At 62.8% G+C, this 111148-nt stretch carries 112 protein-coding genes and 2 pseudogenes (1 of these 114 cut by a window edge); 65 read left to right on the top strand and 49 right to left on the bottom strand.

Annotated elements, in window-relative coordinates:
• A protein-coding gene (locus XB14_RS24155; RefSeq protein ID WP_077965058.1) for an ABC transporter ATP-binding protein/permease crosses the window boundary here: on the bottom strand, positions 1-1657 show its 5' portion. The gene continues 152 nt to the left of window position 1, outside the view; only the first 1657 of its 1809 coding nucleotides appear in the window; the start codon lies at positions 1655-1657; its stop codon lies off the left edge, out of view.
• A 237-nt stretch (positions 1658-1894) separates the two neighbouring features.
• Between XB14_RS24155 and XB14_RS24150 the strand changes: the two genes are divergently transcribed.
• Complete coding sequence (locus XB14_RS24150) at positions 1895-2743, top strand: class I SAM-dependent methyltransferase (protein WP_077965056.1); 849 nt, start codon at positions 1895-1897, stop codon at positions 2741-2743.
• Positions 2744-2774: 31 nt separating this feature from the next.
• A complete protein-coding gene (locus XB14_RS24145; protein ID WP_077965054.1) occupies positions 2775-4253 on the top strand; it encodes a pyridoxal phosphate-dependent decarboxylase family protein in 1479 nt (492 codons plus the stop codon).
• Positions 4254-4280: 27 nt separating this feature from the next.
• On the opposite strand, the gene XB14_RS24140 is transcribed toward XB14_RS24145, so the two are convergent.
• Positions 4281-5579 carry a S41 family peptidase gene (locus tag XB14_RS24140; RefSeq protein ID WP_077965052.1) on the bottom strand — a complete coding sequence of 433 codons (1299 nt, stop codon included), beginning with the start codon at positions 5577-5579 and terminating at the stop codon, positions 4281-4283.
• A 238-nt stretch (positions 5580-5817) separates the two neighbouring features.
• Here XB14_RS24140 and cmoA point away from each other — a divergent pair, with 238 nt between their 5' ends.
• From cmoA to XB14_RS24120, 4 genes are all read left to right on the top strand, one after another.
• Positions 5818-6585, top strand: a complete 768-nt coding sequence (gene cmoA, locus XB14_RS24135) for a carboxy-S-adenosyl-L-methionine synthase CmoA (RefSeq protein ID WP_077965047.1) — start codon at positions 5818-5820, stop codon at positions 6583-6585.
• 12 nt (positions 6586-6597) lie between these two features.
• Positions 6598-7332 (top strand): methyltransferase family protein, encoded by a 735-nt coding sequence (locus tag XB14_RS24130; RefSeq protein ID WP_077965046.1) that lies wholly within the window; start codon positions 6598-6600, stop codon positions 7330-7332.
• Between the two features lie 139 nt (positions 7333-7471).
• Entirely contained in the window at positions 7472-8125 is a 654-nt protein-coding gene (locus XB14_RS24125) for a response regulator transcription factor (RefSeq protein WP_077965428.1), read from the top strand.
• A gap of 4 nt (positions 8126-8129) precedes the next feature.
• Positions 8130-9446, top strand: coding sequence for an ATP-binding protein (locus XB14_RS24120; RefSeq protein ID WP_077965045.1), 1317 nt, complete (start codon positions 8130-8132; stop codon positions 9444-9446).
• Positions 9447-9552: 106 nt separating this feature from the next.
• Here the strand turns inward: XB14_RS24120 and XB14_RS24115 are convergent, their stop codons facing one another.
• Positions 9553-10878 (bottom strand): MFS transporter, encoded by a 1326-nt coding sequence (locus XB14_RS24115; RefSeq protein ID WP_077965044.1) that lies wholly within the window; start codon positions 10876-10878, stop codon positions 9553-9555.
• A gap of 182 nt (positions 10879-11060) precedes the next feature.
• Positions 11061-11258 (bottom strand): hypothetical protein, encoded by a 198-nt coding sequence (locus XB14_RS33345; protein WP_179119647.1) that lies wholly within the window; start codon positions 11256-11258, stop codon positions 11061-11063.
• Here XB14_RS33345 and cyoA point away from each other — a divergent pair.
• From cyoA to XB14_RS24080, 7 genes are all read left to right on the top strand, one after another.
• Positions 11173-12291 carry a ubiquinol oxidase subunit II gene (cyoA, locus tag XB14_RS24110; RefSeq protein ID WP_077965043.1) on the top strand — a complete coding sequence of 373 codons (1119 nt, stop codon included), beginning with the start codon at positions 11173-11175 and terminating at the stop codon, positions 12289-12291. The two genes, XB14_RS33345 and cyoA, sit on opposite strands and share 86 nt — an antisense overlap.
• 80 nt (positions 12292-12371) lie before the next feature.
• Complete coding sequence (gene cyoB / locus XB14_RS24105) at positions 12372-14375, top strand: cytochrome o ubiquinol oxidase subunit I (protein WP_077965042.1); 2004 nt, start codon at positions 12372-12374, stop codon at positions 14373-14375.
• 4 nt (positions 14376-14379) lie between these two features.
• The gene (gene cyoC, locus XB14_RS24100) at positions 14380-15000 is read left to right on the top strand and encodes a cytochrome o ubiquinol oxidase subunit III (RefSeq protein ID WP_077965035.1); all 621 of its coding nucleotides are present in this window, start codon (positions 14380-14382) and stop codon (positions 14998-15000) included.
• Positions 14997-15401: a cytochrome o ubiquinol oxidase subunit IV gene (cyoD, locus tag XB14_RS24095; RefSeq protein WP_077965034.1), complete on the top strand. Its 405-nt coding sequence runs from the start codon at positions 14997-14999 to the stop codon at positions 15399-15401. The genes cyoC and cyoD overlap by 4 nt, the downstream gene beginning before the upstream one ends.
• Positions 15402-15422: 21 nt before the next feature.
• Positions 15423-16169 (top strand): SURF1 family protein, encoded by a 747-nt coding sequence (locus tag XB14_RS24090; protein WP_077965033.1) that lies wholly within the window; start codon positions 15423-15425, stop codon positions 16167-16169.
• A gap of 125 nt (positions 16170-16294) precedes the next feature.
• Positions 16295-17179: an AraC family transcriptional regulator gene (locus tag XB14_RS24085; RefSeq protein WP_077965032.1), complete on the top strand. Its 885-nt coding sequence runs from the start codon at positions 16295-16297 to the stop codon at positions 17177-17179.
• A 173-nt stretch (positions 17180-17352) separates the two neighbouring features.
• Positions 17353-19557: a TonB-dependent siderophore receptor gene (locus XB14_RS24080; RefSeq protein WP_077965031.1), complete on the top strand. Its 2205-nt coding sequence runs from the start codon at positions 17353-17355 to the stop codon at positions 19555-19557.
• A gap of 231 nt (positions 19558-19788) precedes the next feature.
• Here XB14_RS24080 and XB14_RS24075 read toward each other — a convergent pair whose 3' ends face one another.
• The 3 genes from XB14_RS24075 to XB14_RS24065 form a co-directional block, all read right to left on the bottom strand.
• Positions 19789-20271 (bottom strand): GlcG/HbpS family heme-binding protein, encoded by a 483-nt coding sequence (locus XB14_RS24075; protein ID WP_077965030.1) that lies wholly within the window; start codon positions 20269-20271, stop codon positions 19789-19791.
• Positions 20272-20359: 88 nt separating this feature from the next.
• Positions 20360-20968: a response regulator transcription factor gene (locus XB14_RS24070; RefSeq protein WP_077965029.1), complete on the bottom strand. Its 609-nt coding sequence runs from the start codon at positions 20966-20968 to the stop codon at positions 20360-20362.
• The gene (locus XB14_RS24065) at positions 20965-22317 is read right to left on the bottom strand and encodes a sensor histidine kinase (RefSeq protein WP_234804135.1); all 1353 of its coding nucleotides are present in this window, start codon (positions 22315-22317) and stop codon (positions 20965-20967) included. Before XB14_RS24065 ends, XB14_RS24070 begins: the two co-directional genes overlap by 4 nt.
• On the opposite strand from XB14_RS24065, the gene XB14_RS33615 reads away from it, so the two are divergent.
• The gene (locus tag XB14_RS33615; RefSeq protein ID WP_234804134.1) at positions 22318-22503 is read left to right on the top strand and encodes a hypothetical protein; all 186 of its coding nucleotides are present in this window, start codon (positions 22318-22320) and stop codon (positions 22501-22503) included.
• Between the two features lie 162 nt (positions 22504-22665).
• On the opposite strand, the gene XB14_RS24060 is transcribed toward XB14_RS33615, so the two are convergent.
• From XB14_RS24060 to XB14_RS24045, 4 genes are all read right to left on the bottom strand, one after another.
• Entirely contained in the window at positions 22666-23127 is a 462-nt protein-coding gene (locus tag XB14_RS24060; RefSeq protein WP_077965020.1) for a MaoC family dehydratase, read from the bottom strand.
• A 29-nt stretch (positions 23128-23156) separates the two neighbouring features.
• Positions 23157-24749, bottom strand: coding sequence for a DHA2 family efflux MFS transporter permease subunit (locus XB14_RS24055; RefSeq protein ID WP_077965017.1), 1593 nt, complete (start codon positions 24747-24749; stop codon positions 23157-23159).
• Between the two features lie 67 nt (positions 24750-24816).
• Positions 24817-26019: an HlyD family secretion protein gene (locus XB14_RS24050; protein ID WP_077965012.1), complete on the bottom strand. Its 1203-nt coding sequence runs from the start codon at positions 26017-26019 to the stop codon at positions 24817-24819.
• Between the two features lie 415 nt (positions 26020-26434).
• Positions 26435-27331 carry a LysR family transcriptional regulator gene (locus tag XB14_RS24045; RefSeq protein ID WP_077965010.1) on the bottom strand — a complete coding sequence of 299 codons (897 nt, stop codon included), beginning with the start codon at positions 27329-27331 and terminating at the stop codon, positions 26435-26437.
• Positions 27332-27447: 116 nt separating this feature from the next.
• Here XB14_RS24045 and XB14_RS24040 point away from each other — a divergent pair, with 116 nt between their 5' ends.
• Both XB14_RS24040 and XB14_RS24035 read left to right on the top strand, forming a co-directional pair.
• The gene (locus XB14_RS24040) at positions 27448-28434 is read left to right on the top strand and encodes a cyclase family protein (RefSeq protein ID WP_077965427.1); all 987 of its coding nucleotides are present in this window, start codon (positions 27448-27450) and stop codon (positions 28432-28434) included.
• 192 nt (positions 28435-28626) lie between these two features.
• Positions 28627-29238: an NUDIX domain-containing protein gene (locus tag XB14_RS24035; RefSeq protein WP_077965009.1), complete on the top strand. Its 612-nt coding sequence runs from the start codon at positions 28627-28629 to the stop codon at positions 29236-29238.
• Positions 29239-29309: 71 nt separating this feature from the next.
• Here the strand turns inward: XB14_RS24035 and ilvD are convergent, their stop codons facing one another.
• Positions 29310-30983: a dihydroxy-acid dehydratase gene (gene ilvD, locus XB14_RS24030; RefSeq protein WP_077965004.1), complete on the bottom strand. Its 1674-nt coding sequence runs from the start codon at positions 30981-30983 to the stop codon at positions 29310-29312.
• A gap of 88 nt (positions 30984-31071) precedes the next feature.
• Between ilvD and XB14_RS24025 the strand changes: the two genes are divergently transcribed.
• Positions 31072-31983: a LysR substrate-binding domain-containing protein gene (locus XB14_RS24025; protein ID WP_327327168.1), complete on the top strand. Its 912-nt coding sequence runs from the start codon at positions 31072-31074 to the stop codon at positions 31981-31983.
• Between the two features lie 99 nt (positions 31984-32082).
• On the opposite strand, the gene ubiV is transcribed toward XB14_RS24025, so the two are convergent.
• From ubiV to ubiT, 3 genes are read right to left on the bottom strand one after another with little or no spacing between them, the layout of a single operon-like run.
• Entirely contained in the window at positions 32083-33021 is a 939-nt protein-coding gene (ubiV, locus tag XB14_RS24020) for a ubiquinone anaerobic biosynthesis protein UbiV (RefSeq protein WP_077965002.1), read from the bottom strand.
• 7 nt (positions 33022-33028) lie between these two features.
• On the bottom strand, positions 33029-34006 hold the full coding sequence (gene ubiU / locus XB14_RS24015; RefSeq protein ID WP_077965000.1) for a ubiquinone anaerobic biosynthesis protein UbiU: 978 nt from the start codon (positions 34004-34006) through the stop codon (positions 33029-33031).
• Positions 33997-34515, bottom strand: a complete 519-nt coding sequence (ubiT, locus tag XB14_RS24010) for a ubiquinone anaerobic biosynthesis accessory factor UbiT (protein WP_077964998.1) — start codon at positions 34513-34515, stop codon at positions 33997-33999. Before ubiT ends, ubiU begins: the two co-directional genes overlap by 10 nt.
• Before the next feature lie 127 nt (positions 34516-34642).
• On the opposite strand from ubiT, the gene XB14_RS24005 reads away from it, so the two are divergent.
• Positions 34643-36154, top strand: a complete 1512-nt coding sequence (locus XB14_RS24005) for a UbiD family decarboxylase (protein WP_077965424.1) — start codon at positions 34643-34645, stop codon at positions 36152-36154.
• The gene (locus XB14_RS24000; RefSeq protein WP_077964997.1) at positions 36151-36738 is read left to right on the top strand and encodes a UbiX family flavin prenyltransferase; all 588 of its coding nucleotides are present in this window, start codon (positions 36151-36153) and stop codon (positions 36736-36738) included. Before XB14_RS24005 ends, XB14_RS24000 begins: the two co-directional genes overlap by 4 nt.
• A 1-nt stretch (position 36739) precedes the next feature.
• Here XB14_RS24000 and XB14_RS23995 read toward each other — a convergent pair whose 3' ends face one another.
• From XB14_RS23995 to XB14_RS32795, 3 genes are all read right to left on the bottom strand, one after another.
• Positions 36740-37429 carry an NnrU family protein gene (locus tag XB14_RS23995; protein WP_077964994.1) on the bottom strand — a complete coding sequence of 230 codons (690 nt, stop codon included), beginning with the start codon at positions 37427-37429 and terminating at the stop codon, positions 36740-36742.
• A gap of 10 nt (positions 37430-37439) precedes the next feature.
• On the bottom strand, positions 37440-37868 hold the full coding sequence (locus tag XB14_RS23990; RefSeq protein ID WP_077964992.1) for a hemerythrin domain-containing protein: 429 nt from the start codon (positions 37866-37868) through the stop codon (positions 37440-37442).
• A gap of 78 nt (positions 37869-37946) precedes the next feature.
• The gene (locus XB14_RS32795; protein ID WP_143348519.1) at positions 37947-38102 is read right to left on the bottom strand and encodes a hypothetical protein; all 156 of its coding nucleotides are present in this window, start codon (positions 38100-38102) and stop codon (positions 37947-37949) included.
• Positions 38103-38224: 122 nt separating this feature from the next.
• Here XB14_RS32795 and XB14_RS23985 point away from each other — a divergent pair, with 122 nt between their 5' ends.
• From XB14_RS23985 to XB14_RS23960, 6 genes are all read left to right on the top strand, one after another.
• Positions 38225-38782, top strand: a complete 558-nt coding sequence (locus tag XB14_RS23985; RefSeq protein ID WP_077964990.1) for a cytochrome c oxidase subunit 3 — start codon at positions 38225-38227, stop codon at positions 38780-38782.
• Positions 38783-38787: 5 nt separating this feature from the next.
• Entirely contained in the window at positions 38788-39066 is a 279-nt protein-coding gene (locus XB14_RS23980) for a cytochrome C oxidase subunit IV family protein (protein WP_077964988.1), read from the top strand.
• A 158-nt stretch (positions 39067-39224) separates the two neighbouring features.
• On the top strand, positions 39225-39677 hold the full coding sequence (locus tag XB14_RS23975; RefSeq protein WP_077964987.1) for a c-type cytochrome: 453 nt from the start codon (positions 39225-39227) through the stop codon (positions 39675-39677).
• Between the two features lie 24 nt (positions 39678-39701).
• Positions 39702-41048, top strand: a complete 1347-nt coding sequence (locus XB14_RS23970; RefSeq protein WP_077964986.1) for a nitric-oxide reductase large subunit — start codon at positions 39702-39704, stop codon at positions 41046-41048.
• A gap of 66 nt (positions 41049-41114) precedes the next feature.
• Positions 41115-41927, top strand: coding sequence for a CbbQ/NirQ/NorQ/GpvN family protein (locus tag XB14_RS23965; RefSeq protein ID WP_077964985.1), 813 nt, complete (start codon positions 41115-41117; stop codon positions 41925-41927).
• A gap of 8 nt (positions 41928-41935) precedes the next feature.
• The gene (locus tag XB14_RS23960) at positions 41936-43837 is read left to right on the top strand and encodes a nitric oxide reductase activation protein NorD (RefSeq protein ID WP_077964984.1); all 1902 of its coding nucleotides are present in this window, start codon (positions 41936-41938) and stop codon (positions 43835-43837) included.
• Between the two features lie 6 nt (positions 43838-43843).
• Here the strand turns inward: XB14_RS23960 and XB14_RS23955 are convergent, their stop codons facing one another.
• Positions 43844-44308 (bottom strand): hypothetical protein, encoded by a 465-nt coding sequence (locus tag XB14_RS23955; protein WP_143348518.1) that lies wholly within the window; start codon positions 44306-44308, stop codon positions 43844-43846.
• 170 nt (positions 44309-44478) lie between these two features.
• Complete coding sequence (gene hemN, locus XB14_RS23950) at positions 44479-45831, bottom strand: oxygen-independent coproporphyrinogen III oxidase (protein WP_077964980.1); 1353 nt, start codon at positions 45829-45831, stop codon at positions 44479-44481.
• A gap of 222 nt (positions 45832-46053) precedes the next feature.
• On the opposite strand from hemN, the gene XB14_RS23945 reads away from it, so the two are divergent.
• The 4 genes from XB14_RS23945 (at position 46054) to XB14_RS23930 (ending at position 48671) form a co-directional block, all read left to right on the top strand.
• Positions 46054-46332 carry a DUF2249 domain-containing protein gene (locus XB14_RS23945; RefSeq protein WP_034790571.1) on the top strand — a complete coding sequence of 93 codons (279 nt, stop codon included), beginning with the start codon at positions 46054-46056 and terminating at the stop codon, positions 46330-46332.
• A 135-nt stretch (positions 46333-46467) separates the two neighbouring features.
• Positions 46468-47847, top strand: coding sequence for a hypothetical protein (locus XB14_RS23940; protein WP_077964978.1), 1380 nt, complete (start codon positions 46468-46470; stop codon positions 47845-47847).
• Entirely contained in the window at positions 47828-48358 is a 531-nt protein-coding gene (locus XB14_RS23935; RefSeq protein WP_077964976.1) for a DUF2249 domain-containing protein, read from the top strand. The genes XB14_RS23940 and XB14_RS23935 overlap by 20 nt, the downstream gene beginning before the upstream one ends.
• A complete protein-coding gene (locus tag XB14_RS23930; RefSeq protein WP_077964973.1) occupies positions 48345-48671 on the top strand; it encodes a metal-sulfur cluster assembly factor in 327 nt (108 codons plus the stop codon). The genes XB14_RS23935 and XB14_RS23930 overlap by 14 nt, the downstream gene beginning before the upstream one ends.
• Positions 48672-48741: 70 nt before the next feature.
• Here XB14_RS23930 and XB14_RS23925 read toward each other — a convergent pair whose 3' ends face one another.
• Positions 48742-49965, bottom strand: a complete 1224-nt coding sequence (locus XB14_RS23925) for an NnrS family protein (RefSeq protein ID WP_077964970.1) — start codon at positions 49963-49965, stop codon at positions 48742-48744.
• Positions 49966-50302: 337 nt separating this feature from the next.
• Between XB14_RS23925 and nirK the strand changes: the two genes are divergently transcribed.
• The 3 genes from nirK (at position 50303) to XB14_RS23910 (ending at position 53282) form a co-directional block, all read left to right on the top strand.
• A complete protein-coding gene (gene nirK / locus XB14_RS23920) occupies positions 50303-51439 on the top strand; it encodes a copper-containing nitrite reductase (RefSeq protein ID WP_034790564.1) in 1137 nt (378 codons plus the stop codon).
• A gap of 102 nt (positions 51440-51541) precedes the next feature.
• Entirely contained in the window at positions 51542-52459 is a 918-nt protein-coding gene (locus tag XB14_RS23915; RefSeq protein WP_077964968.1) for an SUMF1/EgtB/PvdO family nonheme iron enzyme, read from the top strand.
• Between the two features lie 124 nt (positions 52460-52583).
• A complete protein-coding gene (locus tag XB14_RS23910; RefSeq protein ID WP_234804133.1) occupies positions 52584-53282 on the top strand; it encodes a Crp/Fnr family transcriptional regulator in 699 nt (232 codons plus the stop codon).
• 107 nt (positions 53283-53389) lie between these two features.
• Here XB14_RS23910 and XB14_RS23905 read toward each other — a convergent pair whose 3' ends face one another.
• Positions 53390-53581: a hypothetical protein gene (locus XB14_RS23905; RefSeq protein ID WP_077964966.1), complete on the bottom strand. Its 192-nt coding sequence runs from the start codon at positions 53579-53581 to the stop codon at positions 53390-53392.
• Between the two features lie 244 nt (positions 53582-53825).
• Positions 53826-54752 (bottom strand): LysR family transcriptional regulator, encoded by a 927-nt coding sequence (locus XB14_RS23900; RefSeq protein WP_077965413.1) that lies wholly within the window; start codon positions 54750-54752, stop codon positions 53826-53828.
• A 209-nt stretch (positions 54753-54961) separates the two neighbouring features.
• Here XB14_RS23900 and XB14_RS33340 point away from each other — a divergent pair, with 209 nt between their 5' ends.
• The 3 genes from XB14_RS33340 to XB14_RS23885 all read left to right on the top strand — a co-directional run bounded on the left by XB14_RS33340 (position 54962) and on the right by XB14_RS23885 (position 56469).
• Entirely contained in the window at positions 54962-55099 is a 138-nt protein-coding gene (locus tag XB14_RS33340; protein ID WP_179119651.1) for a hypothetical protein, read from the top strand.
• Positions 55100-55170: 71 nt separating this feature from the next.
• The gene (locus tag XB14_RS23890) at positions 55171-56094 is read left to right on the top strand and encodes a DMT family transporter (RefSeq protein ID WP_077964962.1); all 924 of its coding nucleotides are present in this window, start codon (positions 55171-55173) and stop codon (positions 56092-56094) included.
• A gap of 42 nt (positions 56095-56136) precedes the next feature.
• Entirely contained in the window at positions 56137-56469 is a 333-nt protein-coding gene (locus XB14_RS23885) for a DMT family transporter (protein WP_077964961.1), read from the top strand.
• Positions 56470-56499: 30 nt separating this feature from the next.
• Here the strand turns inward: XB14_RS23885 and XB14_RS23880 are convergent, their stop codons facing one another.
• A complete protein-coding gene (locus XB14_RS23880) occupies positions 56500-57249 on the bottom strand; it encodes a sulfite exporter TauE/SafE family protein (protein WP_077964959.1) in 750 nt (249 codons plus the stop codon).
• Positions 57250-57347: 98 nt separating this feature from the next.
• Between XB14_RS23880 and XB14_RS23875 the strand changes: the two genes are divergently transcribed.
• The gene (locus XB14_RS23875) at positions 57348-58250 is read left to right on the top strand and encodes a LysR family transcriptional regulator (RefSeq protein ID WP_077964957.1); all 903 of its coding nucleotides are present in this window, start codon (positions 57348-57350) and stop codon (positions 58248-58250) included.
• Between the two features lie 254 nt (positions 58251-58504).
• The gene (locus XB14_RS23870; protein ID WP_179119650.1) at positions 58505-58786 is read left to right on the top strand and encodes a hypothetical protein; all 282 of its coding nucleotides are present in this window, start codon (positions 58505-58507) and stop codon (positions 58784-58786) included.
• Positions 58787-58835: 49 nt separating this feature from the next.
• On the opposite strand, the gene XB14_RS33790 is transcribed toward XB14_RS23870, so the two are convergent.
• Positions 58836-58958, bottom strand: coding sequence for a hypothetical protein (locus XB14_RS33790; protein ID WP_268802304.1), 123 nt, complete (start codon positions 58956-58958; stop codon positions 58836-58838).
• 274 nt (positions 58959-59232) lie between these two features.
• On the opposite strand from XB14_RS33790, the gene XB14_RS23865 reads away from it, so the two are divergent.
• Positions 59233-59853, top strand: coding sequence for a GNAT family N-acetyltransferase (locus XB14_RS23865; protein WP_077964954.1), 621 nt, complete (start codon positions 59233-59235; stop codon positions 59851-59853).
• Positions 59854-60069: 216 nt separating this feature from the next.
• Here the strand turns inward: XB14_RS23865 and XB14_RS23860 are convergent, their stop codons facing one another.
• Both XB14_RS23860 and XB14_RS23855 read right to left on the bottom strand, forming a co-directional pair.
• On the bottom strand, positions 60070-63249 hold the full coding sequence (locus XB14_RS23860; protein ID WP_077964953.1) for an efflux RND transporter permease subunit: 3180 nt from the start codon (positions 63247-63249) through the stop codon (positions 60070-60072).
• Positions 63246-64508: an efflux RND transporter periplasmic adaptor subunit gene (locus tag XB14_RS23855; RefSeq protein WP_077964952.1), complete on the bottom strand. Its 1263-nt coding sequence runs from the start codon at positions 64506-64508 to the stop codon at positions 63246-63248. The genes XB14_RS23860 and XB14_RS23855 overlap by 4 nt, the downstream gene beginning before the upstream one ends.
• A gap of 476 nt (positions 64509-64984) precedes the next feature.
• On the opposite strand from XB14_RS23855, the gene XB14_RS23850 reads away from it, so the two are divergent.
• On the top strand, positions 64985-65998 hold the full coding sequence (locus XB14_RS23850) for a 2Fe-2S iron-sulfur cluster-binding protein (RefSeq protein ID WP_077964951.1): 1014 nt from the start codon (positions 64985-64987) through the stop codon (positions 65996-65998).
• 120 nt (positions 65999-66118) lie between these two features.
• Here the strand turns inward: XB14_RS23850 and XB14_RS23845 are convergent.
• The 7 genes and pseudogenes from XB14_RS23845 to XB14_RS23815 form a co-directional block, all read right to left on the bottom strand.
• Positions 66119-67701, bottom strand: a pseudogene (locus tag XB14_RS23845) (TerC family protein).
• Positions 67702-68102: 401 nt separating this feature from the next.
• Positions 68103-68666 carry a DUF2076 domain-containing protein gene (locus XB14_RS23840; protein WP_077964950.1) on the bottom strand — a complete coding sequence of 188 codons (564 nt, stop codon included), beginning with the start codon at positions 68664-68666 and terminating at the stop codon, positions 68103-68105.
• A 27-nt stretch (positions 68667-68693) separates the two neighbouring features.
• Complete coding sequence (locus tag XB14_RS23835) at positions 68694-69410, bottom strand: Bax inhibitor-1/YccA family protein (RefSeq protein ID WP_077964949.1); 717 nt, start codon at positions 69408-69410, stop codon at positions 68694-68696.
• A 10-nt stretch (positions 69411-69420) separates the two neighbouring features.
• Entirely contained in the window at positions 69421-70182 is a 762-nt protein-coding gene (locus XB14_RS23830) for an anti-sigma factor family protein (protein WP_077964948.1), read from the bottom strand.
• Complete coding sequence (locus tag XB14_RS23825) at positions 70175-70705, bottom strand: sigma-70 family RNA polymerase sigma factor (RefSeq protein ID WP_077964947.1); 531 nt, start codon at positions 70703-70705, stop codon at positions 70175-70177. The genes XB14_RS23830 and XB14_RS23825 overlap by 8 nt, the downstream gene beginning before the upstream one ends.
• A 164-nt stretch (positions 70706-70869) precedes the next feature.
• Entirely contained in the window at positions 70870-71058 is a 189-nt protein-coding gene (locus XB14_RS23820; protein WP_077964931.1) for a hypothetical protein, read from the bottom strand.
• Between the two features lie 112 nt (positions 71059-71170).
• On the bottom strand, positions 71171-71893 hold the full coding sequence (locus tag XB14_RS23815) for an NIPSNAP family protein (protein WP_077964923.1): 723 nt from the start codon (positions 71891-71893) through the stop codon (positions 71171-71173).
• Positions 71894-71937: 44 nt separating this feature from the next.
• Here XB14_RS23815 and XB14_RS23810 point away from each other — a divergent pair, with 44 nt between their 5' ends.
• Positions 71938-72573, top strand: a complete 636-nt coding sequence (locus tag XB14_RS23810) for a TetR/AcrR family transcriptional regulator (protein WP_234804132.1) — start codon at positions 71938-71940, stop codon at positions 72571-72573.
• 102 nt (positions 72574-72675) lie between these two features.
• On the top strand, positions 72676-74073 hold the full coding sequence (locus XB14_RS23805; RefSeq protein ID WP_077964921.1) for a family 16 glycosylhydrolase: 1398 nt from the start codon (positions 72676-72678) through the stop codon (positions 74071-74073).
• Positions 74074-74288: 215 nt separating this feature from the next.
• On the opposite strand, the gene XB14_RS23800 is transcribed toward XB14_RS23805, so the two are convergent.
• Together XB14_RS23800 and alr are read right to left on the bottom strand one after the other, a co-directional pair.
• Positions 74289-75539 (bottom strand): D-amino acid dehydrogenase, encoded by a 1251-nt coding sequence (locus XB14_RS23800; RefSeq protein WP_077964919.1) that lies wholly within the window; start codon positions 75537-75539, stop codon positions 74289-74291.
• A 25-nt stretch (positions 75540-75564) separates the two neighbouring features.
• Positions 75565-76695 carry an alanine racemase gene (alr, locus tag XB14_RS23795; RefSeq protein ID WP_077964917.1) on the bottom strand — a complete coding sequence of 377 codons (1131 nt, stop codon included), beginning with the start codon at positions 76693-76695 and terminating at the stop codon, positions 75565-75567.
• 126 nt (positions 76696-76821) lie between these two features.
• On the opposite strand from alr, the gene XB14_RS23790 reads away from it, so the two are divergent.
• The 4 genes and pseudogenes from XB14_RS23790 to dnaE2 all read left to right on the top strand — a co-directional run.
• On the top strand, positions 76822-77286 hold the full coding sequence (locus XB14_RS23790; RefSeq protein ID WP_077964915.1) for an Lrp/AsnC family transcriptional regulator: 465 nt from the start codon (positions 76822-76824) through the stop codon (positions 77284-77286).
• Positions 77287-77619: 333 nt separating this feature from the next.
• Positions 77620-78966, top strand: a complete 1347-nt coding sequence (gene gdhA / locus XB14_RS23785; protein WP_143348535.1) for an NADP-specific glutamate dehydrogenase — start codon at positions 77620-77622, stop codon at positions 78964-78966.
• A 224-nt stretch (positions 78967-79190) separates the two neighbouring features.
• Positions 79191-79991, top strand: a complete 801-nt coding sequence (locus XB14_RS23780) for a GNAT family N-acetyltransferase (protein WP_077964907.1) — start codon at positions 79191-79193, stop codon at positions 79989-79991.
• 39 nt (positions 79992-80030) lie between these two features.
• Positions 80031-80392: pseudogene (gene dnaE2, locus XB14_RS23775) on the top strand (error-prone DNA polymerase); the annotation flags it as partial.
• Between the two features lie 67 nt (positions 80393-80459).
• Here the strand turns inward: dnaE2 and XB14_RS23770 are convergent.
• Together XB14_RS23770 and XB14_RS33610 are read right to left on the bottom strand one after the other, a co-directional pair.
• A complete protein-coding gene (locus XB14_RS23770; protein ID WP_077964905.1) occupies positions 80460-80729 on the bottom strand; it encodes a hypothetical protein in 270 nt (89 codons plus the stop codon).
• A 145-nt stretch (positions 80730-80874) separates the two neighbouring features.
• The gene (locus tag XB14_RS33610) at positions 80875-81711 is read right to left on the bottom strand and encodes a hypothetical protein (protein WP_234804131.1); all 837 of its coding nucleotides are present in this window, start codon (positions 81709-81711) and stop codon (positions 80875-80877) included.
• Positions 81712-82050: 339 nt separating this feature from the next.
• Between XB14_RS33610 and XB14_RS23760 the strand changes: the two genes are divergently transcribed.
• The 6 genes from XB14_RS23760 to XB14_RS23735 all read left to right on the top strand — a co-directional run bounded on the left by XB14_RS23760 (position 82051) and on the right by XB14_RS23735 (position 87305).
• Positions 82051-83067: an NAD-dependent epimerase/dehydratase family protein gene (locus XB14_RS23760; RefSeq protein WP_077965409.1), complete on the top strand. Its 1017-nt coding sequence runs from the start codon at positions 82051-82053 to the stop codon at positions 83065-83067.
• Positions 83068-83233: 166 nt separating this feature from the next.
• Positions 83234-83740 carry a peptide-methionine (S)-S-oxide reductase MsrA gene (gene msrA / locus XB14_RS23755; protein WP_077964903.1) on the top strand — a complete coding sequence of 169 codons (507 nt, stop codon included), beginning with the start codon at positions 83234-83236 and terminating at the stop codon, positions 83738-83740.
• 115 nt (positions 83741-83855) lie between these two features.
• A complete protein-coding gene (locus XB14_RS23750; RefSeq protein WP_077964901.1) occupies positions 83856-85082 on the top strand; it encodes a bifunctional alpha/beta hydrolase/OsmC family protein in 1227 nt (408 codons plus the stop codon).
• Positions 85083-85237: 155 nt separating this feature from the next.
• Positions 85238-85834: a DJ-1/PfpI family protein gene (locus XB14_RS23745; protein WP_077964893.1), complete on the top strand. Its 597-nt coding sequence runs from the start codon at positions 85238-85240 to the stop codon at positions 85832-85834.
• 23 nt (positions 85835-85857) lie between these two features.
• Positions 85858-86208 carry a ribbon-helix-helix domain-containing protein gene (locus XB14_RS23740; RefSeq protein WP_077964891.1) on the top strand — a complete coding sequence of 117 codons (351 nt, stop codon included), beginning with the start codon at positions 85858-85860 and terminating at the stop codon, positions 86206-86208.
• A 221-nt stretch (positions 86209-86429) separates the two neighbouring features.
• Complete coding sequence (locus tag XB14_RS23735; RefSeq protein WP_077964889.1) at positions 86430-87305, top strand: DMT family transporter; 876 nt, start codon at positions 86430-86432, stop codon at positions 87303-87305.
• A 283-nt stretch (positions 87306-87588) separates the two neighbouring features.
• Here XB14_RS23735 and XB14_RS23730 read toward each other — a convergent pair whose 3' ends face one another.
• Positions 87589-88050, bottom strand: a complete 462-nt coding sequence (locus XB14_RS23730; RefSeq protein WP_077964881.1) for an Rrf2 family transcriptional regulator — start codon at positions 88048-88050, stop codon at positions 87589-87591.
• Positions 88051-88154: 104 nt separating this feature from the next.
• On the opposite strand from XB14_RS23730, the gene XB14_RS23725 reads away from it, so the two are divergent.
• The 5 genes from XB14_RS23725 (at position 88155) to ppk2 (ending at position 93475) form a co-directional block, all read left to right on the top strand.
• Entirely contained in the window at positions 88155-89120 is a 966-nt protein-coding gene (locus XB14_RS23725; RefSeq protein WP_077964878.1) for an alpha/beta fold hydrolase, read from the top strand.
• Positions 89121-89472: 352 nt separating this feature from the next.
• Positions 89473-89883: a hypothetical protein gene (locus XB14_RS23720; protein ID WP_077964876.1), complete on the top strand. Its 411-nt coding sequence runs from the start codon at positions 89473-89475 to the stop codon at positions 89881-89883.
• A 107-nt stretch (positions 89884-89990) separates the two neighbouring features.
• The gene (locus tag XB14_RS23715) at positions 89991-90467 is read left to right on the top strand and encodes a BA14K family protein (protein ID WP_077964874.1); all 477 of its coding nucleotides are present in this window, start codon (positions 89991-89993) and stop codon (positions 90465-90467) included.
• Positions 90468-90870: 403 nt separating this feature from the next.
• The gene (locus XB14_RS23710; RefSeq protein ID WP_077965407.1) at positions 90871-92634 is read left to right on the top strand and encodes a SulP family inorganic anion transporter; all 1764 of its coding nucleotides are present in this window, start codon (positions 90871-90873) and stop codon (positions 92632-92634) included.
• On the top strand, positions 92621-93475 hold the full coding sequence (gene ppk2, locus XB14_RS23705; protein WP_077964872.1) for a polyphosphate kinase 2: 855 nt from the start codon (positions 92621-92623) through the stop codon (positions 93473-93475). Before XB14_RS23710 ends, ppk2 begins: the two co-directional genes overlap by 14 nt.
• Before the next feature lie 192 nt (positions 93476-93667).
• Here the strand turns inward: ppk2 and XB14_RS23700 are convergent, their stop codons facing one another.
• The 5 genes from XB14_RS23700 to XB14_RS23680 all read right to left on the bottom strand — a co-directional run bounded on the left by XB14_RS23700 (position 93668) and on the right by XB14_RS23680 (position 98466).
• Positions 93668-94129 (bottom strand): histidine kinase, encoded by a 462-nt coding sequence (locus XB14_RS23700; protein ID WP_077964870.1) that lies wholly within the window; start codon positions 94127-94129, stop codon positions 93668-93670.
• A 367-nt stretch (positions 94130-94496) separates the two neighbouring features.
• Positions 94497-96380, bottom strand: a complete 1884-nt coding sequence (locus XB14_RS23695; RefSeq protein WP_179119649.1) for a patatin-like phospholipase family protein — start codon at positions 96378-96380, stop codon at positions 94497-94499.
• Positions 96381-96590: 210 nt separating this feature from the next.
• A complete protein-coding gene (locus tag XB14_RS32790; RefSeq protein WP_143348516.1) occupies positions 96591-97232 on the bottom strand; it encodes a hypothetical protein in 642 nt (213 codons plus the stop codon).
• Between the two features lie 128 nt (positions 97233-97360).
• Positions 97361-97903: an MgtC/SapB family protein gene (locus XB14_RS23685; RefSeq protein ID WP_077964859.1), complete on the bottom strand. Its 543-nt coding sequence runs from the start codon at positions 97901-97903 to the stop codon at positions 97361-97363.
• A gap of 116 nt (positions 97904-98019) precedes the next feature.
• Positions 98020-98466, bottom strand: coding sequence for a pseudoazurin (locus XB14_RS23680; protein ID WP_077964857.1), 447 nt, complete (start codon positions 98464-98466; stop codon positions 98020-98022).
• A 151-nt stretch (positions 98467-98617) separates the two neighbouring features.
• Between XB14_RS23680 and XB14_RS23675 the strand changes: the two genes are divergently transcribed.
• The 5 genes from XB14_RS23675 (at position 98618) to XB14_RS23655 (ending at position 102140) form a co-directional block, all read left to right on the top strand.
• Positions 98618-99274: a MarR family winged helix-turn-helix transcriptional regulator gene (locus XB14_RS23675; protein WP_077964853.1), complete on the top strand. Its 657-nt coding sequence runs from the start codon at positions 98618-98620 to the stop codon at positions 99272-99274.
• A 221-nt stretch (positions 99275-99495) separates the two neighbouring features.
• The gene (locus XB14_RS23670; RefSeq protein ID WP_077964844.1) at positions 99496-100044 is read left to right on the top strand and encodes a carboxymuconolactone decarboxylase family protein; all 549 of its coding nucleotides are present in this window, start codon (positions 99496-99498) and stop codon (positions 100042-100044) included.
• A gap of 62 nt (positions 100045-100106) precedes the next feature.
• Positions 100107-100667, top strand: coding sequence for a peroxiredoxin family protein (locus XB14_RS23665; RefSeq protein WP_143348515.1), 561 nt, complete (start codon positions 100107-100109; stop codon positions 100665-100667).
• Positions 100668-100684: 17 nt separating this feature from the next.
• Complete coding sequence (locus XB14_RS23660; RefSeq protein WP_077964840.1) at positions 100685-101392, top strand: glutamine amidotransferase; 708 nt, start codon at positions 100685-100687, stop codon at positions 101390-101392.
• On the top strand, positions 101385-102140 hold the full coding sequence (locus tag XB14_RS23655) for an MOSC domain-containing protein (protein WP_077964838.1): 756 nt from the start codon (positions 101385-101387) through the stop codon (positions 102138-102140). The genes XB14_RS23660 and XB14_RS23655 overlap by 8 nt, the downstream gene beginning before the upstream one ends.
• Here the strand turns inward: XB14_RS23655 and XB14_RS23650 are convergent.
• Positions 102087-103568 carry an FAD/NAD(P)-binding protein gene (locus XB14_RS23650; RefSeq protein ID WP_234804129.1) on the bottom strand — a complete coding sequence of 494 codons (1482 nt, stop codon included), beginning with the start codon at positions 103566-103568 and terminating at the stop codon, positions 102087-102089. The two genes, XB14_RS23655 and XB14_RS23650, sit on opposite strands and share 54 nt — an antisense overlap.
• Positions 103565-104746 carry an FMNH2-dependent alkanesulfonate monooxygenase gene (gene ssuD / locus XB14_RS23645; RefSeq protein WP_077964836.1) on the bottom strand — a complete coding sequence of 394 codons (1182 nt, stop codon included), beginning with the start codon at positions 104744-104746 and terminating at the stop codon, positions 103565-103567. The genes XB14_RS23650 and ssuD overlap by 4 nt, the downstream gene beginning before the upstream one ends.
• A gap of 186 nt (positions 104747-104932) precedes the next feature.
• Here ssuD and XB14_RS23640 point away from each other — a divergent pair, with 186 nt between their 5' ends.
• The 4 genes from XB14_RS23640 (at position 104933) to XB14_RS23625 (ending at position 108373) form a co-directional block, all read left to right on the top strand.
• A complete protein-coding gene (locus XB14_RS23640) occupies positions 104933-105481 on the top strand; it encodes a flavin reductase family protein (RefSeq protein WP_077964834.1) in 549 nt (182 codons plus the stop codon).
• Positions 105482-105653: 172 nt separating this feature from the next.
• Complete coding sequence (tauA, locus tag XB14_RS23635) at positions 105654-106661, top strand: taurine ABC transporter substrate-binding protein (RefSeq protein ID WP_077964832.1); 1008 nt, start codon at positions 105654-105656, stop codon at positions 106659-106661.
• 75 nt (positions 106662-106736) lie between these two features.
• Positions 106737-107528, top strand: coding sequence for a taurine ABC transporter ATP-binding protein (locus tag XB14_RS23630; protein ID WP_077964830.1), 792 nt, complete (start codon positions 106737-106739; stop codon positions 107526-107528).
• Positions 107525-108373 (top strand): ABC transporter permease subunit, encoded by an 849-nt coding sequence (locus XB14_RS23625; RefSeq protein WP_077964828.1) that lies wholly within the window; start codon positions 107525-107527, stop codon positions 108371-108373. The genes XB14_RS23630 and XB14_RS23625 overlap by 4 nt, the downstream gene beginning before the upstream one ends.
• 10 nt (positions 108374-108383) lie before the next feature.
• Here XB14_RS23625 and XB14_RS23620 read toward each other — a convergent pair whose 3' ends face one another.
• From XB14_RS23620 to XB14_RS33470, 3 genes are all read right to left on the bottom strand, one after another.
• On the bottom strand, positions 108384-109790 hold the full coding sequence (locus XB14_RS23620) for an FAD/NAD(P)-binding protein (RefSeq protein ID WP_077964826.1): 1407 nt from the start codon (positions 109788-109790) through the stop codon (positions 108384-108386).
• Between the two features lie 307 nt (positions 109791-110097).
• The gene (locus XB14_RS23615; RefSeq protein WP_077964824.1) at positions 110098-110703 is read right to left on the bottom strand and encodes an RBBP9/YdeN family alpha/beta hydrolase; all 606 of its coding nucleotides are present in this window, start codon (positions 110701-110703) and stop codon (positions 110098-110100) included.
• Between the two features lie 261 nt (positions 110704-110964).
• The coding region (locus XB14_RS33470; RefSeq protein WP_210190045.1) for a hypothetical protein at positions 110965-111148 on the bottom strand (184 nt) is incomplete at its 5' end.

Raw genomic sequence — 111148 nt, 5'->3', positions numbered from 1 at the left:
GGAGCTCGTCGTCCAGGAACTTCAGCACGCGCTGGTAGGCATCGTCTTCAAGGGTGTCGAGCGCTTCGTCGATGATCAGCCAGCGCGGCTTGTGCAGGCTGAGCCGGGCGATGGCAAGCAGACGCTGCTCGGCCTCGCTGAGGTTCATCTGCTTGCGTGCATCCTGGTCGAGCCGACTGCTGAGCCGCCCAAGGCCGACCTTGGAGAGAACGGCGGCAAGTTCGCCCTTGCTGTAGGTATCGGGTGCGCTCGGATAGGCGAGCACTTCGCCAAGCGTGCCCGGCGGGAAATAGGGCGATTTCGGCACAAAGGCGAGGCCGTCATCGACGGGCAGCGCGATGCGGCCGTGCCCCCACGGCCAAAGCCCGGCGATCGCGCGGAAGAACGGCGCCTTTTCGACCTCGGGCGCGCCGGTGACGAGCACGCGCTCGCCCGGATCGATGGTGACGGAGGGTTCGCGAAGCTTGATGCAGCCGGTCGGCGAGACGATCTCGATATTGTCGAAGCTCATCTGCGGCGTACCGGATGTCTTGAAGTCGATGCGCTTGTCGCCCTCATGCCGCTCGTCGGTCATCAAGAGCGCCGAGCGGAAGGCGGCGACACGCAGCAGCGTCGCGCGCCAGTCGGCGATCGCGCCGATATTGTCGACGAACCAGCGCAGCGACGCATGCACCTGGTTGAAGGCGCCGACTGCCATCATCAGCCCACCAAAGCTCAGGTCGCCGGCGAAATAGACCGGCGCGGCGATGACGATCGGCGCAACGACGGTGATCCAGCCATAGCCGCCTGTCACCCACGTCAGACGTGTCACGGCGCGCAACAGGCCGTAGCTGATCTCGAGCACCGAGGCCAGGTCGTGCTGCAGCCGCTTCTTTTCACTGGCCTCGCCGGACGAAAGCGAGACAGCTTCGATATGTTCGTTGACGCGCATCAGCGAAAAGCGGAGTGCGGCCTCTCGGGCGTAGTGCTCGCCATTGAGCGCTACCAGCGGACGGCCGACGAGCCAGCTCAACCAGGAGGCCGTACCCGCATAGAGGATCGCGGCCCAGACCATATAGCCGGGGATCGCGAAGGAATAGCTCGCGACATGGAAGACGAAACCGTCCGACAGCGACCACAGCACTCCGATGAAGCTCACCAGCAAGATGCCGGATTGGAAGAGGCCGATCGAAAGTCCCGCGGAAAGATCGGTCAGGTGGCGCGCGTCCTCATGGATGCGCTGGTCCGGGTTGATGCCGATAGCGCCCGCATTCGCCAGCCGGAACGCGCGCGTCGGGCGCATCCATTCGGTGATCAGGTCCTCGGTCAGGCCCTCGCGCAAGCGCAGCTTGATGACCTGACCGAGCCAGGTTTGCAGAACATTGAGAACGAGGAGGACGCCGGCGATCTGGGCGAAGACGACGAGCTGATGGAGAAAGGCCGGAAGGTCGCGCCGCTCGAGCGTGTCGTAGAATGGCTTGTACCATCGGTTGAGGATGATCTGCCCGAAGGCCGTCACGACGATGACAACGATGATGCTTATACTCAGCAAGATGATCTTGTTGCGCAGCGGCGAGGCCATGAAGGCCCGATGCATCATCCGCAATTGATCACCGAGGGATTGTTCGTCGTTGGGTTCTATCCGGCCGCTATTTACGCCGTTCGTCCGGTTCGACATCGGTGCGAATCTCTCCTTCCCGGTCTCCTCAAGTAGAATATAGCCTGCCTTACCCTCTCTCCCTAGCGCGGATTGTCTGTGCCCACATGTAACCGCGGTCACAGCGCACATCGCAAAATTCGTGACAATGCGGCACGCTGCCAGAATTGCGGCGGGAAAGTTGATTTGTAACCTGCCGCGGAGCGTTCATAGTTTCGTGAGCGAGGGCTAAAGCACGGCACAGAGGGAGGAACCTGCATGTCGGCGCATCTCGATCAAATCCGTGACCAGCAAAGAGAGACTTGGGACCGCTTCTCCGCCGGCTGGAAGAAGTGGGACGCGCTGGTGCTTGGATGGCTGACGCCATACGGCGCGGCAATGATCCGGCACGCGGCCATCAAGGACGGCGATCAGGTGCTTGACGTTGCCGCGGGAACGGGCGAGCCCGGCCTGACAGTGGCGGCGTCTATCCCGAAGGGCCGCGTGACTGTCACCGACCTTTCCGAGCGCATGTTGCAGGTGGCGACGGAGAACGCCCGGCATCGCGGTCTGACGAATTTCGAAACCAGGGCCTGCGACGCCGGCGCCTTGCCGTTCCCGGACGCAACGTTCGACGCTGTTCTTTGCCGGTTCGGTTTCATGTTCTTTCCGGATGTGGCGGCAGCAGCCCAGCAGTTGACGCGGGTCGCGAAACCCCAAGCGCGCGTTTGTGCCGCCGTGTGGGGAGCGCCCGAGAAGAATGCCTGGGCAACGACGATCATGGCGACGATCGCCCGCCACGTGGACATGCCGAAACCACCGGCAGGCGCGCCCGGCCTGTTTCGTTGCGCGCCTGCGGGTCTGATGAAGGCCGTCTTCGAGGATGCGGGATTGCGCGACGTCCGCGAGGAGGAGGTCACCACCACGATGGTCCACGAGACGCCGGAGGAATACTGGGCCTTCATGACCGAGATCGCCGCACCCGTGGTCGCCGGACTGGCGCAAGCCGACGATCAGACACGCACGCGCATCCGCAGTGAGGTTCTTGATCTGGCAGGCCAGGCGATCCGGGCAGGCAAGGTGGAACTGCGCTCGACGGCAACGATTATCGCCGGCACGCGACCATAGCAGAAGCGAACGACGGGGAGGGGAGATTTTCATGGACAAGCGATCGGCAACGTCCAGCGGGGTGGAGGAAACGCTCGACCCGAAAGACTGGGCTGAATTGCGGGCTCTGTCGCATCGGATCGTCGACGACGCGATCGACTATCTCAGCCAGGTCCGGGAACGGCCGGCATGGCGCAACATGCCCGATATGGTGCGGGAGAGCTTTTCTGCCCCGCTTCCCAGAACACCGAGGCCGCTTGAAGAGATCTACGCCTCGGTCGCGAAAAACGTGCTCGGCTACCCCATGGGCAACATCCACCCCCGCTTCTGGGCCTGGTACATGGGCGCGGGCAATTTCACCGGCGCGCTCGGCGAGTTTCTTGCAGCCGTCCAGGGATCGAACGTCGGCGGCGGCAATCACGCTGCCGCACTCATGGACCAACAGGTCGTCAATTGGTGCAAGGAAATGCTGGGGTTTCCGGTATCGGCCAGCGGCACGCTCGTCAGCGGCGGCTCGGTCGCCAATATTGTCGGCCTGACGGTTGCCCGCAACGTCAAAGCCGGCGTCGATGTGCGCGCGCATGGCATTGGCGATCGGCCGCTTGGCTTTTACGGTTCGGACCAGAGCCATAGTTGCCATCGCAAGGCGGTGGAACTGTTCGGCCTCGGCGACCGGGCCCTCCGGCGCGTTGCGACGGATGCCGAGTTGCGCATCGATATCGCGGTCTTGCGCCGTGTGATCGAGGAGGATCGCGCGTCCGGCCGACTGCCCGTCTGCATCATCGCCAATGCCGGAACGGTGAATACCGGCGCCATCGATGACATCCAGGCTCTCGCCGATCTGGCTGCAGAGTTTGGCCTCTGGCTTCACGTCGACGGCTGTATCGGCGCTCTGCTCCGGATCGCGCCCGAGAATGCCTGGCGCGTCGAAGGCATCGAAAGGGCAGATTCGATCGCGCTCGATCCGCACAAGTGGTTGCATGCACCCTTCGAAGCGGGGTGCGTCCTCGTTCGCGATGCGGCCGCGCACCGCGGCACCTTTGCCGTTACGCCAGAATATCTGGAGTCGACTGTGCGCGGTCTCGCCTCGGCGCCCTGGCTTTATGACTATGGCCTGCAGACGTCGCGCGGTTTTCGTGCCCTGAAAATCTGGATGTCGCTGATGGAGCACGGCATCGAGAAGTTTGGCCGCCTCGTCGACCAGAATGTTGCTCAAGGCCATTATCTGAGCCACCTCGTCGAGGCAGAGCCGCAGCTCGAACTCGTAGCGCCGACCAGCATCAACATCGTCTGCTTCCGTTACCAGCCGGGCGACATGGCTGCCGAAGGGTTGAAGGCGCTGAACACGGAAATCATGCTGCGGCTCCAGGACGAAGGGACCGCGGTCATCTCCGATACGACCGTGCACGGCGAGCATTGCCTGCGCGTGGCAATCAACAATCACCGCACGCGACGGGAGGACCTGGACCTGTTCGTGCGCGAAGTTGTGAGACTCGGACGGGAGATCGTCGCAGGCGGCGGCATCGGCTGACACTATTGTCCTGCGCGGCTGCAAGCGTCACCGGGTTGCGGCCGGTTCTTGAGCCGGCAGGGTTTCGGGCGCCGGCGTGGCTTGGAGCATGCGCAGCATCTCAGTGATCGCGGCTTCCCGCTGTGGATCCTTGCCGGCCGCATAGGCAAGCGGAAATGCCACTTGCACATCCGGCGCGATGCCTACCCCCTCAAGCCGTAGCTCGTCGCCGATGACAGCATCCGACACCGCCACTTCCAAGAGGCTGTCGTCCGGTAGCACATAGGCACGGCCGGCAAGCAGAGCACCGGCAGTGCGCTCGCCGATCAAGGTTATGGCATGCTGCCGCAGCGTATAGGCGAAAAGTTCGAGACCGCTGCGGGTTCCGTTGTCGATCAGCGCGACCACAGGCTTTTGCCAGCGGAAATTGGCAAGCGTGGCTTCGCCCCGGCGTGGAATCAGCCGGAACGTCGGCGTACCGCCGACCAAGAACTCGGCCGCGTCTGCCGGCCCGCCGCCCCAGCGGCCGCGCAGGTCGACGACGAGGCCTTCAGCATCCTTCAAGCGGCTGCTCGAAAGCGCCTCGGCGACGAGATCGAGCCCGTTTCGCGTGGAAAGGGTCCAGAGGCGCACATAGCCGATCTTCCGGCCGCCGGTCTCGACCAGTGCGATGCTCTCTTCGATCGCGCGCTCGAACATCGGAAGTGGTCGCAAGCTTTCGACAGGAACCTGCAGCGACAACGGCTCCGCATCGCGGTGGCGGCGGAGCCGAAGCTCGACCGTGTGGCCGGCCTTGTCTTCGAAGGATCCGATCTCATGATAAGCCTGCCCGTCGACCGAAAGGATCTCGTCGCCGACGAGCAGGCCCGCCTTCTTTGCAGCCGAACCGTCATAAACATCGCTGACGAAGCGCTGCCCGTTGTCGAGTGTCGTCACCATGCCGATGCCGGGATAGCGCGCGGCGCCATCCGGCGGAAAGAGACGCCGCATATCGTCACGGATGGCGAAGCGGAAAATGTCGGCGAGCTCGAAATAGTCGATCGTGTCGGCTTTGAAACGTCCGGTATGGGAAACCCCAAGACTTGCAAGGACGGACGTGATCGCCGAATCGACGCGTGAAGCCGGGCTCGTCCTGGAAAGCGCCGCCACGGGATCCGTGATCTCCGCCTGGGCGGCGGTATTGAAACGGTCAAGCGCCTTGCCGTCATAGAAGTTCGCGTTCACCAGCTCGATCACCCGGTCGAATGTCGGCTCACCGGAGCGTGGCAACTCCGCCGCCCACGCCACAGCGGCCATCGACATGACGAGGCTGGCGATCAACGCTGTACAACTTAGTCGCGGCCGCATGGTCTTTGCTCCGGTTTTCGCGCCGCCGATTATCGGCAAAAGCGCGTGCGCCTGCCGGCAAAATCGCGTGATCACGCCGTGATGCCGCGCCCCGGCCCCCGATTTGCCGAAACCGCTGCAGCCAAACCTTTCAGGTTCGTGTCAGGTTAGGGTGGCTTGTGTGGTGCATCGATCGCTCCGGGGACAGAGGCGATTGCCCTCTCGTTTGGCGTGCTCCGGAAAAGAAAGGAAAGTGCGAATGGTTGGCAAGGCCCCGCATCTACACGTGCACGACAACAGCCACCGCCGGGACGAGGTATTCGCCGCACCGGACCAAAACGTCGGCGACTTCGCCTTCAATGCCACCGTGGCCGCCGTCTTCGACGACATGGTCAGCCGCTCGGTTCCCTACTACGGCGAAATCCAGCGGATGGTTTGCGAACTCGCCAGTGACTTTGCCGAAGCCGATACCAACCTCTACGACATCGGTTGCTCGACCGCGACGACGCTGCTCGGGCTCGACGCCATGGTTGATCCCGCCGTGCGCTTCGTCGGCATCGACAACGCTCCCGACATAATCGAGAAGGCGAAGGAAAAGATCGTCCAGGCAAATTCCAACCGGGCGATTGATCTCAGGGGAGGCGACCTGCACCACGGTATCGAGATCCACAATGCCAGCGTCGTCCTGATGCTTCTGACCCTGCAGTTCGTGCGCCCCCTCTACCGCGAGCGCGTCATGCGCTCGATCTATGACGGCCTCAACGAGCGCGGCGCTCTGCTGCTCGTCGAGAAACTGACCAGCGAGGATTCGACGTTCAACCGCCTGTTCATCGAGCACTACTACGACTACAAGCGCCGCAACGGCTATTCCGAGATCGAGATCGCTAAGAAGCGCGAGGCGCTAGAAAACGTCCTCATTCCGTACCGCCTGGAGGAAAATTTCCAGCTGCTGAAGGAAGTGGGTTTCCGCAGCGTCGAGGTCTTTTTCCGCTGGTATAATTTCTGCGGCATTGTCGCGATCAAGTAGGACGGACCGACTATGATCGCAATCGGCAATTTTCTCTTCCGCTTTCGTAACCAGTTTTTTCCCGCGATCATCGTGGAGTTGTTCCTGCTGATGCCGCCGCCGGCATTGGTGTTGGACAACCCGCTGCTGACGCTGGCAAAGGATGCGGTCGCGATCCTCGTCATTCTGGCCGGCCTGGCGCTTCGCGCAATCGTCGTCGGCTATAAGTATATCCAGCGTGGCGGCCTGAAAAAGAAGGTCTACGCCAAGGACCTGGTGACCGAGGGCATGTTCGGCGTTTGCCGGAACCCGCTCTATGTCGGCAACATGCTGCTCTACTCCGGCGTCTTCCTGCTGCACGGCAACCTGCTGCTCATCGTGATCGGCATCGGGCTCTTTGCCTTCATGTATCAATGCATCGTCTATGCGGAGGAGGCGTTTCTGCTTCGCACCTTCGGCGAAGCCTATCAGGCCTACTGCCGCGACGTGCCGCGTTGGGCGCTGCGCCTTTCAAACTTCAGACAATCCGCGGACGGAATGGCGTTCAACATCAGACGTGTCGTCGGCAAGGACTATTCGACCGTCTCGGCGGCCATGATCGCGGTGCTCGCGACGGAGATGTACAAGCTCGCGACCTATGAGCCATCAGGCGGGAATGCCGGCGTGCTGGCCGTTCTAGGCGGCGCGATGGCTCTGGTCGGGATCGCGACGGCGGTGATCAGCTACAAGAAGAGGCGCGGGGCCTTCCGCGATCCCGTCGCCTCCTGAAATCCTCCGATATTTGCGCCTTGAAGGCGGTGGCCGAGACGGGCCGCCGTCACCGCATTTCGCTGCTTGGCCGCTCAAGGACTTGACGCCCATCCCCGATCGACCATAGGGCAAGGACGAACAAGTGTCCGGTGATATCTTGAGAGTCCTACTAGTCGAAGACGATCAGGTTCTGGGGGAGGCGCTGCGCGACCATGTCGCGGCCGGCGGCCATGCGGTCGATTGGTTCAAGCGCATCCTCGATGCGGTGGCCGCGACCGATACGGTATCCTACGGACTGATCCTGCTCGATCTCCGACTGCCCGATGGCGAAGGGCTGACCCTTCTGCGTTCGCTGCGCGCACGCGGCGATGGCACGCCTGTGATCGTTCTGACGGCGCACGACCAGATTTCCGACCGGATCGAGGGGCTCAACAGCGGGGCCGACGACTATCTCGTCAAGCCTTTCGATCTCAACGAGCTGACGGCCCGTATGCTGGCCGTTTCCAGGCGCTACACGGGCAATGCCACGCCGACGGTCAAGCTGCCCGGCATCGAGATCGACCAGGTTCACCGCAAGATCGCCGTCAACGGCGACAGTCAGAACCTCAGTGCCCGTGAGTGGGCCGTTCTCGACAAGCTGGTGGCTCATCCGGGCGCTCTCGTATCCAAGGCGCAGCTTCACGATGCGCTCTACGCCTTCGGCGCCGAGATCGAAAGCAACACGGTCGAGGTCTATATCAGCCGCCTGCGCAAGAAGATCGGGCCGCACCGGATCGAGACCGTGCGCGGCCTCGGCTACTGCTTCAGGTGATTGCATGTCCGACAAGAGGAGCATGACACGCAGACTGGCCATCGCGCTCACCAGCGTCGTTGCCCTGTTCTGGTTCGTCGCGCTTGGGCTCGGCGTCTACGTGATGCAGGACGAGTTCACCGAGATCTTCGACAGCGGTGTGCAGGAGACCGCGGAACGGTTGTTGCAGATCGTGGCGGACGAGGCGGCGAGGGACGCGCCCAATGGCCTGTCCCAGGCGTCGGTTGTGGCGCCGGGGCTCAACTCGCAATACCTCACCTACCAGGTCCGCGCTCGCGATGGTCGCATGCTGTTCAACGACGGCGCGCCGGAACCCTTTGCGGTTCCGCTTGCGACCGGCTTCTCGCAGACTTCCACCCATCGGATCTACACTGCCGGAACGAGCGACGGCTCGCTCTACGTGCAGGTTGCCGACGCGCTCGAGCATCGGACCGAAGCGCTGATGGAAGGCGGAACCGCGCTGCTCCTGCCGCTGCTGGTGCTGATACCGGGCAGCATCCTTGCCATCGTCTTCGTCGTTCGCAGCACGCTGTCGCCCGTCGCGCAATTGCGCGACGACATCCTGACCAAGGACAGCGGCAACCTGGCGCCGATCGACGAGGCGTCGCTGCCGCGTGAGCTGCGCGCGATCGCGCGCTCGGTGAACCTGCTTTTGGCGCGGCTCAAGGCAGGGTTGGAGGTGGAACGCGAATTCACGTCAAACAGCGCCCATGAGTTGAGGACCCCGATTGCCGGTGCGCTCGCGCAAACCCAACGGCTGGCGAGCGAGGTGCCTCAGGCGTTTCAGCCTCGAACGGCCCAGATCGAACGTGCGCTCGTACATCTGAGCCGGCTTGCCGAGAAGCTGCTGCAGATGTCGCGCGCCGAGGCGGAAATTGCCATTTCGGACGAGCAGAACGATCTGTTGCCGGTGTTGATGGTCGTCATGCAGGATCTGGAACGGTCGGCGCTCGGCGCCAACCGGCTGAACGTTCAGGTCGCCAGGGGCACCGTTCTCGAGCGGCCGATCCGCGCGGATGCCTTTGCCATCGTCCTGCGCAATCTCCTGGAGAACGCCCTGATCCACAGCCCGCCGGGCAGCCGCGTTGATATCCATGTCGATCCGATGGGTATTCGCGTCACGAACGAGAGCGCGGTTGTCGGTGAAGACGTGCTTGCCAACCTGACGAAGCGCTTCGTCCGTGGCCCGACCGAGGCCTCCGGTTCCGGGCTCGGCCTTGCGATCGTCCAGCGGCTGGTCGAACAGATGCACGGGCAATTGCGAATAGCTTCGCCGGCACGGGGCATGACGCAGGGATTTGAGGTCGAGGTCCGCCTATGATGGCCGCAGGGATCGAAGGAAGCGCCATACGACATCGTCGCACCACGGCGGCGAGGTAACAGAAAAGGGATCGGGGCGCTGAAGCCGGCGCCCCGATTGACCCTGTTTACTGCTGGTCGAGCGCCCGTGTCAGGCTGAGTGCTGCGATCGTGCAGATCGCGCCTGAAATCAGGTAGCCGCCGATGAAGATGATGCCGAAGCTGCTGGCAAGGCCGAGCGCCACGAGCGGCGCGAAGGCCGCACCGACGAGCCAGGCCAGATCCGATGTCAGCGCTGCACCGGTGTAGCGGTAATACTTGGTGAAGCGCGACGACACGGCGCCGGACGCCTGGCCGAAGGTGAGGCCAAGAACGGCAAAGCCGATCAGGATATAGGCATCCTGCCCGGCTCCGCCGGCGTCGAGAAGGAAGGGTGCGGAGAAACTGAAGATCGCGATCAGGGTCGCACCAAACATCAGCTCGTTGCGGCGGCCGACGCGGTCGGCGATCAGGCCCGACACGACAATGCCGAGCGCGCCGACGGCCGCGCCCGCGACCTGGACCAAGAGGAACCGGGCGGCCGACTGCCCACCGTTCAGGATCACCCAGCTGAGCGGGAAGATCGTCACCAGATGGAACATCGCGAAGCTCGCCAAAGGCACGAAGGCTCCAAGCACCACGTCAAGCGCGTGCTTGCTCAACATCTCGAAAACCGGGCGGGCCTGCAGTTCCTGTGCTTCCATCGCCGCGCCGAACTCCTTGCTGGCGACGATGCGCAGGCGGGCAAACAGCGCCACGACGTTGATCGCAAACGCGACGAAGAACGGATAGCGCCAACCCCAGGAGAGGAAATCCTCCTCGGAAAGATTGGCCACGAAGTAGCAGAAGATGATGCTAGCGAGGGCGAAGCCGATTGGGGCTCCGAGCTGCGGGATCATCGCGTACCAGCCCCGATGGTTCGGTGGCGCGTTGAGGTTCAACAAAGAGGCGAGGCCGTCCCAGGCGCCGCCAAGGGCAAAGCCCTGTCCCAGCCGGAAGAGGGCCAGCAACGCTACCGCCCAGTATCCGATCGTCTCATACCCTGGAAGAAACGCGATTGAGGCCGTCGAACCACCGAGAATCACAAGCGCAATGGTCAGCTTGGTGCCGCGTCCGTAGTTGCGGTCGACCCACATGAACACGAAGGAGCCGACCGGGCGGGCGAGGAAAGCGAGCGGGAACAGCGCGAAGGACATCAGCGTCGCGGTGACCGCGTTGGGCGCGAATGGGAAGATCAGCTTCGGGAAAACGAGGATCGAACCGAGGCCGTAGACGAAGAAGTCGAAGAATTCCGAGGTACGTCCAATGACCACGCCAATGGCGATGCTGCCGGGGGACAGAGGCTTGTCGTCCTCATGAATGCGACGTGCATCCCGCTCGAGACCAGACGATGTTGGGTTAGCGACCGAAACCATGAATTTCTCCGACGAACGAACGTCTTGTCGTTAGAGTGTTGACCAATTGGCGTCTGATATCAAGAATGCCGTGCACGTACATGCGCACATGCCTCATTCGAGTTCGTGCCTAACGTTCGCTGGAACAGCCGGCACCGAACCGACAATAAGTCTTTGCGCCCGTACAGACGCGCATAGAGCCATCAGGCTGTCACTGCACTGCGGCAAAATGCTGCGCTGCGACGATCGACCTCATTTCCATGCGCGATCATGCCCGAGTAATGCCGACTAGACAAAACGCAAGTTGAGGCCGCAATGCCGAAGCCATACAGTTTAGCCGGACGATCGATCACTGCCGTCCTGTTGCTCACCGTTCTTTCGGGATGCAACATGGTGGTCATGTCGCCTTCCGGCGATATCGCCGCGCAGCAGCGGGATCTGATCGTTATCTCGACGGTTCTGATGCTGCTGATCATCGTTCCGGTCATTTTCCTGACCCTTTTCTTCGCCTGGCGCTATCGCCAGTCGAACACCGCCGCCAAGTATGACCCGGAGTGGCATCACTCTACCGGCCTTGAAGTCATCATCTGGTCGGCGCCGCTCGCCATCATCATTGCACTCGGCGCGATCACCTGGGTCAGCACCCACAAGCTCGACCCCTATCGACCGCTCGATCGGATCGATGCGGCGCGCCCGGTCACCGAGGAGATGAAGCCGATCACGGTCGAGGTCGTAGCCCTCGACTGGAAATGGCTGTTCTTCTATCCGGAGTACGGCATTGCCACGGTCAACGAGATGGCGGCACCTGTCGATGTGCCGATCAACTTCAAGATCACCGCCTCCTCGGTGATGAATTCCTTCTACGTTCCCGCACTCGCCGGCATGATCTACGCCATGCCCGGCATGCAGACCAAGCTGCACGCCGTCATCAACAAGGCAGGCGAATACGAAGGCCTTTCGTCCAACTACAGCGGCGACGGCTTCTCGCACATGCGCTTCAAGTTCCACGGCGTGGACCAGGCGGGCTTTGATGCCTGGGTTGCCCGGGTGAAGCAGAACGGCACGATGCTCAATCGCGACGCCTATCTGAAGCTCGAAAAGCCGAGCGCGAAGGAGCCGGTGCGCTATTACGCTTCCGTCGAAGACGGCCTCTATGAGGCGGTGCTCAACATGTGCGTGCGCGAAGGCCAGATGTGCATGAAGGATATGATGCACGTCGACATGATGGGCGGAGCCGGGGTCGAAAGCCACGAGAACCGCGCCAAGCTCGAGCATGACAACCGCCACGCGGGTGGCGTGACCGAGGCGGCCGCTCCGGCAGCGACCTTCCCCGAAACCGGCAATCCTGCAAAGAGCGAGGAACCGGCCGAGGGCGTCAAGGAAGAGCAGCCGGCGGCTGAGCCCATGAACCACGACATGCACAAGACGCACTAGGACTTTCGCGCGCTCGCCGGCATTGCTCCAGCGAGCGCCAGGGCCCTTCGGGCCGCAATTCGAGACATATTGGAAGACCCATGTTTGGTGACACCAGCCTCACGCAATTCATCTTCGGGCGGCTTACCTGGGAAGCGATCCCCTATCACGAACCGATCCTCGTCGTGACCTTCGCGGCCGTGGCCGTGGGCGGCCTGGCGATCCTCGCGCTGATCACGAAGTACAAGCTCTGGGGCTATCTCTGGCACGAGTGGTTCACGTCGGTCGATCACAAGAAGATCGGCATCATGTACATCATCCTGGCGATCGTCATGCTTCTGCGCGGCTTTGCCGACGCGATCATGATGCGCCTGCAGCAGGCGATCGCCTTCAACGGCAACGAGGGTTACCTCAACCCGCACCACTACGACCAGATCTTCACGGCGCATGGCGTGATCATGATCTTCTTCGTGGCCATGCCTTTCGTCACCGGCTTCATGAACTATGTCGTGCCGCTGCAGATCGGCGCGCGCGACGTCTCGTTTCCGTTCCTCAACAACTTCTCGTTCTGGATGACGACGGGCGGTGCGATCATCATCATGATGTCGCTGTTCGTCGGTGAATTCGCGCGCACCGGCTGGCTCGCCTATCCGCCGCTTTCGGGCGCGGACTACAGCCCAGGCGTCGGCGTCGACTATTACATCTGGGGGCTACAGGTGGCGGGCGTCGGGACGACGTTATCCGGCATCAACCTGATCGCCACCATCGTCAAGATGCGCGCTCCGGGCATGACCTTCATGAAGATGCCGGTCTTCACCTGGACGTCGCTCTGCACCAACATCCTGATCGTCGCAACCTTCCCGATCCTGACGGCAACCCTCGCGCTGCTCTCGCTCGACCGCTACCTCGGCTTCAACTTCTTCACCAATGACCTTGGTGGCAATCCGATGATGTACATCAACCTCATCTGGATCTGGGGCCATCCGGAAGTCTACATCCTCGTGCTGCCGGCTTTCGGCATCTTTTCCGAAGTGGTGGCGACCTTCTGCGGCAAGCGCCTGTTCGGCTACACCTCGATGGTCTACGCCACCTGCGTGATCATGATCCTCTCCTACCTGGTGTGGCTGCACCACTTCTTCACTATGGGTTCGGGCGCCTCGGTGAACGCCTTCTTCGGCATCACCACGATGATCATCTCGATCCCGACCGGCGCGAAGATGTTCAACTGGCTGTTCACCATGTATCGCGGCCGCATCCGCTATGAGTTGCCGATGCTCTGGACGATCGGCTTCATGATCACCTTCGTCATCGGCGGCATGACCGGTGTCATGCTGGCGATCCCGCCGGCCGACTTCGTGCTGCACAACTCGCTGTTCCTGATCGCCCACTTCCACAACGTCATCATCGGCGGCGTGCTGTTCGGACTGATGGCAGGCCTCGTCTACTGGTGGCCGAAGGCCTTCGGCTACAAGCTCGATCCCTTCTGGGGCAAGATGAGCTTCTGGTTCTGGCAGATCGGCTTCTTCTTCGCGTTCATGCCGCTCTACGTGCTCGGCCTGATGGGCGTCACCCGCCGCGTCAGCCAGTTCGAGGATCCGTCGCTGCAGATCTGGTTCATCATCGCCGCCTTCGGCGCCGTCCTGATTGCGCTTGGCATCGCGTCCTTCATCATCCAGCTTGTCGTCAGCTTCCTGCGCCGAGACCAGCTGCGCGAAACGTCGGGCGATGCCTGGGATGGCCGAACACTGGAATGGTCGACCTCGTCGCCGCCGCCGGATTACAACTTCGCATTCACGCCCGTCGTTCACGACCACGACAGCTGGTACGACATGAAAAACCGGGGTTACGAGCGTCCGCTCGAAGGCTTCAAGCCGATCCACATGCCGAAGAACACCGGTACGGGCGTCATCCTCTCCGGCCTCAGCGTCGTGCTCGCCTTCGCGTTGATCTGGTACATCTGGTGGCTGGCGGCGGTATCCTTCATCGCCCTCATCGCCGTCTCCATCGGCCATACCTTCAACTACAACCGTGATTTCTTCATCCCCGCGGAAACCGTCGCGGCAACCGAAGATGCCCGCTCAAAGCTGCTTGCGAAACGGACCTGAGACGATGAGCCAAACCCAAGTCCAAGAAACGGAAAAGCCGCAGTTCTACCTGAAGGAAGAGCATCACCCGGAGCACAGCACAATGCTGGGCTTCTGGCTCTACCTGATGAGCGACTGCCTGATCTTCGCCGTCCTCTTCGCCACGCACGGCGTCGTCGGGCGCAACTATGCGGCGGGCCCCGCACCGGCCGACCTGTTCGACCTCAATCTGATCGCGATCAACACGGCGATGCTGTTGTTCTCGTCCATCACCTACGGCTTTGCCATGCTCCAGATGGAGCGCAACGCCAAGATGGAGACGCTGTTCTGGCTGGGCGTCACCGGCGTGTTCGGTGCGATCTTCCTCACGCTTGAGCTCTACGAGTTCTACCACCTGATCCACGAGGGCGCCGGCCCGACGCGTTCGGCCTTCCTGTCCTCGTTCTTCACGCTGGTCGGCACCCACGGCCTGCACGTCACCTTCGGCATCATCTGGCTGATCACGCTGATGGTGCAGGTCAGCAAACATGGATTGAACCCGGAAAACCGCCGCCGCCTGATGTGCCTCTCCATGTTCTGGCACTTCCTCGACGTCATCTGGATCGGCGTCTTCTCCTTCGTCTATCTGTTGGGAGTACTCGGATGAGTTCGCAGCATCCTGGCCACGAAAGCGCGTTCGAGCCCCACCACGCGCACAGCCATCCGGGCGACGCTGCCGGCCACGGTTCGTTCAAGAGCTACATGACGGGCTTCATCCTGTCGGTGATCCTGACGGCCATTCCTTTCTGGCTGGTCATGAGCGGCGTGCTCGACAGCAAGTTGCTGACCGCCGTGCTCGTCATGGGCATCGGCGTCGTGCAGATCGTCGTGCACGTGATCTATTTCCTTCACATGAACGCCCGCTCCGAAGGCGGCTGGACGCTGATGGCGCTGATCTTCACGATCATCATCGTCGGCATCGCGCTCGCCGGTTCGCTCTGGGTCATGCATCACCTCAATACCAACATGATGCCGATGACCCATGAGATGATGAAGAACATGCCCTGATCAGGGGCGGGCAGAAGCGAAATGACCGCTGGCCATGACGTGAAAGGGGAGGGCGCGAGAGCATCCTCCCGCGCCCGGTTCCTGCTGACCGGCGCGCTCGTGTTTCTCGGCATCGTGTTTGTGGCGCTCGGGACATGGCAGGTCCAGCGGCTCTTCTGGAAGCTCGACCTCATCGCCCGCGTCGATGCGCGCGTGCATGCCGACGCAGTCCCGGCCCCGCCGCGGCCGGACTGGCAGGGCATTACCCAAGGGAAGGACGAATACCGCCGCGTCAGTGCGACGGGTACCTTCAACCATGACAAATCGGTGCTGGTACAGGCAGTAACCGAACGGGGGCCCGGGTTCTGGGTCCTGACGCCGATGCGCCTCGAAAACGGCACGACGGTTCTTGTCAATCGCGGTTTCGTGCCCGCCGACCGGCGCGATCGGGTGGCGCGCGCGAACGGCGAAATGCCCGGGAGAACTGGGATCACCGGGCTTTTGCGCATCAGTGAACCGGGTGGCGCCTTTCTTCGTTCCAACGATCCGGGCGGCGATCGCTGGTTCTCCCGTGACGTCGATGCGATCGCGACCGCAAAAGGGCTGACGGATGTCGCGCCCTATTTTATCGATGCGGACGCGACACTAAACGCTGGCGGTCTGCCGATCGGCGGCCTCACGGTCGTCCGCTTCCGCAACAGCCACCTCGTCTATGCCCTGACCTGGTTTGCGCTCGCGGTCATGAGCGCGGGCGGCGCGTGGCTCGTCTATCGGCGGCGGGTCGCGTAAAAATCCACTTGTGCCCGCTGATCCGTCGCGTCGTTGGGGCTTCCGCAGAACATTAAAGATGAGTAATAGAAGAAGGAATTAACCGGAGGCGTCGCCTCGTCCCTTAGAGCATTGGATACGCCTCGATGTCGTTTCAACCGCGGATGCAGAACAAGATTTCCGGGTTCAAGGTTATCGGCGGCCTGCACCGGCGGGAATGGAACGGGATCATCGCCGATGTCTGGGATGTCGAATGCGAGGCGAGGGCAGGCGGCCACTACCTCTCCGATGATCCGCGCATGTTCATCGTACTCGACGCCCAGGGCGGCAGCCGCTGCAATGTCAGGCTTTCGCCCGATGGACGCGGTGCGGTGCAGAACGCGCGCCAGCAGGCGCTTTCCTATATTCCGGCGGGCATGGAAATCTGGGCCGATATGGTCGACGTCAGCCACATCCGCCACCTCGACCTGCATTTCAACCTCGAGATTCTGAGCCGGCGGCTGGCGGAGGATCTCGACGCGGGCCGCTGCGATACGCCGCGGCTGATGTTTTACGACGAGCGCTTTCTGCAGCTCGCACAGCTGATTGCCGCCGAGTGCCTCAATCCGCAGCCCTTGCACGATCTCTACGGCGATGGGCTGACGGTCGCGCTGTTCATCGACCTGATGAAGCTCAACCGTTCAGATGCCCGCAGACGCAGCCCGCTCGCCGCCTGGCAACTTCGCCGCGCCGTCGACTACATCGACGAAAACTGGGGCCGCAACATCCGGCTGGAGGAGCTGGCGTCCCTTGCCGGACTGTCGCAGTCGCATTTCAGCCACGCCTTCAAGGCTTCGACCGGCATGGCGCCGCACCAGTGGCAGACCAATGCCCGGATCGAGCGAGCCAAGCAGCTGTTGCTGAAGAACGAGGCATCGTTGACGACAGTTGCGGCCGAAACCGGGTTCTCCGACCAGGCACACTTCACCCGGGTCTTTCGCAAGGTCGTGGGCGCGACGCCGGCCTCGTGGAAGCGCAGTCGATTGAGCTGAGCAAGTCCCACGCCGACGAGCAGTTGTTCGCTGCAAATAGCCCAGAAACGTTCAATTCCCGCTGATCGCGACAAGAGTTGCCTGAATAGTTGATATAAATACTCATCTTATTAGAGGGTATAGACCGCGCCGCCTGGAAGGCCCGCGGTGGATCGGCGTGAGACGGCGGACAGATGAAGGCAAAAGGCAAGGCAGTACGGTTGACGGAATGGCTGGCAGGCGGGGTCGCCGGCATTGCGGTCTTGGCCGCCAGCGCGGCGATAGCGCAGGATGCGCCCGCGACGCGGCTGGAAACGATCGAGGCGACCGGCACCAGGGCTGAGAATGATGCAACCGGGCCGGTCGACGGCTATGTCGCCAAGGCGACGACGACCGGCTCGAAATCCGCAACCGCGATCGCGGAAATCCCGCAGAGCGTTTCCGTCGTCGGGCGCGAGGAGCTTGACGACCGCGGCGTCGTCAACAAGGTCGACGAAGCGCTACGCTACACGCCGGGCGTGATGGCCGAGCCCTTCGGTGTCGATCCGGATACCGACTGGTTCTACATCCGCGGTTTCGACGCCACGCAGACGGGCGTCTTCCTCGATGGCCTGAACCTCTTTTCCTACGGCTTCGGCGGCTTCCAGATCGATCCCTTCATGCTGGAGCGCGTCGAGGTGCTGAAAGGTCCGGCCTCGGTGCTCTATGGCGGCGCCAATCCGGGCGGCATCGTCAGCCTGATCAGCAAGCGGCCGCAGGAGGAGAGCTCCACCTATGTCGAGACCGGCATCAACAACAACGGCAATGCCTTCCTCGGCATCGACGTCAACCGGCCGCTGGACGATGCGATCAACTACCGCGTTACCGGCAAGGTGTCCGGCGGCAACAATTACACCGATCATTCGGAGGACCTGCGCGGCTTCCTCCTGCCGCAGATCACCTATCAGCCCGACGATGCGACCAGCCTGACCGTCTACGGATTGCTGCAGGGTCTCGACCAGGTCCATACCGGCGGCGGCTTCCTGCCCTATGACGGCACGGTCGTCGATGCACCCTTCGGCAAGATCGATCGCAAGGCTTTCTTCGGCGAACCCGACATCGATACCGGCACCTATGTGCAGCAGATGCTCGGCTACGAATTCAAGCACGAGTTCGACAGTGGCTGGCAGTTCAGCCAGAACCTGCGCTATGGCCATCTCTACAAGCATGAGAACGGCCCGTATACCTATGGCTATTACGATCCGAGCCTTCCTTTTCCGGTTTCGACCAAGCCAGCAACTCCGGACAACAAGCTCTATCGCCTCGGCTTCGAGGCGACGTCGAAGGTGGATACCTTCGCCGTGGACAACCGCCTCGAAGGCGAGTTCGAGACGGGAGCGCTCGAACATAGGCTGCTCGTTGGTCTCGACTACAAGTTCTTCCGGCTGGACCACGTCCAGGCGTCGTCGGCGGGCACTCCGATCAGCGCCACCGATCCGGTCTATGGCGCGCCGCAACCCGCCAACAACATCTACATCAACCAGGTGATCACGCAGCAGCAGCTAGGCGTTTACGCACAGGATCAGGTCCGCTTCGGCGACGGCTGGCTCGTCACGCTCAACGGCCGCTACGACTATGTCGATACCAGGACCGACAACGGGCCAACCTTCTGGGTGCCGACCCAGAATTCGAGCTTCGACTATAGCGAAGGTGCCCTCAGCGGCCGCGCCGGACTTGCCTATGAATTCGACAACGGCCTGACCCCTTACGTCAGCGTCGCGACCTTCTTCAATCCTGTCGTCGCGGTGACGGCAACCGGCAACACCAAGCCGGAGGAGGGCGAGCAGTTCGAGGCCGGGATCAAGTACGAACCGACCTTCTTCGATGGAGTGCTCACGGCGTCCGTCTACCAGCTGACCAAACGCAATGCGCTCGTCACCGATCCAGGGACCAGCATCTCCACCCAGACGGGCGAGGTACGTTCCCGCGGCATCGAGTTCGAGGGCAAGGTCAATCTCGACGAAAGCTGGAAGCTGATCGCGGGCCTCGACTTCATGGATATCGAGGTGACCGAGGACGCAAACCGGGCGCTCATCGGCAAGTCGCCCTATCTCGTGCCCGACGCACAGGCCTCGCTGTGGCTCGACTACACCGTGCAGCAGGGGGCGCTCGAAGGCGTCAGCCTTGGCGCCGGCGTGCGCTACCGCGGCGAGAGCTGGGCGGACAAGGACAACACGGCGAAAGTACCGGCATCGACGGTTTTCGACGCCGCTCTGCGCTACGAAAAGGACGGCTGGGGTGCCGCCCTCAACGTCACCAACCTGTTCGACAAGGACTATGTCAGCGGTTGCAGCGGCCTGCTCGTCTGCGGATATGGCGATGCGCGCACGGTCACGCTCAAGCTCAGCAAGACGTGGTGAAATCGTCCGGCTGGCAGGTGTCCGCTGCGCCTGCGGCGAAGCACTGGCCGCCTCGACCGGCCAAAAGCAAACAGGGCACTCGACCCTTGCCGGGGAGCGCCCTGTTTTAACCCGGAGTGCCGCCATCGCACGCCTAAGGCGCGGACGACTGAGAGCTCTCGAAACGGGTAGTGGCCTTTAAATGGAGAGGCTCGCCGGCTTTTCAAGGGCGGGAGCCTCCCTCGGAGCGAATTACTTCGCGCCGATCGCGGCAAGGCCGGCGTTTGCGCAATTTGCATCGACGTCGCCCGACGGCGCGCCGCCGACACCGATGCCACCGACGAGCGCCTTGCCGAACTTGATCGGCACGCCGCCGGCCTGGATCACCATGCGTGCATCCATGTTGCGGAGGCCTTCGTTGGCGGGCTTGGAAGCGATGAACTCGCCGAGGCCAGCCGTGTCGCGGCCCATGGCCGCCGAGGTGAAGGCCTTGCCCTGGGCGCTGTTGCCGGTGTGCGGGCCGGAATTGTCGGCCTTCAACACCACCTTGGTCGAACCGTCACGTGCAACGACTGCGACGCTGACATTGTGACCTTCGGCCGCGCATGCCTTCAGCGCAGCGTCAGCAGCCTTGACGGCCATCTCGAGCGGCAGGTAGGCGGCGGTCGGAAGCTCCTGGGCGGTGGCGGCGACGGGAGCGAGGAGGGCTGCTGCAAGCACGATATTGCGGATCATCAATGGGTTCCTTTCCTGTTGATATGGAAAGGTTATTGCGGTTCGCCGCCCGTCGGTATTCGTAGCTCTTCCCTCACCATCCGTAGTTCTACGGAGTTTGCATTCCTTCGAGCCAGATGCGGGTCATCTCCGCCTGCGAGGTGCTGCCAAGCTTGGCGCCGATCGCCGCACGATGGCTTTCCACGGTTCGCGGCGACAGGCCGAGCCCTTCGGCGATCTGGCGGGTGGTGAAACCTGAGGCGATGCTCTCGAGTACCTCGCGCTCGCGCTGCGTGAGCGCTGCCAGGAGGGCAAGCGTTTCCGCCTTTTCCGCCCGCGCCTGCATGGTGCGCACCAGCATCTCTTGGCCCTTGTGGATCGCGTCGATCAGATCCTGCTCGTCGATGGGTTTGGAGAGAAAGTCGATGGCGCCGTTGCGGAAGGCGCGCCGGCAGGCCTCGATGTCGCCGTGGCCGGAGATGACGATCGTCGGCCAGTCCACGCCGCTTTCGCGGAGCTTTTCCTGCAGCTTCAGCCCGGAGATGGCCGGCATGCGGATATCGAGGATCAGGCAACCCGGCTCAAGGCGCGACAATTGCCCGAGAAACGCCTGCGGATCGGCGAAGGGGATAACCTTGATGCCGACCGTCGAGAGCAGCAGGCCGAGCGCGCGGCGGACCGCATCGTCGTCGTCGACGAGATAGACGGGAACGGTCATGCTGTCTCTTCCTGTCGGGCTCGCGCCCTGGGCAAGGTCACCCGAAAAGTGGCGCCGTCATCGCTGGCCACCAATGCGATCTCGCCGCCGGCGCGTTCCACTAGGCGTTGGCTGAGGGCCAGGCCAAGCCCCGTGCCGCCCGCCCGCGTCGTCACGAACGGGGTAAAAAGGCGCGGGCGCAAGGTCTCGGGGATGCCTGGACCATTGTCCGCGACATCGAAAACCACCGAGGCATCCTCTTCCTTTAAAGTCACGGTCACGCGGGGCGTTTCGCCTGCATGTCCGTCGAGCGCTTCCATCGCGTTGCGCACCAGATTAAAGGCGACCTGCTCGATTTCGACCGGGTCGCCAACAACTGAGACGGGCGTTTCCGGAAGATGAAATTCAAGCTGGATGCGCCGCGACAGGGCGTCCTGCTCCAGCAACGCCTCGACATTGCCGAGCGCTCGGCGGAGGTCAAAGGCGCTCACGGGTGTCGCGTGCGGCTGCGACCAGTTGCGGAAGCGCTCCAGAATGCCGGAGGCTCGGCGTGCCTGGCTCACGGTGTCGTCGAGCACGGCGGCGAGTGCGGCATGGTTCCGCTGGGTGAGCAGGCGACGCCCGGCCTGCGCCTGGGCGAGGATTGCGGTCAAGGGCTGTGTCAGTTCGTGGGCCATGCCGCTTGCCATTTCCCCGAGCGCATTGACGCGCGAGGCGTGTGTGAGCCGTGAATCGAGCGCGCTCAGCCGTGCCTGCTGTTCGGCGGCGCGGGTCCGCGCCCGTTGGCGCAAGGCCGCCAGCCCCGCGAGATAGGCGAGCGTGAGGGTGACGAATGTCAGGCCGGTCTGCACCGGCGGAAACATATCGGAAAGACCAATATCCATACCGGTTTCCAGCAACAGCGGCTGTGACACGCTGCTGAGCGGCCTGGAAAAGCGGATGGCATCGGGCAACGCCGCACGCTGAAGCAGATTGTGCCCGTCCGGAAGAGAGAGCCTAACGGCCGTGCTTGGCCGCGTCCAAAACGGTCCGCCGTCGCCTATCAGTTTGCCTGCGTCGATCGCGAGCATCAGCCCATAACGAGCCTCGTCGGTGTTGGGGCTGCGTTTGACCATCATGTAGTGATCGGGACGCTGCGGATGCGGCAGAAGCGTGATCCGGCCATCGGAGGCTTTGGCCGCCGCGCGAATTCCCTCGGCTGTCACCGCATCGAGCGTCGCTGTCCCGATCGTCTCCGCTCCCGGCTCCAGGGGAACGAGTTGGACTTCGTCGATGCGCGGATAGAAGCGGGTGATGGTGCGTGCGACATCCAGGAAGAGGTCGTGCCGACGCCCTTCGGACGCAACCGCCACGGCCGAAAGCGCCGTCAAATGGGCGTCGTGCTGATCGGCGCGCTGGGAGGCGAGCCCATGGAGCGCGGTGCTTTCCTGCTCCAGTTCGGCAACGAGGGACTGTCGCTCACGGGCGCCGAGAGCCACGGCCCCGACGAGCAGAAGAAGACACCAGAGGGCAGCAAGATGGAAGGGCCGCTCAAGAAACGGACGGTTGTTCGGTAACATCGATCATTCTTGTCATCTGCAGGCTTGCTTGCACAGCCTTCCATTGCTGCTGTCCGGCTGCGCGGGGCGCCTGCTGGGAAAATACGATCCCGACGACAGAAAATCCAGAGCGCGTCGCGCGGCGTTACCTCGCACGATCGCCAAGTGCGGTCGGCCGTTTCAGCCCGGCTTGCGCACGACCACGAGTTTCGCCTTGAGGATCTGGACGACCTCGTTGCGCTGGTTGATCGTCTGGCTGACGACGACCGCGATGCCGCGGTCGGGTTTCGAGCGCGACGGTATGATCTCGACCACCTCGCTTTCGACATGCAAGGTATCTCCGGGTCGCGTCGGGGCCGGCCAGTTGATGTCTCCGCCCGCGCCGATGAGGCCACCGGCGAAAGGCAATCCGGTCTCGACGTTCAGCCGCATCGTGATCGCCGCCGTGTGCCACCCGCTTGCGGCCAGGCCCTTGAAGAGCGTGTCCCTGGCGGCCGCCTCGTCCAGGTGAAACGGCTGCGGGTCGAACTGCGCGGCAAAAGTCTTGATCTGCGCCTCGTCGATCGTATGCGTCGCGCTCGTGAAGCGCTGTCCGACGTGAAGATCCTCCAGATAGAGACGATCCGGTCTGGAACCTTGCATGGGTCTTCCTCCTTCCACGTATCTTCGAATTAGTGGGCGCCACCCGCGCCGGCGCCGCCAAGCTGGATCTTTCGGGTGAAGAGCAGCACGATGGCGGCGAGCGCCAACACGATCCCGATCACAGCGAAGGTATCACCGAAGCCGAGGATCAGCGCCTGTCGGCGAACCGTAGCACCGATCACGGCGATCGCCTTGTGTTGTGCGACGGCGGCATCGGTGACGCCATGCGCCATGAAATGCCGCGTCAGGTCGCCGATCCGGTCGCGGGCCTCATCGCGGTAGATCGTCACGGACTGGCCGATGATGTTCGAGTGAAACTGCTCACGCTTGGTCAGCACCGTCGCAAGGGTAGCCGTGCCGACGGCGCCACCGAGATTGCGCAGCATGTTCGACAGGCCAGAGGCGGCAGCCGCGTCGCTCGGCGCGATGCCGGCGGTGGTGATCACCGTGATCGGCGTCAGCACCAGCGCCTGACCGATGGCGCGTACGATATTCGGGATGAAGAACTGGTCGCCGGCACTGTCGATCGACAGCGTCGTGTTCATGAAACAGCTGGCCGCGAAGATGCTGATGCCGACGAAACCGATGTAGCGCACGTCGAACCGCTTCATCAGCGCCGGCACGAGCGGGATGATGAGTAGCTGCGGCAATCCGGTCCAGGCAAGCACGAGGCCAATCTGCTCGGCATTGTAGCGCTGCACTTGACCGAGATACTGCGGCAGGATGTAGACCGTGCCGAACAGGGCGACGCCGACCAGCACGTTGACGAGAACCCCGACCCCAAAATTGCGCTGCTTGAGCAGGCGCAGCTGCACAAGCGGCTTTTCCACCTTGAGTTCGATGATGACGAAGGCGATCAGGAATGCGGCCGCCGTCAGGGCAAGCTTGACGATGAACGGTGACTGGAACCAGTCGTCCTTGTTGCCTTCCTCAAGAACGGTCTGCAGCGCCGAGAGACCGATGGCCATGGTGACGATGCCGGCCCAGTCGCCCTCCCTGAGCAGCGACAATTGCATTGGCTTCTTCTCAAGGGTGAAATAGAGCGCAATTACCATCACCAGGCTTGGCGGAGCGTTGACGAAAAAGATCGACTGCCAGCCGTAATTCTCGGTGAGGTAGCCGCCGATCGTCGGGCCGATGGCCGGGGCGAAGGTGACGGAGAGCGCAAACAGCGCCAGCCCGAGGGGTTGCTGTGCCTTGGGCAGCCGGGTGAGCACCATGGTGAAGGCCATCGGGATGAGCACGCCGCCGGCAAAGCCCTGCAGGCCGCGCAATGCGATCATAGATCCGAGATCATGGGCAAAGGCACAGGCCGCCGAGAACAGCGGAAACAGGATGGCGTTCGTCAGCATATAGCGCCGGAATGAGAAGACGCGGCTCAAGTAGTCCGTGAGCGGGATCACGACGATCTCACCGATGAGGTAGGACGTCGAGATCCAGGCGCCATTGTCGACGCCCGTGCCGATGCCGCCTTCGATGTCGAGCAGGGAGGCGTTGGTGATCTGGATGTTGAGGATCGCCATGAAGGCGCCGATCAGGCCGGCAAGAACGGCGATCCAGGCCGTCGTGCTCGCCTTGTCGGGTGACGTCGCTGCGGGATTCCGCGCGGCAGGCGAAACCATGGGTATCGTGGTAGTGGACATCGCATCCTCCTGCCAAGCTGGGCAAAGACCAGCGCCTGAGCGCCCCTCAGTTGATGCGCGCCGACGTGGCGGCAACCGCTGTTCCTGCGGTTCTGGTGTCGATCGTCGGGTAGACGGACATGCCCGGACGCAGCACCACGTCCAGCGGACTGTCGCGGTTAAGCACGATCTTTACGGGAATGCGCTGCACCACCTTGGTGAAGTTGCCCGTCGCATTGTCGGGTGGCAGCAGCGCGAACTCCTGGCCGCTTGCCGGCGAGATGCTGTCGACGTGGCCCTCGAAAACCTGACCGGGGAACGTGTCCACCTCGATTGCCACGGTCTGCCCGGGAACCACATCGGCGAGCTGCGTTTCCTTGTAGTTGGCGACGATGTAGGCGGCGTGGGTCGGCACGACTGCCATGAGCTGCGTTCCGGCTTGCACATATTGGCCGACGCGCAAGGTGCGGTTGCCGATCACGCCGTCGATCGGTGCTGCGAGCGCTGTGTAGGAGAGGTTGAGCTCGGCCTGATGCTCGGCAGCTTTGGCGCTGTCGAGCGCGGCCTTTGCCTGCGCGACCTCGGCCTTGATGACATCGAGTTGCTTGACCGCGCTTGCGAGCGCCGCCGTGTCGCGGGTCACCGCCGCGCGGGCCGCAGCGATCCGCGAGGCGGCCTGCTGCGCGTTCTGCAGGGTGCCGAACCCTTGTCTTGCGAGTTCCGAATAGCGTTTGTCGTCCTGCTCGGCGAAGGTCTGGTCGGCCTTGTCGGCCTGGACCGTCGCTTTTGCCGAATCGATCACGGATTGCTGCGCGACGAGAGCCGATTGCTTGTTTGCGATATTGGCTTCGGCGGCTTCTACGCCGGCCCGTGCTTGTTCGAGGCTGACCTTGAAGTCGCGGTCGTCAATGCGGGCGAGAACCTGTCCGGCCTTGACCTGTTGGTTGTCGGCGACCAGCACCTCGGCGATATGGCCCGAGACCTTCGGGGCGATCGTCGTGCTGTCGGCCTTCACGTAGGCGTCGTCGGTCGAGACTTCGAAGCGGCCCGTCGTCCAGTAAGCCCAGCCGAAGTCAGTCGCGCCGGCGACGGCAGCAATGGCAACCGACGCAAAAAGCAGATTGCGCAGCCAACGCTTGCGACCCGCCTGCGGACTTGTGGTCACCGCGGTCGGCACGGCCGGCAGCGTCCGCTGAGGCTCCATACCGGGCATCGCCTCCATCGTCTCCACGGGTTGGGCACTTTCGATGCTGAATGACTGCTGGCTCATTTTCCGGCTCCTTTCACCGGTGCGGCGAGCGTCGAAATGAACGGCAGGCCAAATAAGGAAACTGTGTAGTTTCCAAAATATTCGCCTCCTCGCCCGCTGTCAAACGAATTTGGAAAGCCGTGGCATTCCAAAAGTCGGAGTGTCACCCATGTAACATGATTAAGTTTGTCATGTTTTGAAACTAAGAGGCGATCGGCATCGAGGGCGCCCGCCCGTTCTACAATTCACCACCGTCGACCTCTACGCAAAGCACAAGATCAACGATTGGGTGCAATTGGCGATGAGCGTGGAAAACCTGACGGATCGCTTCTATCTGGACGCGGCAACCGGCGCGGCGAATGCGGTTCCGGCGCCGGGGCGTACATTCCGTGTGAACCTCACGACCCGGTTCTGAAACGGGCGCAGGCCGGGCTCGCTAAAGCCCGGCCTGCCGGATCTCGCTTGCGAGAAATTCGGTGAAGACCTTAACCTTCGGCAGCAGCAGACGATTGGTGGGATAGACCGCGTAGATGCCGCGCTCGGCAAGCTTGTGGCCGGGCAGGATCTGCCGAAGCTTGCCATCGGCAAGCAACGGCGTGGCGATGAAGGAGGGCAGTACGCCAATGCCGATGCCCGCCTGGATCATCTCGCTCAGCATCAGGCTGTTGTCGGCGACGAACCGCGCGGGCAGGTCGATCATAACGGCGCCGTCAGGTCCTTCCAGCCGCCAACTGCCGGGCTGGTCGGCCAGGCGGTAGGTGAGGCAATGGTGGTCCTTGAGATCAGCAACCGTCGCAGGCGTGCCGTTGTCTGCCAGATAGGCTGGGGCGGCGCAGATAATTTGCCCGATGTCTCCGAGCCGTCGGGCAATCAGCGACGAATCGGTCAACGCGGCGCGCACGCGGATGGAAACATCGAAGCCCTCCGAAACGACGTCGAGCACGTGGTCGTCGAGCGTCATGTCGACCTTCAAACGCGGATGAAGTGTCATGAAGCGCGCGAGCATGGGCGCAAGCACTGTCAATCCGAAGGAGAGGGGCGCATTGAGCCGGAGCCGGCCGTTGATCTCGCCGGCTTCGCCCGAGGTGGTGCGTTCCAGATGGTCGAGCTCGTCGAGAAGCCGGCAGCATTCGGAAAAGTAGGCGCGTCCGTTTTCCGACAGGCTCATGCGCCGGGTGGTGCGCACGATGAGGACGGCTCCAAGGCGTTCTTCCAGGTGCCGGATCTGCTTGCTGATCGAGGCGTTCGATTGTCCGAGTTCCTCGGCCGCCTTGCTGAAGCTCTGGAGCTCGATGACGCGTCGGAACGAACGCATGGCAGCCAGAAGATCCATATTTTCTCCAGGGTGAATTATGTTTTCGTTTCATCGCTGATTATTCGCGCAAACGCTAGCAATAAGGTGAGCCCAGCTTCCTGATGTCGATGGAAGACCAGAAGAAGGAGTTCATCATGTTCAAAACAGCAGCTCTCGAGCGTGCCTTGGTCGTTTCTCTCGTGGCAGGCCTCTTTGGTAGCACGGCCTTTGCGCAGGAGGTCGGCAAGAGCCCATGGGGGCCGAAGGACGAGATCGGCCGCCTCAACCTGATCACGCCGCAATCACGCGCCGCCATTCTGTCGCGGATCGAGGGGAGCAAGTCCTACGACCTGGCAGTCGAGTATTTCATCGGCATGCCCAGCTGGGAGGCGGCCGGAGACCCGCCCTACCAGATGTGGATGACGCACACGCCGCACGGCACGGTGGTCTCCGATCCGATGAAGGTCGGCAAGGAGATGAATGCGCATGTCAGCTATTCCGGCTCGGCCGTTTCGATGTACGCCCACATGGGCACCCATATCGACGCGCTCAATCACTTCGGCCTGAACGGCAAGATCTGGAATGGCTATGCGGCGGCCGACCACCTCGGGGACCAGGGCTGGACGGTGACCGGCGCCGAGAAGCTGCCGCCGATCGTCGCGCGCGGCGTGATGATCGACGTTGCGGCCGCCAAGGGCATGCGGATGCTTCCCGACAACTACCGGATCACGCGCAAGGATCTCGAGGAGGCGCTGAAAAGCCAGGGCGTGACGCTCGCGGAGGGCGATGTGGCCTTGATCCGCACCGGACGCATGCAGAACTACGAGGACAAATCCGCCTATATGAGCAATCCTCCCGGGCTCAGCATCGACGCGGCAAAGTTCCTCGTCGAAGACGGCGGCGCCATGGTGGTGGGCGCTGACAACTTGAGCTTCGAGGCCTTTCCGGCCGAGACCGAGAACAACTACATCCCGGTTCATACCTATCTACTCGCCCAACAGGGTGCGCCGATCATCGAGCTCATCAATCTGGAACAGCTGTCGAAGGACCGGGTCTACGAGTTTGCCTTTGTCGGCGCGTCCCTGAAGTTCCGTGGGGCAGACGCAGCGCCGATCCGGCCGGTGGCGTTCCCGCTGCGATAGCACGGCGGCGGAATTTCCGCGCTGAGGTCAAGGGACCCAGGTGCCGCAGGATCAGCCTGCGGCACCTTCGCTGCGGTGAACGTCCGGTAGTCAGTTTGTTTGCACGAACTTCTTTGACATTGCACGAAAATGCACGACATTGCCGCCGCAACGACCGCGATCCACCCCGGACGCGTGACTATGGAGGGCACAATGAGCATTGCGCACCGCATCCGGATCGAAGACGTCACCATTCTGTCTGATGATTGGTATCTCCTGAAGAAGACCACCTTTTCCTTTCTGCGCGGCGACGGAAACTGGCAGCGGCAGTCGCGCGAGACCTACGATCGCGGGAACGGTGCGACGATCCTGCTCTACGATCCCGCCCGGCGCACGGTGATCCTCACCCGTCAGTTCCGCTACCCCGCCTTCGTCAACGGCCATGACGACCTCCTCATCGAAGCGCCGGCCGGGCTGCTCGACAACGCTGAACCGGAAGCCCGTATCCGGGCGGAAACGGAGGAGGAAACGGGCTTTCGGGTGCGCGACGTGCGGCAGGTGTTCGATGCCTTCATGAGCCCCGGGTCGGTAACGGAACGTCTGCATTTCTTCGTTGGCGAGTACCAGCCCGGCGATCGGACCTCGCCAGGCGGCGGCAACGAAGACGAAGGAGAGGATATTGCGGTCCTCGAACTTGGCATCGATGAGGCGCTTGCCATGATCAGCTCTGGCACCATCCGCGATGGAAAGACGATCATGCTGTTGCAGTACGCCGCCTTGAACCTGTTCTCCAACCGAATACCGGGCGGCGGCGTGGCAGATTGAGGCAGCAGCGCCCCCTTGGAGCGGGCGCTATGGCGTGGTCTTCCGCCTGCTCTCGTACCTATTCCGCAATGTCAGCCTGTGACCGCACCTTCGCTGGCGGGGCGGACCAGGGCCGCATATTTTGCCAGCACGCCCCGCCGATAACGCGGCGCAGGCTGCCGCCACATCGCCCGCCGTCGGGCGATTTCGGCTTCCGGCACGCTAAGCTGCAGGAGCCGCTCGCCGGCGTCGATGGTGATCTGGTCACCATCTTCGACGAGCGCGATGGTTCCGCCTTCGAAAGCTTCGGGGGAGACATGGCCGACGACCATGCCCCATGTGCCCCCGGAAAACCGCCCGTCGGTGACGAGGCCCACGCTCTCGCCGAGACCACGCCCGACGATCGCCGATGTCGGGGCGAGCATTTCCGGCATGCCCGGTCCGCCTTTGGGGCCGAGATAACGAAGGACGAGGATATCACCGGGCCTGATGCTGTCGGAGAGAATGGCGTCCATGGCGGACTGCTCGTCCTCAAAGACCCGCGCCGGACCGGTCATGACAGGGCGCTTGAGCCCGCTGATCTTCGCAACCGCCCCGCCTTCGGCGAGATTGCCCTTGAGGATCGCGAGATGTCCCTCACCATAGAGCGGTGCGCTGAGCGACCGGATGACATCCTGCTCCGCGTGGGGGCTATCCGGCACGTGTGAAAGTTCTTCTCCGATGGTCCTGCCGGTTATCGTAAGACAATCACCGTGCAGCAGGCCCGCGTTCAATAACAGTTTCAATACCTGCGGCACGCCACCGGCCTTGTGCAGATCGACGGCCATGTAGCGGCCGGACGGCTTTAGGTCGCAGATCACCGGAACCTGGCGACGCACGCGCTCGAAATCCTCCAACGTCCAGTCGATCTCCGCCGCATGCGCTATCGCCAGGTAGTGCAGCACGGCGTTCGTAGAGCCGCCCGTCGCCATGACGAGCGCGACGGCATTTTCAATTGATTGCCGCGTGACGATGTCGCGCGGCCTGATGCCCTTCTTCACCGCATCCACCAGGACGCGTGCCGACTCGACAGTGCTGTCGATTTTCTCCCGGTCCGGATTGGCCATGTTCGACGAGTAAAGCAGGGACATGCCCAGGGCTTCGAACGAGGAACTCATGGTGTTGGCCGTGTACATGCCGCCGCAGGATCCGGTCGTCGGGCAGGCATTGCGCTCTATGCCTTCGAAATCCTCCGTGCTCATCCGGCCGGCCATGTAGGCGCCAACGGCTTCGAATGCCGAAACGACCGAGAGGCTCTGACCCTTCCAGAGGCCGGGCTTTATCGTGCCTCCGTAGACATAGATGGCCGGAACGTTGGCGCGGAGAATGCCGATCATGCCGCCCGGCATGTTCTTGTCGCAGCCGCCGAGCACCAGAACGCCATCCATCCATTGGCCCTGCACGGTCGTCTCGACGCAGTCGGCAATCACCTCACGCGAGACGAGGGAGTATTTCATGCCCTCTGTTCCCATGGACATGCCATCCGAAATCGTCGGCGTTCCGAATATCTGCGGGTTGGCTCCGGCAGCCTTGATCGCGGCCACGGCCGCGTCCGCGAGCGGCTGCAGCCCGGCATTGCAGGGGGTGATCGTCGAGTGGCCGTTGGCAATACCAATCATCGGCTTGTCGAAATCGGCTTTCTCGTATCCGAGCGCATAGTACATTGCCCGGTTCGGCGAACGGGCGACGCCTTCGGTAATCTGTCTGGATCGTTGGTTATGCATCATGGCCTCCCGAAATCGAGACCACCCTACTGGCGCGTAAAGGGGTTGTGAAATATATTTCTGAGGCCAAATTAGGTCGAAAGACATATCAATGCACATGGACCTGAGACAGATTCGCCAATTCGTGGCAGTTGCCGAGGAACTTCATTTCGGCCGCGCCGCCGAACGCCTCAACATGACGCAACCGCCGCTCAGTCAAGCGATCCAGACGCTGGAAAGAGAACTCGGATTGCGGCTTTTCGATCGAACCAAACGCCAGGTGAAGCTCACCACCCTCGGCGAACAGTGGCTTGTGCATGCCCGGCGGGTTCTGGCCGAGGCGACAGCGCTGCCTGATATCGCGAGAAAGCTTGCGCGCGGCGAAATGGGGCTTTTGCGCCTGTCCTTCGTCAGTACCGTCGACTACAGCCTGCTGCCAGCCGTCGTCGGCCGCTTTCGGGCTGCCTATCCAAACGTCGAGCTCTCTCTGCGCGAAGCAACAAGCGACCTCCAGATCGATGCGCTGCTGAGGAGAGAAGTCGATGTCGGCATCGTCATCGCGCCCCCATCCAGTTCGCTGAGCCAAACCCTGACCTATCGTCCGATCCTTTCTGAACCGCTGGTTGCGGCGGTGCCGTCATCCTGGATAAACGAAGGGCGCGAGGGGTTCTGCGACGGGATACTCGAACCTGTCGCGTTCTTCGCCGCGCCACTCATCCTCTTTCCGCGGCGGTCCGCTCCGATCTTTCACGACCTTGTTTCGGGCTATTTCGCCGAGCATCGCGCCGCCTTCTCCGTCTTCCAGGAGGCTATACAGATGCAGACGATCATCGGGCTGGTCGGCTCCGGAATGGGTGTCGCGCTGGTTCCGCAATCCATGACCCGGCTGCAGCGAGAAGGGGTGACCTATCTGCCGCTTTCCGGGCGCGTCCCGACAGTTGAAACCGGCTTGCTATGGCGCACCAATGACCGGAACCCGGCAAGCGCAAACTTTCTCGCCGTGGCCAACGAGTTGGTTCCCTAGCCTGCGCAGGCGCTGTAGCCAACAGGCGCGAATTCGGCGAGGATTTTGCGACCGACGCAATTCGAAAATGCGTGGCGATGACTGCTCCTCGTCATCCCGCTATCTTGCTTCTGCGCCGGCTTCCGCGGATATCCATGTCGCTCCGGTCTGACCGTGGTGGAAACCGTTGGAAAACGGCCTGTTCGGGTAGATGCCGGCAAGTGTCGCCTGTGCCTCACGCGGCGAGCGCCGCCCGGCGATGACATCATCGAAGATGTGTGCGACGGCCGCCATGTCGCAATCCTGCGGCGACAGCCGGATGCGGGAAACGCCGGCGGCGGCAAGCTCCGGCAGTTCCTGCAGCAGCGCCTGGCAGGTGTGCGACATGGTCTGCACGCCGTTGAGGGCCAGGAAGGGCTGGCTGTCGAGGGTCTCGACTGTCAGGCCGTCAGGGTCTTCGCCGCAGATGAACTGGCAATTGTCCTTGATCAGGCCCTTCGAGCGCGCATGGGCGCAGCGCGCCGAGATCGCCAGCGGCACGCGGCCGAAGGCGAAGACCTCGAAATCGACGCCCGGGTTTTCATCGACGATGCCGCGCACCGATCCCATCGGCAGTTCCGGCGGCAGACAGATGCTCGTCGCGCCCCTCGAAGCCAAGAGCCGGGCGGTCGCGCCGTTATAGACGTTGACCAGCGGCCCGATCGAATGGGGCTTGCCGGCAAGCAGGTGCAGCGCGGATAGGTCATTGACCTCGATCGAATGGGCGCTGTCACGCACCAGCCCGCGCACCAACTGGCTTTCACGTTCCAGCGTCACCAGCGCGAGCGAGGCGAGGCTCACCTGCTTGCCGGCATTCTCCAGCCGTTCGATGACCTCGCCGACATGGGGCTCGATGAAATGCAGCCGTTTCGAGCAGACGGCCTCGCCGATCGTGACGTGGGCGATCGGCGCTTCATCGGCAACGCGGAAATAGAAATCGCGCCATTTGGGGCCGTCCCAGAGATAATAGACCGGGCCGAGGCTCAGTACGGGCTTGGATGGGCTTGTCGATAGGGTCATGGACCGATTACCTCCAGCGCTTTTCGTAGGCGCCTGTTGTCGTCTTCTGGCCTTCGCTGAGCGCCTTCAGCCGCGACACCAATGCGGGCCGCTCGGTGGCGCCGGCGGTCAGTGCCCGCCGCATGACAGAGACGACCTCGGCGACGTAGGCCTTGCCGCGCTGACGCCCCTCGATCTTCAGCGCGCTGACGCCGGCTGCACGCAGCGCTTCGATATGATCCATCACGTCGAGCGAAACCGGATCCTCGAAGGCGTAACCGCGCTCCTCGGCAATGTCGAAGCGCCCCTTGCAGAGCGTCGGATAGCCGGCGGCCTCGCCGGCGGGGAAGCGGTTGATCGTGTAGTCGCCGAGCTCGGAGACCAGGTCACGCCCGTCGGGGCGGTAGCGCACGTGGCTTGCGGGTGAGCAGACGCCGTTCATGTTGGGCGACTTGCCCGTGGCGTAGGAGGAAAGCGAACAGCGCCCCTCGGCCATGACGCAGAGGCCGCCGAAGGCGAAGACCTCGATCTCGCAATCGATCTGCTTGGCAAGGCGGGCGATGTCGGCGATCGTCAGCGTGCGCGGCAGCACGACACGCTTTGCCGCGAAAGCCTCGACGAGAAAGCGCACGGCATCGGCGTTGGAGGCGGAGGCCTGCACCGAGACATGCAGCCGCTGCTTAGGATGGCGCTCGACGGTATAGGCCATCAGGCCGAAGTCGGCGAGGATGACGGCATCGGCGCCGAGCGCCGCGGCGTCATCCACGGCCTGGTGCCAGAGACCTTCTTGGCCTGCGCGCATGAAAGTGTTGATGGCGACGAAGGTCATCACCTTGCGCCCTCTGGCATAGGCAATGGCTGTGCGGAGTTCGTCGCGGGAGAAGTTCAGCCCGGGGAAATTGCGGGCGTTCGTCTCGTCGCGAAAGCCGCAATAGACCGCGTCGGCGCCGGCATCGACGGCTTCTCGAAAGGCGGCCGGCGTGCCGGCGGGGCAGATCAGTTCCATCGGGGAGCCTCCTCCTTGAAGACACGCCCAAGCGCGCGCTCGCGGATATGCTCCGCGGTACGGCGCACGAGCGGTGCCAGCGGCCCGCTCAAGTCAGCGAGATCGCGCGGAAGATCGATTTCGCAATCGTCGAGTGCGTTGCGCAGCGCCAGCATCGCCTCCATGTCGCCGCTGACCGTCAGATCGCGCGAGAAGAAGACGGCGTCGCCGTCGATGCGACCTTCGAGCAGCGCCAGAAGCAGCACGAGTTCACCTTCCATACAGGCGTCGGAGGCCGGCGCGCGCTCCTTGCGGTGGACTGAGATGCGCGGCACGGCCGGCTCGACCAGAAAACCGATCGGCAGGTCCGAGGGCAGGAAGGCGTAGCGCTTGGCAGCGTGGTCGGCGAGGCGATCGAAGAGACCGGGATGGGTCTTGATCACGCGGGCAAAGACGCGTTGCACCACGCTTTCGATGGCGATGATGGGAACGAAGCTGAGGGGTGCGGTGATCGCGAGCGGAAGGGTCATTTACTACCTGTGAGGCTACCTGCGGAGCGACGGAATCGGACGATGGGGCACATGCTAGTCGGCCACGGCCGGCGGTTGTTTGCGCCACGTCAAAGACAAGGGCCATTCGCCGCCACAAACAGGCTTCATGAACAGGACCCTCCGCCCGTCCAAGGGCTTTGCATCGCTTCAGGATTTCATCGATACGCTCGAGCGCGAAGGCGACCTGAAGCGGATCTCCCGGCCGGTTTCGCTGGTGCACGAAGTGACCGAGATCCACCGCCGCGTGCTCGCTAGGGACGGGCCGGCGCTTCTCTTCGAGCGGCCGGTCGACGCCTCAGGCACCGCGCAGCCGATCCCGCTTCTCACCAATCTCTTCGGGTCGGAACGCCGGATCGAGCGCGGTTTCGGCCTTGCGCCGGGCGGGCTCGACGCGCTTGCCGGTGAACTCGCAGAGCTGCGCGATCCAAGAGCGCCGCAGTCGCTGCGTGATGCCTGGGATCGGCTGCCGCTGTTGAGGTCGGCGATGTACATGCGGCCGCGAAAGGTGACGCGCGCACTCTGCCAGGAGGTGGTCTGGCGTGGTCGTGACATCGACCTCGGCCGGCTGCCGGTTCAATGGTGCTGGCCCGGCGAACCGGCGCCGCTCATCACTTGGCCGCTGGTGATCACACGCGCGCCGGATGATCCGCTGGATGTCAATGTCGGTATCTATCGCATGCAGGTGCTGGGATTGGATCGCGCGATCGTGCGCTGGCTCGCCCACCGCGGCGGCGCCCGCCATCACCGTCTGTGGCAGCGCAAGGGTGAGGACATGCCGATCGCCGTCGTCATTGGCGCCGATCCGGCAACGATCCTTTCAGCCGTCATGCCCTTGCCCGACGGGTTGAGCGAACTGAATTTCTCGGGCCTGCTTCGGCGCAGCAGGACGCAACTCGTCAAGGCGAAGACCGTGCCGCTTTCGGTGCCGGCCAACGCGGAGATCGTGCTCGAAGGCACCGTGTCTGCAGATGAAACCGCGGACGAGGGCCCCTATGGCGACCATACCGGCTACTACAACTCGGTCGAGCGGTTCCCGGTGATGCGCCTGTCGGCGATCACCATGCGCCAAAACCCTCTCTATCTCTCGACCTATACCGGCCGGCCGCCGGACGAGCCCTCGCGGCTCGGCGAGGCGATGAACAGGCTGTTCGTGCCGCTGGTTCGCAAGCAGTTTCCGGAGATATCCGATCTCTTTCTGCCGCCCGAAGCATGCTCTTACAGGGCCATGGTCGTTTCGATCGACAAGCGCTATCCGGGACAGGCCAAGCGCGTGATGATGGGGCTTTGGTCGATGCTGCCGCAGTTCAGCTACACCAAGCTGATCATCGCCGTGGATCCGGATATCGACGTACGCAACTGGTCCGACGTGATGTGGGCACTTGCGACCCGGTTCGACGCGAGCCGCGACGTGACCGTGATCGACGGCACGCCGATCGACTATCTCGACTTCGCCTCGCCGCGCGCAGGCCTCGGCGGCAAGCTCGGGCTCGACGCGACCAAGAAGATAGGTAGCGAAACCGACCGCGAATGGGGGCGGGTGCTCGAAATGTCGCTGGAGATCCAGAACCAGGTCGATGCGATCTGGGCGGATCTCGGGCTTGGAGGGCTGACGCGATGACCCGGATGAAGATCGTCCTCGGCGTGACCGGTGCTTCGGGCGCTGCAATTGGCGTGCGCATCGCCGAGCGCCTTGCCGAAGTCGAAAACGTCGAACTGCACCTTGTCCTGTCGCCGGCGGCGCATCGCACGCTCGCGCACGAGGTGGGCGCAGATGCGCTTCCGTCCCTGTTGAGCATGGCTGCACGAACCTATGACCACGCGGATATCGGTGCGGCGATTGCGAGCGGGTCGTTTTCGACGGCGGGCATGATCGTGGCACCGTGCTCCATGCGCACGCTGGCCGCAATCGCCGCCGGCATGGCCGATAATCTCGTGGTTCGTGCGGCCGACGTGCATCTGAAGGAGCGGCGCAGGCTCGTCCTGATGGCGCGCGAGACGCCGCTGCATCTCGGACACCTGCGCAACATGTGCGCCGTCACGGAAATGGGGGCGATCATCATGCCGCCGGTGCCGGCCTTCTACCATCGGCCAGAAAGCGTCGAGGCCATCGTCGACCATCTGGCGGCCCGGGCGATCGACCTTCTGGCACTGCCGATCGCCCCGCTGTCAAGGGCCTGGCAGGGCGAGGACCAAAAATCGTGATCTAGAAGGCGGTGGCCTGGAGCAGGGGATCGGCGCCAAAGAGGACCTCGTGACCGCCGAGCAGCAGCCAGACGGCAATCGCGACCGTGGCAAAGGCGGCAACGATCATCACGGGATCGAGCCGCAAGCGGGCTTCGCCCCGGATAATCGCTGCGAAGGGCCAGATCGACGTGCCCGTCGAGGCCGCTTGCCACCCGTCACCGAGACGACGGCGGGCGCGCTTTTCGAGCATGAAGAACCCGCCGATAGAAAACAGCGCGAAGCCGCCGAAAAGCACGAGCGAGCGCAGATCGCCATTGGGCACGATGTGACCGGCAGCCCAGAGCAGGAAGCCCCAGAGCACCGGGTGACGGGTGATCGTCACCATAGCGCCGGGCCGCTCGTGTCCCTGGTAGATCGAGATCGACAAGGCGTTCTCGCTGAAGAGGCCGGCGAGCACGAGAAAGATGCCAAATGGCGCCAGAACGAAGGTCACCCAGGCCTGCCACGCCGCCGGGTCCCAGAGCGGGATGAAATCGAGCTGAAGGGCCGCGTGAAAGACGAGGCCGAGGGCGAGCACCGACAAAAGCGAATAGACCGCGAAATAGGTCGAGCGACCGAGCCGGTCGATCAGGCCCTGGCGCAGCGCCGGCCAGGCCGGAACGAGATGGAGCAGCAGGAATACGGCGAAGGCGAGAAGAAAATAGGTCATGTCTGTCGTCTCACGCATGGCGCCACAGAAGCAATCGTTCCGTTGCCACATGGCGGCGAACGGTCTCGAAGAAGCCGCGCAACATATAGCCGATCGCGTCCCAGCTGAGCGATGCCCTGTTGTCGAGCACGGCCTTCAGCACGCGCACCAGTTCGACGGCGGCGCGATCGTCCTGGTCATGCTCGGCGCGCAATCGCGCGATCACGGCACCGCGATTGTCGTCCGCCCGCTGATCTTCCACCGCCGGAAACAGGATCATTTCCTCCAGCGCGTGGACACGCCTGAGCTTTTCCGGCAACTCCGTCATGATCACGCGGCAGCTTGCCATGTCGATGCGGCGCGGGATCGAATCAGCGAGTGTCTCGAGCTGGTCGCACAGAGACAGAAGCTCGCGATAAGCCTGCCCCAGCTCGTGGTGTTCCAAAAATTGCTGCTGCATCGATCTGCTCCGTTGCGTGTCGGTTCGAACTACACCCGCGGGCACTGATGCTCTTTGACATTTCTCAAACTTTGCAGATCAGCGGTCGAGGAAAAGTACGATGGCGATTGCGACGGAGGAGAAGATCGCCGACAGCGTCGCGCCGCGCTGAAGCACGCCCATGCGATAGAGCACGAGGGCGAAGACGATGATGATGGGTGTGGCGACGGTAAGGCCAATCTGTGCGTCTGTCATCGGAAGGCTCCTTTGTTGACCGCCAATAGCCCCGCCCCCTGCCACGTTCTTTGTCGAATCGCAAAGACAGGGTGGGCGGCCGCGCCTAGCTCGAACGGTGATTTTTCAACGGAGGCGCTGACATGGATGCTCGCAGTCATCCGATCGCCACGGCGGCGGACGAGGACACGACGGACACCCTCCTTCTCTGGGTGCTCGTCTGGAGCGAACTTGCCGCCTTCGGTATCCTGCTCGTCGGTTTTCTGGTCGTCGGCGTGATCCAGGCAGGCGCGTTTGCCGCTGCCCGTACGCATCTCGATCCGCTGCTTGCCGGTATCAACACCCTCGTTCTCCTGACCAGCGGCTGGCAGGCGGCCCTGGCGGCGAGGCCGCGCGCATCGCTCATGCAGCGTCGACGGGCGCTGATCGGTGCCGCGCTCTTCGGCTTCGCCTTCGTGGCGATCAAGCTCCTCGAATACAGCGCCGAGGCCGGCGTTGCCGGCGATCCTCAGTTCGCCTCCTTCTTCGAGCTCTATTTCCTCGTCACCGGCTTCCATCTGCTGCACGTCGTCTTCGGCGCCTTCGTGCTGCTCATCGTGGCCTGGCGACCAAAACCCGGCAACGTCGCGCTCATCACCACGCTCTGGCACGTGATCGATCTCGTCTGGATCGTGATGTTCCCGCTCGTCTATCTCGTGTGAGTGCCATGACCGACCGTAATCCAAGGCAATTGTTCAACACCTGGCTGCGGCTTGCCGGAGTCGTGATTTCGGGCATGGCGCTGATGGCGGTCGCCGGGCCGGCCACCCTCGTCATTGCCGTGTTGCTCGGGCTCGCCGTCGTCAAAAGCCGGTTCGTCGCGCTCGATTTCATGGGGCTCCGGCAGGCGCCCTCGGCCCTTCGTGTGGGCCTTTTCATCTGGCCCGCCGCGCTCGTCCTCGTCGCCGCAGCGAAACTGGTTTTGAGCACCGCTCTCTTCAGCTGAGACGACCCGTGGACTTGTTTGCCGAAACGCAAAGAAGCCGCCACCGATTTCCCTAGACATGGGTTCGCCCCGATTGTTGCCGGCTGCGCCGCACGGGGAGGGGATCAGATCAGCCGGCCGCACTCTCAGCGGCCAACTGAAATCGAAAGGACCACGTGATGGCAGAACGCCTCACCAAAACCGGGGCCCGTAACGTCTTTTACGGCGGGTCCTTCTTTTTCTTCGCAATCTTTGTCGGGCTCACCGCCCACAGCCACTACTACATGCGCACGACTTCGACGGATGAGTCGACGCTGACCGATGCGGTCGCCCGCGGCAAACACGTCTGGGAAAAGAACTCCTGTATCAACTGCCACACGCTTCTCGGCGAGGGCGCCTATTTCGCGCCCGAGCTCGGCAACGTCTGGAAGCGATTCGGCGGCGAGGCCGATCCGGATGGCGCCCGCGATACGCTCAAGGCCTGGATGGCCGCCCAGCCGACCGGCATCGAGGGGCGGCGGCAGATGCCGCAGTTCAACCTCACCGAACAGGAACTCAACGACCTCGCCGATTTCCTCGAATGGACGAGCCGCATCAAGACCCAGGACTGGCCGCCGAACGAGGCGGGCTGAGCAGAGCAATTGGAGTGTGACACCATGAAATACCAAACCCAGAAGGTCGCGATGCTCTATTTCTACGGAGCGCTCGGCCTGTTTCTCGCCCAGGTGCTGTTCGGCGTACTTGCCGGCACCATCTACGTCCTGCCCAACACGCTCTCCGAGCTCCTGCCCTTCAACATCGTGCGCATGGTCCACACCAACGCGCTGATTGTCTGGCTGCTCATGGGCTTCATGGGCGCGACCTACTATCTGCTGCCCGAAGAGGCGGAAACCGAGCTCTACAGCACGAAGATCGCCATCGCGCAGTTCTGGATCTTCCTGATCGCTGCGGCCATCGCCGTCGTCGGCTACCTCCTGCACATCCACGAGGGGCGCGAATTCCTCGAACAGCCCTTCGCGATCAAGGTCGGCATCGTCATCGTCGCGCTGATGTTCCTCTACAACATCACGCTGACGGTGCTGAAAGGCCGCAAGACCACCGTCACCAACATCCTGATCTTCGGGCTCTGGGGTGTCGCGATCTTCTTCCTCTTCGCCTTCTACAATCCGATCAACCTGGCGCTCGACAAGATGTACTGGTGGTACGTCGTCCATCTCTGGGTCGAAGGCGTCTGGGAACTGATCATGGCATCGGTGCTCGCCTTCCTGATGATCAAGCTCAACGGCATCGACCGCGAAGTCGTCGAAAAGTGGCTCTATGTCATCGTCGGCCTGGCGCTCTTCTCCGGCATCCTCGGTACGGGCCACCACTACTACTGGATCGGCGCGCCGGGTTACTGGCAGTGGATCGGTTCGCTGTTCTCGACGCTTGAAGTGGCCCCCTTCTTCACCATGGTGGTCTTCACCTTCGTGATGACCTGGAAGGCCGGCCGCAAGCATCCGAACCGCGCAGCACTGCTCTGGTCGATCGGCTGCTCGGTCATGGCCTTCTTCGGCGCCGGCGTCTGGGGTTTCCTGCACACGCTGTCCTCGGTGAACTACTATACCCACGGCACCCAGGTGACCGCGGCCCACGGACACCTCGCCTTCTTCGGCGCCTATGTGATGCTGAACCTCGCGGTCATGGCCTATGCCATCCCGGAAATTCGCGGCCGTGCGCCCTATAACCAGTGGCTGTCGATGGTGAGCTTCTGGATCATGTGCACAGCAATGTCGGTCATGACCTTCGCGCTCACCTTCGCCGGTGTCCTCCAGGCCCACCTGCAGCGCGTGCTCGGCGAAAGCTACATGGACGTCCAGGACCAGCTCGCCCTGTTCTACTGGATCCGCCTCGGCTCCGGCGCTGTCGTCCTGGTCTCGGCGTTGATGTTCATCTGGGCGGTTCTGGTGCCCGGCCGCGAGCGCAGCGCGAAGCTCGCCGGTGTCGTCCAACCCGCTGAGTAATCGACCAGCCGGCGCGGCTCGCCGCGCCGGCACCTCCCCCACGAATTCCCAGCATGGAGACTTGCCATGAGCCCTGTCCAAACTGCCGTCAGTCGCGCGGCGCTCGATATCCCCGCCTATAGTCCCTCGGGCAATGAATGCGCGCTTTTCGAAAGCGCCTGGGTGCGGCAGCTACCGCTGCTCCTGAAAGGACCGACCGGTTGCGGCAAGACCCGTTTCGTCAGCCACATGGCGGCGAAGCTCGGCCTGCCGCTTTCGACCGTTTCCTGCCATGACGATCTCGCCGCCGCCGACCTTACCGGACGGTATCTTCTCAAGGGCGGCGACACCGTCTGGGTCGACGGCCCGCTGACCCGGGCCGTCCGCAACGGCGGCGTCTGCTATCTCGACGAGATCGTGGAAGCCCGCAAGGACGTGGCCGTCGTCCTGCATCCACTGACCGACGACCGCCGCATGTTGCCGCTTGAACGGACCGGCGAACTGCTCGAAGCACCGTCGAGCTTCATGCTGATCGTGTCCTACAATCCCGGTTACCAGAACCTTTTGAAGAGCCTGAAGCCGAGCACAAGACAGCGCTTCGTGGCGATCGAGTTCGACTTCCTGCCGCGCAACGCTGAGATATCGGTCGTTTCGCAGGAAAGTGGCCTGCTGGAGAGCCAGGTGGCGCCGCTCGTCAACCTCGCGCAGCGCCTGCGTGCACTCAAGGGGCATGATCTCGAAGAAGGCGTATCGACCCGGCTGCTCGTCTATTGCGCCTCGCTCATCGATGCCGGCATGCCGGTCAAGGATGCCGTGCGTGCCGCGATGATCGAGCCGCTGACCGACGAACCGGATGTGCGCGCAGCCCTTCTCGAAGTCGCCGGCTCGCTTATCGCCTGAGGTGGACCATGCTTGATTTCCTCGAGCTCGAAGAAACCGTCGGACGGGCCTGGCACCGTTTCGTCGGCAATACCAGAACCTGGCGGCGTTATCCGGAGGAGGCGGTGAAGCTCGCTGACATGCTGCCGGTACTCGGCGTGTGCTTTCGCGGACATGGCGGCGAGGCGGCGGTGCAGATCGTGCCCGCCCGCGGGCGCACGTCGACCCATCGGCTGCGGTGGCGGCAGCGCATGGGGCTCGGTGAAGAGAAGCTCGTCCAGCCGGCGCGTGACCACGCGTCCTTGATGCTGCCGGGCGAGATCGACATCTTTCCGACGAAAGACCTGAACCGGGATCTCTATCACTGGCTCGTCGCCTATATGGCGACGATGCCGGTCGACCCCGTCAGCGAGACCGATCCGCTCCGCCGCGATCTGGCGCTGATATCGCGCGCGCTGGAAACGGTCGAGGAAGTCTTCCAGCGGTTCCCAGGCCTTAGGCGACGTTATCGGCGCCTGGCGGAGGCGACCCTTGCGGAACGGAAGAGAGGGGCGCTGCCCTCGATTGAGCAGCATCTGGAAAACCGCATCCTCAGGCTGTTGCGCAAGGCGACGGGCGAGGCGGACAAGTCGTTGCCGGTGATCTTCCCGCATCGCGCGCCGCCCGGCTACCTGCCGATGCTGCCGATGCCGCTATGGCCGGACACGCTGTTGCGGGCCGAAACCACGACCGTGCGCGACGAAGATGTGGCCGCGACTGCGGGCACGCAGAGCGAGGGTGTCGAGGTTGAGCGCCACGTGGCGGTGCGCGAAAACCCGGAGAACCGAAAGGGCGAACGCAGCCCGTTCATCCTCAATCGCTTCGAGAAGATCCTGGCCATGGCCGAGATGGTCAACGTCGACCGTCCCGGCGACGACAGCGACGACCACGACGGCAAGGCTGCCGAGGAACTCGACGACATGACGCTCGGCGAGCGCAAGGGACGGCCCTCGGCGCGATTCCGCTTCGATCTCGATCTGCCGCCGGAAGCCGTCGATCCGACGCCGCTGACGGCCGAGCTGACCTATCCCGAATGGAACTACCGGACCGGGCAGTACCTCAAGGACCATTGCCGCGTGCTGGCGATGCCGGCTTTCGCCCAGGAAGAGCGGAGCGAACTGACCGAGGAAAGCCGGAGCTTGATCCGCCGTGTGCGGCGCCAGTTCGAAGTGCTGCGCCCGCGACACGAGATGCTGCGCGCGCAACTCGACGGCGCCGATCTCGATCTCGACGCGGTGGTGCGTGCCCGCACCGATCTCGCCGCCGGCGGCCAGGGGAGCGATCGCATCCATCTGATGAGCCGGCCGCAGGTGCATGATCTGGCGGTAACGATCCTCGTCGACGTGTCGCTGTCGACCGATTCCTGGTCCGACAATCGGCGGGTGCTCGATGTCGAGAAAGAAGCGCTGCTCATTCTTGCCCACGGGCTGTCGGCCTGCGGCGACAACCACTCGATCCTGACCTTCACCTCGCGGCGGCGCGACTGGGTGCGGGTGGAAACGGTCAAGGCCTTCAACGAGGCGATGGGACCGCTGGTCGAGGCGCGCATCGCGGCGCTGAAGCCCGGCTACTACACCCGCATCGGTGCGGCGATCCGGCACGCCTCGGCCGAGCTTCGCCGGCAACCGAACCGAAAGAAGCTCCTGCTCGTCCTGACTGACGGCAAGCCCAACGATATCGACCACTACGAGGGACGCTTCGCACTCGAAGACAGCCGCCGCGCGGTCACGGAGGCACGGCGAAGCGGCATCAACACCTTTGCCGTTACCGTAGACCGGGAGGCAAAGTCCTATGTGCCAGCCATGTTCGGCCAGAACGGTTACGCCGTGGTCGGCAACATCTCGCGGCTGCCTGCAGCGCTGCCGGCGATCTACCGCAACCTGGTCGGCTAAGGTGGATCAGCGACCGGGACGAGGGCTGGGCCCTCGTGGAGGAAACCGACCGAGTTGCTGCCGCAATTGTCTTGCGGCAGTTGCAAGCGCGGAACTGACCGGCACCAGAACACTGCGCTCGTTCCACTGAACCGGCGTGCCGCATCCCGGCGGTCCGGATTCGAGTGCGAAACAGATGCGGAGCTGCCGGTTCTTCTGATAGCGGAACTCTAGGTTCGGCTCGGTGAAAAGGCAGTCGATCTCCGACGGCTCTCCTGTGGACACTTCCTCGAGCCAGTCCGCCAGATGCTCCGCTTCAAAGGTGGTGAGGCACGGATCGCGAAACGTCCATTTCCTGCCTTTGATGTCGACGCGGCCTTCGACGACCAGCCAGTTCGCATCCCACGCGTCATCCGCAATGTCAGGGAACTGGTATTGGCGTATGGTCATCTTCAGAGAAGAGTGCCGACCTTGAAAGGCGACGACCTGCATCCCATTGGGTTCGTCTGGTTCTCTCATGGGATAGCGCTGATTACGGTCGTGAACACGGCGATCTCCTTGAAGATCGTGTGAGGGTAGACGACGACGTGCGCAGGCAGCAAGTCGCCGATGGCCCGGTTTGGACACCAGGCCATCGGCTCTGCAAAAAGCACTGAGGATCTTCACGCCGCCTTGCTGTGCACCCGCTGCGACTCGTCGATATAGGCATCGAAGGCCGCCGCTACCGCGCGGATCACGAAGCGGTGTTCGGGGCGCACCGTGATGACGCCACCCGAAAAATCGATCACACCATCTCTCTGCAACTCGGCCAATTTGCCGTTGCCCTCGATAAGCGATTGCCAGTCCCGCCCATGGGCCTTGGCGATCGCGGGGATATCCGCGCTGAAATCGCACATCAGCCGTTCGATGATCGCGGCGCGCAGCCGGTCCTCGTCGGTCAGTCGGTAGCCCTTGGTGGTTGCGAGCCGTCCCGATGCGATGCGGCTTGCATAGACGCCGGGGGGGACCTCGTTCTGGACATAACCGTCGCGCGAGCGGCCGATTGCCGAGGCGCCGAAACCGATCAGCGTTTCGCAAGTGTCGGTCGTATAGCCCTGGAAGTTGCGGCGGAGCTGCCCGGCCTCCTGGGCGGTGACGAGATCGTCGTCAGGAAGCGCAAAATGATCGAGGCCGATCTGGCGGTAGCCGGCTTTGACCAGCGCTTCGCTGATCGCCATCGCCTGTTCGGCGCGGGCGGCACTGTCGGGCAGCGCGTTCTCGTCGATCATACGCTGGTGCTTCTTGAAGCTCGGCACATGGGCGTAACCGAAAACCGCGAACCGTTCCGGCCGCATCGCCACGGCCGCTTCGACCGTCTCGACGCAGGAGCGCACCGTCTGATGCGGCAGGCCGTAGATCAGGTCGAAATTGATCCCACCGATGCCCGCGCCGCGCAGATGGTCGACGGCTTCGGCGGTCTGCTTTTCGCTCTGGATGCGGTTGATCGCCTTCTGCACGACGGGATCGAAGCTCTGCACGCCGAGGCTGGCACGCCTGACGCCACCTTCGCCAAGCGCCTCGGCCATTGCCAGCGTCAGCCGGCGAGGATCGATTTCGACCGCCACATTGGTCGATGGGGACAGGGCGAAGCGCTCGCGCATCAACGTCATCAGCGCAAGGAATTCACGCGGTTCGATGATCGTCGGCGTGCCGCCGCCGAAGTGCACCTCCGCGACGGGCAGGGGACGTCCGACTGTGTCGGCGACCATGCGGATTTCGTCTCGGAGCACATCGAGGTAGTCGAGGATCGGATCGTCCTTTTTGGTGATCGTCGTGTGGCAGCCGCAGTACCAGCACATGGAACGACAGAACGGGATGTGCAGGTAGAGGGACACATCCTGCCGGTCCGGTATCGCCTTCAGCCAGTCGCCATAGGTGTGGTCGTCGACGTCAGCCGCAAAGCGCGGAGCGGTCGGGTAACTCGTGTAGCGCGGCAGGCGCATTTCACCGTATTTTAGGAGCGCGGAAGCTAGCATTTCGTCCTCATCTGGGTGGCGATGGATGCTGCTTTTTAGGCCTCGCGGACCGGCACCTCTTTGCGAAAAGTCAAGGACGGGGGCGGTCTCGGCCAAAGCGAGATTTGTTTGCGCTTCGACAAAATGTCGCGGCGGCGCTGGCGCTAGGTTGCGGAAATCCGGGGCGTGTGCGCCGGCGTTTCCCGGATCATCATCAAACGACGGCGCTCAGAGCGGATGACCATGACCATTGCAGAGACCGACAAGCCCTTTATCGATGTGCGGACGATCCCGCCGGTAGAGCGCCATCCGAAAATCTTCGGCATGTTGAACGCGCTTGCCGAGGGTGGCGCCTTCATCATCGTCAACGACCACGATCCGCGTCCGCTGCACTACCAGCTGGAAACCCGCTATCCGGGCGAATTCACCTGGGAATACCTTGAGCAGGGGCCCGAGGTCTGGCGAGTCGAGATCGGTCGGCAACAGTCCTCCGGCTGTGACTGCTGCTGCGGCGGGCACTGAGCGCCTGGTGTCCTTCAAGAGCGGGGTGAGAAAAAGCGTGCGTCATTTTCCGCTCTCATCCCGCTCTCACTTGAAAGATTCGATCACGCTTGTTCGGCTCGACCAGAGCCATCGTGATCCAAGGGTTGAACCACCATGTTCGCAGCCACGCTATCCCGCTGGACCATGTCCTACTTCGCGGCCGCGCTGATTTTCCTTGTCCTTGGCGAGACCATGATGGTTCTCGGCTTTGGTTATCCGGTCTTAGCCCTTGAGGCGCCTGAAACGCTGGCGCTCGTCCATGTCGTCGTTCTGGGTTGGCTAAGCCTGCTGATGACCGGCGCGTTGCTGCAATTCGTGCCTGTTCTCGTCGGCCAGCCGCTGTCCTTGCCGAGCGTCGCCCTGCCGGCGCTCCTGTTTCTTATTGGCGGCATCGCCACGCTGACCCTCGGCTTCGTCGGTCTTTCCGGTGCGATCGATCTTCCCGTGACGCTGCTTCCTCTTGGAGCCGCTTTCTCGATTGTTGGCTTTTCGGTGCTGGGCTTTTCCTTCTCGGTCACGCTTTGGCATGCACGCCCCCTGCCACTACCGGCCCGCTTCGTCGCGGTCGGCCTTGCCACTCTCTTCGGCACGATGCTGCTCGGCGGCGTCTATGCTGGCGTGCTCTCGGGCCTGATCGAGGCGGCGGGCGCGATCGACCTCACCGTCGATGGTCTCTCGCTTCATGCCTCCCTCGGCCTCTGCGGCTGGTTGAGCTTCACCACCATGGGCGTCAGCTATCGACTTTTGACCATGTTCATGCTGTCGCCAGACAAGGAGCGGACAAGCAGCCGCCTGGTCTTCGTGCTCGGCGTCCTTTGCCTCGGCTTACTCGCGGCCGCAGTGCCCGTCATTCTCGTGGGCACCGTTGGTCGCTCGCCGCTTTTCCTCCTTGCCGTCGGTTCCGGCGCGGCCGTGGTCGCGATCTATGTCGGCGATATCCTGCGTATCTATCGGGAGCGCCGGCGCAAGGCGATCGAACTCAACAGCCGCGCCAGCATCGGCGCCTTCGTGTCACTGGTCGCCGCGGCTATGCTCTTCGTCGCGCTGCTCTCGGCCGGCCGGCTTGATGAGGCTATCGGCGCCGTTATTTATCTCGCCACCTTTGGCTGGCTGACGGGCATGGGGCTCGCCCAGCTCTACAAGATCGTGCCGTTCATGACCTGGCTCGAATGTTACGGGCCGGCGCTTGGGCGCATGCCGACCCCGAGGGTCCAGGACCTCGTCAGCGAAACGTCCGCCCTTCGCTGGTTCCGGCTCTTTTATCTGACGGTCGCGGTCGGCACGCTGGCCCTGCTGATCGGCAGCGCGCTTCTTTTTCGTTTTGCCAGTCTCGGCCAGTTGATTGCCGTCAATGCGCTCATCCTGGAGTTCGTGCGAACACGGCGACTGATCAACGTTCCGGCCGAACTTCGATTGCCTGACGGACTTGTTCGACCAGGCCTGTTTCTGCCATCCATTCCTCACGGAGGTTCCCATGAGCCAAGATCCCTATGAACTCGATGTCCGGCCGCACTTGCGCGGCGGCAGCGATCCGTTCCAGGCCATCATGAATGCGGTCGACAGCCTGGCGCCGGGTCAGGCGCTGAAGCTGATTGCCACCTTCAGGCCCGTTCCGCTCTTCAGCGTCATGGCCGGGCGCGGTTTCACCCATCAGGATCGCCCGCTCGACAATGGCGACTGGGAGGTTCTGTTTTCGCCCGAAGGCGAGGTCGAGGAGATCAGGCTCTCGGCCGGCGAAACGGATCTCGACACCTGGCCCGATCCCAGCCGTCAGCTCGATCTGACCGAACTCGATCCGCCCGAACCGATGGTGCGCATTCTGGCAACGGCCGAGAAAATGGCGGAGGGCGAGGTGCTGTTTGCCTTGCTCGCACGCGAGCCGCTGTTCCTCTATCCGGAACTTGCCAAGCGCGGCCACAAATGGGCCGGCAATTTCGATACGGCCGGCGAGACCTACCGGATCCTCATTCGTATCGGCGGGAGGCGTTCCCATGTCGGCGCCTGAGACCCTGGATCTCGAAGCGAGGATCCGCGATGCCTTGCGCATCATCATCGATCCCGAAATGGGCAAGAACGTCGTCGATCTCGGCCTGATCTACGACATCGACGTTCAGGAGGGCGGCATTGCCCGCGTCACCATGACGACGACGATCAAGGGTTGCCCGGCGACCGCCTTCCTCAAGGAAGCGGTGCAGAATTGCGTCTGGTATGTGCCGGGTGTCGAATATGCCGAGGTGCGCCTGACCTACGAACCGCCGTGGACGCCTGACATGATGGCCGACGGCGCGATGGAATTTGCCCACGGCAGCATCTTCTGAGCCTGGTCCTGTTAGAAAAAGTGAAGGCGCCGCATCCGCGGCGCCTTTTGCGTTGGGTTTCGACGTGCGGTCAGGATGAGGCGCGCGGCGAGCGGCGCTCGCGCACCAGCATCGGTCCGTATTCGAACGTGAACAGCGCAAACGCTGCGATCCACAACACACCCGAAAGCGCGATCAGGTGATGATAATGCGCCGGCAGCACCTCGGCCAGCGGCCGGATCAGCGCGGCGCCCGCGATCGCGACATAGGAGGCGCTGGTGAGTGCCGATCCCACCAGCGGCCGCCCGGTATGGCCGCGAGTGGCGCGCGTCATCACGGCGAGCATCATGAAGGCGATCACGCCGACGGTCAGCACATGCATGACCGGGTAGTCGCTGAGAAGCTCGATCGCGCCGGCCGATATCGCCAGGAAGCCGAGCGGCACGAAGGCGTAAGCCGCGTGCAGAACGAAGAGCAGCTTCTCCGGCCAGGTCGGTGATCCGTGCCAGCGCAGCAACCGTACCGTATGAAAGGCGCACGCGATCACCGCAATCGCTGCGGTGACGATGTGAACGGGCGCGAACGTCCAGGCGGCGAGCGCTGCAACGCCGATCAGGATCGCCGCGGTGTCGAACCTGTTGTAGGGCACGGGGAAATCGGTGCGGCCAACCTTGTTCAGCCAGTTGCGGGTGAAGCTCGGCACGATGCGTCCGCCGACAATCATGATCAGCATGGTGTAGGCCCCGATCGCCAGCCGCGCTGCGGCGTCGACATCGAGATTGCCGAGGACCGAGAGGTGGAACCAGATATTGGCGGCGGACAAAATTATGAGCCCGCCGATCACCTTGAGGTCCTTCCACTTGCGACCGACGATCACCTCGCGCGCGCAGATCAGCAACAGCACCGGCAGAAACAGCGCCTCGACAGCGGCTGCGACGGGTAGGCCGATGATGCCGCTCGACAGGAGAGCAACCCGACCAATGACCCAGAGCCCGAAGAGGGCAGCGAGCGGCCGGCCGGAAACCGGCAGCCTTCCCGTCCAGTTCGGGATCGCCGTCAACAGAAAGCCGCCGAGAACGGCGGAGGAAAAGCCAAACAGCATCTCATGCGCGTGCCAATGGGCGGCACCGTAGTCGCCGGCTAGGTCTAGTCCGAGAACAAGGGCCGCGATCCACAGCGCCATGGCGCCGATCGCCCAGAGGGCGGCTGCGAGGAAGAACGGCCGAAAGCCATAGGAGAAGAGCACCGGGCCGGTGGTCGAGAGTCCGCGCGGAATGCCGCCGCTCGGTTTCGGTCTTATCAATCTGTCCAACATGGTCGTGGTCCTCGTCGTGCGTCCTTGCGGACTTGCGGATGAGGCTTGATCTATCAATGGGTTCGAAGGCCCTCTTTGCGAAAACGCAAGTATCGCTGCCCGGTCGGACCGCCGACGTCGCAAGGCGTAAAGAAAAGCGATCTCCTCGCAACGATTTGTTCCAAGACAAAGACGAGATTCGTCTGTGGTTCTACTTCTTGTGTGACTGCTGGGGACCGGTGGTCGAGACCGGAGGTGAGGCCGCCCAAGTCGGCGCCGTCCACCCTAACTCGTTGAATACAGGCGCGTTTCGCAGAAGGCCAATCCCGGCCGCTGGAACGCGCCGAAGGAGAGCAAGATGACTGAACAACTTCAGATGACCCGCCGGACGATGCTTGCCGGCGCTGCCCTGGCGGGCGCGGTTGCGCCGCTTCTCCACACCGCTCAGGCGCATGCCGCTGGCGCTGCCGCGGCAGCCGGTGCTGCCCCCGTCGATATCTCGACCCTGCCTCGCGTGAAGGTCGACCTCGTCAAGCCGCCTTTCGTGCACGCCCATGACCAGGTCGCCAAGACCGGACCGCGCGTTGTCGAGTTCACCATGACGATCGAGGAAAAGAAGCTGGTGATCGACCGCGAGGGCACCGAGATCCACGCGATGACCTTCAACGGTTCGGTACCTGGTCCGCTGATGGTGGTGCATGAGAACGACTATGTCGAACTGCGGCTGATCAACCCTGACACCAACACTTTGCTGCACAACATCGACTTCCACGCCGCAACCGGTGCGCTCGGCGGCGGGGCGCTGACCCAGGTCAACCCGGGCGAGGAAACCACGCTTCGTTTCAAGGCGACCAAGCCCGGCGTCTTCGTCTACCATTGCGCGCCGGAGGGCATGGTGCCCTGGCACGTCACCTCGGGCATGAACGGCGCCATCATGGTGCTGCCGCGCGACGGCCTGAAGGACGAGAAGGGCCAGCCGCTGACGTACGACAAGATCTACTATGTCGGCGAGCAGGACTTCTACGTGCCGAAGGACGAGGCCGGGAACTACAAGAAGTACGAAACCCCCGGCGAAGCCTATGAAGATGCTGTCAAGGCGATGCGCACGCTCACCCCGACCCACATCGTCTTCAACGGTGCGGTCGGCGCGCTGACCGGCGACCATGCTTTGACTGCGGCCGTGGGCGAGCGTGTGCTCGTCGTCCATTCGCAGGCCAACCGCGATACGCGGCCGCACCTGATCGGCGGGCATGGTGACTATGTCTGGGCGACCGGCAAGTTCCGCAACCCGCCGGACCTCGACCAGGAAACCTGGCTCATTCCGGGCGGAACCGCGGGCGCTGCCTTCTACACCTTCCGCCAGCCGGGTGTGTACGCCTATGTCAACCACAACCTGATCGAGGCGTTCGAGCTGGGTGCCGCCGGCCACTTCAAGGTCACCGGCGAATGGAACGACGACCTGATGACGTCGGTCGTCAAGCCGGCGTCGATGTAGCCGGGTGACAGCGGATGATCGTGGGGCCGCGCTCACAGCGACCCCGCGCACGAACAAAGGCACGCGCTTGCCGGCGCGTGCCACTTCCCCCGGAGACCTCCCATGCCCACCACCAAGAAAACTGCGGTTTCGCTCCTCTCGCTAGCAGCACCGGTCGTCCTTTTGGCGGCAATCGGCGGCGTACTTTCGGCGAAGGTGGGGCTGTTCGACGATCTCAAGGGCGGCATCGATCCGTCGATCAGGCCGCCGGTGACCGTGACGATCGCGCCGCGACAGATGAGCTATCGGGCCGAGGGACACTTCCTGAAGAACGGTTTTGCCGTCGACGCGCCGATCGTGGTGGCGGCCCTCAAGCAGCCGCTCGAGATCATGAAGTATCAGGTGACGCGCGACGACTACGAGCGCTGCGTCGCCGATGGCGGCTGCCAGCAGCCGGAGGGCGGCCATGGCGCCGGCCTGTCGGGTGTGCCGATGACCGGGGTCAACTACACGGACGCGACCGACTATGCGGCGTGGCTGACGAAGAAGACCGGCGAAGTCTGGCGGCTTCCGACCGACCAGCAATGGGCCTTCGCCGCCGGGTCCAAATTCCCCGACGATGCGCTGGGGATCGACGGCACCAAGGACAATCCGGCGCTGCGCTGGCTTGCCGACTACGAGCGCGAATCCAGCCGGCAAAGGGCGAAGAACCCGATGCCGCTGCCCTCGGGTGCCTTCGGCGAGAACGAGTACGGGGTTGCCGATCTCGACGGCAATGTCTGGGAATGGACCGAGACCTGCCACCGCCGCGTCACCATCGACGACGACGGCGAGGTGCTGAAGGAGTCTCCCGCCTGCGGCATTTTCGTCGTCAACGGCAAGCACCGGGCATCGATGAGCTTCTTCATCCGGGATCCGAAGAGCGGCGGCTGCGCCGTCGGCGTGCCGCCCGACAATCTCGGTTTCCGGCTTGTGCGCGACGGCCGCTGGTATTCGGGCTACCTCTATGCCTTCCAGCGCCGGCTTCAGGGTGCGGGCTGAAATGAGACCGCTGATGAAATTGTCGGGAAAACCGTCTCAACGGCACGAAGACCGGGTCCTTTTGCAGGACCCGGCGCTATGCTAGAGCAAAGGCAATTTCAATTCGGCAGGATATAGGGCCAACGTGGCTGCACTCGATCGCACACTCGTCAAATCGCTCCCTCTGTTTCAGAAGATGAGCGACCCGGAACTGGACGCGCTGCTGACGCGCGCCACGGTCAGGCGCGTGCCGCAGAACGAAGCCGTGTTCGAACAGGGGGCGACGGCCGATTTCTTCTTCCTGCTGCTGAATGGCCGGCTGAAGGTGACGCAGGTCACCAAGGACGGGCAGCAGATCATCGTCCGGGTCGTCAATCCCGGCGATCTCTTCGGTTTCGCCCGCGCGCTGCAGCGCAGCGACTATCCGGGCACGGCGACGGCTGCAACCGAAAGCCTGGTCCTCGCCTGGCCGACGGAACTCTGGAACATCTTCGTCGAGAAGAATCCTCACCTTGCGGTCAATGCCCTCCATACGATCGGCCAGCGGCTTGATGAGGCGCATACCCGGATCCGCGAAATGTCGACCGAAGAGGTCGAGCGCCGGGTCGCGCACACCGTGCTCAGGCTCGCCGAGCAGGCGGGCAAGCCGGAAAGCGGCGGCATCCGCATCGATTTCCCGATCTCGCGTCAGGATATCGCCGAGATGACCGGAACGACGCTGCACACGGTTTCGCGCATCCTCAGCGCCTGGGAAGGGCAGGGGCTTGTCGTCGGCGGACGGCAGAAGCTGACGCTAAAGGACATTCCCGGCCTGCGGCGCCTGGCGGAACGCGCCGGCGGCTGATCCTGCCCAGCGACGGACTGATCGCGAGCCTTCGCCACGCGCTGACGAACCGCAATGTCGTCAGTCGCTTCTGACGGGCGACCACAAGGTCGGCCGCTGCGAAAAACTCACCAGAGGATCGACGGCACGTCCATCAGTAATCCATCAAGTGCGCCGGCAAGGATGCCTGCTACGGCCGTCATTTCGGCATGCGCGGCAAGAATGAGCAGTCCCAGCATCGAGATGGCCGATCCGATCCGAATCGCGGGAATGGGCTCGCTTTCAACAGACAGGGGAATGACCGGTGGCGCGAACGACATCGGCCGTGGCGCACCCCGCAGGTTCTGGTTTGCCGCACGCAGAAGGCGCGGTGGCGGCGGATATTTCAGGCGGCTTTTCTCGCATATTCCGGGATAGGTTTCGCAAACTGAGCCTGGCATCTGACATGTCCCTGACCAACTGGATTTGACGCCATCTTAAGCGCTCCGTCCGCATTGGCCGTTCCCGGGGGAACTCTCTTGTCCGGGCTCTCGCGCTTGCCAAACATCCGTGCCGTCTCTTCCGTCAGACGCCTGCGGCCGGTCCCTTGCCTTCGAGGAGCGGACGATGCTTCGCCAGCGCCTGTCCGGCAAATTCGGTGAAGGCGCCGACGCGGGCTGTGCGGCGCAGATCCTCGTGGGTGAGAAGCCAAAGCTCCCGCGTCATGTCCGCGACCGGCGAGCCGATGCGCACCAGGCCCGGCGTCGTATCTCCGAGATAGCAGGGCAGGGCCGCAAGGCCGATGCCGGCCGTTGCCGCCTCGCGCGCCGCTACCAATGAGTCGCAGCGCAAAACGGCGGGAGCCGCCAGTGTCGCCCGCATCCACCGCGCGACACTCGTGGAAGCAAGCCCATCGCCTAGCCCGATCCAATCTTCCCGCGTGATATCGAGTGCGTCGCCGGCTATCAGGTCGCGTTCCTGAAGGTAAGACGGCGCCGCATAGACGGCGAAAGCGACCTTGGCGATGCGGCGGCCGACCAGGGCATCTGGCGAATCGACCGCGGGGCGTATGGCCACGTCCGCGTCGCGATGGGAGAGGTTTGCGAGTGCATTGGAGGTGCTGACCTCGAGCAGGACGCCCGGATGATGTTGGCGGAAAGAAGCCAGTATCGCCGGCAGAATGGAAGCCATGAGCGTGTCGGTGGTGGTGATCCGCAGGCTGCCTTCCAGCCGCAGATCCTGCCCCGTCAAGCGGCGCTCGAGCTCGGTGACCGTTTCCGCCATCTGCCGGGCCACCACCAGCAGTTCCTCGCCGCCCGCGGTGAGCGTGTAGCCGGATGGGAGGCGATCAAACAGCCGCACCCCCAGTTTTTGCTCGAACGAGCCGACCCGCCTGAGCACGGTGGTGTGGTTGACGCCAAGCGTCCGGGCGGCAGCGGCAAGGGAGTTCGCTTCGGCGACCGCCAGGACGAAACGGAGGTCTTCCCAGTCGATACGGTGATGGCTGTGCATGGTTGCGCAATCCAAGACAGAATTGTTCATCGGCTTAGTGAAGTTGCACCGCTATCCCCCGACATTGTCAATCGTGTCGCGATCGCGGTTCCTGCATTACCTGTGCAAATATGCAGATAGAACGGGCAAAACGACAGATCGCACTGCAACGGAGCACCGGCTAGTGTCGTAACCACGATCGGATGGACCGGTCGGTGGAGCGACGCACGATGACCCCATTCTCCCATTTCTTCGAGAAGACGCCGAACGTTCCCAAGACCTGGCTGATGCCGGAGGAAGCCGGGGTGGCCCGCGATGCTTGCACGGCAGTCGCGCGGATAGACCGATCCATACCGGTCAGGCGCTGATGCGCGAGAGCGTGCGCGCCTGATCCTTCCTTCACCATTTTCAACATCATTCTCATCAAGGAGGTCCCGTCATGGAGGCCCTGTTCGTCCCCCTCGCTTTGCTTGCGGGCAGCCTGCTCGCCGTTCAGGCCGGCGCCAACGCGCAACTGTCCAAAGCGGTCGGATCGCCCTTCGCGGCGACCACGCTCCAGCTCGCGATCGGCACTGGCCTGCTGCTTCTCGTCGCCCTATTGACCGGGACGATTGCCGCCCTTGGCGCCATTCCCGAGGTCAGATGGTGGCATCTTGTCGGAGGCACCGCTTCGGCGGTCTACGTCGTCTCGACCATCGTTCTGTTCCCTCGCCTTGGCGCCGTCGTTTCGGTCGGGCTGTTCATCGCCGGGCAGATGCTCGCCTCCCTCGCGCTCGATAGCTTCGGCCTGCTGGGTGTGCCGCAGACGGGGCTGCGCGTCGGAGCGGCGGTTGGCACGCTCGTCGTGCTCCTCGGTGTCGCAATGGTTGTGTTTGGCCAAGGCGGAAAGGGCAATCTCAAGGCCGACAGGCTTGGCTGGATCGCCCTTGCGCTCATGGCCGGCGCCGTACTCCCGGTTCAGGGCGCCGTCAATGCCCTGCTGCGCCAAGATCTCGGCGGCGCGCCGTTTGCGGTGGGTGCGATTTCGTTTCTCGTCGCGACGCTCGCCATGGCCGCGGTGATGCTCCTGGTGCTCGCCGGGCAGAAGACATCCCGTCCCAACATCGCCGGCGTGCAGGCGATGCCCTGGTGGGGTTGGCTCGGTGGTCTCGCCGGAGCGACCTATGTCACCACGGTCTTTACTGCGATCCCTGCAATTGGTGCGGCCGCGGCGGTCGGTCTCACCGTCGCCGGCCAGCAGGTCGCAAGCGTCTTCGTCGATCGCTACGGCTGGTTCCGCCTGCCGCAGAGATCCGTGTCGGGGTTGCGCCTCGGCGGGGTGGTGCTGCTGCTGGCCGGCGTCGCCGTCATCAAACTCGTCTGAACCCGTCAGTGGTCGGGATCTGCCGAATGCCGGAGAATTGCCATGTCACCCACATCACTTGCCTGGATCTACCTCGTTCTATCCGGTGTTGCCGACGTCGCCTGGGCTGTCAGCACCAAGTTTTCGAACGGCTACACCCGCCTGTCCTGGACGCTCGCCTCCATCGTTGCCCTGGTAGCCTTTCTTTCCCTGCTCACCCAGGCCCTCAAGACCTTGCCGCTCGGAACGGCTTACGCCGTCTGGACCGGGATCGGCGCCCTCGGGTCCGTTGCTTGCGGTGTGTTGCTGTTCGGCGAGGCGATCACTGTCGCGCGCGCAGTTGCAATGCTGGTGATCGCTGGCGGTGTCATAGCGCTCAAGATCGTGCCGGCCTGAATTCCTTGGGCATCAGACCGATGATCGAACTCAAATCATCGCGTCTGCAAGCATCTTGGCGCCGAGGGCGAGCAGGCAGATCAGGAACCAGCGCCGGAATGCGGACGGGCTGACGCGGCTGCGGATGATTTGCCCGACCCACATGCCAGCGAGCGCCGGCGCGATCGCCAGGACCGAAGCGAAGAGATGGTCGACCTCAAAAACGCCTTGCCAGATCAACCCGGCCGTGAGCGCGACGGTTGAGACGGTGAAGGAGAGGCCGAGCGCCTGCACGAGTTCGTCCCGCTCAAGACCGAGCGCCTGCAGATAGGGCACGGCCGGCATGACGAACACGCCGGTTGCGCCCGTCACGATCCCCGTTGCCGTGCCGACGGCCGGAGACAGCCATGGCTCCCGGTTTGTCGGCACGCGAAGCTGCCGCGCAAAGAGCGTGAAGGCGGCGTAGAGGATGAGCGCCGCGCCAAGTGCGCCTGTTGTCAGCATGGCGCCGCCACCGGCAAGAACCGATGAACCGCCGACCGTTCCGACAGCGATCGCCAGCATCATTGGCCAAAGCCTCAACGCGAGCGCGCCGAAGCTCGGGCCTGCAAGTAGCTGCCAGATGTTCGTCACGAATGACGGCACTATCAACAGGCTGGCGGCGGCGAGCGGAGAGATGAGCACGCCGAGCACGCCCATCGCCAAGGTCGGCAAGCCCATGCCGGTGATGCCCTTGACGACACCGGCGGCAAAGAAGGTCGCGGCTACCGCGATGACGAGCGAAGAGGAAAAGTCGAGCATGGCATCGAATTAAAGCATCGGCGTGTCGGCACAATGCGGATGATCCGCAGGCAGACTTCGGCTGGTCCGAAGGCTGTTTTTCCGCTAGCCTCTTTTCCATGCGCTTCGATCTCACCGACCTTCGTCTGTTTCTCGCCGTGGTGGACGCCGGCAGCATCACCCACGGCGCTGCGGACGTCGGGCTTTCGTTGCCGGCCGCAAGCGAGCGCCTGCGCGACATGGAGGCCATCGGCAAGGTCAGGCTGCTCGAACGTGGCCGCCGCGGGGTGCGGCCGACGCCGGCGGGAGAAGCACTGGCGCATCACGCCCGCCTGATCCTGCGCCAGATGTCCCATATGCGTGGCGAGCTTAGTGAGCACGCCAGTGGCCTTCGCGCCACCGTCCGGCTTGCGGCGAACACGGCCGCTCTCACCGAGTTCCTGCCTCAGCGGCTCGGCACCTGGATGGCAACGCATCCACGGATCAACGTCGAGTTGAAGGAACGGCAAAGCATAGAAGTCGCGAGAGCCCTCGCTGCCGATCTGGTGGAGATCGGCATTCTTTCGGACGCAGTCAACACCGGCGGCCTTTATCTTCGTCCCTTCGCCATCGATAGGCTCGTCGTCGTCATCCCGCGCGATCATGCATTGGCGGCAAGCAAGCGCCTCGCCTTTGCCGACATCCTCGACCAGGATTTCGTTGGCCTGGCGGATGGCGCCTTGCAGGGCCATATCGACGCGCAAGCCGCGCGATTGGGACTGAGGCTGAAGATGCGGTCGCGCATGCGCACCTTCGAAGGTATCTGTCACATGGTTTCGGCGGGTGTCGGCCTTGGCATCATGCCCGAAACCGCAGCACGCCGCTGCGGCAGATCTGCCAAGACCGCGTTCATCCGCCTTGCCGACGATTGGGCAACGCGGCGACTGTCGGTCTGTGTCCGCACGGAAAGAGCGCTGACGCCGCCAGCGCTCGCACTGTACGAACACTTGTCCAGCCCGCAGGCCTCGCCGATTGACCTGTGATCGCTTGGTGTCTAGGGCAGAGGCAGTCTTTTATCCGAAAAAGCTGATCTCCTCTGGAACTCTTTGCGCATTCGGTGGTTGAGCCACCAGAGGGATGCGTATCGAGTGAGAGGGAATATGATTGTCTTCCGCAAAGGACAGGACGCGCATCGCGACCCTGTCTTCTACCAGGTGCGCAGTTCGAGATCATGCTCGGCGGCGCGAGCGCATCGAAGATCATTCCAGTCGTACTCCGCAGATAGCGGGGCATCATCATGACCGAAGGATCAATGCCGACCTACGTGGTCGATCTCGCTTTCATCGAACGCATCCTGGAGATGGCGAAGCGGCGTTTCGCCGAGCCCGCATTGAGCGAAGCTCTCTGCCGCGAGATTGCCGACGAGATCGAGAGGGCCGGAGGAGATCCGAGGATGGCGCGCATCCTGCTCGTTACCTTTACGAGTTCGTACGCCGCGCACTTCACAAGCGGCGATCGCCTGCGAAGACTGAGGATTGAAGCTGAGTGGGGTTCCTTCTTGCGCCGAAGGTGGCTTTGAGCGCGATGACCCGCGCGCTTCTGCGATGGCGCTCCGCGGCGCCGGGAGCCTAGCAGAGCAGCAAGAACACGGGCAGCAGAGCGGCAAGATAGGCGAGACCGTCGGCGGCCAGCCGATCGCGAAGGTTATGCGCGGCGAAAGAGTTGCCCATTTGGCGTCCACTATTGTTCATTTCGGTCTTCCTGGATCGTTGTTGTTGGAGCTTGCCTGGCGGATAGACCAGGCCTTGCGGCATATGGGAGACAGGCCGATCGGGATCAACGAAGGGGAAGTAGGCAAAGCTGCCCCGGCACGAGGCATTCCGACGTCGACCGGTCGCTGATTTTCCGACGCGGTGCTTGAGAAACCGCGTGTTAGCAGGGTTCGCATCCGATGCAATCCGTTGCCGGTCACGTCCTTGCACGTTTGCGTGACCTCTGCGGCTTGCGCCCGGTAACTCCTCACGAATGGCTGCACAGCTCGGCGCAGATCGGCATTTGATGTCCTTGATAGGCAGTGCAACAGTGGGCGCGTTCATCGATACGGAGCCTCTTATGGATCGCCTGGAACCTCGCCTGCGGCGTGCGACCGCAGCAGATGTTGAGGAACTTGGCTATGTAGGCCCAGCCGCCTATGCGGCAGAATATGCGTACTTTTGGGACGACAGCGTTGCCTTGGCGCGCCACCTGGCGACTTTCAGTTCGGACGCGTTCTCGCGGCTGATCGAGCGTCCGCAGGTGAGCGTTTGGGTCGCTGAGATCGATGAGACGATTGTCGGCTTCCTTACCATGATTGTTGGATCAGCCGATCCAATACAGTCGCGCGCCGGTGGCGCAGAGATTCCACGAATTTACCTCCTGCCTGGCGTCAAGGGGCACGGTATTGGCTATAAACTCCTAGAATGCGCCATCGCCCATGCGCGGAAGGACGACATTCGCTATGTCTGGCTGGACGTGATGGCATCAGCAAGACAGGCACGAAGCGCTTACATCAGATGGGGTTTTGTAGAACTGGGCCCCACGCGCTTTTCCAAGCCAGTGAAAGCGGAGCTTGCAGACATGATTGTCCTGGCCAAGCAGCTCGACTGAACGTCGTCCGTGGTCCGGCACATCCGAAAATCTCATCCCGTAGCAATACTGCCGAGACCGTCATAGGGCAGCACTATCAGCGCCCAAACTCTCCCAATGAATGTGTTCGTCCACCGGCATGCCGATCGCTCGGCAACGGATTTGCTTCCTGACGGGGCCATCGCATGCGGCCAGCTGGCGTTTCAACCTGACCGGCATGCGATGGCTGTGTTTTACTTAGGCTCGCTGTTCCAGCGACGCCCCCTCAGAGCTTCGGCCAATTTCTCGCCGGATCGCCCACTTTCGCACCAGGACATAGAACACCGGTGTCAGCACCAGACCAAACAGCGTGACGCCGAGCATGCCGGCAAAGACGGCGATGCCCATGACATGCCGCATTTCGGCGCCGGCACCCGTTGCGATCACCAGCGGCACGACCCCGGCGATGAAGGCGAGGGAGGTCATCAGGATCGGTCTGAGGCGAAGCCTGGCCGCCTCAAGCACCGCGGACAGGGGGGCGACGCCCTCGTCTTCCTTCGCTCGCGCGAACTCGACGATCAGGATCGCATTCTTGGCCGCAAGTCCCACGAGAACGACAAACCCGATCTGCGTGAAGATGTTGTTGTCGCCTCCCGTAAACCAGACGCCGGCGATTGCGGAAAGCAGCGCCATCGGGGCGATCAGCAGCACGGCGAACGGCAAGGACCAGCTGTTGTACTGGGCAGCGAGAATGAGAAACGCCAGCAGAACGGACAGCGGGAAGATGTACATCGCCGTGTTCCCGGCTTGCTTCTCCTGATAGGCGAGCTCCGTCCATTCGAAAGTCATGCCGGGTGGCAACGTTTCCGATGCGATCCGCTCTATGGCAGCGGTCGCTTGCCCGAACGAATAGCCAGGCGCCGGGCCGCCGCTGATATCGGCCGACGGGAAGCTGTTGTAATGCATGACGCGATCCGGCCCCGAACTGTGCTTGACCGTCAACAGCGCGGACAACGGGATCATCGCGCCCGCCTCGTTGCGTACCTTCAGTCGGCCGATGTCCTCCGGCTGCATGCGGAACGGCGCGTCCGCCTGGACCACCACGCGATAGGTCCGGCCAAAGCGGTTGAAGTCGTTTGCGTAGAGAGAACCAAGGTTGACCTGCAACGTTTCGAAGATGGTGTTGAGCGGCACGCCTTGAGACTTGGCTTTCACCCGGTCGATATCCACCTGCACCTGCGGCGCGTTCACCTGAAAGCTTGCGAGCATGCCGGCAAGCTCCGGTGCCTGCATCGCCTTGCCCATGATTGCGCCTTGCGCTTCGGCAAGCGCCGCAAAGCCGAGCCCGGCTCTGTCCTCGACCTGAATCTTGAAGCCACCAGTCGTGCCGAGGCCCGGAACGGGTGGCGGCGGGAAGATGCCGGCGAACCCATCGGGTATCTGGCTGAACTTGCCCATAAGCCGACCAGCGATCGCGAATGCGGACAAGGAAGGATCGTTGCGCTCGTCGAAGGGCTTCAGCATCGTGAACATGACGGCGGCATTGGGAATATTGACCATGCCGTTGACGGAAAGCCCCGGGAAAGCGACGACGCTTTCGACGCCCGGTTCGGCAAGCGCGATCTCCGACATTTTCTTGACGACCGCCTCGGTCCGGTCGAGCGAGGCCCCGGTTGGCAATTGCGCGATCCCGACCAGGTAGTATTTGTCCTGCGCCGGGACAAATCCGGCCGGCACGGTCTGGAAGCCCAGCCATGTCATGGCGACCAGACCGGCGTAGACGAGAAGGACGAGCGCGCTGAGCCTTACGGCGCGGCGCACCGACCAGACATAGGCATTCGATGCGCGGTCAAAGAACCGGTTGAAGAGCCGAAAGAACCAGCCGAACAGGCCGTCGATCACCCGGGTCAGCAGGTCGCGCTTCACGTCGCCATGGTGCGGCCTCAAAAGCACGCCCGCAAGTGCTGTGGAAAGGGTGAGGGAGTTGACCGCCGACAGGATGGTCGAGATTGCGATCGTGAGGGCGAACTGGCGATAGAACTCGCCTTGAAGGCCGGACAGGAAGGCTGACGGAATGAACACGGCCGACAGCACGGAGGTAATGGCAATGATCGGGCCGGTCACTTCGTCCATGGCCTTGCGGGCTGCTTCCTTCGGCGTTTCGCCAAGCGCAATGTGACGCTCGACGTTTTCGACGACGACGATGGCATCGTCGACCACGATCCCGATCGAGAGCACCAGGCCGAACAGCGACAGCGTGTTTAGCGAGAAGCCGAACATGTACATCAGCGCGAATGTGCCGACCAAGGAAATCGGCACGGCAACCAGAGGAATGATCGACGCGCGCCAAGTCTGAAGGAAGAGCACGACCACGATGACCACGAGAACGATCGCTTCAAGCAGCGTCATCACCACGGCCTCCAGCGAGGCTTTCACGAAGACGGTGGGATCGTAGGCGATTCGATACTCTATGCCCTCCGGAAAGCCTTTCTGCAGGTCTTCCATCGTGGCGCGAATAGAGCTTGCCACGTCGAGCGCGTTGGCGCCTGGGCTTTGGATGATCTGCAGCGCCAGCGCCGGCTTGCCGTCCAGAAGACTGCGCAGGGCGTAGGAATCTGCGCCCAGTTCGATGCGGGCAATGTCGCGCAGCCGGGTCACCTGGCCATCGGCGCCGGTCTTGACGACGATCGCGCCGAACTGCTCCTCGTTGGATAGCCGGCCGAGCGTGTTGACGGTGACCTGCAACGCTGCCGAGGCATCCGGTTGCTGGCCGACCGAGCCGGCGGCAACCTGAGCGTTCTGCTCCTGGATTGCGGCGACCACATCGGAGGCGGTCAATCCGCGCGCCGCCACCTTGGCCGGGTCGAGCCAGACCCGCATGGAGTATTCGCCGGCTCCCCAGACGAGCACGTCACCCACACCGGACAGGCGCGCGAGCTGGTCGCGGACCTGCAGCGTCGCGAAGTTCGACAGGTAGAGCGGATCGTAGCGGTCGTCAGGCGAGGCGAGGTGCACGACCATCAGGATGTCGGGCGAGGTTTTCTGCGTCACGACACCGATGCGCTGAACTTCCTGCGGCAGCCGTGGAAGCGCGCGCGAGACGCGGTTCTGAACCTGGATCTGCGCCATGTCGGGATCGGTGCCTTGCTGAAAGGTCACCGTCAGCGTCATGCGTCCGTCGGTCGCGGCTTGCGAGCTCATGTAGAGCATGTTCTCGACGCCGTTGATCACCTGTTCCAGCGGAGCGGCAACCGTTTCGGCGATCACCTCCGGGCTCGCCCCCGGGTAGCTTGCGGTGACCTGCACCGTCGGCGGGGTCACCTGGGGATATTCGCTGAGCGGCAGTTTCAGGAGCGTTAGGCCACCGCCGATCAGCATCAATACCGAGAGGACGACCGCAAAGATGGGGCGGTCCACGAAAAAGCGTGGGATGTTCATCGACGCGCCTCCTGCGAAGCCGTCGCCGCCAAATCGCTTCCTGCGGCTTGGCCAGGCGCCATCGAGACCGTCTGCGGGTCCACTTCCATGCCGGGGCGAACGAGCCCCTTGATGATGATCTTCTCACCCGGCTTGAGACCGGTTGCGACCACGCGCAGGCCGTCGATCATCGGTCCGAGCTCAACCGGCCGGTACTCGGCCTTGTTCTCCGAGCCCAGCGCCAGCACATAGCGGCGCCCCTGGTCGGTACCGATCGCCTGATCGTCGACCAGCACGGTGCAGGCCGGTTCGGCCGTCACGAGGTTCACCCGTGCAAACAGACCGGGAGCGAGCAGACCATCCGGGTTCTGGACGATCGCCCGCGCCCGGATCGTGCCGGTGCTGCGTTCGACCCGATTGCTGATGAAATCGAGAACGCCGGCATGGGGGAAGCCGGCATCCGTCATCAGCCCGACCTGGACAGGCAGGTTCGCAGTCGCGCCGTCACCTTTGCCGGGCCGTGCACGCGACACGAAATCCAGAAACGTGGCCTCATCGATGTCGAAATAGACGTAGAGCGGGGCGGTCGAGACGATGGTGGTAAGCAACGTGGCGGCGCCCGCGTTGCCGCCGGTAACCAGGTTTCCCTCGTTCACGCGCACACGATCGACCCGCCCGCCGATCGGGGCCGCGACGCGGGTGAAAGAGAGGTCGAGTTCGGCGGCGGCCACCGTTGCCTTTGCAATTTCGACCTCGGCCTGCCGCTGGCGACGCACGGCCTCCGCGTCGTCATAGGTCTTGCGCGATACGGTTCCGTTCGGAGCCAGGGATTTGGCGCGCTGGAACGCGATGTCGGCATGATCGAGCAGAACGATCGCCTGTTTCAATTGAGCCTTGGCTGCATCCAGGGCAACCTGGAACGGTCGGGGATCGATCTGGAACAGCACCTGTCCCGGCTGCACGAGACCGCCTTCGGAAACGCTCACGACGTCGATGGCACCGCCAACCCGCGGACGCAATTCAACGGATTTTGCCGCCTCGAAGTGGCCCGTGAACTCCACCGCAGGCGCAACCTCGCGGGTGATGACCTCGGCGACCGGAACCTTGGGAATGGGCGCTCCCTCGGCCCCGGTCGCCGCGACTGCCTCTGACGCACTGGACGAGGAGGCAAGCTCGAGAAGGCGATTGGTGAAGGCTCCCGTTCCCTCGCCGCTTAAAAGGGCGAGCCCTCCAACGGTGGCGACACCGGCTAAGAACAGGACAGCGACCTTTTTACTCATTCTCGTTCACCTTCATTTATTCACGCTTGCGGCCGGAGCGGCCACGACAGCGATCAGTTCTTCGCGAAGGTGCCGTTTCCAACGATGGAAAGGTCAAGGCCTCCAGAAATTTCTTTCGCTCCCCCTGATGCAAACGGTCAGGCTCTGCCGGGAAGAGATTGGAAAATCTGGATTTTCGTCTTGTGTGTTCCCCGCGGTTGGCACTCCGGCGGGGGGGAGCCGCCGACCACGACTGAGCTGTGCCCTTTGCTGGGGCACCACGCCACCGTCATTCGTGTGGTCGCGCCGAGAGGCCCACTAGGCGATCGGTCCAGGTTCGCCGTCGCATTCCAATTTCCGAAACTGAGAACGTCGGCGCGGATCCGATACCCCTTGACCTTACCAGCGCTGGAAGCCGCAGCCTGAGGGCATTTTCGCTTGTCGCCGTCAGGAACCGGCCCGCGAGAGAATTCGAACTCTGTGAGGAAACATTTGATATGACCGTCAAACGCATAGACATACGATCGGCACGAACAAACCTCGAAGTGCACGCCGACCAGACCATTCTCGACGCTGCGCTCGCCGCCAAGCTTCCTTACCCCCATGGCTGCAGATCCGGGCGGTGCGGCGCTTGCAAGTCTCGGCTGATCGAAGGCGAGGTGGAGCTTCTCCAGCATTCGCCCTTCGCCCTCACCGATGAGGAGAAAGCCGGCGGTCTCATCCTTGCCTGCCGGGCGCTTCCGGTAACGGACACCGCCGTGGCATGGCTTGGAGGCGGCGAAGAAGATGCCTTCCAAACGCCCCAACGGCTAAGCGGCATCGTTACGCATCTGGAGGACCTCACGCACGACATCAAGCTGGTGCGCATCGATGCGGAAGATGGGGGCAGCTCTCGTTTCGTCGCTGGACAATATGCGCAGGTGAGTTTCGGCGGGGTCCCCGCCCGCAGCTATTCCATGGCCAACCGGCATGGCGACGGCGGCGTGGAGTTCCACATTCGCCACGTCGTCGGTGGAGCGACCTCGCAATATGTGCACGGCGCGTTGAAGGCCGGCGACAAGGTAACGCTCGAATACCCTCGGGGGTCTTCCTACCTGCGGGAGCACCACTCCGGCCCGATCCTGTGCATCGCTGGCGGCTCCGGTCTCGCACCGATCAAATCGATCGTCGAAACCGCCCTTGCCCACGGCATGAAGCAGCCGATCCATCTCTACTTCGGCGCACGCAGCGAGCGTGATCTCTACCTCGTCGATCATTTTCGCGCGCTCGCCGAGTGGCACGCCAATTTTTTCTTCCAGGTCGTCCTGTCGGAGGCGGATTCGGCACGATACCGACGCGGATTTGTGACGCAGGCTGTGGCCGAGGACCTGCCTGACCTCGATGGATGGAAAGCGTATGTCGCCGGCCCGCCGCCGATGGTCGATGCGGCCATGGAGGTTGCCTTTGCGCGCGGCCTGAACCGCTCAGACATGCATGCCGACGTGTTTTTCACGCCCGAGCCGGCGGAGTAGACGTTCTCGGGCAAAAATCGGGCTGCGCGCCGAACGCCGGCGCGACGCCTATTTCCGTGGCCAGCCGAATGCCGGCGGGCAACAGACGGACGCGGCTCAAGCAAGCATCCGGGCCGAAGTTCAACGAAGCTGGGCGACCTTCGTGTCTTCCGACTGTTGCCTTCGAATCCTGACCTTGTCGATGTTGCGGCCGTCCAATGCGACGACCTCGTAGGTCAGGCCACCGAAGCTTACGCTTTCGCCCTGGTTCGGCAGATGTCCAAGACGCCAGAGAACGAGGCCCGCCAGCGTGGAGTAGCGGTCGGCCTCATCCACGAGATCGACCTCCAGCAGCTTGGAGACATGGCGGATATCGATCCACCCATCGACGAGCAGGGCGCCGTCTTCTTCGTGCTCGACCGTCAATTGGTCCTCATCGTCGTCGGCAAAGTCACCGGCAATCGCCTCGAGCAGGTCGGTTGGCGTAACCAGGCCTTCCATCGAACCATATTCGTCGAGCACGATTGCCACCTGAAGAGGAGACTGGCGCAACTGTTCGAGCAGACGCAGCGCACTGACGGTTTCATGCACGACCAGCGGCTGGCGCAGGGATCGGCTGAAGTCGATCTTGCCTGTTTCGAGCAGGTCTCTCAAAAGGTCTTTTGCCAGCGCCACGCCAAGGAATTCATCGAGATTGCCGCGGCCGATCGGGAAGCGCGAATGCCCCGTCTCGATGATCTTGCGACGCAGCTCGTCGTCGCTCTCCTCGATATCCAGCCACTCGACATCGAGCCTCGGAGTCATGACCGATTTCGCGGGCCGGTCTGCAAGTGTCAGCACCCCCTCGATCATCTCGTGCTCGGCCGGCGTAAACAGCTCGTCTTCCGTCGCCCGCTCCGCGATGACATCGGCCGTTTCGCCGAGCGACGTCTCGCTCTTGCGCCGGCCGAGGAGAGAGAGAGAACGGCGTTCGCGGTGCACTCGCGCAAGTCACCGGTCGTCATGAACCGCTCGCGATTGCGGCGGCCGATCTGGTTGAAGGCCTCGATCAGCACCGAGAAGCCGATCGCCGCATAGAGATAACCCTTGGGGATATGGAAACCGAAACCTTCGACGATCAGCGAGAAGCCGATCATCATCAGGAAGCCGAGGCAGAGGATGACGACGGTCGGGTGTTTCGAGACGAAGGCCATCAGCGGCTTCGAGGCGAGCAGCATCACGCCGACGGCGACGATAACCGCAATCATCATGATGGAGAGATGCTGAACCATGCCGACAGCGGTGATGACGCTGTCGAGAGAGAAAACGGCATCAAGCACGACGATCTGCACGAGGACCTGCCAGAAGACGGCGTGCTCGACCTTGCCCTCCTTGTGGCCAGCATGACCTTCAAGGCGCTCGTGAAGCTCCATCGTTCCCTTGAACAGAAGGAACAGACCGCCGAACAGCAGGATCAGATCCCGGCCGGAAATCTCCGCGCCGAGCACCGTGAACAGGGGAGCGGTCAGCGTCACGATCCAGGCGATCGACGCCAGCAGGACGAGGCGCATGCCAAGCGCCAGACCGAGGCCGATCAGGCGGGCCTTTTCCCGTTGATGCTCCGGAAGTTTGTCCGCGAGGATGGCGATGAAGACGAGGTTGTCGATACCGAGCACGATCTCGAGAACGATGAGGGTGGCGAGACCCGCCCAAGCGGCCGGATCAGACATCCATTCGAACATCATTGGGTTTAAAGGCCAGCCGTCAGGGCAAGGCCAATCCTTCTATTGTTAAGGGGAAAAGAAAAGCTCCGCCAGGCCTTCTGATAGACGGCTGCGGGCAGACGATAGGGGGCCGTAAAACCGTCTAGCGGCGCGGCGGGTGTACGACCGGGCGAACGTTGGTCAGGTTCGGCATCGTCAGGCATGCCGCATGATCCGTCTCATCGGAAAGGCCGGGGAAGGTGCGGCAAGCAGCAAGCCGAAATCGGCCCACCCGGCGCCACTGGCAAGGTGGCGGGTCATCGTGACCGGATAGGGGGCAGGCCGTGGGCTTGGCGCCGGTGGGGTCATGAGAGAAGGCTGTCTCTGAGGGAGGCTGGCTTCCGGGGCAAGGGGATCGATCCCCCCGAAAGCCACAAGCGGCATCAAAATTCTTCGCCGCCGAAATCCATGTCGTCGGCAGGCGCTTCCGGCTCCGCAGTTGGGGCGGCCGGTTGAGCCGCTTGTGCCTCGTCGCCACCGAACATGCCTGCGATCGCGTTGCCGAGCAGGACGCCACCGGCGACACCCATCGCGGTCTGGGCAGCGCCGGCGAGGAAGCCGCCGCCGGTGCTCTGTTGCATCGGCTGGCCGTAAGCCTGGTTCTGGTTGCCCCATGGCGTGCTCGGCGCGGCACGGCCATACCCGGCCTGCTGCGGCGCCGGGCGCTGAGGGGCAGCGTTGCTGCCGAACATCGAGGCGAAGAAGCCACCACGCTGCTGGTTTTGTGTGGTGTGCGCTTCCAGCTCTTCGATACGGCGTTGAGCCGCTTCGAGTGCCTGTTCCTGTACGACGATCGTCTGCGCCATGTAATAGGGCGCGCCCGGCTGCTGACCGATCCGCTCCTGAATGAAGCGGTCTGCTTGGGCGTCGCGCGGAGCGGATTGGCGCTCCGCCTGGGCGAGTTTGGAGAACAGGCCGTCTATGGCCTGCTGATCATTGCGATCCATAAGATATGTCCTTGATATCGGCGACTGTTACTCTTCGCGCTGGCCGGTGAAATTCAGCAACAGCTGGAAGATGTTGACGAAGTTCAGATAGAGCGAGAGGGCGCCGAAGACCGCGAGCTTCTGCTGGGATTCCTGGTCGAAATTGTCGGCATACTGTTCCTTGATGTTCTGCGTGTCCCAGGCAGTCAGGCCGACAAAAACGACGATACCGATCACCGAGACGGCAAACTGAAGGGCGCTGGAGCCGAGGAAGATATTGACGATCGAGGCGATCATCACTCCGATCAGGCCCATGATCATGAACGAACCGAATTTCGCGAGGTCGCGTTTCGTCACATAACCGTAGAGGCTCGTCGCGCCGAACATGGTGGCAGCGATGAAGAAGGTGCGGGCGATGCTGGCGCCGGTGAAGACCAGGAAGACGGAGGCGAGCGACAGGCCCATGACGGCACAGAAGGCCCAGAAGGTCATCTGCGCTGCGGATGCCGACATCGAATGCATCTTGAAGGAAAAGAAGAAGACGAAGGCGAGCGGCGCCAGCATCACCACCCACTTCAGCGGCGTGGAGAAGATCGGCACGTAGAGCGCCGGGGTGGTGCCGACGACAAAGGCCACGAGACCCGTCACGACAAGGCCGAGGCCCATATAGTTGTAGACGCGCAGCATATGCTGGCGAAGGCCCTCGTCGAGGGCCGCGGCCGAAGCCTGGCTCATGCCGCCAAAGCGGTTCTGGTTCTGATACATGGACGTTTCCTCAGTAGAGTGAATTTTTGAGAAGCTCGGCCTCATCGCTGAGGCCGATGCCCGGCGTGCTTGAGACGACGGCATAGGCAACCTCGCCGACCTGCCACCAGGCAGCCTCGGCATTGGAAAGGTTGAGGTCCTTCACGGGCTCTACCGCGAAGCGACCTGGCCTGCCGGCGAAGAGGGATATGACTGTACCTGCATCGGTCTTGACGCTCGCCTCGACGCTGGGCCCGAACTCCGAGGGAAATACCTGGACGTCGACGACGTTCCAGCCCTTCGGAAGCTCCGGCATGACGATGGCGGTTGCGGCGCGAATATCGTCCCGATCATAGGTCTGCACCTCCGGCTGTGACGGCATTCCAGCCCTTACGAGCGAAGTCTGGTGGGCACGGATGGCATGCTCCACAAAAGCGGGCGGGTGGGCCGAGGCATTGACTTCGCTCGGGCCGACGGACGAATGGGCAATCCACCCGACCGACACCATCAGGCCGACCGCCGCCACTTTTTGCAGGACGTTCCACACGCGCGCATTCGCCAGTCCCGACGACAGGCGCCGGGCCGCCTCGCGCGTCTCCGGACGACCGGCTACGACATCCGACGTCATTGCCAGCTTGAGCGTGGTCCGCATGCCGAGGTCGGCCATGACACGCGCCGCCGCATCCGGGTTCCTGGCAAGCCACGTCTCGACCCGGAGCCGACCGGCACCATCGAGTTGATTGTCGACGTAGGCGTTAAGATCGCTATCGGTCATCGTATCGACGTCAATCATTCTCGCCTCCGACAAGCCTTAGATGGGTGGGCTTCATCCCGTCGCTCTCGAAGTCTCTCAGGGTCGCTCTTGCGCGGGCGACACGCGACATCAAAGTCCCGACGGGAATGTCGAGTATGTCGGCAGCCTCCTGGTAGGAAAGATCTTCGACGGCAACGAGATGAAGAGCTTCGCGTTGCTCCTGCGGAAGCAGCATGAAGGCTTCGCGAACCTGAGCCAGCCGGACGCTGTGCTCCTGGTGTGCCGGGTAGGACAAGACGGCTTCCTGTGCCGTCTGATTGTCACGCTGGCCGCGCGACAACGCCGACCGCACGCGATCGATATGCGCATTGCGAACGATGGCGAAGAGCCAGTTTCGGAGGTTCGCTCCAGATCGGAAGGTCGAGCGCCGCTCGTAGGCTCTTACCAAGGCATCATGAACGAGATCTTCGGCGTCCGGCGCATTGCGCGCAAGCGAGCGCGCATACCGCCGCAGCGCCGCGAGCTGCCCAATAACGTCAAAAGCGCCTTTCTTCGAATCCATACCCGCATATACGGAGCCGATGCGATTTCTCATCCATCGTCGGCGAAAAAATTTTATTCATCCGAACGCGGCCGCTTGGGATTTCGTCATCGGAACCGACGCATGGCGGAAACACGAAGCCCTCACGGGCTGGATCTGACGGCTACCGGCGGGCTGTCGGGTCTTCAGCGAATGCGCGTCTGGACGCGCACGATGTTCATCTGAAGCTCGTGGCGCGTCGCGTACCTGCCGAGCACCTTGATCAGGCGCTGCTCTTCGGTCTTGTGAATACCGGTCCGTCGGCAATAGTCCGCGACGTCCCAGATATGCCTGACCTGGGAGTTGTCGACCGTTCGAACATCCGTGTGTTTCATTCTTCACCTCCCTCTTGCACGCGCGAAACGCCTGGAGGCTGGTTTGGTTCCGCCTGGGCGAGCCCTGGCGGTTCTGACTGCGTACCGATCGTAGCATGAGCACAGACGCCGACTACAACGTGCAAAGCGACCGCGATGTCGGGGTGAGGCGCGAGACCTCGATTCTTCGCCAGCACTGGCTGTCCATGTGCGGAAAGACCTCACTGGTCCATCTCACGTCCTTGCGCAATCGCTCCTGATGCCGTGAAAAGCCGTCCTCGTCCTCATGCAGTTCGAACCAGACAAACACCGTCTCGCCCTCGCGGACGGGAAGTCTCGGAAAGCCGTTCACGCTGCGTTCGGTGGTGAAGAGGGCATCGACGCGAGCGCCGGCCCCTTCCAGAATCGGCAGCGCTTCGGCGATGAAGAATGCGGCGAACTTGTCCTCTGTGCCGAGAGCCAGCGAGCAGATGTTGACGGTAACGAGGCCCTTGGTCGGCATTGCCTCCTGTCGCCTTGAGCGGTTACGTGAAAACGGGCGCGTGCCGGCAACAGGCTTCAGCAGCAACACGTTGTCCGCGTTGAGCATCGTCTCGTTGGCGCATGGCCCATGCTCCTTCCAGACCGGGCTCGAATAGAAAGCAGCGAGCGCGTCCGTGCGTGTCCCCATGTCCGAGAAGGACCGCACCCAGACGAAGGCGTCGGGATCGCCGCAGTCGCGGAATTCCCCTTCAACGCGCATGCCGAGCGCTCCCTGCGGTTCGACGAATTCGCGGTCGAAAAGGCCGATCAGGCGCTCCCTTCCGCCGGGATGAAGTCGGTAACGGCGGAGTTCGAAAACACTGTGCAATTCCATGGGATCTCCAAAACAGGTCGATTGTCCTGTTTTGTCAAGGCACTATGTTGATCGCGTTTTCAGGGACGATCATGATCGAACACAAAAGAACCAACGATCCTCAAGCGGTACGGCGCAGGATCGTGGATGCGGCCTACCAGGCCTTTGTCACGCAAGGGTATCTCGCGACGGGAATGTCGGAATTGCGGGCGAGGGCTTCCGTATCCGGGGGCGCGATGGCGCACCATTTTCCAGCGAAACGCGAGCTCGGATTGGCAGTCATCCACGATCGCGTCGCCGAAGCGGTGCGGCACACGTGGATCGAACCGCTGCGTGCCTGCAGCGACGCGCCGACGGCAATCGATCGGATCTTCACCGACATCATCGCCGAACTCTCACGCAACGGTTCCGTCTCCGGCTGCCCGCTCAACAATATGGCAATGGAAGTCTCCAGGCACGATGAAGAGATGCAGGAGGCGCTAGGTGCGATTTTTGACGCCTGGGAGAAAGCGCTGTCTGCGCGGTTCCAGGAGGACATCCGCCTGAAGCGTGTCGACGGCATCCAGCCCGACAGCCTCGCTACCCTGATAATCGCCGCCTATTCGGGGTCCATGGCAATGGCGAAAGCAAATCAGGACACACGTCCGCTCGTGAACTGCCAGGCGGAACTCGCAGCCCTTCTCGCGGCGAAATACGCTTAAGCCGGTCGGGATTTTTCACAAAAGTTGGGGGTGTGGGCGAAAGCTTGAGATGCTACAGGTGCTCATCGGGAAGGGGCAAGCTCTTAAGCAGGAGACTTCTCGATGAGCAGAACTGCCATGAATGCCCTCGGACAACCGGTTCATTACAGCGGAACTTCGACGGCCTGGTTTTCCGCAACCGCATCCGGGCCCACGCTTTATGGCACGCCCGGCAATGATTCGATCTGGGGCGACGGCTCCGTCGACGTGACCATGATCGGCGGCACGGGCGACGACATCTACTACCTCTATTCATCGACCAACCGGGCCGAGGAGGCACCGGATGAGGGTGTAGACACGATCAACACCTGGATGAGCTACACTTTGCCGGAGAACTTCGAGAACCTGACCGTCACCGGCAACGGCCGACATGCCTTCGGCAACAGCGGCGACAACATCATCACCGGTGGAGCGGGCAGCCAGACCATCGACGGGCGCGCGGGCAATGACGTGCTCATCGGCTCCGGCGGGGCCGACACCTTCGTGTTCGAGCACGGCAATGGAAGCGACCTCATCGTCGATTTCAGCTCCAACGATACAGTCCGCCTCGACGGTTATGGGCTCACCTCGTTCGAGGACGTCCTGGCCAACTCCGCCCAGGAAGGGGACGATCTCCGCCTCCATTTCACCGATGGCGAGAGCCTGGTCCTGGCCGATACGACCGCCGACCAACTGCAGGAGAGCCAGTTCAAGCTGAGCTTGGACCGGTCCGCCCTGACGCAGACTTTCTCGGACGATTTCGACACGCTTCAGCTCACCGACGGCTCGAGCGGTGTCTGGGATGCGAAATACTGGTGGGCGCCCGAAAAGGGGGCGACGCTGACCGAAAACGGCGAGCTGCAATGGTACGTCAATCCGGACTACGGGCCGACCGCCTCCGCCAACCCATTTTCGGTCGAGGACGGTGTACTGACGATCACCGCAGAGCGCGCCTCTGAGGCAATCCAGTCCGAGATCGGTGGCTATGACTACACGTCCGGGATGTTGACGACCTATTCGTCCTTCGCCCAGACCTACGGTTACTTCGAGATGCGGGCCGACATGCCGGACGATCAGGGCGCCTGGCCCGCCTTCTGGCTGCTGCCCGCCGACGGATCCTGGCCGCCGGAACTCGACGTCGTCGAAATGCGCGGGCAGGACAAAAACACCGTCATCACCACCGCCCATTCCAACGAAGGCGGCGAGCACACGATCAGCCGAGACGGCGCGCAGGTCGCCGATACCGACGGTTTCCACGACTACGGCGTGCTTTGGACGGAGGACGAGATCGTCTGGTATTTCGACGACACGGAGATCGCGCGCGCCGACACGCCTGCGGACATGCACGAACCGATGTACATGCTCGTCAATCTCGCCGTCGGAGGTATGGCTGGCACACCCGATGACAGCTTTGACGATGGGGCGGAGATGAAGATCGACTCCATCGAGGCCTACGCGCTGGACGCCGATTGGCTGATCTAGAGCGCCGTGCGTTCATACGAACGCACCAAGGACGCTCTAGCACTTTGATTCTAGAGCATCTCTCCGCCCGCAAGTGATTCCACTTGCAGGCAGGATGCTCTAGACGGACGAACGCAAAGGGAATGGCAGCCGGCCGACAAAGGGCCGGCCTGCCGTCCGCTCCTGGGCAAGCCTGCCTTTGTGTTACGGTCGCGTCGGAGCGCTCCCGACGCTATTTACGCGTAGCGGGCGATCGCGAGATCGGTGGCGTCGATCTCCGGCTTGCGGCCGCTGACGAGATCGGCGATCACGCGTGCCGAACCGGAGCTCATCGTCCAGCCGAGCGTGCCGTGACCGGTGTTGAGATAGAGGCCCGCGACCTTCGTCGGGCCGATGACCGGCGTGCCATCCGGCGTCATGGGGCGAAGGCCCGACCAGAAGCTCGCCTTCGACACGTCGCCGCCCGGGAAGAGATCGGTTACGGAGTGCTGGAGTGTCAGGCGGCGGGGCTCGCCAAGATCGTTGGTGTAGCCGGAGATTTCCGCCATGCCGCCGACGCGGATCCGGTCGCCGAGTCTCGTGATGGCGATCTTGAAGGTCTCGTCCATCACCGTCGATTCCGGGGCGCGCGAGGCGTCGGTGATCGGGATGGTCAAGGAATAGCCCTTGACCGGATAGACCGGCAGGCGGATGCCATGTGGCCTGACGAGGAGCGGCGAAAAGCTGCCGAGCGCCACGACGACGGCGTCCGCCTGCAGCGTGCCGTGCGCGGTGACGACTCCCTTGACCCGGCCGCCTTCCACGTCGAGGCCGCGGATGATGCTGCCATAGTTGAAGCGCACGCCGAGCTCTTCCGCCTTCTTCGCAAGGCCGTTGGTGAACTTGAAGCAGTCGCCGGTCTCGTCCTTCGGCGTCAGCAGGCCGCCGACGATCTTTTCGCGCACATGTTTCAGCGCCGGTTCGACACGAATGCAGCCGTCGCGGTCCAGAACCTCGTAGGGAATGCCGTCGGCGGCAAGCGCCTTGACGTCCTTGCCCGAAGCATCGAGTTGGGCCTGCGTGCGGAAGAGCTGCAGCGTTCCCTGCATGCGCTCGTCATAGGCGATGCCGGTTTCGGCCCGCAGAGCGGCGAGCGAGGTACGGCTGTAGTCGGCAAGCCGCAGCATGCGGCTCTTGTTGATCGCATAGCGCCCGGACGTGCAGTTCGAGAGCATCTTGATCATCCAGGAGATCATCGCGGCATCGACCTTCGGTCGAAGGATGAGCGGCGCGTGCTCCATGAACAGCCATTTCATCGCCTTCATGGGGATGCCGGGTGCCGCCCAGGGCGAGCAGTAGCCGAAGGAAACCTCGCCGGCATTGGCAAAACTCGTCTCCAGCGCCGGCCCAGGCTGGCGATCGATGACGGTGACCTCATGGCCGCTCTTGGCAAGCTGGTAGGCCGAGGAGACGCCGACGATGCCGGCGCCGAGAACGATGACTTTCATGGTGTCCTCAAAGGGAAAAGGAAGCTTAGCGATACTGCCGTTCGTAGCGATGGCCGAGACCGGTCAGGATTTCGTAGGAGATGGTGCCGGCATCGCGCGCAATGTCTTCCAGTGTCTGGCTGGATCCGAGAACCTCCACCAGGCCGCCAAGGTGCAGACGCCCCTCCGGCAGGGAGGAGATGTCGACCGTGATGCTGTCCATGGAGACGCGGCCGACGATCGGCAGGCGAATGCCATCGCAATAGACGGCACCCCGATCGCTCAGGCTGCGCGGCAAACCGTCGGCGTAGCCGGCAGCGATGGTGGCAAGCCGGGTTTCGGCGACGACGATATGGGCGCCACCGTAGCCAACAAGCGCGCCCGCCGGCACGGTCCGTGTCTGCACCACGGCCACATCGAGTTTGACGACCGGCTCCATCGGGTTCGGCCGGCCGTCCGTCGGAGCGCCGCCGTAAAGTGCGATCCCGGGCCGGGCGAGCACGCCGTGATAGGCTTCGCCGAGGAAAATGCCGCCCGAATTGGCAAAGCAGACCTCGAATTCCGGAAACTCCGCCGCGATGCGCCGCAGTTCAGCAAGCTGGCTGCCGTTCTGCTCGCTCAAGGTTTCGTCGGCCGAGGCCAGGTGGCTCATGACGAACTGGATGTCGACCATGCCGCAGGTCCGCAGCATCGCGGCGACCGCAGACCTTTCCTGTGGCGGGACGCCGAGCCGCGACATGCCCGTGTCGAACTGCAGGACGGCCGGAAGCCGGCGATTGAGGTTGACCGCCGCCCCGGCCCATTGCTGCAACTGTTCCAGTGAATTGATGACTGGGACGATGCCCTCGTCGGCGCAGGCAAGCTCGTTGCCGGGCTGCAAGCCATTCAGAACGAAGATCGTTGCATCGCGGGTTAGCTGCGGACGCAGGCTGAGCGCCTCTGCGAACTGGGCGACGAAGAAATGCCGGCAGCCATGCGCGTAAAGACGCGCCGCCACCCGGTTCGCGCCCAGCCCATAGGCATCCGCCTTGACGACGGCTGCGACCCGCGCCGGCGCGGTTTCGGCGGCCAGCCGGTCGTAGTTGCGCACCAGCGCCGTAAGATCGATCGTCAAGTAACCCGACGCGCCGCCCTTTTTCACTCTTTGATGCGTATTTTCCCTTACTGCGCCATCCATGGCCGAGCCTCCCGACTTGACCGGAGGGTAGTGAAACGATCGCAGAATTGTCGAGGAATTGTCGATTGATCGTTGCATCAAATCATGATCTTTGATCGAAACCACGATGAATTGGAATAATCTGCGATGACTGCGCTCGACTCCATAGACCGCAATATTCTTCGGCTGCTGCGCCTGGACGCCCGTCGAAGCAATGCCAGCCTTGCGAGCGAGGTCGGGCTCTCGCCATCGGCCTGCCTCAGGCGGATAAAGCTGATGGAGCAGTCCGGTGTCATCCGCGGCTATACCGCCCTGGTGGACACTTCGAATGTCGAGGCGAGCATCACCGTCATCATCAACATCACGCTCGATCGCCAGACGGAGGACTACCTCGACCGGTTTGAGGCGGCAGTACGAAGACATCCCGAGTTGCGGGAGTGTTTTCTGATGACCGGCGGGTCGGATTATCTTCTGCGCGTCGATGTCGCCAATGCGGGCGAATTCGAGCGCATTCACAAGGAGATCCTGTCGGCTCTGCCGGGGGTCTCCAGGATCCATTCAAGCTTTGCAATCCGCAACGTCTTGGCGACACGTCCGAAGACGCGCCGATAGTTCCGCCCGAGCGGCGACCGCAGCCGCCGACTGACGATTTGGAAGACGTCTCTGGCTCATAGCGTCGCGGGTCCGTCGCGCTTCTGCGAGCTCTCGGGCGAAAATTTAGAGGTATCCCGCGTGTAACCTGGAGGTGAAGGGGTCATGCATAGAGACGGCTGCATGGCCGGCTCTCCGTCACCGGTGCTTCCCGACGAAGCGCCTGCATTTTCCAGTGAAAACTGCGACGTTGCGCCGCAATCAAGAATTGTATGGTCGCGTTCACATGCCTCCCAGCTTCCGGTAATGCGCGGGGTCCGCGCACAAGAACCTGCGCGCAAGAGGAGAACTATCTTGAATGTCGATGAGAAGCTGGAACCAATTCTGACGGAAGTGCTGAGGCGCAACGCCGGCGAGCTGGAGTTTCACCAGGCCGTACGCGAAGTGCTTGAAAGTCTGGGACGTGTCATTGCCAAGCATCCGCGATATGCGGAACATGCCCTCATAGAAAGGATCTGCGAGCCTGAACGGCAGATCATCTTCAGGGTACCTTGGGTAGATGACGCCGGACAGGTACAGATCAATCGCGGCTTCCGGGTGCAATTCAATTCCGCGCTTGGGCCCTACAAGGGCGGTATTCGTTTCCATCCTTCCGTCAACGTTGGGATCATCAAGTTCCTCGGCTTTGAACAGACATTCAAGAACGCTCTGACAGGCATGCCGATCGGCGGCGGGAAGGGCGGTTCCTGCTTCAACCCGAGAGGGCGGACGGATGGGGAAATCATGCGATTCTGCCAATCGTTCATGACCGAGCTCCAAAGACATCTGGGCGAATACACAGACGTTCCCGCCGGCGATATCGGCGTCGGAGGCCGGGAGATCGGCTACATGTTCGGCCAGTACAAGCGCCTCACCAACCGGTACGAAGCCGGCGTGCTGACGGGCAAGGCGTTGATCTACGGCGGCTCGCGGGCACGCAAGGAGGCAACGGGCTTTGGCGCGACCTACTTCGTCCAGCGCATGCTGAGCACCAAGGGCCTCGATTTCGAAGGCAAACGCGTGACGGTATCGGGATCTGGCAACGTGGCCATCTATACCATGGAAAAAGTCGCAGAGTTTGGCGGCAAGATCGTCGCATGCTCCGACTCCAATGGTTACGTCGTCGATGAGGACGGGATCGATCTCGAACTGGTCAAGCAGATCAAGGAAGTTCGCCGCGAGCGGATATCCGAATACGCCAGACTGAAAGGCTCCAGGGCACATTATGTAGAGGGAGGCTCCATCTGGGATGTTCCCTGCGACGTCGCGATGCCCTCTGCGACCCAGAACGAGCTCACGGGGAAGGATGCGCGCACGCTGGTGAAGAATAGCGTCATCGCGGTGGGAGAGGGGGCAAACATGCCGTCGACCCCGGAAGCGGTTCGCATCTTCCAGGAGGCAGGGGTCATGTTTGCACCCGGCAAGGCGGCCAATGCCGGCGGGGTGGCGACGTCGGCGCTGGAGATGCAGCAGAACGCCTCCCGCGACAGTTGGACGTTCGAGCAAACCGAAGCGCGGCTCGCCTTCATCATGCAGTCGATCCACGACCGTTGCGCCGAAACCGCCGAGGAATATGGCAACCCCGGTGACTATGTGCTTGGAGCCAACATTGCCGGCTTCGTACGGGTCGCCGAGGCCATGGACGCGCTCGGGGTGATTTGATCGCCCGCGGAGGAAAGCCGGCTTCGGCCGGCTTTCCTTCAGCAACTGCCCGATGGCGGCCGGGTTGTCGCCGTCGCCTCTTCTTTCCCCGTCCATGATCGTCAACCTTCGGTTCGGCGACCGTTACCCAGCCTTGACCGGCGCTCCCGCATGGATAGTCTTTACCCGGGCGTCCCGAGGGTCGCTGGAGACAGTGGGGCCCTGTTCAAGAAAATTCACGGTGCATGGCGCGCGATCTCACGTATCAGTCAGCATCCGGCGCCTGTGGAGGGTGCAGAATATTGTCTCATACGCCTGGCGATCATTGGTTGAAGGTCCAGTACCAGACACTGTTTCGGTTGCGTCCTGACGGGCGGATAGAGCGCGAGAACGACCCAGACTACTCGCCGGGGCCGCGTTTCTGGTTGGCGGGCTGTTCAGAGCGCACCCTGTTCGGGCTGCGCGACGACTTGCCGGATGACCTGGTGGCGGAGATCGAGGGTCTCGCCGCTAGCGAACCGCCGCTCACGCACACAGCACCACCAAAGTACCTTGCGCGCTACCTGTCGTTGCTGGGCAAGGACGGTCCGGCGGCACACAATCTCGGCCTGACCTACGAACTGCCGAACGCACACCCGTACCCGTGCCCGAGCAATGCCCGGCTCATCAACAGCGACTCCCAGGAAGGCCGGGATCTCGTGCATTCCTGGGCGTCGGCAGGCGTCCCCGAAAACCTGGTCGAGCTTGGTTTCCATCAGGCGACCGATTTCTGGACACCCTGGTGCGGTGTCATTGTCGATGATGAGGTCGCCTCGCTCGCCTTTGCGGCGCGGCTTGCCGATACCGGCGCGGAACTCGGGCTGGTAACAGGCAAGGCCTTCAGAGGGCAGGGCTTTGCCGCCACGGCAACGGCCGGCTTGTCACAGCTTCCCTCCCTTCGTTCGCGTATGCTTTTTTACAGCACGGACCAGGGCAACATCTCATCGCAACGCGTCGCCGAACGCCTCGGTCTTCGCCTTCGTGGCGCCAGCTTGCGGATCGCCTAGTCCCCGACAAGAGACCGGTCATCACTGTCACGCTTCAGCATGACCATCGGGGACGAGACTGGATCTGCGAACATCGTCGTCTGGCCGAGCCTGTTCGAGAAACGGCGGCGGGTTGTGCTGGGATCGTCAACGATGGCGATCAACGGCAGGATCCAGCGGGAAGGCGATGTCGTCCATCTCGTCGTCCGCAGGTCTTCGACCTGCCCGGCGATCTCTCTGGACTGGTCGCCCGCGACATCGACTTCAAGCTGCCGACGGGCAGGGGTGACGAGTTCGCGCATGGGGCGCCGGGAAGCCCGGATTCTCGGGATCGGCCGAAGCCCGCCCCGGAGCCGAGGGACATATTTGTCAGAGATCTACACATCGACACCCTGAAGGTGAACGCGAGGAATTTCCACTGAGATGACAGCTAGATGTGCTTATAGGTACTCAGAACCGGGCACATCGCGATTACACGGGGCTGACTTGTCAGTTCACGCGAGTAGTAAGTGCCGCTCTCGTATGAGAGATCATCGCCCATGCACTCTTCTCTGCGAAAGAGATCGTCCTAAGCTCCCTCCCGAGCTTTATCCCCGGCTGCAATCCAGAACGCAAAATGCTCTCGACATCTTCCGCAGCCGTTGCGTGAAAGAAGACGAGTTCATCGCTCTCCAAGTCTGGGGGAAACACATTGTAATCGTTCTCTTCGAGAACCTGCCGCGCGGGAAACACGACGTGACATACAATGTAGTCGGGCATCACTCAACTCTTAACTCTCTGGCTTGGGTGCCCAATCATGATGGTATCCGGTGCCATCGGTTTTCCATTGCGGCACGTACGTGGGCTTGGCGGCGACCCGGGGTGAACGCGCTTTCCTCTGACGCGGTGCACTCACCATCGCCGATCAGATGGGACTGAACTCCACGAACTCGCACTGCAGATGGTCAGATCTCGTCTTCTTCCAGTCGTAGACGTATTCGGCCTGATCGACTGCCGAGCAACTCAGTCCCGGCAACACTGTGCCCGACGGATTGGTGGCGGCCTTCCGGGCAATGTACCGCCAGAAGAGGCCGGACGTGTCGGATTGATCCTTCTCAAAGCGAGAAAGCTGGACTACGCCACATGGACCTTCGGGCTGCGATGACACCACCCACGCACCGCCATTGCCGAAGTCGGAGACCCAGACGAATTCCTGCGCGAACGGATTCGAACTGACCTGGCAAGTTCGAAGATTCTTGTCGTGGTCGGCCTTTGTGATCTTCAGGAAATTCTCCTCAGTCGGATGATCGCACATGCCTGCGAGAGCGCGGAAGGTGTCGAGCACGCTGGGGTTCGCCTTGGCGTCCTCTTGCAGGCGGATCATGCCTTCCTTGAACTTCGCAGCATCTGTGGCGATTCCAGGATTGCGGGCGAGGGCGGCATCAATGGAAATCTGACCGGTGGCCATGCCGAGCCACGCGCCCACCATGTTGCATTCCTTGAGGTCGGAGAATTCCTTCACTGCACCCGGATAGTTCTTGCGGGCTTCATCGAGCTTCTTTTCCAGGTCGGCTGGCTTCGCTTTCTTGCGGACGGCTGTCTGAATGAATTCGCACCGGAGCCGCTGCTGGCCCTGCTGGAGTGTGCAGGTGTAGGTCAGCGAGGAGTCTTCCTGCTGGTTATAGAGCATACCAGTGGTGGGATAGTCGGCGGCGGCGTCGAACGCCACCATTCCGACTGCAAGCACTATCAGCGATCTCATCGATTTCCCTCCGCCCAGGGGCATCTTTGCAGCGAAGAGGAATGCGATTCAATAGGATTGAGAACGGCGGCTCTTGCTTATTGAGCCATCTGTTTCGCGGCCTGCAGCTCGAAGGGCGGGCGGTGAGCGCCTTGGTGGTTCCAGATTGAATGCAACGATCGCGTAACATACATTATGGAACTATCGCAATCATCTCCGAGCGAATACATCCGCTAACCGCCTTGCCGTTGGCGACGCTATAGATTTCAATGCCTTGGTACGATCTTTCTCCTGGCCGCCGAATCCCCCGTTTCGTCGGAACGGGTGTTGAGACGCGGAATGCTTAGAAGGACAGTCTCAATGCCCAGAGCCGTCATTGTTGGTGGAACCGGACAGATAGGTCTCGCAACGGCCCGCTACCTGGTGGACGAAGCCTGGGACGTGACGATCATAAGCCGGCACGCCACGACTTTGCCGGGCGGCTGCCGTCACGCTGAGGTCGATGCTCGGGATGTCGATGGGCTGCGCGCTGTCATCGGCACGGGCACCGATGTCCTGCTGTCTTGCGTCGCTTTCGACGCCACTGATGGCGAATGCCTGGCGCAGGCGGGAGCATCCGCTGGGCGCATCGTGGCAATCTCAAGTGCGAGTGTTTATCGGGATGGCGAAGGCCGGACGCTGGACGAGGCGCCGGACTGCGGGTTTCCTGTTTTTCCTATCCCATTGACCGAAGAGAGCCCGATCGTCGCAGCCGGAACGGAGACCTACTCAACGCGCAAAGCGGCGATGGAAAGCACGCTTCTAAGTCGCGCCGCATGCCCGGTGACCATCCTGCGGCCCTGCGCCATTCACGGCCCCGAAAGCAGGCACGCCCGGGAATGGTGGTTCGTCAGGAGACTGCTCGACGGCAGGACGGCAATTCCGCTCGCCTATGGCGGGCGAAGCCGATTCCAGACGACATCCGTCGCCGCGATCGCCAGCGCCGTGCTTCAGGCGGCCGGCGGACACCTGCCGGCGATTGCCAATGTTTCGGAGGCCGACAGCCCGACCGTTGCGGAAATCGGGCACGCCATCATGAGCATACTAGATGTAAGGGCTGAACTCATCGGCTTGCCGGACGCACCCGCCTACCCGCCGGCTTTCGGCGCGACGCCCTGGTCGATCCCTTCGCCCATGGTGGTGGCGGGTGTAACGGCCCCGGCAGCCACCTACAAACGATCCGTCGAGCCTGCCATCCGGTGGCTTGTCGAGCATGTCAACGGCAACAATTGGCGAGAACGTCTGCCGCAGCTTGCGGCATACCCATATGATCATTTCGACTACGAAACAGATGACCGCGCGCTGGCACTTGCTGGAGGGAAATCGATTGGCTTTTGAAAGCGCGGCATTGCTATTGGCAAGCTCGACATGCTCCGAGCCAAAACTCGGTTTCAGAGCCGCCCTGCTGATCTCGACGAAACGAGTTCCTATATTGCAGTACCGTCTCCGGCGCTGGCCCGCGGCCGGAGGAGTTTGAGCCATCAACCATGTGGAGGATATCTGAATGACCGATAGAGCCGTTCTGGCCGGCGGTTGCTTCTGGGGAATGCAGGATCTGATCCGCAAGCTCCCCGGCGTCACCGGCACCCGTGTGGGTTATACCGGTGGCGACGTGCCCAACGCCACCTATCGCAACCACGGCACCCATGCGGAGGGCATCGAGATCTTCTTCGATCCGGCCAAGACCTCCTACCGGCGTATTCTGGAAGTGTTTTTCCAGATCCACGACCCCACGACGAAGAACCGCCAGGGCAACGACATCGGCACGTCCTATCGCTCGGCGATCTACTACGTCGATGACGAACAGAGGCGAATTGCCGAAGACACCATTGCCGACGTGGAAGCTTCTGGCCTGTGGCCGGGCAAGGTGGTGACGGAAATCGAGCCCGTCGGCGATTTCTGGCAAGCGGAGCCGGAGCACCAGGATTATCTGGAGCGCTATCCCAACGGTTACACCTGCCACTTCCCGCGACCGAACTGGGTGCTGCCGCAAAGGTCCGCGGCGGAGTAACGAACGCCGTCAAGTCATGTCCGCAGGACCAAGTACCGCGGACATGGGCGCAGGCCGCCCCAGCCGAAACGAGACGGCCGCCTTGGGACGGCCGTTCTCCTCAAAGGAGCGTCGCATGAATTTCAACTCGCAACGACTTGAATTCAAAGGCCATTCCGGCGCTACCCTCGGCGCCCGCCTCGATCTTCCGAACGGTCCGGTGCGGGCCTATGCGCTTTTCGCCCACTGCTTCACCTGTTCCAAGGATCTGGCGGCTGCGCGCCAGGTTTCGGCCGAACTCGCGCGCCAAGGCATCGCTGTCCTACGCTTTGATTTTACCGGCCTCGGATCAAGCGAAGGCGAGTTCGCCTCGACCAATTTTTCGTCCAATGTCGCCGATCTGCGCTCCGCCGCCGACTATCTGCGCCAACACTTCGAGGCGCCGTCGCTGCTGATCGGCCATTCGCTCGGCGGCGCTGCAGTCTTTGCGGTTGCCAAGGACATACCGGAGGTCCGCGCCGTGGCCACGATCGGTGCGCCCGCCGATGTCGGTCATGTCCTGAAGAACTTCGGGGCGAGCCTTGAGGAGATCGAAGAGAACGGTGTCGCCGAGGTCGATCTTGCCGGGCGCAAGTTCCTGATAAAAAAGCAATTCGTGGAAGACGCCTGCGCGCATCGCATCCTCGATGCTGTTGCGACGTTCAGGAAACCCGTTCTCATCCTTCACGCGCCACTGGATCAAACGGTCGGCATCGAGAACGCAAGCGATCTCTTCCACGCGGCGAAACACCCCAAGAGCTTCGTTTCGCTGGACAAGGCCGACCATCTGCTGACCGATCCTGCCGATGCCGCTTACGCCGCCAGGGTCATTGCCGAGTGGTTGAGCCGCTATCTCGTGGCCGATAGTCCGCAGGGTACCGAGCGGATGGAACAGGTCCAGGTGACGGAAACCGGCGAAGGGAAGTTTCAGAACTCGGTGCATGCCGGCAAGCATCGCCTCTTTGCCGATGAGCCGCAAAGCGTAGGCGGCCTGGATTCCGGACCATCGCCCTATGACTACCTGTCGATCGGGCTTGCCGCCTGCACCTCCATGACGCTGCGTCTCTACGCCGACCACAAGAAGCTGCCGCTCGGGCGGATCAAGGTGGAAGTGGCGCATTCCAAGATCCATGCACGGGACTGCGAGGATTGCGCCGCCTCCGAGCGCACCGATGGCGGAAAGATCGACCGGTTCGAGCGGATCATATCGGTCGATGGCGAGGTCTCGGATGAGCTTCGCTCCAAGATCGCCGAGATTGCCGACAAGTGCCCGGTTCACCGAACGCTGGAAGGCATCGCCAAGATAACGACGGCCGTTAGATAGCCCGCGGACCGGCGGCGCGGAAATCCTGGTCGCCATCGCCTTCGCCCCGGGCAACGGGCGAGCATCGGCCAGAATTTTCCTTGTAGTATTCCGCTAGTACCCGCTGCGTCGCTCGAGTTGTTAAGCTCCCTCCATTGGTTTTTGGGAGGAAACACATGGCAAACTCGAAAATTCTGATGATCACCGGTGACTTCACCGAAGACTATGAAACGATGGTTCCGTTCCAGACGCTGCTTGCCTGCGGCCACACGGTGCACGCCGTCTGCCCCGGCAAGAGTGCCGGCGAGACGGTTGCGACCGCAATCCATGATTTCGAAGGCGACCAGACCTATTCCGAAAAACGCGGTCACAACTTCGCGCTCAACGCCACCTTCTCCGCCGTTCGTGCCGAAGACTACGACGCGTTGGTGATCCCCGGCGGTCGCGCGCCCGAATATCTGCGCCTCAACCCGGATGTCATCAAGGCCGTCCAGCACTTCTTTGCGGCAGATAAACCGGTGGCTGCCATCTGCCACGGCGCACAACTGCTGGCGGCCGCCGGCGTCTTGAAGGGCCGCACGTGTTCGGCCTACCCCGCATGCCGCCCGGAGGTCGAACTTGCCGGCGGCATCTATGCGGATATCGCGATCAGCGACGCGGTGTCCGACGGTAACCTCGTCACCGCGCCGGCATGGCCCGCCCATCCGTCGTGGCTGCGCCAGTTCATGGCTGTGCTCGACGCCTCGGCCCTGCTACAAACAGACGCTGCCTGACAGGAAGCCACGGGAGGGGCGAGATGTGCGAGTTGTTCATAAAGGCAGATGCGCGGCTCTGGGAAAGCACCACCCGGTCGCTGCGCATCGACGGCATGGTAACGAGTGTTCGGCTGGAGAACTTCTTCTGGTCGAAGCTTGAGGAGATCGCCCGGCGCGATCGTATGAACGTCACGCAGCTGATTACCAAGCTCCACCACGAGTCCATTGATGCCGGCCACGACCTCGGCAACTTCACATCGTTCCTGAGGGTCTGCTGCGCGCGCTATCTCGACCTTCAGCTTTCGGGAGACGTTCCGACGGATGTCAATCAACCGATCGCCGGGCTCAACGTTCCGGCGATTCTTACGCGTGAGCAGGAAAAATACCATTGAGGTGAGGCAAGGTCCCCTCAGGTGGCCAGCGCCACTCGCCCAACCGCTCCGCGCAACGACTGACAAGCCTCGCAGGCTGGCGATACACCCCTCGCCCGCCCGGCCGCCGCAGCTCCAGAACCATGGAACCGAGGTCGTTTGGTTCGAGAGGTCGTTTGGTTCAAGCCCCGGCGAGAAGACTGTGCTATTCAGGTGGCCAGCGATTCTGAGTTTGTAGCGTGATGAGCCCCAAGACCCGCGGTTATATGTTTGCCTTCCTCGCCATTTGCATTTTTGCCGGCCAGGACGCCATCACCAAGTATCTTGGCGACCGCTATCCCGCTCTGTTCATCACGATGATCCGGTTCTGGGCGTTTGCGCTTTTCGTGCTTGTATTCGCGGCGTCATCATCGGGCGGCCTTCGCAATACCGTTCGGACGCGCCGTCCCTGGCTGCAGATTCTCCGAGGCCTTCTTCTCGTCGCGGAAATCGTCGTCATCGTCATTTCCTACGTTCACGCCGGGCTTGCCATGAGCCAGTCGATCTTTCAGGCGACCCCATTGATCATCACCATCCTCTCGATCCCGCTTCTGGGGGAGACTGTGGGATGGCGACGCGGTGCGGCAATCCTGATCGGCCTGATCGGGGTTCTGGTGATCATCAATCCCGTGAACGTGCATTTCGACATGTCGCTGCTTCTACCGCTTGCAGCATCCGTCCTTTTCGCGCTCTACAGCATCGCCACCCGCGCGGTCAGTCGCGAAGATTCCGCCGTCACGAGCCTCTTTTATGCGGGTGTTGTCGGCGCCGTGGCGATTTCGATGATCGGCCCGTTCTATTGGACCGAAGTCGAGCCCACCGATTGGTTTGCGCTCGCCGCACTTTGCATTTGCGGCACGCTCAGCCACTATTTCCTTATCAGAGCCTACGGGCTGCTGCCGGCAGCCGAAGTCCAGCCCATCACCTATTTTCAGCTGGTCCTCAACGTGATGTTCGCGGTCCTACTGTTTGGCGAGACGATAACCCACAACATGATCGTCGGCGCGCTCATCGTCGTCGGCGCCGGTCTCTTCACGATCTGGCGCGAGCACCAATTGGCAAGGCGGCGGCAGGCGTAGTGACTTTAATGCTGCTTTCTGATTGGCTGCTCCCGCTCAGAAAGCGACTTGAGGGCGGCCAGCGTCTTTCGAAGGCCGAGATCAAGGCGCTTGTCCTGCCGGACGATCACGCAGAGCCGCCGGCGGCATCCAGTTTCAATTATAGAGGCCCTGCGCCGCGAGCGCCTGATCGGCACCCTCGCCGACTATCTCGTCCCCATTCCCGGCCTCTACCTCTATTATCCGCGCGAATATCGCTCGATGCTGCCGCTTCGCCTTTTCATCGACCACATGCGCAGCGCCTTCAGGCGTGGTGATCCCCGTGAGCTGTCTGGATGGGAGAGCCCGGCAGATCCTTCATCGCGCCCTCCGCGATCGTTGAAAGCCTGAGGTCGGCAAACTCCCGGAGCAACGTCCGTTCCGCCTGTTCGAAGGCGCCGACCAGCGCCGCATTCGCGGCGCGTTCCACCGGGCAGGTCGGATGATCCTCGGACACCCCGGCCGTCAGAACCTGTCCGTCGTCCAGCGCCCGCTGCACGTCGAGGACCGTCAACTGGTCAAGCGGCCGCAGCAGGGCCCAGCCCCCTCCCCTGCCGCCTTCAGAGCCGACAACACCTTTTCGCTTCAACGCGCCCATCGTTCGGCGAACGACCACCGGGTTGGTGTTGAGCATCTTGGCGATGGTCTCCGACGTCTCCCGTCCCCCGAGCAGTGCCATGTGTATGAGCACATGGATCATCCGCGCCAATCGGCTGTCCTGCTTCATTCCACCCCCCCCTTAGCGTAACAATTAATGTTACGCACTTCTTGACGCCATAGGTTTCTGTAACTTATACAATTACGGTAACCCGGTGTCGAGAAGGAACGAAGATGCAGGCGCGGACAGTCCAGACCCGAACCATTCGCATGAGCTTTATCGAAGAGGGAAAGGGGCCGGTCGTACTTCTCTGCCATGGCTTCCCGGAAACTTCGCATACCTGGCGGCACCAGATAGCGGCACTTGCCGATGCGGGCTTCCGGGCGATTGCCCCTGACCTGCGCGGCTACGGTCTCACGGAGTGTCCGCCATCGGCCGACGAATACAGCGTGTTTCACATGGTTGGCGACATGGTCGCCCTGCTGGATGCGCTTGATGTGCCAACGGCCATCCTTGTCGGCAATGACTGGGGCGCGACCGTTGCCTGGCAGGCGGCGCTGATGCGACCCGACCGTTTCCGTGGCATCGTTGCGATCAGCGTGCCGATGATGGGCCAACCGCCCGTTCCGCCCACCCGGATCTTCCCGCGAACCGACGAAGCCGAATTATACACGCTCTACTTCCAGGAGCCTGACGTCGCCGAGGCGGAGCTGGAGCGCGACATTGACCAGACGCTCAGAAAGATCCTCTTCGCCGCCTCTGGAGAAGCCGGCCCGCGACAAGCGGGTGACCAGACACCCAATCCGTTCGGCATGGTATCGCGTCGGCATGGACTGCTCCCGCCGCTACCCGACAGAATGCCGTCCTGGCTCACCGCTGCAGACCTCGACGCCTACGCCAGCGCCTTTGCCGCGACCGGTTTCCGCGGAGGGCTGAACTACTATCGGAACCTCGATCGCAACTGGCAGCTGCAGGCTGCCCTCGCCGGCGTGGCGATAGAAATTCCCGCCCTGTTCATGATCGGCGAGCGCGACCCGGGCCTTGCCATCCCCGGGATGAAGGAAATTATCGAGGCTATGCCGAACCTCGTCCCGCAGCTCGAGGAAAGCATCGTCGTGCCTGGCAGCGGCCATTGGCTGCCGCAGGAGCGCCCCGATTTCGTAAATGAAACCCTCATTCGTTTTGCCAGGAGCATCTGAAAAGTGAGTGGAACCGGACGAAGGACAATGCCGCGGCAGCGGCCTTGTCCGCACGCCACCGGGCCTGTCAGACAGGGGTGGCGGAAGTGACCGCGCTTGCCGCAGCAACAACGCTTTCTCCAGAATTGTGCCGATGGCCTCGAAGCCAAACACGCACGCCGAGACGGCCGGTCCTATCGCTAATACCGGCGGCATCTTTGGAAGGCTTGGTTTGGCCCCTGTCCGGCAGCGCAAAGATATGCATGATCGCACACGCAAAACGCGTGAAGAACAGGCAATGCCTCCCGGCAAATACCGGGGTGTTCCGGGTCTCACGAAACTTGACCAGACTCAAAGCAATGTCAGGATCCCAGTGAACACCGTTAGATGTCTACTCTTGGCTTCGGCCGCGCTCTCCCTGTCGGCCTGCACGACAACCTCCGACAGTTCCAGGCAGCAGACCCTGTCGATCACGGCGCGCAGCGGCGTGAAGACGCTCGTTGCGAAGAACTGGCACATCGACGACGCTTGCCGCCAGATCGACTATCCGGCGATGACTGTTGCCGAAAAGCCCAAACATGGCCGCCTCGAGATTGTCCGCGAACCGGTCTATCCGAAGCTGGTCGGCAAGCAGTCGAAATGCGCGGCGACCAAGGTGAATGGCATCGTCGCCTATTACACGCCGGACCCCGGCTATACCGGTCGCGACAGGCTCATCATCCGCTCGCCCTATGAGGACGGAAAGATCGAAGAAGGCGTGTTGACCGTCACTGTCATCAAGTAGGCGAGCGCCCGACCGCTGCTGCGCCGGCAACACCCCCCGCAAAACGAAGTGCCATCCAGCCGCTTCCGCGCTATAATCGGGCGCGGGGTGGAAGGAAGGTAAAGCCGATGAAGAGGCTGGCTATCTTTGCCTTTTCGCTAGCGGCGGTCGCTACGAGCGCTCCGCCGGCCATGGCGTTTCCCCCAACCGTTGCGGTGGGGATCGAGGCAACTCAAGCACAACCGGTTCAGTACAGACGCTACGGCGGCGGTCGCCACGGTGGCGGCTACTACCGCGGACATCATCACAACGGTGGTGACGATGATTGGGCCTGGGCGCTCGGCGGACTGGCCGCCGGCGCGCTCATTGGCGGACTGCTGGCGCAGCCGCGCTACTATGGCCCGGGCTATTACGACGAAGGCTATTACGGCCCGACATACTACCGCCCGCGTTATTATGCGCCGCGCTACTATCGCCAAACCTATTATGGAGGCAGCGCGCACACCCGCTGGTGCTACGCCCGCTACCGATCCTATAGGGCCTATGACGACACGTTCCAGCCCTATTACGGTCCGCGGCAGGTGTGCGTCTCCCCCTACTATTGAACGCCCTTGAAGTCCGACCGAACGGGGCTTCAGACGTCGTGCGGAGCGTGGGAGCCGTGCCGACAGATAGACTGGTTCCGCCGACAATTCCAAGTCTGCGGCACGCAAAAGTGTGCGGCGATCGAAAACTGGAGGCCCAGAACTGCAACGCCCGCACGGCTATCTCTATTGAACGCTGTCGGTGATCCGAAGGCCGAGAGATTGGGCGGCGCTCGCCAGACGGCCCGGGCAGGTCACCTCTCTAATTGCCTGCAACCTCTACTCTTTTTGTCGGAGCCGGTGAAAGGAAAGTTTTGCGTCCCTAATGTACGCAATGGTAGAGTGCATTGTTTGCGCGTCTCGCGTGGCCAGAATTGTAGCGTTTAGTGCACCTTGAGAGGGCATGACCCCGGGGACCATCAGCATGCTGAACCTGCCTCGCCTGCCGCTTCTGGACAACCTCAAGGGGTATCAGGGAAGTTGGCTGCGCAATGACGTCTCCGCCGGCGTTGCCATTGCTGCCGTGGGGCTGCCGAGTGCGATCGCCTATCCGGCCATCGCCGGCCTGCCGCCCGAGACGGGCCTCTATGCGAGCATCACACCCCTCGTCGCCTATGCCTTCTTCGGTCCGTCGCGGCAACTGATCGTCGGGCCGGACGCGGCAACGATGACGGTGCTTGCGGCCGTGCTGACGACGGTGCTCGCCTCGTCTGCCGGCGGCGCTGACCGCGTGGCGGCGGCAGCACTGCTCGCGCTCATCGTCGGCATCCTCTGTCTGATTGCCCGCCTCGTGCGTCTCGGCGTGCTCGCGACCTTCCTGTCGCGCCCCATCTTGACGGGCTTCTTTGCAGGCATATCCCTCTCGATCCTGGTCGGGCAGATCAAGCGCGTCACCGGCGTCCAGATCGAGTCCGAGGGGCTTGTCAGCCCCATTCTCGAACTTCTGAGACAGGCCGGCTCCATCCACTGGCCGACCTTGGTGTTTGCCTTGGCCTGTTTTGCGCTGCTGCAGATCGCCCGCATCTATCGCTCGCCGATTCCAGGCCCTGTCATCGTCGTCTTCGTCGCGGTGCTGCTATCCTATCTCTTCGATTTCGAGGGACGCGGCATGACGGTTGTCGGCGACATCCCCGACGGATTGCCGTCCTTCGTTCTGCCCCGCCTTGAGGGCTTGGCGCTCGATGCCCTGCTGACGGGTGGCGCGGCGATCTTCCTCGTCAGCTTCGGTTCCGGTGTCATCGCTGCGCGCAGCTTCGCCGCGCTCGGCGGCTACCGCGTCGATCCGAACCGCGAGTTGAGCGGGTTTGGCGCTGCCAACATTGCGGCTGGTCTGTTCGGGACGTTTCCGGTGACGGCTTCAGACTCGCGCACAGCCGTGAACTTCGCCGTCGGCGGGCGGTCGCAGATCGCAAGCCTCGTTGCGGCAGGAGCGCTGATGGCGGTGCTGCTCTTTCTTGGCGACGTCCTGCGCATTCTGCCCGTCGCCGCGCTTGGCGCGATCCTGGCGGCAACGGCGCTCAGCCTGATTGACATCGGGGGCCTCAGGCGTATCTGGAGCGTCAACCGCATCGAGTTCGTCTTCGCCCTGATTGCCCTTTGGGGACCGATCGGCCTCGGCGTGTTGAGCGGCGTGGTCATCGCCATTGCCGCGACGCTGGTCTATCTCATCTTGCAGACCATGTATCCGCACGACGCCATGCTGGGCCGCATCCCCGGGCGGGATGGTTTCTACAAGCTGCATCGCATGCCCGACGCGCGCCCGGTCCCAGGCTTCGGTGCCTGCATGGTTCAGGACAGCCTGCTTTTCTACAACGCCGACTACGTTCGGGAGCGGCTGGAAGCGATCGCTGAGAGCTTGCCGCAGCCCGTCCGCTGGCTGGTAATCGATGCGAGCGCCATCCCGCAAATCGACAGCACCGCTGCAGACATGCTTGGAGAACTGCAGGGCGACCTGAAGGCCCGCGGGATCGTGCTCGGTCTTGCCGAGTTGCACAGCGACGCGCGCGCCCTGCTCGAGCGGTCAGGCGTCATCGAAAAGATCGGACCGGGCATGATCTTCGAGGGGATCGAGGATGCGCTCGACGCATACGAGGCCAAGTATGGGCGGAGCGGCGGGCAACCGGCCGGCTCTGCCGAAGTCAAACCAGATGTCCATGCCGAAACGGGAGGGAAGAATGGGCAAGCATGACGGCAAGAAGAAGAAGGGCAAAGGCAAGAGCGAGGGCGAAATCGCCACCGACGCAACGACTTCGGAGGAGCGGTCGCCAGGCGACTACAACAAGGAACTCGCCCGGCTGCAGGAGGAAACCGCTCATCTGCAGGCCTGGGTGAAGAAGACCGGCGCACGCATCGTCATCGTCTTCGAAGGCCGCGATGCGGCCGGTAAGGGCGGCGTGATCAAGCGGCTGACCGAACGTGTCAGTCCGCGCGTCTTCAGGGTCACCGCCCTGCCGGCCCCGACGGACCGCGAGAAGTCGCAGATCTACATGCAGCGCTACATCCAGCATCTGCCGGCCGCCGGCGAGATCGTGATCTTTGACCGCTCCTGGTACAACCGCCCCGGCGTCGAGCGCGTCATGGGTTTCTGCCCGGACGACAGCGCCCGGCGCTTTCTCGAGCTGGCGCCGCGCTTCGAAGCGGCAATGGTCGAAAGCGGCATCATCCTGCTCAAATACTTCCTCGACGTCAGCGAGAAGGAGCAGGAAAAGCGTTTCCGGCAGCGGATTGCCGATCCATTGCGCCAGTGGAAGCTCAGCCCGATGGACGTCGAATCCTATCGCCGCTGGTGGGATTACACCCGCGCCTACAACGAGATGATCCGCATGACGGACACGGAGTATGCGCCCTGGTGGATCGTGCCGTCGGATGACAAGAAGCGAGCCCGCATCAACTGCATCACGCACATTCTTTCGTCGATCCCGTACGAGCGCGTGAAGTTTTCAGAGCCCGATCTCGGCAAGCGGCAGAAGCGGCCGGATGGCTTTGCGGACGACGACCACTTGCGCAGAACGGTGCCCGACGTTTTCTAATGCATGTCGCGCAAAAGTGCGCAGCGGTTTTGCGGCAACGACATGAATAGAGGCGAAAGCTCAAATCCTGGCGTGTGAGTCTTTTTCTCGCGACAGCTTTAAGAGAATAAAGCCCGCGCCAGGACGGCGCGGGCATTCAAGGCTTCCTCAATCCGGAGCTTTGCGCCGAGGTGCCATCACCTGGGGCCTCGCTCAAGCTTTGTCGGGCGCCCAGTTCAGGAAGAACCCGACGTCACCGGGCACACCGCCGGGAAAATTGATGATCATCGCCTTCAGCTTGTAGCCATTCGGCTTGCCAAAGGTCTGATAGCGTTCGAAGAATTCCTTCGCCTTTCCCTGCAGCGTGTCCGGCCAGTCCCGGTCACCGCTGTTGATCGCGCGGCCGCTGTCGGTGCAGAGCTCGGACGGGAAGCTGTAGACCATCGCCTCGAACTTGCCGGCCTTGACGGCATTCGCGACCAGTCGGCGGACGATGGCGATCTCCTCTTCCGTTACATGCTTCTTGAGAAAATCCGCAGCAAAGTCGGCATGCTTTTGCTCTTCGACGGCCTTTAGCCGCCGCTCCTTGTCCATCTCGTCCATTTCACGCTGGAGCATCTGCATTCTGAGGTCCTGTGCGCTCACAGGCGCGCCGGCATTCTTGTTGTCAGACATCGCGTCGATCCACTTCAAGCTAATGGGCGCTCTGTGATAAGGCGATACCCGTTTTGCGAGCATCGAATGACCAGAAACGTCCCGCAGTTACACCCAAAGGAACCCGAACGGCAGACCGGTTCGGGGACGAAACATTTTCGAATGCAAACCGCCATATCTCCGATTGCACTCTATTTATTGGTCTTTTTAATGCAAAGCGAGAGAGCCGCCGCTGGCTCCCCGGGCACAAGGCTACCCTAAAATACTACAACCGCAAGGGGACGGTGACAACTTAACAAAGGCGGCAATTTCAGCCGAAAACACCGGCGTCAGAACCTCATGCGCTCCTTTCAGCGGTGTTCCGGCGCACGGAAGGCTGGGGTCCGTCCTAGAGCGCAGAACGGCCCTGGGCGCTGCCATATGTTTCCGGCGACCCGGAGCGGACAGGCAGGCCGAAGATAGCCTCCATCCGCGGATCGTCCTCGGCCATTCGTTCCTCGATCCATCGCCCTGCCCATTGGTAGGCTTCGGCAAACAGTTCGGAATGCCGGCTCCAGTCCATGAAACTGATCGCCGCCGATACCGGTGGGGAAATCAGGATGTCTCGCTCGCCGAGCACGATTTCCTGCGGCCTGTGCGCCAGCATGCTCGCCGCGATGACCTGGATCATATTGGGGATCTTCGGCAGGCCGGAACGGCCAAAAGGGTTCAGCAGCCGAACGGTCAACTCGGACGCACCGGGAATGCTGTCGTAATCGACATGATGTTTCCCCGGACCGCCCCCGCCGAGACTGACGACGACGTTGGGGCCGGTCTTCAGTTCCTTCATCTGCTCCAGCGGCAGATTGTTCATAATCGCCCCGTCGACCAGCATATCACCCTCCGCCGTGAAGAAAGGCGGCAGGACGCCGGGGATCGAGCCGGACGCCCTGACGGCCTGCCACAGCTTTCCGCGGCGATGGACATGCGCCTGGCCGCTCGAGAGATTGGTCGAGAGCGCGAAGAACGGCAGCCAGAGATCCTCGATGAGAACGTCGCCGTATTCCGCTTGCAGGGTACGATCGAGCACCTTGTGATCCAGCAGCGCATATTGCGGCACGGTAAGGCGACGGAATGCGCGGCTGCGGACGAAGATCTCATGCGTCCCGCGGTTGATTTCGTCAGCGCTCATACCGCTCGCAAAGCCCGCCATCATCGCTGCACCCGAACTGGTGCCTCCGAGATAATCGAAGGAGGCGCCGGCCTCGATAAAGGCCTTATGGACGCCGAGATGCGCGCATCCGAGCGAGCCACCGCCAGCCGCTACAAAACCACTCGCCTCACCGGAAATGAAACGGACCAGTCGCTCGACGTCCCTGCCGTCTTCCAGCGCAACGTGGTGGTGCTGCCGGATTCCGGGGCGCTCGTCGAGCCAGCCGGCGGTCCCGGAGACAGCGGCAGTGCGCTTGCCGTGCAGCAGGACCAGCCGAAGGTTCGATGGAGGATGCACCGAGAGCGCCAGCTGCTCGGACCGGTTCAGCTTCGGCGAACCGGACGCCTCTCCAACCAACAGGACGCCATCGGCCTGGCGGATGCAGACACGCGTCCAGTCGCTCGGCTCCTCGTCGGCGATGTAGACGATGATCCCTGCTTTGGCCTCCAGTTGATTGAGCCAGTCCAGCACCGGCTGGTCATCGATCGGAACGCCGGGAAAGCGCTCTTCGATATCGGCCCTCGCCAGAAAGGCCGTGCGCTTGGAGCCGGCGAAGGCGTTGCGCAGGAGCTCGATAAAGACAGGAGAAATGCGGCTATGCCCGGCCGCAACGACGGCGAGCGTTCGAACCCGGCAGGGCTCCCTGGCATGGGGCGACGCCGGCCCCTGCATCGCAAACCGGCGCGCCAGAAACGTCGTGACGGATTGGCGCAGGCTCGGGAGCGCGCTGGCAGCCCTTTCGAACTGTTGAGTACCGATCGACAGAACGATGGAATCGCGGGCGGCAACGACGGTGGCCATGCGCGGCAGACCGGCAAAGAAACCGACTTCTCCCACGAGCTCACCCTGCCCTATTTCGGCGACCGGTACGGCCACGTCATCCCTATGCACGGTGAAGCGGCCGGACAGGACGACGAAAAACCGATCCGACGGCTCCCCCTGGCGGACCAGGATCTCCCCGCGTCGAACGATCCCGCGATCGGAGTTGGCAGCCAAAGCCTCCAGCGCCGCCAGTGACGTCTGGTCGAACATCAATGTCTCAGACAACAACTTGGCGGCAAGGGAACCGGTCGCGTCCATCGAACCTTCCTTGGAACAGATAGCTTGCAAGCTTAGCCGTTTCGATTGGAATTTCCGAACAGATTCCTCGGCGAACAGGAAGGGGAAGTAGGCGTTCACCGGGCAAATAGGCGAAGAGACCCGAACCCGATCCGGCGCCAGGACGCCAAGCCGATCACAACCTATCGGTGCGGGCACCAATAGGCATTGCAACATCGCTCCGACCGTGGCCTATATCGGGCCTTCCAACACCTCCCGCGCGCAAGATGACCGCAACGATCCCTCTCCTGTCCCTGGCTCAACGATCCACCTTGCCCGGCTGCAACCCGCAGTCTCGCGGACTTCCGAGCGTGGTTCGAGAGAACCGCCGCGATGCCGTGCACGACGCGCGAGCGATCGGCCCAATTCGCGGGGTGGCATGATGCCTTCCGTCCCATTGCCGTTCGTGGTCGCGCTGCTGCTTGCGGTTCTGTTCGTGCGCATCGTCGCCCAGCGTGATCGCTCTTTTCGGCCGGCAACGGTTTTCGTCGCCGCCTGCATTCTCCAGGTCGTCACCGTCGGCCTGCGCAGCTTGGCGGCCAGCCAGTTCAGATTGCGCCAGCTGCCGCCATAGCCGTGGGAAAGCACCACGAGCGGGCGCACCCCTTCGGCGGTCGCCGCATCCCAGATAGCCTCTGTCCCGTAAAAGACCCGATTTTCACCGACAGCGACCGTAGCCGCCCGATCCCGAGTGGGGTACCAGAACGCCGCGTGCAGGGAGCGAGGGCTGTCCACATCGAGTTCGGCCTCGCGAAAGCCGATCTTATCTGCTGCATGGGCCAGCGTTGCAGCATGAAGCCACAGCGCCCCGGCAAAAACGGATGATCTGAACATGAAAGCCCCTTCGGTTGGAAACCTGGCCTGCATGTCCTGGGAACGACCGCTCGGCGACCTCGAACGCGATCGAGGACGAAACGCAACCGACGGCATTCGGATTCTCTGAGATCACGCCTCGGCGAAACCTATCGTCTGGCCTGCTTTTTACCGGGCCCGTTGTTCGCCTCGTCCTGCGGCTCGACGTCCGGCTTTTCGTGCCGCATGGCTTTAGCCTCGAAGTGGCCGATGACGGTGAGAACGGCGAATGCGGAACCGACCGCAAGGCCAGCAACGATCCAATGGCCGAATCCGACCGAAATGCCGATCGCGCCGGCGAGCCAGAGGCTGGCGCCGGTCGTCAGGCCCTGAACCTCTCCACGGGACAGGACGATGGTGCCGGCTGCAAGAAAGGCGACGCCTGCTGTGACCGCCTCCACCACGCGCAGCGGATCAATGCGGACGCGCTCGTCGAAGAAGCCGCCGAGGCGGACGCTTTCGATCGAGATGATGCCGAAGGTGCAGGCTGCCAGGCAGACGAGCATGTGGGTCTTGAGCCCAGCAGGGCGTGCCTTGACCTCGCGCTCGAAGCCAATGACCGCGCCCATCAGAAGCGCTCCAAGGATGCGCGCAAAGATGACTGTATAGGGAATTTGCGAAGGCGGGAACAATTCGGCGGTGATCTGATCCATGCGGAACCAACGCGAAGCCTTCGCATTGGTTCCGCATGATGGCGCCCACGCCTCACCCAGTGCGCAGACGCCAGGAGCGGCCTGTCCCCACCCCGCTCCGAAGCACTAGCATTGGACTAGTTGCCGAGCGCTGCGATCGCAGCGTCCAGGCGTTCCTGGGCCTTTTTCGGGTTCTTGGCCGTCTTCGCGGCATCCAGATTGGCCGGCGCATCGCCGACCTGAACGACGCCCACCATACCCATGCCGTAGTGCGGCGTGCACTTGACGCCGTAGACGCCAGGCGCCGTGAAGGTGACCTTGTAGTTTTCGTTGATCTTGCTTTTGAAGGCTTCGGCGCCATCGGGGATCATGCCCTTGATGGTTTCGACGTTATGCCCCTTGTCGGTCGGGATGAAGGTGACCGTGTCGCCGGGCGCAACCTTCAGCGACGCCGGCTCGAAAACCATCGCGCCATCTTTGCCCTTGTTCAGCATGTGCACTTCGAAGTCCGCGGCGGCTGCCGGTGCGGCGATCAGCATTGCAGCGATCGCGATACCAAATCCGCTCTTGATTGCATTCAACATCGTCTTCTCCATTTGAGCGACCAGCCCGTGCTCGGGTTGTTCGAGAAGAGACTTAAGCCTGAGATACGCCCTCCACTTTGATGCGCGTCAAATTCGCATCGCTTTTTTGGCGGCGTTGACATTAGATAGGAATCCTATATTTATTATCCGTATGAGCAAGGAACCTGACACGACACCTGCCCTGGTCGACCGTATCGGCGACGGGCTCTCCCGCGTGGCGACGGCCATGCGCACCGAAGCCTGGGCAACCGCGGAGGCGATCGGCCTCAATCCGACACAGCTGCAGATCCTGACCTTCCTGATTGCCCGCGGCCGCAGCGGTATGCGGGTAAAGCAGATCGCCGGCTATCTCGGCGTCAGCCAGCCGACGACGACGGACTCGGTCAACGCGCTGCTTCGCAAGGGACTGGTCGAGAAGCGGCGGGACCCGAGCGACGCGCGCGCCCTTTCGGTTGCAACCACGCCGGCCGGCGAGGATGCCGTCCGTCAGGCAGGACGGCTCGCCTCCGCGACGGAGGATGCCATCGCCTCGCTTTCGCGCCTCGAGCAGCAGGATCTGCTCATGCATCTCATCAAGATCATCCGTCGCCTGCAGACGGCCGGCGCCATTCCGGAACAGCGCATGTGCGTCAACTGTCGATACTTCCGGCCACATGTCTATGACGACCCCAAAACGCCGCATCATTGCGCGTTCGTCGATGCCGCCTTCGGCCCGGCGGAACTGCGCGTCGATTGCGGCGAATACGAAACGGCAGAGCCGGAGGTGCAACGGGCTGCCTGGCGTATTTTCAATCGCGAGACGGTCTGATCATGCGGACGAAGAGCGGCACATCCATCGGCGGAAAGGCCGGCTATCCCGAAGGCGTCACGGAGTCACCCCGGCGCGTTCACAACGAACTTCACCATCGGATTTCGCGAGCACTGTTTCCTGTGTCGCAAGCGGACAGACGATGATGTCGGCGCCGGTCCGACGACTGCCATCGGCGGACCGGCAATTTTCTCCCTCCACGCAAACAGAAAGAGAAAACCATGAGCAGAATTAATCTAGTTGACCCCGCTTCGGCAACTGGTCCGAGCGCCGAACTGCTTGGCGAAATCCGCTCGGCCTTCGGGGTCGCACCCAACATGTTCCGGGCCGTCGCCAATTCGCCGGCAGCCCTTGCCAGCATGTGGGGCTCCTTTGGCGCCCTCGGCAAGGGACGCCTCGGCGCCAAGCTCGGCGAGCAGATCGCCGTTGCCGTGGCGGATCGCAACAATTGCCACTATTGCCTGGCGGCTCATACTGCCCTTGGCCGCAAGGCCGGCGCGACCGCCGAGGAGATGACGGCAGCGCAACGCGGCAAATCCTCCGACCCGAAGACGGCGGCGGCCCTTGCCTTTGCACAGAAGCTCGTGGAGGCGCGCGGACAGGTATCCGACGTGGATGTGCGCACCTTGCGCGACGCCGGCTTCGATGACCAGGACATCGTCGAGATCATCGCCCATGTCGCGCTCAACCTGTTCACCAACTACGTCAACGTCGCGCTTGCCGTTCCGGTCGATTTCCCCGGCGTGAAGCTCGTTCGCGAAGCCGCCTGATCCGCACATGTCGCAAAGGTCGGGCGAGGAGCGTTCGCCCGGCCACACTGGAGATGAGGACAATGAACAGCAATCACAGGACCGCGGCTCCGGAGCTGGCGGTTTCAACCTGGTTCAATACACCGGAACACTTGAGCCTCGCGCAGCTTCGAGGCCGCGTGGTATTCCTTCATGCTTTTCAGATGCTCTGCCCCGCCTGCGTTTCGCACGGTCTGCCACAGACCCAGCGCGTCCAGGGCATTTTCCGTGACACCGATCTTCAGGTCATCGGCCTGCATTCGGTGTTCGAGCATCACGCAGTCATGACGCCGGAAGCGCTGCAGGCTTTCATTCATGAATATAGGCTGACCTTTCCGATCGCCGTCGACGAGCCTTCCGACCAGGCACCGATACCGAAAACCATGGAACGCTACGGCATGCGGGGCACGCCGACGGCGATCATCATCGGCCGCGACGGCAAAATCGAACACCACCGCTTCGGCATCGAAGACGACATGGTCATCGGCGCGCGTCTTGCCACACTCATCGCGGCCCCGATCCCCGATCTGGCAACGACGGCCACCGACGCCGGGTGCACCAGCGACGGCTGCATCCCCGGCGCCCGTGTCGGCGAGACCCCCTGAAGCATGGAGAACAGACGATGACGACCAGAAAGGCGCTCGCCCTCAGGCATGTGCATTTCGAAGATCTCGGCAGCTTTTCCGGACCGCTGCGAGCGGCGGGGTTCGAAATCGAGTACCGCGACGTCGGCGACGAAGACTACCTCTCTTTCGATCCGTTGGAGCCCGATCTCGTCATCGTGCTCGGCGGTCCGATCGGCGTCTATGAAGATGAGGCCTACCCCTTCCTCGCCGGGGAGATCGCGATGCTGCAGAAGCGCCTTGCCAGCGGCCGGCCGACACTCGGCATCTGCCTCGGCGCCCAGTTGATCGCGCGGGCGCTTGGCGCTCGCGTCTACGCCTCCGGCCTCAAGGAGATCGGGTTTTCGCCGCTGAGCCTTACCGCCGCGGGCCAGGCCTCGCCGCTGCGCCATCTCGCCGACGTCCCGGTCCTGCATTGGCACGGCGACACCTACGATCTGCCCGCCGGCACTGGCCTGCTGGCATCGACGCCACAGACCGTCCAGCAAGCCTTCGCGCGCGGAAAGACCGTGCTCGCGCTTCAGTTTCACCCGGAGGCCGTTGACGGAGCGGCATTCGAACGCTGGCTCGTCGGTCACGCCTGCGAACTGTCAGCCGCCGGGCTCAGCGTACCGGCTCTGCGTGCCGATGCCCGACGTCTCGGCCCGCGCCTGGAGACGGCGGCGGCTTCGATGATCGGCGAATGGCTGGAGAACATTGATGGTTGAGCCGGCCCCGATCGCGCTCGACGCCCTGCTCATCGGCACCCTTTCGCCGATCGACGACCGAGGAACCCTGAGCGGCATCGACAAACACCCGACCGCCGGTCCGGTGCATCTCGGCACAACGGGCTTTGCCGGCGACCATCAGGGTGATCTCAAGAGGCACGGCGGCCCCGACAAGGCCGTGCATCACTACCCACGCGACCACTATCAGGCATGGGTGGACGAGATCGGTCGCGTTTCGCGGCTGGAGCAGCCGGGCGCGTTCGGTGAGAACATCTCGGCTTTGGGGCCGACCGAAAGCGATGTGGCGGTCGGCGACCGGTTTCGCCTTGGCGAAGCTCTCGTTGAGGTGAGCCAGGGTCGACAACCATGCTGGAAGCTGAACCGCCGCTTCGATCTGCCGGACATGGCGCGCCGCGTTCAGCAGACCGGCCGCACCGGATGGTACTACCGCGTCATCGAAACTGGCATGGTTTCGCCCGGCGACCGGTTGCAGCTCGTCGAACGCCGCCACCCGGAATGGACGATCGCCCGGCTGTGGCACTATTTCTACGTCGATACGCTCAACCGCGATGCGCTGTCCGAGATCGCCAGCCTCGCCACCCTGCCGCCGAATTGGCGGGACTATGCGGTCAAGCGCCTGCAGACACGGGCTGTCGAGGATTGGACCCGCCGGCTCGACGGCGAGGCCCGGGCTTCAAGGCCTGGCGACGCCGGCGAGGGCCGTGATCGGCCGCTGACGAACGGATGACGCCGCCCTGCGACGGCTGGCGCCCCTCTCCGGACGCGCCAGCATCTCGGCGATCTCATCGGCGATGAAGATCGCGTGATCGTTGACCTGCGGCAGGCCCATGAGCTCGCCGAATGTGCCACGCGCCAGCGGCCCGGCAACGATCAGCGATCTCTCGGCCACGCCACTCGCCCCGATCGCCCGGCTCGTCTCGTCGCAGGCAAGCCCCAGTCCGACGCTGTCCGCGCGCAACCAGCCCTTCGACGCCAGATCCGCGAGCCAGTCCTGGCTTGAAAGAATGCCGGTGTGTGCCGGCCCGGTCGTCACGAGGCAGGCATCAAACAACAGGCGTTCACGCACGCGCGTCTGCCGGTGACGGATATCGACCGCGACGACCTGGCCATAGCGTTCGACGCCTTCGATCTCAGCGCCGAGGATGCGCAACTGTCCCGTCTCGATTGCCTGCCGGATCGCACCGTCGATCTGTGGCGCCACACGGAACCGGTGCGCGTCCCAGAAGGGCCGCAAGCGCTGCACGAGACGGCGTCGCTCCGCCACGGGCAGCGCCCGCCAGATCTGTCCGCCCTGGCCGCGCAGGGCGTCGAAAACCGCGTGCCAGCTCAATCCGGCCGCAGCGGCCTGCCGCACCGCCAGGCGCACGCGTCGAAGCAGTTCGAGCGCGGTTCGCGCCGGGCTACCGACAAAATCGCCGAAGGGCTCCTGCGCCTTAGCCGCATGGCCACGCGAACGAAGACCGCGGCGCGACAGCGCAACGATCGACCCGCGATGGTCGGCGCGCCTCAGCGAGGCAATCACATCCGCCGCCGTCAGGCCGTTTCCGAGCACCAGAACATGGTCATCCGGACGAAGACAGGCAAGTGAACCGCCGACCGTGGTGTCGGCGACGAAACGCGGGTGACCATCGAGCGCCTGCGCAACGCTTTTCGGCGCGCATGGCGCCGGATGCGTCGTGGCGATCACGACGATGTCGGCCAGCAGTTCCGTGCCCCCGTCGGAGCGCAGCCGCCAGCGCGTCCCATGCCTCTCGACGCGCGCGATACGCTCGCGCCGATGCACGACCTTGCCGCTTCTGACGAACGGTGCGACGAACTCGCCGACATATCGCCCGAACACCGCCCTCCGCACGTAGAGATGGCCATCGGCCGCCCTTGCTTCGGGATCCCCCCGCGGTTCGCCACGGGCCGAGAGCCAATTCAGGAAGTCGTCGGGATCATCAGGAACGAGACTCATGCGCGCCGCGGGCACATTGGTGCGATGGGCGGGATTTACCGTATCATAGGCAAGTCCCGCACCGAGCCGGCCTCGCGGCTCGAAGACTACGATGGCCGCACCGTCGCTGGCAGCATTGCGTGCGAGGTTCGCCGCCACCACGGCGCCGGTGAAACCGCCGCCGATGATCGCAACCACGGTTCGCCGGGCGCCCGTCACGATTGCGAGACCTTCAGCTTCGGGCGATGATCGCCGGCGATGGTTTCGCCGAACGGCCCGGTGTTGATCGAGGTCTCACGGGCCGGAATGGAATGGGCCAGCGGCAGATGCGGCAGAACCAGTTCGCCGAAGCGATAGGCCTCTTCCAGATGCGGGTAACCGGAAAGGATGAAGCTGTCGATTCCGACTTGCCGGTACTCCTCCATGCGCGCCTTGACTTGATCAGGATCGCCGACCAGCGCCGTTCCGGCACCTCCGCGCACCAGACCGACGCCGGCCCACAGATTGGGAGCGATTTCGAGCTTGTCCCGCCTGCCGCCATGCAGGCGGCTCATGCGGCTCTGACCAACCGAATCCATGCGCTCGAACACCTTCTGTGCGGCGGCAATCGTTTCGTCGTCCACATATTGTATCAATTCGTCGGCCGCCTGCCACGCCTCCTTTGCGGATTCGCGAACGATGACATGAAGACGGATACCGAAGGTGACCTCCCTGCCCTCGGCATCGGCGAGGGCGCGAACTTCGGCGATCTTCCGGGCGACGTCCTCCACCGGCTCGCCCCAGGTCAGGTACTTGTCGATCGTGCGCGCTGCGACCTCCTGCCCCTTTCCGGAAGAGCCGCCGAAATAGAGCGGCGGGCGGGGCTGCTGCACGCACGGAAACAGGAGCTTGCCGCCCTCGATATCGAAGTGATTTCCCTTGAAGTTTACCTCTTCTCCGCGAAGCACGGCCTTGTAGATGTTCAGGAATTCCTCGGTCACCTCGTAGCGATCGCCATGCGCGAGGTGAATGCCGTCGCCCTTGTTCTCGATCGGATCGCCGCCGGTCACCACGTTGATCAGCAGCCGCCCGCCCGAGAGACGGTCCAGCGTCGCCGTCATGCGGGCCGCAAGCGTGGGAGAGAGCAGGCCGGGCCGAACCGCGATCAGGAACCGCAGCTTTTCCGTGAGTGGCGCCAGCGCCGAGGCGACCACCCAACTGTCCTCGCAACTGCGGCCGGTCGGGATGAGCACGCCATAGTAACCGAGCGCGTCGGCGGCCTGCGCCACCTGCTTGAGGTAGTTGAGGTCCACGTTTCGCCCGCCGCGCGTGGTTCCGAGATAGCGGCTGTCGCCATGGGTCGGCAGGAACCAGAGAACATTGATTTTCTCGGGGATTTCGTTGGGCACAATTCCCATTCGCGCAGGCCTCCTCACAGGTTCCTTCGACGGCAAGCAAGGCCGCACTCGATTGGTAAAAAGCATAAACTCTATAAAATTTATTGACAATAAGAAATCGGGCGATCATCCTTGATGTGAGGAAAATTTTTCCCGCATCAGCCGCCAGCGATCGGGAATTAGATTAAATTTTTCGAGGATTTGGCCATGACCATCGCGCTTGCCGCTTCTCCCGCATTCGACGCCATCGTTCCGACCGCCAACGGTTACGCGCCGATCACCACGCCTGCGCTGAAGGCGGCCATGCGCAACTTCTCAGGCGGCGTCTCCGTCATCACCGCCGGGATAGGCGAGGAGCGCACCGGCGCCACCGTGACCTCCGCGACCGCGCTCGCCGTTGATCCGCCGACCATGATCGTCAACATCAACCGCACGTCCTCCACCTGGCCCGTCATCGAGCGCTACCGGCATTTCTGTGTCAACCTACTTTCGCGGGAGCAGCAAACGGTCGCCGAGCGCTTCTCCGGTGTCGACGGCACCAAGGGCGCCGCTCGCTACGACGGCGCCGAATGGATCCGGCTTGCCAGCGGAGCCTCCGCGCTCGCCGGCGCGCTTGCCGCCATTGATTGCGAGGTCGAGGAGATCATCGAGCGCCATAGCCATGCGATCATCCTCGGCCGGGTGGTGGCGATTACAGCGGGAACAGGCGAACCGATCGTCTACCACAACGGTCGCTACGGCGGCGTGCAGTTCTGACGCTGCCTTCCATGCACGGGACAGAGCGCTGCCATGGGCATAAACTTTGGAATGCGTTCTCAGCGAAGCGGCAAAAAGCGGAATAATTTATCTACATAAAATCCATGCTTTTAATCAACATAACGTCAGGACTTCCTGAGGAAGCCGCAACCCGACCGTTGAGGAGCATACGATGACGATCCGCAGACGTACCCTTCTTGCCGCGAGTGCCGCCCTCTTGGCGGCGAGCCAGCTTTCCCTTCCGGCCCATGCGGACGAAACGACGCTGACCATCGGCTATCAGCCAATCGTCGAACCTTCGCGCGTGCCGCAGGCAGACGGGACCTATGAAAAGGTGACCGGCGCCAAGATCAACTGGCAGAAATTCGATGGTGGCGCCGACGTGATCGCAGCGCTTGCGTCCGGGTCGATCGATATCGGCTATGTCGGATCCTCGCCACTGGCCGCCGCCGCGAGCCGCCAGATCCCGCTCGAAACGATCTTCGTCGTCGGCCTGATCAGCGACGCAGAGGCGCTGGCGGTCAAGGGGATCGACAAGCCGGAAGAGCTTGCCGGCAAGAAGATCGCAACCCCCTTCGTCTCGACGGCGCATTACAGCCTGCTCACCGCCTTGAAACACTGGAACGTTGACCCGAAGTCGGTCGAGATCCTCAACCTTCGGCCGCCGGAGATCGCGGCCGCCTGGCAGCGTGGCGATATCGACGGAGCCTATGTCTGGGATCCGGTTCTGTCCGAAGTCAAGAAGACCGCGACCGTGCTTGCGACATCGAGCGATGTCGCGAAATGGGGCGGGCCGACCTTCGACGCCTGGATTGTCAGCAAGAAGTTTGCCGAGGAACATCCTGAAATCGTCACCGGCTTCGTCAAGGTGACCGGCGACGCCTATGCGGATTACCGCGCCAAGCCGGAGGCCTGGAGCGCCGGCTCGCCGCAGGCCGAGAAGATCGCACGGCTGACCGGCGCAAAGCCTGAGGAGGTGCCGAACCTGCTCAAGGGCTATTACTTCCCGTCGCTTAAAGAGCAGGCGGGCCCCGATCTTCTCGGTGGCGCCACCGCCAAGGCCATAGCGCAGACCTCAACCTTCCTGCTTGAACAGGGCAAGATCCCGGCAGTCCTCCCCGACTACGCGCCTTACGTTTCCGCCCGCTGGGCACAGGAAGCGGCAAAGCTCTCGTTCTGAAATTCACTCGACCAATGCTTCGCCCGGCTAGGACGGCCGGGCGGGCGCGTCTCTGCGCGATGCCAGGAGAACAGCATGTCAGTCCTCTCCCTTGAGAATGCCACGCTGCGGTATACAGGCGTCGACGGCGGGCACCCACCGGTGCTCGCGTCCGTCGACCTGTCGATCGACCAGGACGAATTCGTCGTCGTCATCGGCCGTTCCGGTTCGGGCAAGACCAGCCTTCTCAATCTGGCGGCAGGTTTCGTGAAACCGAGCAGCGGCCGCGTTCGGCTCGATGGCGCGCCGGTCACCGGCCCAGGGGCAGAGCGCGCCGTCGTGTTCCAGGACGATGCGCTCTATCCGTGGCTGACCGCCCTCGACAATGTCGCCTTTCCCCTGCGACTGCGCGGCTTTTCCAGGGCGGATCGGCTGGTGCGGGCGCGAACCCTTCTCGATCAGGTCGGGCTCAGCGATGCAGCCGAGCGGCATGTCTGGGAACTGTCGGGCGGTATGCGCCAGCGTGTCGGCATTGCCCGTGCGCTCGCCTCCAGCCCGAAGTTCCTCTTGATGGACGAGCCGCTCGGCGCACTCGATGCGCTCACCCGCAGCCGCATGCAGGGCTTTCTTCTCGACGTGTGGCAGGCAAACGGAGTCGGGGCGCTGTTGATCACCCACAGCATCGAGGAGGCGCTGTTGCTCGCGACGCGGATCATCGTCCTTGCCCCCAAGCCCGGCCGGATCACCAGCGAAATCTTCACCACCTTCGGCCGCGATCACCTCGCCGGAACGCCGCTTTCCGAGATTCGCAGTTCCCCCGCCTTTCGCCGCCTGCAGGACGAATTGACCGCGCTCATCCACGCCGAAGAGGAAGGAATTGCCGCATGAGCATCTCGGTAGAAGGCCTTCCGCCAATCATGCCGACAGTCCAAGACATCGACAGGCAATCGGAAGGGGACACCAGCCGGCCCTTGCCGCTTGTCTGGATTTCGCTCGCAACGATCACGGCTCTCCTTTTCCTCTGGAGCCTTGCGTCGAGCTACGGCTTCGTGTCGCCGCTCTTTCTGCCATCCCCGGTTGCCGTCTACCAGGCGCTGGAGAGCCTTGCCGTCACCGGTTTTGTCGATGCGACGCTTGCCCAGCACGTCGGCGCCAGCCTGCTGCGGATATTCGGCGCGCTTGCCGTCGCCCTCGTTGTCGGCGTCCCGGCCGGCCTTGCCATCGGAGCCAGCCGACTGGGCAAGGGCATCCTCGATCCGATCGTCGAGTTCCTGCGACCGCTGCCGCCGCTTGCCTATCTGCCGCTGGTGATCATCTGGCTCGGCATCGGCGAGGCGTCGAAGATTGCGGTGATTGCGCTGGCAATGCTTCCGCCGGTCATTCTTTCGACGGCAACAGGCGTCCGGTCCGCATCGGCCGATCACGTCAACGCCGCGCGGTCCTTCGGCGCTTCGCGCCTTCAGGTCCTGCGGCACGTCATCGTGCCGAGCGCCCTGCCCTCGATCCTCACGGGTACCCGTATCGCGCTTGGCGCCGGATGGTCGACGCTGGTGGCTGCCGAACTGGTCGCCGCAACCCGCGGTCTTGGATTCATGATCCAGTCCGCCGCCCAGTTCCTGGTGACCGACGTGGTGATCGCCGGCATTATCGTCATCGCTGCCGTCGCCTTCCTATTCGAGCTGGCGGCACGCCTTATCGAGCGCTGGCTGGTGCCCTGGTCGACACGGCGCTGAGCGGCAGGCGTCAGCCGGTCTTCAACGTGATCCGGTGCCGAGTGGCGATCAGCCGGGCTGCTGCATAGGTCTGCGTGACGATCTCCGGAACGAGATCGATGTCGGGCAGGCTGCCGACGCCGAGCGGCCCGATCGCATAGAGATTGCGCGTCGGGCGTCCGCCTGCGAGCACCTCGCCGGCCGGGCTGACGGCAATGCCGAGATCGAGTTCGTCGGGTTCTGCAAGGCCGCCGGAAAAAAGGCTCTGCATCAACGGCGCCTGAAGATCGGGCGCCGAACAACGACAGTCGATCACCTGGTCGGCTGACAGCAGCGTCTCCTGGCTTTCACCGGCAAAGCGCACCATCAACCCTTCCGGACGGCGCCGGCCGGCCCAGCCCTTGCGTAGCACGGTCCGCTCGCTGGCAAGCTCCTGCCGGAGACGCAGGTAGAGGGGTGCCGGCAGGCGATTGCGGTGGCTGTCGTAGATCGACCGCAGGTGCCGGTTAAAGCGATGTTTTTCTTCCTCTGGCAGCGCCTGCCAGAGGGACCGCGCCCGTCGGCGCAGGCCGTTCATTGCCGCCTGCCAGCCGAGCCCTGCCTCTTCTGCCTCGGCACAGGCCTGCCGGACGAAGCGAACGATCTCTCCGAGCCGCGTCGGCATCGGCTCGACCGGAAATGTCGGCGCTGCCGAAAGACGGGTATGCGGCTGCGGCAGGAAACCATGGCGGGAGAGGATGGTGACCTCGCCGGCAAAGCCGTTATCGCGAAGCTGCAGCAGGCGGTCGACCACCCGGACTCCGCTACCGAGCAGCACCGTATGGCGCGGCACGACGAGACGACGGGCGCGCACCAGTGGCTTTTCCTCGTCGGCAACTTCCATCTCGCCGCGGCGCAGACCAAAACCAGTCGCCAGCACAACGGCGTCACATTCTACGGTCGCGTTCTCCTGCACCACGAGAAAGCGCCCATTAGCCTGCTTGCGAAGACCAAGCACCGCCTGACAGGAGAGCTGCATCGAAATATCCGGCCGGCGCGTCAGCGCCTCGGAGAAGCGCTGGTAAACATAGTCGCTGAAGATGCTCTTCGGCACGAAGATCTGCTGGAATCCGGGAATGGCGGCCGGCACGGCGGCGCGAAACTCGGCATTGGCCGAGAGCCAGTCGTTGAAGTCTTCGGGCTGACCGGCGGCCACCGAAAGGTCGCGAACGCGGCTGTTGAGGATTTCGCCGCTCTGGGCGGCCGCCAGGACCTGCCCGCCGCTGATCGTCGGTTGCGGGTCGAAGAGATGGACGTGAAAGGCGGCCCGCACAGACTTCATCAGGGCGATAGCCATCATTACACCGGAAAAACCGCGGCCGACGATGGCGATATGCGGCTTGCCCCTAGAACCCATTTCCGTCGGAGACGTCTTGGCAAACAATCCATGGACAGTCATGTGCACTCTCCTATGGCCGGCCCCGCCGCAAAGTTTGAAATGCATGGCTGTTCGGTCCTCAACGCAGACACCGACCGAATTGTGAGGGTATGAAGTACCGCGTAAGGTCGCGAGAAGATATCGTCCGCCGCAACGGCGGTCGAGCCTGTAACCCTATCCCGGCTGGCCTGGCACCTTCGCGCATGTGCATCCCTAGACGGTATACTCTATAAACTTTGTGCGTTATTAGAGCGCGAAACGGCGCCGACATCAAGGGCCGCGTGGAATGACTGCAAAACGCGCTCTTTGTCGCCGTACTCTTGAGCGGTCAGACCGCACCGTTTGGCAAAGGTAACCACTCCGAAAATTCGCCAGGCTGGCCCCGTGTCATCTCCCGCCGCGAAATCCCGTTCAATACCTTCAACAGGTCATAGCCATGCGACCAGCGGCCAAAACCGCTGGCGATGTTGATATGCCCGGCATGGCCGAGATCGACGAGGCGGCTGCCCCAGCGGGTCGAGAAATGGCGTAGGCGGTCAAATGGCATATAAGGATCGTTGAGACTGCCAACGACGAGGCTCGAAAAGGGCAACGGCAGGTCTGGCATCGCCCCGAAATCGACGGCGCCGTGATGAAGCCGATCGGTCGGGCCGAGATCGCACGGCGCGACGAGCAAGGCGCTGCGTACCTGCCGCGCGAGCGGACGCCGCACCAGATTGGCGACCAGCAGGCAGCCGAGGCTGTGGGCGACCAGGTCGACGGTTCCATGCCGAAAGATCTCGTGTTCGAGCCTATCGCGCCAGAGATCGAGCCGCGGGCGGTCCCAGTCGTCCTGCTCGACGAGGACTGCCTGCGGGTCGTCATTAAGCCAATGGCGCTGCCAGTGGCCATTACCCGATCCGAACAACCCGGGAATGATGAGCGTTGTTGCCATAACATCAGCCGCTTACGAGAATGTTTCGAAGTAACGGCCGCGCATTTTGCCGCGCCCGATCCATGGCTTGATTATGGGAGAGCGGGCCGCGGCGCGTAAGCAAGGAACATTCAATATCTATAAATTCTATAGCATAACTTTTCAGAAGCATCGCACGACCTCAGATATTTTAGATGTCAGGCGTGGAACAATGTTGGGAGCAGAGTGTTTCTTTGGACGCCGTCAGAAGCGAAATCAGTTTCCCTTCGCGCGGCGGAAGCGTCAAAAATTTGCGTTGTTGGAGCCCATGAAATTGGTAGTTTGGCGCCGAAAGATACCGGCGCTCGAACAAGCCGGCCAACCGGCGATTTGAAGATCGGTTTGGATGAGGGGATAGCGCAGCCGCTTGCGGCTGCGGGGGCTAAGAGGTGACCGGAAGGTGACGGAGCGACGCAATGGGAACCGG

This window comes from Ensifer adhaerens (genome assembly GCF_002007205.1).
Taxonomy (GTDB): domain Bacteria; phylum Pseudomonadota; class Alphaproteobacteria; order Rhizobiales; family Rhizobiaceae; genus Ensifer; species Ensifer adhaerens_D.
The sequence above is the reverse complement of the archived record's forward strand: the minus strand, read 5'-3'. Positions and strand labels throughout refer to the sequence as shown.

Excerpts from the sequence above, each read along its gene's own strand:
- cyoB (WP_077965042.1), top strand. The coding sequence starts at position 12,372 with ATGTTTGGTGACACCAGCCTCACGCAATTCATCTTCGGGCGGCTTACC.
- hemN (WP_077964980.1), bottom strand. The coding sequence starts at position 45,831 with ATGCTAGCTTCCGCGCTCCTAAAATACGGTGAAATGCGCCTGCCGCGC.
- XB14_RS24055 (WP_077965017.1), bottom strand. The coding sequence starts at position 24,749 with ATGGTTTCGCCTGCCGCGCGGAATCCCGCAGCGACGTCACCCGACAAG.
- XB14_RS23915 (WP_077964968.1), top strand. The coding sequence starts at position 51,542 with ATGCCCACCACCAAGAAAACTGCGGTTTCGCTCCTCTCGCTAGCAGCA.
- XB14_RS23700 (WP_077964870.1), bottom strand. The coding sequence starts at position 94,129 with ATGTCTGACAACAAGAATGCCGGCGCGCCTGTGAGCGCACAGGACCTC.
- XB14_RS23825 (WP_077964947.1), bottom strand. The coding sequence starts at position 70,705 with ATGGATTCGAAGAAAGGCGCTTTTGACGTTATTGGGCAGCTCGCGGCG.
- XB14_RS24000 (WP_077964997.1), top strand. The coding sequence starts at position 36,151 with ATGACCCGGATGAAGATCGTCCTCGGCGTGACCGGTGCTTCGGGCGCT.
- ilvD (WP_077965004.1), bottom strand. The coding sequence starts at position 30,983 with ATGATGCATAACCAACGATCCAGACAGATTACCGAAGGCGTCGCCCGT.
- XB14_RS23730 (WP_077964881.1), bottom strand. The coding sequence starts at position 88,050 with ATGAAGCAGGACAGCCGATTGGCGCGGATGATCCATGTGCTCATACAC.
- XB14_RS23620 (WP_077964826.1), bottom strand. The coding sequence starts at position 109,790 with ATGACTGTCCATGGATTGTTTGCCAAGACGTCTCCGACGGAAATGGGT.
- XB14_RS23675 (WP_077964853.1), top strand. The coding sequence starts at position 98,618 with ATGAGCAAGGAACCTGACACGACACCTGCCCTGGTCGACCGTATCGGC.
- XB14_RS23710 (WP_077965407.1), top strand. The coding sequence starts at position 90,871 with ATGCTGAACCTGCCTCGCCTGCCGCTTCTGGACAACCTCAAGGGGTAT.
- XB14_RS24115 (WP_077965044.1), bottom strand. The coding sequence starts at position 10,878 with ATGGTTTCGGTCGCTAACCCAACATCGTCTGGTCTCGAGCGGGATGCA.
- XB14_RS32790 (WP_143348516.1), bottom strand. The coding sequence starts at position 97,232 with ATGTTCAGATCATCCGTTTTTGCCGGGGCGCTGTGGCTTCATGCTGCA.
- XB14_RS24050 (WP_077965012.1), bottom strand. The coding sequence starts at position 26,019 with ATGAGCCAGCAGTCATTCAGCATCGAAAGTGCCCAACCCGTGGAGACG.
- XB14_RS24035 (WP_077965009.1), top strand. The coding sequence starts at position 28,627 with ATGAGCATTGCGCACCGCATCCGGATCGAAGACGTCACCATTCTGTCT.
- XB14_RS23740 (WP_077964891.1), top strand. The coding sequence starts at position 85,858 with ATGTGCGAGTTGTTCATAAAGGCAGATGCGCGGCTCTGGGAAAGCACC.
- XB14_RS24140 (WP_077965052.1), bottom strand. The coding sequence starts at position 5,579 with ATGCGGCCGCGACTAAGTTGTACAGCGTTGATCGCCAGCCTCGTCATG.
- nirK (WP_034790564.1), top strand. The coding sequence starts at position 50,303 with ATGACTGAACAACTTCAGATGACCCGCCGGACGATGCTTGCCGGCGCT.
- XB14_RS24150 (WP_077965056.1), top strand. The coding sequence starts at position 1,895 with ATGTCGGCGCATCTCGATCAAATCCGTGACCAGCAAAGAGAGACTTGG.
- XB14_RS23695 (WP_179119649.1), bottom strand. The coding sequence starts at position 96,380 with ATGGACGCGACCGGTTCCCTTGCCGCCAAGTTGTTGTCTGAGACATTG.
- XB14_RS24045 (WP_077965010.1), bottom strand. The coding sequence starts at position 27,331 with ATGGATCTTCTGGCTGCCATGCGTTCGTTCCGACGCGTCATCGAGCTC.
- XB14_RS23985 (WP_077964990.1), top strand. The coding sequence starts at position 38,225 with ATGGATGCTCGCAGTCATCCGATCGCCACGGCGGCGGACGAGGACACG.
- XB14_RS23990 (WP_077964992.1), bottom strand. The coding sequence starts at position 37,868 with ATGCAGCAGCAATTTTTGGAACACCACGAGCTGGGGCAGGCTTATCGC.
- XB14_RS24085 (WP_077965032.1), top strand. The coding sequence starts at position 16,295 with ATGTCGTTTCAACCGCGGATGCAGAACAAGATTTCCGGGTTCAAGGTT.
- ssuD (WP_077964836.1), bottom strand. The coding sequence starts at position 104,746 with ATGGGAATTGTGCCCAACGAAATCCCCGAGAAAATCAATGTTCTCTGG.
- XB14_RS23745 (WP_077964893.1), top strand. The coding sequence starts at position 85,238 with ATGGCAAACTCGAAAATTCTGATGATCACCGGTGACTTCACCGAAGAC.
- XB14_RS24025 (WP_327327168.1), top strand. The coding sequence starts at position 31,072 with ATGCACATGGACCTGAGACAGATTCGCCAATTCGTGGCAGTTGCCGAG.
- XB14_RS24070 (WP_077965029.1), bottom strand. The coding sequence starts at position 20,968 with ATGACCGTTCCCGTCTATCTCGTCGACGACGACGATGCGGTCCGCCGC.
- XB14_RS24145 (WP_077965054.1), top strand. The coding sequence starts at position 2,775 with ATGGACAAGCGATCGGCAACGTCCAGCGGGGTGGAGGAAACGCTCGAC.
- XB14_RS24005 (WP_077965424.1), top strand. The coding sequence starts at position 34,643 with ATGAACAGGACCCTCCGCCCGTCCAAGGGCTTTGCATCGCTTCAGGAT.
- cyoA (WP_077965043.1), top strand. The coding sequence starts at position 11,173 with ATGCCGAAGCCATACAGTTTAGCCGGACGATCGATCACTGCCGTCCTG.
- XB14_RS23725 (WP_077964878.1), top strand. The coding sequence starts at position 88,155 with ATGCAGGCGCGGACAGTCCAGACCCGAACCATTCGCATGAGCTTTATC.
- XB14_RS23820 (WP_077964931.1), bottom strand. The coding sequence starts at position 71,058 with ATGAAACACACGGATGTTCGAACGGTCGACAACTCCCAGGTCAGGCAT.
- XB14_RS23900 (WP_077965413.1), bottom strand. The coding sequence starts at position 54,752 with ATGCACAGCCATCACCGTATCGACTGGGAAGACCTCCGTTTCGTCCTG.
- XB14_RS33790 (WP_268802304.1), bottom strand. The coding sequence starts at position 58,958 with ATGAACAATAGTGGACGCCAAATGGGCAACTCTTTCGCCGCGCATAAC.
- XB14_RS23890 (WP_077964962.1), top strand. The coding sequence starts at position 55,171 with ATGGAGGCCCTGTTCGTCCCCCTCGCTTTGCTTGCGGGCAGCCTGCTC.
- XB14_RS24080 (WP_077965031.1), top strand. The coding sequence starts at position 17,353 with ATGAAGGCAAAAGGCAAGGCAGTACGGTTGACGGAATGGCTGGCAGGC.
- XB14_RS23850 (WP_077964951.1), top strand. The coding sequence starts at position 64,985 with ATGACCGTCAAACGCATAGACATACGATCGGCACGAACAAACCTCGAA.
- cmoA (WP_077965047.1), top strand. The coding sequence starts at position 5,818 with ATGGTTGGCAAGGCCCCGCATCTACACGTGCACGACAACAGCCACCGC.
- XB14_RS23840 (WP_077964950.1), bottom strand. The coding sequence starts at position 68,666 with ATGGATCGCAATGATCAGCAGGCCATAGACGGCCTGTTCTCCAAACTC.
- tauA (WP_077964832.1), top strand. The coding sequence starts at position 105,654 with ATGACGATCCGCAGACGTACCCTTCTTGCCGCGAGTGCCGCCCTCTTG.
- ubiU (WP_077965000.1), bottom strand. The coding sequence starts at position 34,006 with ATGGAACTGATCTGCCCCGCCGGCACGCCGGCCGCCTTTCGAGAAGCC.
- XB14_RS23855 (WP_077964952.1), bottom strand. The coding sequence starts at position 64,508 with ATGAGTAAAAAGGTCGCTGTCCTGTTCTTAGCCGGTGTCGCCACCGTT.
- XB14_RS23780 (WP_077964907.1), top strand. The coding sequence starts at position 79,191 with ATGGCGCGCGATCTCACGTATCAGTCAGCATCCGGCGCCTGTGGAGGG.
- ppk2 (WP_077964872.1), top strand. The coding sequence starts at position 92,621 with ATGGGCAAGCATGACGGCAAGAAGAAGAAGGGCAAAGGCAAGAGCGAG.
- XB14_RS23680 (WP_077964857.1), bottom strand. The coding sequence starts at position 98,466 with ATGTTGAATGCAATCAAGAGCGGATTTGGTATCGCGATCGCTGCAATG.
- XB14_RS23885 (WP_077964961.1), top strand. The coding sequence starts at position 56,137 with ATGTCACCCACATCACTTGCCTGGATCTACCTCGTTCTATCCGGTGTT.
- XB14_RS23810 (WP_234804132.1), top strand. The coding sequence starts at position 71,938 with ATGTTGATCGCGTTTTCAGGGACGATCATGATCGAACACAAAAGAACC.
- XB14_RS23640 (WP_077964834.1), top strand. The coding sequence starts at position 104,933 with ATGACCATCGCGCTTGCCGCTTCTCCCGCATTCGACGCCATCGTTCCG.
- cyoD (WP_077965034.1), top strand. The coding sequence starts at position 14,997 with ATGAGTTCGCAGCATCCTGGCCACGAAAGCGCGTTCGAGCCCCACCAC.
- XB14_RS23625 (WP_077964828.1), top strand. The coding sequence starts at position 107,525 with ATGAGCATCTCGGTAGAAGGCCTTCCGCCAATCATGCCGACAGTCCAA.
- XB14_RS23835 (WP_077964949.1), bottom strand. The coding sequence starts at position 69,410 with ATGTATCAGAACCAGAACCGCTTTGGCGGCATGAGCCAGGCTTCGGCC.
- XB14_RS23685 (WP_077964859.1), bottom strand. The coding sequence starts at position 97,903 with ATGGATCAGATCACCGCCGAATTGTTCCCGCCTTCGCAAATTCCCTAT.
- XB14_RS24040 (WP_077965427.1), top strand. The coding sequence starts at position 27,448 with ATGTTCAAAACAGCAGCTCTCGAGCGTGCCTTGGTCGTTTCTCTCGTG.
- XB14_RS23790 (WP_077964915.1), top strand. The coding sequence starts at position 76,822 with ATGACTGCGCTCGACTCCATAGACCGCAATATTCTTCGGCTGCTGCGC.
- XB14_RS23670 (WP_077964844.1), top strand. The coding sequence starts at position 99,496 with ATGAGCAGAATTAATCTAGTTGACCCCGCTTCGGCAACTGGTCCGAGC.
- XB14_RS24075 (WP_077965030.1), bottom strand. The coding sequence starts at position 20,271 with ATGATCCGCAATATCGTGCTTGCAGCAGCCCTCCTCGCTCCCGTCGCC.
- XB14_RS23970 (WP_077964986.1), top strand. The coding sequence starts at position 39,702 with ATGAAATACCAAACCCAGAAGGTCGCGATGCTCTATTTCTACGGAGCG.
- XB14_RS23935 (WP_077964976.1), top strand. The coding sequence starts at position 47,828 with ATGAGCCAAGATCCCTATGAACTCGATGTCCGGCCGCACTTGCGCGGC.
- XB14_RS23630 (WP_077964830.1), top strand. The coding sequence starts at position 106,737 with ATGTCAGTCCTCTCCCTTGAGAATGCCACGCTGCGGTATACAGGCGTC.
- XB14_RS23750 (WP_077964901.1), top strand. The coding sequence starts at position 83,856 with ATGAATTTCAACTCGCAACGACTTGAATTCAAAGGCCATTCCGGCGCT.
- XB14_RS23815 (WP_077964923.1), bottom strand. The coding sequence starts at position 71,893 with ATGGAATTGCACAGTGTTTTCGAACTCCGCCGTTACCGACTTCATCCC.
- ubiT (WP_077964998.1), bottom strand. The coding sequence starts at position 34,515 with ATGACCCTTCCGCTCGCGATCACCGCACCCCTCAGCTTCGTTCCCATC.
- XB14_RS23735 (WP_077964889.1), top strand. The coding sequence starts at position 86,430 with ATGAGCCCCAAGACCCGCGGTTATATGTTTGCCTTCCTCGCCATTTGC.
- XB14_RS23805 (WP_077964921.1), top strand. The coding sequence starts at position 72,676 with ATGAGCAGAACTGCCATGAATGCCCTCGGACAACCGGTTCATTACAGC.
- XB14_RS32795 (WP_143348519.1), bottom strand. The coding sequence starts at position 38,102 with ATGACAGACGCACAGATTGGCCTTACCGTCGCCACACCCATCATCATC.
- XB14_RS23875 (WP_077964957.1), top strand. The coding sequence starts at position 57,348 with ATGCGCTTCGATCTCACCGACCTTCGTCTGTTTCTCGCCGTGGTGGAC.
- XB14_RS23865 (WP_077964954.1), top strand. The coding sequence starts at position 59,233 with ATGGCTGCACAGCTCGGCGCAGATCGGCATTTGATGTCCTTGATAGGC.
- XB14_RS23655 (WP_077964838.1), top strand. The coding sequence starts at position 101,385 with ATGGTTGAGCCGGCCCCGATCGCGCTCGACGCCCTGCTCATCGGCACC.
- XB14_RS23715 (WP_077964874.1), top strand. The coding sequence starts at position 89,991 with ATGAAGAGGCTGGCTATCTTTGCCTTTTCGCTAGCGGCGGTCGCTACG.
- XB14_RS23925 (WP_077964970.1), bottom strand. The coding sequence starts at position 49,965 with ATGTTGGACAGATTGATAAGACCGAAACCGAGCGGCGGCATTCCGCGC.
- XB14_RS23870 (WP_179119650.1), top strand. The coding sequence starts at position 58,505 with ATGACCGAAGGATCAATGCCGACCTACGTGGTCGATCTCGCTTTCATC.
- XB14_RS23980 (WP_077964988.1), top strand. The coding sequence starts at position 38,788 with ATGACCGACCGTAATCCAAGGCAATTGTTCAACACCTGGCTGCGGCTT.
- XB14_RS23860 (WP_077964953.1), bottom strand. The coding sequence starts at position 63,249 with ATGAACATCCCACGCTTTTTCGTGGACCGCCCCATCTTTGCGGTCGTC.
- XB14_RS23665 (WP_143348515.1), top strand. The coding sequence starts at position 100,107 with ATGAACAGCAATCACAGGACCGCGGCTCCGGAGCTGGCGGTTTCAACC.
- XB14_RS23940 (WP_077964978.1), top strand. The coding sequence starts at position 46,468 with ATGTTCGCAGCCACGCTATCCCGCTGGACCATGTCCTACTTCGCGGCC.
- XB14_RS23905 (WP_077964966.1), bottom strand. The coding sequence starts at position 53,581 with ATGTCGTTCGCGCCACCGGTCATTCCCCTGTCTGTTGAAAGCGAGCCC.
- XB14_RS23770 (WP_077964905.1), bottom strand. The coding sequence starts at position 80,729 with ATGCCCGACTACATTGTATGTCACGTCGTGTTTCCCGCGCGGCAGGTT.
- XB14_RS33615 (WP_234804134.1), top strand. The coding sequence starts at position 22,318 with ATGGGCGTCGTGCTGATCGGCGCGCTGGGAGGCGAGCCCATGGAGCGC.
- XB14_RS33340 (WP_179119651.1), top strand. The coding sequence starts at position 54,962 with ATGACCCCATTCTCCCATTTCTTCGAGAAGACGCCGAACGTTCCCAAG.
- XB14_RS23945 (WP_034790571.1), top strand. The coding sequence starts at position 46,054 with ATGACCATTGCAGAGACCGACAAGCCCTTTATCGATGTGCGGACGATC.
- alr (WP_077964917.1), bottom strand. The coding sequence starts at position 76,695 with ATGGATGGCGCAGTAAGGGAAAATACGCATCAAAGAGTGAAAAAGGGC.
- XB14_RS23800 (WP_077964919.1), bottom strand. The coding sequence starts at position 75,539 with ATGAAAGTCATCGTTCTCGGCGCCGGCATCGTCGGCGTCTCCTCGGCC.
- XB14_RS23615 (WP_077964824.1), bottom strand. The coding sequence starts at position 110,703 with ATGGCAACAACGCTCATCATTCCCGGGTTGTTCGGATCGGGTAATGGC.
- XB14_RS24060 (WP_077965020.1), bottom strand. The coding sequence starts at position 23,127 with ATGCAAGGTTCCAGACCGGATCGTCTCTATCTGGAGGATCTTCACGTC.
- XB14_RS33610 (WP_234804131.1), bottom strand. The coding sequence starts at position 81,711 with ATGAGATCGCTGATAGTGCTTGCAGTCGGAATGGTGGCGTTCGACGCC.
- XB14_RS23995 (WP_077964994.1), bottom strand. The coding sequence starts at position 37,429 with ATGACCTATTTTCTTCTCGCCTTCGCCGTATTCCTGCTGCTCCATCTC.
- XB14_RS23955 (WP_143348518.1), bottom strand. The coding sequence starts at position 44,308 with ATGCAGGTCGTCGCCTTTCAAGGTCGGCACTCTTCTCTGAAGATGACC.
- XB14_RS23660 (WP_077964840.1), top strand. The coding sequence starts at position 100,685 with ATGACGACCAGAAAGGCGCTCGCCCTCAGGCATGTGCATTTCGAAGAT.
- XB14_RS24130 (WP_077965046.1), top strand. The coding sequence starts at position 6,598 with ATGATCGCAATCGGCAATTTTCTCTTCCGCTTTCGTAACCAGTTTTTT.
- XB14_RS23830 (WP_077964948.1), bottom strand. The coding sequence starts at position 70,182 with ATGATTGACGTCGATACGATGACCGATAGCGATCTTAACGCCTACGTC.
- msrA (WP_077964903.1), top strand. The coding sequence starts at position 83,234 with ATGACCGATAGAGCCGTTCTGGCCGGCGGTTGCTTCTGGGGAATGCAG.
- XB14_RS23760 (WP_077965409.1), top strand. The coding sequence starts at position 82,051 with ATGCCCAGAGCCGTCATTGTTGGTGGAACCGGACAGATAGGTCTCGCA.
- XB14_RS23930 (WP_077964973.1), top strand. The coding sequence starts at position 48,345 with ATGTCGGCGCCTGAGACCCTGGATCTCGAAGCGAGGATCCGCGATGCC.
- XB14_RS24090 (WP_077965033.1), top strand. The coding sequence starts at position 15,423 with ATGACCGCTGGCCATGACGTGAAAGGGGAGGGCGCGAGAGCATCCTCC.
- cyoC (WP_077965035.1), top strand. The coding sequence starts at position 14,380 with ATGAGCCAAACCCAAGTCCAAGAAACGGAAAAGCCGCAGTTCTACCTG.
- ubiV (WP_077965002.1), bottom strand. The coding sequence starts at position 33,021 with ATGACCCTATCGACAAGCCCATCCAAGCCCGTACTGAGCCTCGGCCCG.
- XB14_RS23965 (WP_077964985.1), top strand. The coding sequence starts at position 41,115 with ATGAGCCCTGTCCAAACTGCCGTCAGTCGCGCGGCGCTCGATATCCCC.
- XB14_RS23880 (WP_077964959.1), bottom strand. The coding sequence starts at position 57,249 with ATGCTCGACTTTTCCTCTTCGCTCGTCATCGCGGTAGCCGCGACCTTC.
- XB14_RS23960 (WP_077964984.1), top strand. The coding sequence starts at position 41,936 with ATGCTTGATTTCCTCGAGCTCGAAGAAACCGTCGGACGGGCCTGGCAC.
- XB14_RS33345 (WP_179119647.1), bottom strand. The coding sequence starts at position 11,258 with ATGACCACCATGTTGCATCCCGAAAGAACGGTGAGCAACAGGACGGCA.
- XB14_RS23975 (WP_077964987.1), top strand. The coding sequence starts at position 39,225 with ATGGCAGAACGCCTCACCAAAACCGGGGCCCGTAACGTCTTTTACGGC.
- XB14_RS24120 (WP_077965045.1), top strand. The coding sequence starts at position 8,130 with ATGTCCGACAAGAGGAGCATGACACGCAGACTGGCCATCGCGCTCACC.